General features: G+C 70.0%; 103 protein-coding genes and 1 riboswitch (1 of these 104 cut by a window edge). Of the genes, 84 read left to right on the forward strand and 19 right to left on the reverse strand.

Annotation, left to right across the window (positions count from 1 at the left end):
• Nucleotides 1-80, reverse strand: the 5' end (the start) of a protein-coding gene (locus PV734_RS05650) for a 3'-5' exonuclease (RefSeq protein WP_319094015.1). Its footprint begins 646 nt before the window's first position; 80 of the gene's 726 nt are visible here — the first part of the coding sequence; its start codon is at nt 78-80; the stop codon falls past the left edge of the window.
• A gap of 168 nt (nt 81-248) precedes the next feature.
• On the opposite strand from PV734_RS05650, the gene PV734_RS05655 reads away from it, so the two are divergent.
• From PV734_RS05655 to thrS, 3 genes are all read left to right on the forward strand, one after another.
• Nucleotides 249-815, forward strand: coding sequence for a DUF4365 domain-containing protein (locus tag PV734_RS05655; protein WP_319094014.1), 567 nt, complete (start codon nt 249-251; stop codon nt 813-815).
• Nucleotides 812-2,035: a hypothetical protein gene (locus PV734_RS05660; RefSeq protein ID WP_319094013.1), complete on the forward strand. Its 1,224-nt coding sequence runs from the start codon at nt 812-814 to the stop codon at nt 2,033-2,035. The genes PV734_RS05655 and PV734_RS05660 overlap by 4 nt, the downstream gene beginning before the upstream one ends.
• Nucleotides 2,036-2,168: 133 nt before the next feature.
• Nucleotides 2,169-4,145, forward strand: a complete 1,977-nt coding sequence (thrS, locus tag PV734_RS05665; protein WP_319094012.1) for a threonine--tRNA ligase — start codon at nt 2,169-2,171, stop codon at nt 4,143-4,145.
• 28 nt (nt 4,146-4,173) lie between these two features.
• Here the strand turns inward: thrS and PV734_RS05670 are convergent, their stop codons facing one another.
• Nucleotides 4,174-4,860 (reverse strand): potassium channel family protein, encoded by a 687-nt coding sequence (locus tag PV734_RS05670; protein ID WP_319288870.1) that lies wholly within the window; start codon nt 4,858-4,860, stop codon nt 4,174-4,176.
• Nucleotides 4,861-4,927: 67 nt separating this feature from the next.
• On the opposite strand from PV734_RS05670, the gene PV734_RS05675 reads away from it, so the two are divergent.
• Nucleotides 4,928-5,506: an HIT domain-containing protein gene (locus PV734_RS05675; protein ID WP_319288871.1), complete on the forward strand. Its 579-nt coding sequence runs from the start codon at nt 4,928-4,930 to the stop codon at nt 5,504-5,506.
• Between the two features lie 139 nt (nt 5,507-5,645).
• Here PV734_RS05675 and PV734_RS05680 read toward each other — a convergent pair whose 3' ends face one another.
• Both PV734_RS05680 and PV734_RS05685 read right to left on the reverse strand, forming a co-directional pair.
• Nucleotides 5,646-7,313 (reverse strand): hypothetical protein, encoded by a 1,668-nt coding sequence (locus tag PV734_RS05680; protein ID WP_319094009.1) that lies wholly within the window; start codon nt 7,311-7,313, stop codon nt 5,646-5,648.
• Nucleotides 7,314-7,532: 219 nt separating this feature from the next.
• On the reverse strand, nt 7,533-9,731 hold the full coding sequence (locus PV734_RS05685; protein WP_319094008.1) for an elongation factor G-like protein EF-G2: 2,199 nt from the start codon (nt 9,729-9,731) through the stop codon (nt 7,533-7,535).
• Nucleotides 9,732-9,988: 257 nt separating this feature from the next.
• Between PV734_RS05685 and pgsA the strand changes: the two genes are divergently transcribed.
• From pgsA to PV734_RS05760, 15 genes are all read left to right on the forward strand, one after another.
• Nucleotides 9,989-10,741 carry a phosphatidylinositol phosphate synthase gene (pgsA, locus tag PV734_RS05690; protein ID WP_319094007.1) on the forward strand — a complete coding sequence of 251 codons (753 nt, stop codon included), beginning with the start codon at nt 9,989-9,991 and terminating at the stop codon, nt 10,739-10,741.
• Complete coding sequence (locus tag PV734_RS05695) at nt 10,738-11,691, forward strand: phosphatidylinositol mannoside acyltransferase (RefSeq protein WP_319094006.1); 954 nt, start codon at nt 10,738-10,740, stop codon at nt 11,689-11,691. The genes pgsA and PV734_RS05695 overlap by 4 nt, the downstream gene beginning before the upstream one ends.
• Entirely contained in the window at nt 11,688-12,857 is a 1,170-nt protein-coding gene (locus PV734_RS05700; protein ID WP_319094005.1) for a glycosyltransferase family 4 protein, read from the forward strand. The genes PV734_RS05695 and PV734_RS05700 overlap by 4 nt, the downstream gene beginning before the upstream one ends.
• Before the next feature lie 104 nt (nt 12,858-12,961).
• Nucleotides 12,962-13,507: a hypothetical protein gene (locus PV734_RS05705; protein WP_319094004.1), complete on the forward strand. Its 546-nt coding sequence runs from the start codon at nt 12,962-12,964 to the stop codon at nt 13,505-13,507.
• Between the two features lie 316 nt (nt 13,508-13,823).
• On the forward strand, nt 13,824-14,672 hold the full coding sequence (gene pdxS / locus PV734_RS05710) for a pyridoxal 5'-phosphate synthase lyase subunit PdxS (protein ID WP_203689665.1): 849 nt from the start codon (nt 13,824-13,826) through the stop codon (nt 14,670-14,672).
• A 14-nt stretch (nt 14,673-14,686) separates the two neighbouring features.
• Nucleotides 14,687-15,319 carry a pyridoxal 5'-phosphate synthase glutaminase subunit PdxT gene (pdxT, locus tag PV734_RS05715; protein WP_319094003.1) on the forward strand — a complete coding sequence of 211 codons (633 nt, stop codon included), beginning with the start codon at nt 14,687-14,689 and terminating at the stop codon, nt 15,317-15,319.
• A 48-nt stretch (nt 15,320-15,367) separates the two neighbouring features.
• A complete protein-coding gene (locus tag PV734_RS05720) occupies nt 15,368-16,120 on the forward strand; it encodes a YebC/PmpR family DNA-binding transcriptional regulator (RefSeq protein WP_319094002.1) in 753 nt (250 codons plus the stop codon).
• 131 nt (nt 16,121-16,251) lie between these two features.
• Nucleotides 16,252-16,866 carry a crossover junction endodeoxyribonuclease RuvC gene (gene ruvC, locus PV734_RS05725; RefSeq protein ID WP_319288872.1) on the forward strand — a complete coding sequence of 205 codons (615 nt, stop codon included), beginning with the start codon at nt 16,252-16,254 and terminating at the stop codon, nt 16,864-16,866.
• The gene (gene ruvA / locus PV734_RS05730; protein WP_319094000.1) at nt 16,863-17,471 is read left to right on the forward strand and encodes a Holliday junction branch migration protein RuvA; all 609 of its coding nucleotides are present in this window, start codon (nt 16,863-16,865) and stop codon (nt 17,469-17,471) included. The genes ruvC and ruvA overlap by 4 nt, the downstream gene beginning before the upstream one ends.
• Before the next feature lie 140 nt (nt 17,472-17,611).
• Entirely contained in the window at nt 17,612-18,685 is a 1,074-nt protein-coding gene (gene ruvB, locus PV734_RS05735; protein ID WP_319093999.1) for a Holliday junction branch migration DNA helicase RuvB, read from the forward strand.
• Between the two features lie 175 nt (nt 18,686-18,860).
• A complete protein-coding gene (yajC, locus tag PV734_RS05740) occupies nt 18,861-19,364 on the forward strand; it encodes a preprotein translocase subunit YajC (RefSeq protein WP_319093998.1) in 504 nt (167 codons plus the stop codon).
• A 144-nt stretch (nt 19,365-19,508) separates the two neighbouring features.
• On the forward strand, nt 19,509-21,269 hold the full coding sequence (gene secD / locus PV734_RS05745; protein WP_319093996.1) for a protein translocase subunit SecD: 1,761 nt from the start codon (nt 19,509-19,511) through the stop codon (nt 21,267-21,269).
• Between the two features lies 1 nt (nt 21,270).
• Entirely contained in the window at nt 21,271-22,383 is a 1,113-nt protein-coding gene (gene secF / locus PV734_RS05750; protein ID WP_319288873.1) for a protein translocase subunit SecF, read from the forward strand.
• A complete protein-coding gene (locus PV734_RS05755) occupies nt 22,380-22,919 on the forward strand; it encodes an adenine phosphoribosyltransferase (RefSeq protein WP_319093994.1) in 540 nt (179 codons plus the stop codon). Before secF ends, PV734_RS05755 begins: the two co-directional genes overlap by 4 nt.
• A gap of 193 nt (nt 22,920-23,112) precedes the next feature.
• A complete protein-coding gene (locus tag PV734_RS05760) occupies nt 23,113-25,635 on the forward strand; it encodes a bifunctional (p)ppGpp synthetase/guanosine-3',5'-bis(diphosphate) 3'-pyrophosphohydrolase (protein WP_319093993.1) in 2,523 nt (840 codons plus the stop codon).
• 121 nt (nt 25,636-25,756) lie between these two features.
• Here the strand turns inward: PV734_RS05760 and PV734_RS05765 are convergent, their stop codons facing one another.
• Both PV734_RS05765 and PV734_RS05770 read right to left on the reverse strand, forming a co-directional pair.
• Nucleotides 25,757-26,986, reverse strand: coding sequence for a DUF349 domain-containing protein (locus PV734_RS05765; RefSeq protein ID WP_319288874.1), 1,230 nt, complete (start codon nt 26,984-26,986; stop codon nt 25,757-25,759).
• A gap of 134 nt (nt 26,987-27,120) precedes the next feature.
• Complete coding sequence (locus PV734_RS05770; protein ID WP_319288875.1) at nt 27,121-27,942, reverse strand: peptidylprolyl isomerase; 822 nt, start codon at nt 27,940-27,942, stop codon at nt 27,121-27,123.
• A 178-nt stretch (nt 27,943-28,120) separates the two neighbouring features.
• Here PV734_RS05770 and PV734_RS05775 point away from each other — a divergent pair, with 178 nt between their 5' ends.
• From PV734_RS05775 to mltG, 11 genes are all read left to right on the forward strand, one after another.
• Nucleotides 28,121-28,843: an MBL fold metallo-hydrolase gene (locus tag PV734_RS05775; RefSeq protein WP_319093990.1), complete on the forward strand. Its 723-nt coding sequence runs from the start codon at nt 28,121-28,123 to the stop codon at nt 28,841-28,843.
• 10 nt (nt 28,844-28,853) lie between these two features.
• Nucleotides 28,854-30,116, forward strand: coding sequence for a histidine--tRNA ligase (gene hisS / locus PV734_RS05780; RefSeq protein WP_319093989.1), 1,263 nt, complete (start codon nt 28,854-28,856; stop codon nt 30,114-30,116).
• Nucleotides 30,117-30,382: 266 nt separating this feature from the next.
• Nucleotides 30,383-31,042, forward strand: a complete 660-nt coding sequence (locus PV734_RS05785; protein ID WP_319093988.1) for a vitamin K epoxide reductase family protein — start codon at nt 30,383-30,385, stop codon at nt 31,040-31,042.
• 44 nt (nt 31,043-31,086) lie between these two features.
• Nucleotides 31,087-32,442 (forward strand): replication-associated recombination protein A, encoded by a 1,356-nt coding sequence (locus PV734_RS05790; RefSeq protein ID WP_319093987.1) that lies wholly within the window; start codon nt 31,087-31,089, stop codon nt 32,440-32,442.
• A gap of 300 nt (nt 32,443-32,742) precedes the next feature.
• The gene (gene rpsD, locus PV734_RS05795; RefSeq protein WP_006381762.1) at nt 32,743-33,357 is read left to right on the forward strand and encodes a 30S ribosomal protein S4; all 615 of its coding nucleotides are present in this window, start codon (nt 32,743-32,745) and stop codon (nt 33,355-33,357) included.
• Nucleotides 33,358-33,610: 253 nt separating this feature from the next.
• Entirely contained in the window at nt 33,611-34,066 is a 456-nt protein-coding gene (locus PV734_RS05800; protein ID WP_319093986.1) for a DUF948 domain-containing protein, read from the forward strand.
• An 8-nt stretch (nt 34,067-34,074) separates the two neighbouring features.
• Nucleotides 34,075-34,434, forward strand: a complete 360-nt coding sequence (locus PV734_RS05805; RefSeq protein WP_319288876.1) for a hypothetical protein — start codon at nt 34,075-34,077, stop codon at nt 34,432-34,434.
• A complete protein-coding gene (alaS, locus tag PV734_RS05810; protein WP_319288877.1) occupies nt 34,434-37,106 on the forward strand; it encodes an alanine--tRNA ligase in 2,673 nt (890 codons plus the stop codon). Before PV734_RS05805 ends, alaS begins: the two co-directional genes overlap by 1 nt.
• Nucleotides 37,103-37,588, forward strand: coding sequence for a Holliday junction resolvase RuvX (gene ruvX / locus PV734_RS05815; protein ID WP_319093983.1), 486 nt, complete (start codon nt 37,103-37,105; stop codon nt 37,586-37,588). The genes alaS and ruvX overlap by 4 nt, the downstream gene beginning before the upstream one ends.
• Before the next feature lie 484 nt (nt 37,589-38,072).
• Nucleotides 38,073-39,494, forward strand: a complete 1,422-nt coding sequence (gene iscB, locus PV734_RS05820) for an RNA-guided endonuclease IscB (RefSeq protein WP_319288878.1) — start codon at nt 38,073-38,075, stop codon at nt 39,492-39,494.
• Nucleotides 39,487-41,229, forward strand: coding sequence for an endolytic transglycosylase MltG (gene mltG / locus PV734_RS05825; RefSeq protein WP_319094241.1), 1,743 nt, complete (start codon nt 39,487-39,489; stop codon nt 41,227-41,229). Before iscB ends, mltG begins: the two co-directional genes overlap by 8 nt.
• A gap of 116 nt (nt 41,230-41,345) precedes the next feature.
• Here the strand turns inward: mltG and PV734_RS05830 are convergent, their stop codons facing one another.
• A complete protein-coding gene (locus PV734_RS05830; RefSeq protein ID WP_319093982.1) occupies nt 41,346-41,723 on the reverse strand; it encodes a hypothetical protein in 378 nt (125 codons plus the stop codon).
• 199 nt (nt 41,724-41,922) lie between these two features.
• Between PV734_RS05830 and PV734_RS05835 the strand changes: the two genes are divergently transcribed.
• From PV734_RS05835 to nusB, 8 genes are all read left to right on the forward strand, one after another.
• Complete coding sequence (locus tag PV734_RS05835; RefSeq protein ID WP_319093981.1) at nt 41,923-42,753, forward strand: shikimate dehydrogenase; 831 nt, start codon at nt 41,923-41,925, stop codon at nt 42,751-42,753.
• A gap of 168 nt (nt 42,754-42,921) precedes the next feature.
• Nucleotides 42,922-44,106, forward strand: coding sequence for a chorismate synthase (aroC, locus tag PV734_RS05840; protein WP_319093980.1), 1,185 nt, complete (start codon nt 42,922-42,924; stop codon nt 44,104-44,106).
• A 29-nt stretch (nt 44,107-44,135) separates the two neighbouring features.
• A complete protein-coding gene (locus PV734_RS05845) occupies nt 44,136-44,618 on the forward strand; it encodes a shikimate kinase (protein WP_415924158.1) in 483 nt (160 codons plus the stop codon).
• A complete protein-coding gene (aroB, locus tag PV734_RS05850) occupies nt 44,615-45,709 on the forward strand; it encodes a 3-dehydroquinate synthase (RefSeq protein WP_319093978.1) in 1,095 nt (364 codons plus the stop codon). The genes PV734_RS05845 and aroB overlap by 4 nt, the downstream gene beginning before the upstream one ends.
• A 197-nt stretch (nt 45,710-45,906) precedes the next feature.
• Nucleotides 45,907-46,818, forward strand: a complete 912-nt coding sequence (locus PV734_RS05855) for a Pro-rich N-terminal domain-containing protein (RefSeq protein WP_319288879.1) — start codon at nt 45,907-45,909, stop codon at nt 46,816-46,818.
• Between the two features lie 324 nt (nt 46,819-47,142).
• Nucleotides 47,143-48,252: an aminopeptidase P family protein gene (locus PV734_RS05860; protein ID WP_319093975.1), complete on the forward strand. Its 1,110-nt coding sequence runs from the start codon at nt 47,143-47,145 to the stop codon at nt 48,250-48,252.
• Nucleotides 48,253-48,311: 59 nt separating this feature from the next.
• Complete coding sequence (efp, locus tag PV734_RS05865) at nt 48,312-48,878, forward strand: elongation factor P (RefSeq protein ID WP_006382090.1); 567 nt, start codon at nt 48,312-48,314, stop codon at nt 48,876-48,878.
• A gap of 2 nt (nt 48,879-48,880) precedes the next feature.
• Nucleotides 48,881-49,315: a transcription antitermination factor NusB gene (gene nusB, locus PV734_RS05870; protein ID WP_059073286.1), complete on the forward strand. Its 435-nt coding sequence runs from the start codon at nt 48,881-48,883 to the stop codon at nt 49,313-49,315.
• Between the two features lie 210 nt (nt 49,316-49,525).
• Here nusB and bldD read toward each other — a convergent pair whose 3' ends face one another.
• The gene (bldD, locus tag PV734_RS05875; protein WP_006379429.1) at nt 49,526-50,026 is read right to left on the reverse strand and encodes a transcriptional regulator BldD; all 501 of its coding nucleotides are present in this window, start codon (nt 50,024-50,026) and stop codon (nt 49,526-49,528) included.
• A 265-nt stretch (nt 50,027-50,291) separates the two neighbouring features.
• Between bldD and pyrR the strand changes: the two genes are divergently transcribed.
• From pyrR to PV734_RS05945, 14 genes are all read left to right on the forward strand, one after another.
• The gene (gene pyrR / locus PV734_RS05880; protein ID WP_319093974.1) at nt 50,292-50,873 is read left to right on the forward strand and encodes a bifunctional pyr operon transcriptional regulator/uracil phosphoribosyltransferase PyrR; all 582 of its coding nucleotides are present in this window, start codon (nt 50,292-50,294) and stop codon (nt 50,871-50,873) included.
• A gap of 90 nt (nt 50,874-50,963) precedes the next feature.
• Nucleotides 50,964-51,941, forward strand: coding sequence for an aspartate carbamoyltransferase catalytic subunit (locus PV734_RS05885; protein WP_055526200.1), 978 nt, complete (start codon nt 50,964-50,966; stop codon nt 51,939-51,941).
• Nucleotides 51,942-51,946: 5 nt separating this feature from the next.
• Nucleotides 51,947-53,233 carry a dihydroorotase gene (locus PV734_RS05890; RefSeq protein WP_319093973.1) on the forward strand — a complete coding sequence of 429 codons (1,287 nt, stop codon included), beginning with the start codon at nt 51,947-51,949 and terminating at the stop codon, nt 53,231-53,233.
• Nucleotides 53,230-53,817 (forward strand): hypothetical protein, encoded by a 588-nt coding sequence (locus PV734_RS05895; RefSeq protein WP_319093972.1) that lies wholly within the window; start codon nt 53,230-53,232, stop codon nt 53,815-53,817. The genes PV734_RS05890 and PV734_RS05895 overlap by 4 nt, the downstream gene beginning before the upstream one ends.
• Nucleotides 53,814-54,971, forward strand: a complete 1,158-nt coding sequence (gene carA / locus PV734_RS05900; RefSeq protein ID WP_319093971.1) for a glutamine-hydrolyzing carbamoyl-phosphate synthase small subunit — start codon at nt 53,814-53,816, stop codon at nt 54,969-54,971. Before PV734_RS05895 ends, carA begins: the two co-directional genes overlap by 4 nt.
• Nucleotides 54,964-58,272: a carbamoyl-phosphate synthase large subunit gene (carB, locus tag PV734_RS05905; protein ID WP_319093970.1), complete on the forward strand. Its 3,309-nt coding sequence runs from the start codon at nt 54,964-54,966 to the stop codon at nt 58,270-58,272. Before carA ends, carB begins: the two co-directional genes overlap by 8 nt.
• A gap of 78 nt (nt 58,273-58,350) precedes the next feature.
• Nucleotides 58,351-59,457, forward strand: a complete 1,107-nt coding sequence (locus PV734_RS05910; protein ID WP_319093969.1) for a quinone-dependent dihydroorotate dehydrogenase — start codon at nt 58,351-58,353, stop codon at nt 59,455-59,457.
• On the forward strand, nt 59,454-60,356 hold the full coding sequence (gene pyrF / locus PV734_RS05915; protein ID WP_319093968.1) for an orotidine-5'-phosphate decarboxylase: 903 nt from the start codon (nt 59,454-59,456) through the stop codon (nt 60,354-60,356). The genes PV734_RS05910 and pyrF overlap by 4 nt, the downstream gene beginning before the upstream one ends.
• Before the next feature lie 276 nt (nt 60,357-60,632).
• Nucleotides 60,633-60,956: an integration host factor gene (locus PV734_RS05920; protein ID WP_006382163.1), complete on the forward strand. Its 324-nt coding sequence runs from the start codon at nt 60,633-60,635 to the stop codon at nt 60,954-60,956.
• A gap of 36 nt (nt 60,957-60,992) precedes the next feature.
• On the forward strand, nt 60,993-61,586 hold the full coding sequence (gmk, locus tag PV734_RS05925; RefSeq protein ID WP_319093967.1) for a guanylate kinase: 594 nt from the start codon (nt 60,993-60,995) through the stop codon (nt 61,584-61,586).
• Nucleotides 61,587-61,623: 37 nt separating this feature from the next.
• Nucleotides 61,624-61,896, forward strand: coding sequence for a DNA-directed RNA polymerase subunit omega (gene rpoZ / locus PV734_RS05930; RefSeq protein WP_003982715.1), 273 nt, complete (start codon nt 61,624-61,626; stop codon nt 61,894-61,896).
• A 120-nt stretch (nt 61,897-62,016) separates the two neighbouring features.
• Nucleotides 62,017-63,219 (forward strand): bifunctional phosphopantothenoylcysteine decarboxylase/phosphopantothenate--cysteine ligase CoaBC, encoded by a 1,203-nt coding sequence (gene coaBC / locus PV734_RS05935; protein ID WP_319093966.1) that lies wholly within the window; start codon nt 62,017-62,019, stop codon nt 63,217-63,219.
• A 249-nt stretch (nt 63,220-63,468) separates the two neighbouring features.
• On the forward strand, nt 63,469-64,677 hold the full coding sequence (metK, locus tag PV734_RS05940; protein WP_319093965.1) for a methionine adenosyltransferase: 1,209 nt from the start codon (nt 63,469-63,471) through the stop codon (nt 64,675-64,677).
• Nucleotides 64,678-64,933: 256 nt separating this feature from the next.
• Nucleotides 64,934-67,120 carry a primosomal protein N' gene (locus PV734_RS05945; protein WP_319288880.1) on the forward strand — a complete coding sequence of 729 codons (2,187 nt, stop codon included), beginning with the start codon at nt 64,934-64,936 and terminating at the stop codon, nt 67,118-67,120.
• 232 nt (nt 67,121-67,352) lie between these two features.
• Here PV734_RS05945 and PV734_RS05950 read toward each other — a convergent pair whose 3' ends face one another.
• Nucleotides 67,353-67,943 carry a hypothetical protein gene (locus PV734_RS05950; protein ID WP_319288881.1) on the reverse strand — a complete coding sequence of 197 codons (591 nt, stop codon included), beginning with the start codon at nt 67,941-67,943 and terminating at the stop codon, nt 67,353-67,355.
• 216 nt (nt 67,944-68,159) lie between these two features.
• Here PV734_RS05950 and fmt point away from each other — a divergent pair, with 216 nt between their 5' ends.
• Nucleotides 68,160-69,092 carry a methionyl-tRNA formyltransferase gene (gene fmt / locus PV734_RS05955; RefSeq protein ID WP_319093962.1) on the forward strand — a complete coding sequence of 311 codons (933 nt, stop codon included), beginning with the start codon at nt 68,160-68,162 and terminating at the stop codon, nt 69,090-69,092.
• A gap of 112 nt (nt 69,093-69,204) precedes the next feature.
• Nucleotides 69,205-70,623: an RsmB/NOP family class I SAM-dependent RNA methyltransferase gene (locus PV734_RS05960; RefSeq protein WP_319093961.1), complete on the forward strand. Its 1,419-nt coding sequence runs from the start codon at nt 69,205-69,207 to the stop codon at nt 70,621-70,623.
• Between the two features lie 66 nt (nt 70,624-70,689).
• Here the strand turns inward: PV734_RS05960 and PV734_RS05965 are convergent, their stop codons facing one another.
• Nucleotides 70,690-72,822, reverse strand: coding sequence for an MMPL family transporter (locus tag PV734_RS05965; protein WP_319093960.1), 2,133 nt, complete (start codon nt 72,820-72,822; stop codon nt 70,690-70,692).
• Between the two features lie 134 nt (nt 72,823-72,956).
• Between PV734_RS05965 and rpe the strand changes: the two genes are divergently transcribed.
• Complete coding sequence (gene rpe, locus PV734_RS05970) at nt 72,957-73,643, forward strand: ribulose-phosphate 3-epimerase (protein WP_319093959.1); 687 nt, start codon at nt 72,957-72,959, stop codon at nt 73,641-73,643.
• Nucleotides 73,644-73,751: 108 nt separating this feature from the next.
• Entirely contained in the window at nt 73,752-74,795 is a 1,044-nt protein-coding gene (locus tag PV734_RS05975; RefSeq protein WP_044473733.1) for a sugar-binding transcriptional regulator, read from the forward strand.
• An 84-nt stretch (nt 74,796-74,879) separates the two neighbouring features.
• Here the strand turns inward: PV734_RS05975 and PV734_RS05980 are convergent, their stop codons facing one another.
• Nucleotides 74,880-77,129, reverse strand: a complete 2,250-nt coding sequence (locus PV734_RS05980) for an MMPL family transporter (protein ID WP_319093958.1) — start codon at nt 77,127-77,129, stop codon at nt 74,880-74,882.
• Nucleotides 77,130-77,300: 171 nt separating this feature from the next.
• Between PV734_RS05980 and PV734_RS05985 the strand changes: the two genes are divergently transcribed.
• The 3 genes from PV734_RS05985 to PV734_RS05995 all read left to right on the forward strand — a co-directional run bounded on the left by PV734_RS05985 (nt 77,301) and on the right by PV734_RS05995 (nt 79,780).
• Nucleotides 77,301-77,720 (forward strand): barstar family protein, encoded by a 420-nt coding sequence (locus PV734_RS05985; protein WP_319093957.1) that lies wholly within the window; start codon nt 77,301-77,303, stop codon nt 77,718-77,720.
• Between the two features lie 157 nt (nt 77,721-77,877).
• Nucleotides 77,878-79,320, forward strand: a complete 1,443-nt coding sequence (locus tag PV734_RS05990; RefSeq protein ID WP_319093956.1) for a GuaB1 family IMP dehydrogenase-related protein — start codon at nt 77,878-77,880, stop codon at nt 79,318-79,320.
• 7 nt (nt 79,321-79,327) lie between these two features.
• Complete coding sequence (locus PV734_RS05995) at nt 79,328-79,780, forward strand: Lrp/AsnC family transcriptional regulator (RefSeq protein WP_319093955.1); 453 nt, start codon at nt 79,328-79,330, stop codon at nt 79,778-79,780.
• A 105-nt stretch (nt 79,781-79,885) separates the two neighbouring features.
• Here PV734_RS05995 and PV734_RS06000 read toward each other — a convergent pair whose 3' ends face one another.
• Complete coding sequence (locus PV734_RS06000; protein ID WP_319093954.1) at nt 79,886-80,626, reverse strand: GntR family transcriptional regulator; 741 nt, start codon at nt 80,624-80,626, stop codon at nt 79,886-79,888.
• A 212-nt stretch (nt 80,627-80,838) separates the two neighbouring features.
• On the opposite strand from PV734_RS06000, the gene PV734_RS06005 reads away from it, so the two are divergent.
• The 7 genes from PV734_RS06005 to PV734_RS06035 all read left to right on the forward strand — a co-directional run bounded on the left by PV734_RS06005 (nt 80,839) and on the right by PV734_RS06035 (nt 89,244).
• On the forward strand, nt 80,839-81,996 hold the full coding sequence (locus PV734_RS06005; protein ID WP_319093953.1) for an ABC transporter substrate-binding protein: 1,158 nt from the start codon (nt 80,839-80,841) through the stop codon (nt 81,994-81,996).
• On the forward strand, nt 81,993-82,889 hold the full coding sequence (locus tag PV734_RS06010; RefSeq protein ID WP_319093952.1) for an ABC transporter permease: 897 nt from the start codon (nt 81,993-81,995) through the stop codon (nt 82,887-82,889). The genes PV734_RS06005 and PV734_RS06010 overlap by 4 nt, the downstream gene beginning before the upstream one ends.
• Nucleotides 82,877-83,692: an ABC transporter permease gene (locus PV734_RS06015; RefSeq protein WP_319093951.1), complete on the forward strand. Its 816-nt coding sequence runs from the start codon at nt 82,877-82,879 to the stop codon at nt 83,690-83,692. The genes PV734_RS06010 and PV734_RS06015 overlap by 13 nt, the downstream gene beginning before the upstream one ends.
• 5 nt (nt 83,693-83,697) lie before the next feature.
• A complete protein-coding gene (locus tag PV734_RS06020; RefSeq protein ID WP_319093950.1) occupies nt 83,698-84,756 on the forward strand; it encodes an ABC transporter ATP-binding protein in 1,059 nt (352 codons plus the stop codon).
• Between the two features lie 28 nt (nt 84,757-84,784).
• Nucleotides 84,785-86,299 (forward strand): HAD-IA family hydrolase, encoded by a 1,515-nt coding sequence (locus PV734_RS06025; RefSeq protein ID WP_415924153.1) that lies wholly within the window; start codon nt 84,785-84,787, stop codon nt 86,297-86,299.
• Nucleotides 86,300-86,680: 381 nt separating this feature from the next.
• Nucleotides 86,681-87,469 (forward strand): carbon-nitrogen hydrolase family protein, encoded by a 789-nt coding sequence (locus PV734_RS06030; RefSeq protein WP_319288882.1) that lies wholly within the window; start codon nt 86,681-86,683, stop codon nt 87,467-87,469.
• Between the two features lie 62 nt (nt 87,470-87,531).
• Entirely contained in the window at nt 87,532-89,244 is a 1,713-nt protein-coding gene (locus PV734_RS06035; protein WP_319288883.1) for an NAD(P)/FAD-dependent oxidoreductase, read from the forward strand.
• A gap of 27 nt (nt 89,245-89,271) precedes the next feature.
• Here PV734_RS06035 and PV734_RS06040 read toward each other — a convergent pair whose 3' ends face one another.
• Together PV734_RS06040 and PV734_RS06045 are read right to left on the reverse strand one after the other, a co-directional pair.
• Entirely contained in the window at nt 89,272-90,204 is a 933-nt protein-coding gene (locus PV734_RS06040) for an LLM class F420-dependent oxidoreductase (protein ID WP_319288884.1), read from the reverse strand.
• Between the two features lie 95 nt (nt 90,205-90,299).
• A complete protein-coding gene (locus PV734_RS06045) occupies nt 90,300-90,974 on the reverse strand; it encodes a DUF5995 family protein (RefSeq protein ID WP_319093946.1) in 675 nt (224 codons plus the stop codon).
• A gap of 174 nt (nt 90,975-91,148) precedes the next feature.
• Here PV734_RS06045 and PV734_RS06050 point away from each other — a divergent pair, with 174 nt between their 5' ends.
• Together PV734_RS06050 and PV734_RS06055 are read left to right on the forward strand one after the other, a co-directional pair.
• Nucleotides 91,149-92,300, forward strand: coding sequence for a glycoside hydrolase family 6 protein (locus PV734_RS06050; protein WP_319094239.1), 1,152 nt, complete (start codon nt 91,149-91,151; stop codon nt 92,298-92,300).
• A 116-nt stretch (nt 92,301-92,416) separates the two neighbouring features.
• Nucleotides 92,417-92,896, forward strand: coding sequence for an acyl-CoA thioesterase (locus tag PV734_RS06055; protein WP_415924154.1), 480 nt, complete (start codon nt 92,417-92,419; stop codon nt 92,894-92,896).
• Here the strand turns inward: PV734_RS06055 and PV734_RS06060 are convergent.
• Nucleotides 92,856-94,067 carry an MFS transporter gene (locus PV734_RS06060; protein ID WP_319288885.1) on the reverse strand — a complete coding sequence of 404 codons (1,212 nt, stop codon included), beginning with the start codon at nt 94,065-94,067 and terminating at the stop codon, nt 92,856-92,858. The two genes, PV734_RS06055 and PV734_RS06060, sit on opposite strands and share 41 nt — an antisense overlap.
• Nucleotides 94,068-94,228: 161 nt before the next feature.
• On the opposite strand from PV734_RS06060, the gene PV734_RS06065 reads away from it, so the two are divergent.
• From PV734_RS06065 to PV734_RS06110, 10 genes are all read left to right on the forward strand, one after another.
• Nucleotides 94,229-95,455, forward strand: coding sequence for an ROK family transcriptional regulator (locus PV734_RS06065; protein ID WP_319093944.1), 1,227 nt, complete (start codon nt 94,229-94,231; stop codon nt 95,453-95,455).
• A 189-nt stretch (nt 95,456-95,644) separates the two neighbouring features.
• Nucleotides 95,645-95,779: riboswitch (FMN riboswitch) on the forward strand.
• A gap of 147 nt (nt 95,780-95,926) precedes the next feature.
• A complete protein-coding gene (locus tag PV734_RS06070; RefSeq protein WP_319093943.1) occupies nt 95,927-96,565 on the forward strand; it encodes a riboflavin synthase in 639 nt (212 codons plus the stop codon).
• Nucleotides 96,562-97,203: a nicotinamide mononucleotide transporter family protein gene (locus tag PV734_RS06075; RefSeq protein WP_319093942.1), complete on the forward strand. Its 642-nt coding sequence runs from the start codon at nt 96,562-96,564 to the stop codon at nt 97,201-97,203. Before PV734_RS06070 ends, PV734_RS06075 begins: the two co-directional genes overlap by 4 nt.
• Complete coding sequence (locus tag PV734_RS06080) at nt 97,200-98,495, forward strand: bifunctional 3,4-dihydroxy-2-butanone-4-phosphate synthase/GTP cyclohydrolase II (protein WP_319093941.1); 1,296 nt, start codon at nt 97,200-97,202, stop codon at nt 98,493-98,495. The genes PV734_RS06075 and PV734_RS06080 overlap by 4 nt, the downstream gene beginning before the upstream one ends.
• 43 nt (nt 98,496-98,538) lie before the next feature.
• The gene (gene ribH / locus PV734_RS06085; protein WP_006378308.1) at nt 98,539-99,024 is read left to right on the forward strand and encodes a 6,7-dimethyl-8-ribityllumazine synthase; all 486 of its coding nucleotides are present in this window, start codon (nt 98,539-98,541) and stop codon (nt 99,022-99,024) included.
• A 34-nt stretch (nt 99,025-99,058) separates the two neighbouring features.
• Complete coding sequence (locus PV734_RS06090; protein WP_006378313.1) at nt 99,059-99,331, forward strand: phosphoribosyl-ATP diphosphatase; 273 nt, start codon at nt 99,059-99,061, stop codon at nt 99,329-99,331.
• Nucleotides 99,332-99,404: 73 nt separating this feature from the next.
• Nucleotides 99,405-100,262 (forward strand): ATP phosphoribosyltransferase, encoded by an 858-nt coding sequence (gene hisG / locus PV734_RS06095; RefSeq protein WP_319093940.1) that lies wholly within the window; start codon nt 99,405-99,407, stop codon nt 100,260-100,262.
• Nucleotides 100,263-100,308: 46 nt separating this feature from the next.
• Nucleotides 100,309-100,791 carry a PH domain-containing protein gene (locus tag PV734_RS06100; RefSeq protein WP_319093939.1) on the forward strand — a complete coding sequence of 161 codons (483 nt, stop codon included), beginning with the start codon at nt 100,309-100,311 and terminating at the stop codon, nt 100,789-100,791.
• A gap of 201 nt (nt 100,792-100,992) precedes the next feature.
• Nucleotides 100,993-102,381 carry a hemolysin family protein gene (locus PV734_RS06105; RefSeq protein WP_319093938.1) on the forward strand — a complete coding sequence of 463 codons (1,389 nt, stop codon included), beginning with the start codon at nt 100,993-100,995 and terminating at the stop codon, nt 102,379-102,381.
• A complete protein-coding gene (locus PV734_RS06110; protein WP_319093937.1) occupies nt 102,378-103,463 on the forward strand; it encodes a hemolysin family protein in 1,086 nt (361 codons plus the stop codon). The genes PV734_RS06105 and PV734_RS06110 overlap by 4 nt, the downstream gene beginning before the upstream one ends.
• A 133-nt stretch (nt 103,464-103,596) precedes the next feature.
• On the opposite strand, the gene PV734_RS06115 is transcribed toward PV734_RS06110, so the two are convergent.
• Nucleotides 103,597-105,462: an AAA family ATPase gene (locus PV734_RS06115; protein ID WP_319093936.1), complete on the reverse strand. Its 1,866-nt coding sequence runs from the start codon at nt 105,460-105,462 to the stop codon at nt 103,597-103,599.
• Between the two features lie 430 nt (nt 105,463-105,892).
• Entirely contained in the window at nt 105,893-106,513 is a 621-nt protein-coding gene (locus tag PV734_RS06120) for a hypothetical protein (RefSeq protein WP_319288899.1), read from the reverse strand.
• Between the two features lie 226 nt (nt 106,514-106,739).
• Between PV734_RS06120 and PV734_RS06125 the strand changes: the two genes are divergently transcribed.
• From PV734_RS06125 to PV734_RS06135, 3 genes are all read left to right on the forward strand, one after another.
• Nucleotides 106,740-108,107 (forward strand): peptidase C39 family protein, encoded by a 1,368-nt coding sequence (locus PV734_RS06125; protein WP_319093935.1) that lies wholly within the window; start codon nt 106,740-106,742, stop codon nt 108,105-108,107.
• Nucleotides 108,108-108,276: 169 nt separating this feature from the next.
• Nucleotides 108,277-108,420: an SCO1431 family membrane protein gene (locus PV734_RS06130; protein WP_319093934.1), complete on the forward strand. Its 144-nt coding sequence runs from the start codon at nt 108,277-108,279 to the stop codon at nt 108,418-108,420.
• A gap of 118 nt (nt 108,421-108,538) precedes the next feature.
• On the forward strand, nt 108,539-109,198 hold the full coding sequence (locus tag PV734_RS06135; RefSeq protein ID WP_319093933.1) for a TetR/AcrR family transcriptional regulator: 660 nt from the start codon (nt 108,539-108,541) through the stop codon (nt 109,196-109,198).
• Nucleotides 109,199-109,252: 54 nt separating this feature from the next.
• On the opposite strand, the gene PV734_RS06140 is transcribed toward PV734_RS06135, so the two are convergent.
• Complete coding sequence (locus PV734_RS06140; RefSeq protein ID WP_319093932.1) at nt 109,253-110,509, reverse strand: glycoside hydrolase family 18 protein; 1,257 nt, start codon at nt 110,507-110,509, stop codon at nt 109,253-109,255.
• Between the two features lie 322 nt (nt 110,510-110,831).
• On the opposite strand from PV734_RS06140, the gene PV734_RS06145 reads away from it, so the two are divergent.
• Complete coding sequence (locus tag PV734_RS06145; RefSeq protein ID WP_319093931.1) at nt 110,832-112,004, forward strand: acyl-CoA dehydrogenase family protein; 1,173 nt, start codon at nt 110,832-110,834, stop codon at nt 112,002-112,004.
• A 423-nt stretch (nt 112,005-112,427) separates the two neighbouring features.
• Here the strand turns inward: PV734_RS06145 and PV734_RS06150 are convergent, their stop codons facing one another.
• The gene (locus tag PV734_RS06150; protein WP_319093930.1) at nt 112,428-112,865 is read right to left on the reverse strand and encodes a hypothetical protein; all 438 of its coding nucleotides are present in this window, start codon (nt 112,863-112,865) and stop codon (nt 112,428-112,430) included.
• Between the two features lie 267 nt (nt 112,866-113,132).
• On the opposite strand from PV734_RS06150, the gene PV734_RS06155 reads away from it, so the two are divergent.
• Nucleotides 113,133-113,573 (forward strand): Lrp/AsnC family transcriptional regulator, encoded by a 441-nt coding sequence (locus tag PV734_RS06155; protein WP_319093929.1) that lies wholly within the window; start codon nt 113,133-113,135, stop codon nt 113,571-113,573.
• An 85-nt stretch (nt 113,574-113,658) separates the two neighbouring features.
• Nucleotides 113,659-115,275 (forward strand): amidohydrolase, encoded by a 1,617-nt coding sequence (locus PV734_RS06160; RefSeq protein ID WP_319288886.1) that lies wholly within the window; start codon nt 113,659-113,661, stop codon nt 115,273-115,275.
• Nucleotides 115,276-115,343: the final 68 nt, after the last annotated feature.

The raw sequence follows: 115,343 nt of genomic DNA on the forward strand, positions 1-115,343 counted from the left end.
ACGATCCGGTCGGTCTCGACGTCCACACCCGTGGTCTCCGTGTCGAACGCGGCCAAGGGGCCCTCGTACCAGCACGTCATACCTATGCAACTCCTCGTTCACCCACGGCAGCTGACGCACCGTCTTCTGCCTGTTTGGTGATACCCGGGCTGTTTGCGCCGTACGCCGGAAGGAGACAACAGAGGTACAGGTTTACGCACTTCAGTGGCCTGTCATGGTAATTCGTCCATCTTGGAAGGCATTTGGTCATGGCGATAGCGCAGCCCGAACGGGGCGGGCTGCTGCCCGAGCGCACGGCACCCCATCGAGGCACCCTCGCCACCACCGCCTGTATGGAGACCCTGCAGGTGGGTTATCTGCACGCCGTCGCCGCGGCGGCCGGCTGCTCGCTGTCCCAGCCGTTCCCCGACAACGGCATCGACTGGCACGTCAGCCACGGCTCCCCAGGGCACACGGTCGACGACGAGGTCACCATCAAGGTCCAGCTGAAGTGCACGTACCAGATCGCACCGAACCCGCCGGGCCCGTACTTCTCCTTCACGCTCGACAACGCCCACCTGGCGAAACTCGCCCGCACCCCGGTCTCGGTGCACAAGATCCTGGTCGTGATGCTCGTACCGCGCTCGCAGGACGACTGGCTGCGCGCCGGTCACGACCGCCTCGACCTGCGGCACTGCTGCTACTGGATCAACCTCGCCGGCCAGCGCATCACCGGCCGGCACCGGACCACCGTGCGGATACCGACCTCACGCATCTTCGACGACCGCGCGCTCTGCGAGATCATGACGCGGGTCGGGACGGGAGGCAGACCGTGACGCACCGGCCCAACGAGGAGCCCCTGCGGCCCGTCCGCCCGCACCCTGTGGACACGCCCTGGCGCGACGAACCGCCCGCCCCCGAACACGTCGACCCCACCGTGCTCGGCGCCCTCCTGCGCCGGCACGGCTGGCAGCGACGCGGGGGAGCCGTCGGACGGTACGGCCGCTGGACCCCACCCGGGCCCGGCGGCCACGGCACGAGCCTCCTCGTGCCCGAAAGCCGGGCCTTCCCCGACAGCGACGACCTGCTCGGCGAGGCCCTCGTCGCGCTTGCCCGCAGCGGATCGCCCGCCGCGCGCGAGGTACTCGTCGCCCTCGCCGTGCCCAGCGACGAGATCCGCTGGTGGCGTGACGTGCCGACCGGCCCCGCGGGCATCGCCTCCTGGCCGGTCGAGGAACAACTGCGTTCCGCCGCCCGCCGGATGATGCTCGCCGGAGCCCTCGCCACACGCGCGCGTGCCGGCTACTACGGCGCCCGCCACCGCAGGACCGCCGACGCCCTCCTCGACCAGGTTCTCGTCGGCGCCGCCCCCGGCGGGCGCAGCCTCACCGCGTTCGTCCCCGTCGGCACGGGCCGCCCCCTCGCCGTGCGACTCCACCAGGCCCTGTACGCGGCCCGTGAGGCCATCGACTACCACCGGGCCACCGGCGGCATGGACGCCTTCGACGGAGCCGTCGAGGCGGGCGTCAGCCATGAGCTGACCGAGGCGCTCGTTGGCCTGGTGCGCGGTACGGAGGGTGCTCGGATCGCCGTCGAGTGGGCACCCGGCGCCCGGGTCCCCGAAGGCTGCTCGGCCCGCACCGAGCCCGTCGAGTTCTCGCCCGGAGATCTGCCCGCCCTGCGCGCGGCCGGCTCCCGGTACCTGCGCGAGGAACCGTCGGTGCCGGTCCGCATCACCGGCACGGTCGTACGGATGCGCAGGTCGGGTCCGCGCGGCGAAGGCGCCGTACGCCTGCGGGTACTGGCCGGCGCAGAGATCCCGCACGTCCGGATGACGCTGGACGAGGAGGCGTACCGGATCGCCGGGCACGCGCACCTGGTCGGCCTGCCGGTGCGGGTGCACGGCCGGCTGGAGAGCCGGGGCGGCTTCCGCCGGCTGACCCAGGCCTCCGGGGTCGTACCCGTGCAGGTGGACGAGGCGGAGCGGGACCGGCTGATGAAGTCGCTGCAGGAGAACCTCGATTTCTTCGAGGAGGCGTGCAGCGGGGACGACTGAGGGCGGCGGTGAGGGGGCGGAGAGGGGGGCTTCCCGATATCTGTTTCGCGGTGGGCGGGGCCGGGTCGGTACGATCCTTCCTTGCGCGCGCTCTCGGTATGGCGCCGCACCCACCTGCAGTCAGGAGAGACCGGTGTCAGACGTCCGTGTGATCATCCATCGCGATTCCGAGCGGGAAGAGCGCGTGGTGACGACGGGGACTACGGCCGCCGACCTCTTCGCCGGCGAACGTTCGATCGTCGCCGCGCGTGTGGGCGGAGAGCTCAAGGACCTCGCGTACGCGGTGGCGGACGGCGAGGAGGTCGAGCCGGTCGAGATCTCCTCCGAGGACGGCCTGAACATCCTGCGCCACTCCACCGCCCACGTGATGGCCCAGGCCGTGCAGGAGCTGTTCCCGGAGGCCAAGCTCGGTATCGGCCCGCCGGTCAAGGACGGCTTCTACTACGACTTCGACGTCGAGAAGCCGTTCACGCCCGAGGACCTCAAGGTCATCGAGAAGAAGATGCAGGAGATCCAGAAGCGCGGTCAGCGGTTCTCCCGCCGTGTGGTGACCGACGAGGCGGCTCGCGAGGAGCTGGCGTCGGAGCCGTACAAGCTGGAGCTGATCGGCATCAAGGGCTCCGCCTCGACCGACGACGGCGCGGATGTCGAGGTCGGCTCCGGCGAGCTGACCATCTACGACAACCTCGACGCCAAGACCGGCGACCTGTGTTGGAAGGACCTCTGCCGCGGTCCCCACCTGCCCACCACCCGGAACATCCCGGCGTTCAAGCTGATGCGCAACGCCGCCGCCTACTGGCGGGGCAGCGAGAAGAACCCGATGCTCCAGCGCATCTACGGCACCGCCTGGCCCTCCAAGGAGGAGCTGAAGGCGCACCTCGACTTCCTCGTCGAGGCCGAGAAGCGCGACCACCGCAAGCTGGGCAACGAGCTGGACCTCTTCTCCATCCCCGACCAGATCGGCTCCGGCCTCGCCGTCTTCCACCCCAAGGGCGGCATCATCCGCCGGGTGATGGAGGACTACTCGCGCCGCCGGCACGAGGAGGAGGGCTACGAGTTCGTCTACACCCCGCACGCGACGAAGGGGAAGCTCTTCGAGACCTCGGGCCACCTGGACTGGTACGCCGACGGCATGTACCCGCCCATGCAGCTCGACGAGGGCGTGGACTACTACCTCAAGCCCATGAACTGCCCGATGCACAACCTGATCTTCGACGCCCGTGGCCGTTCCTACCGTGAACTCCCGCTGCGCCTCTTCGAGTTCGGGACCGTGTACCGGTACGAGAAGTCGGGAGTGGTGCACGGCCTGACCCGTGCCCGGGGCTTCACGCAGGACGACGCGCACATCTACTGCACCAAGGAGCAGATGGCGGAGGAGCTCGACAAGACGCTCACCTTCGTCCTCAACCTGCTGCGCGACTACGGGCTCACCGACTTCTACCTGGAGCTGTCGACCAAGGACCCGGAGAAGTTCGTCGGCTCGGACGAGATCTGGGAGGAGTCCACGGAGACCCTGCGTCAGGTGGCCGAGAAGCAGGGGCTGCTGCTGGTCCCGGACCCGGGTGGCGCCGCCTTCTACGGACCGAAGATCTCCGTCCAGGTGAAGGACGCGATCGGCCGTACCTGGCAGATGTCGACGGTCCAGCTGGACTTCAACCTGCCGGAGCGGTTCGACCTGGAGTACACCGGGCCCGACGGCTCCAAGCAGCGCCCGGTGATGATCCACCGCGCCCTGTTCGGCTCCATCGAGCGGTTCTTCGCCGTCCTCCTTGAGCACTACGCGGGCGCGTTCCCGGCATGGCTGGCGCCGGTCCAGGCGGTCGGCATCCCGATCGGCGACGGGCACGTGGAGTACCTGCAGAAGTTCGCCGCGGAGGCGAAGAAGCAGGGGCTGCGGGTCGAGGTGGACTCGTCGTCCGACCGTATGCAGAAGAAGATCCGCAACGCCCAGAAGCAGAAGGTGCCGTTCATGGTCATCGTCGGCGACGACGACATGAACGGTGAGACGGTGTCCTTCCGCTACCGGGACGGTTCGCAGGAGAACGGCATCCCCTTCGCGGACGCCCTCGCGAAGATCGCGAAGGTCGTGGAGGACCGGGTGCAGATCTGATCGAGAGCTGTCGGGGCCCCCGGGGAAGTCACTTCCCCGGGGGCCCCTCGCCGTCCCCGGGCTCGTCCGGCGCCGGTTCCTCCTCCCGCGAGAACACCTGCAGCAGCCACGACGAGAACGACCCGGTCACCGCCCCCAGCAGTGCGAGGCCGCACGCCATCAGGCCCACGGCCACCAGTCGGCCGACCGGAGTCACAGGAGCGACATCGCCGTACCCGACGGTCGCGAGCGTGGCGCAGGTCCACCACACGGCGTCGCCGAACGTCCGGATCGTCGCGCCGGGCTCACTGTGCTCCTGCTGGTACACGGCCAGCGCGCCGGCGAACCCGAGCAGTGCCACCGACAGACCGGCGTACACGATCACGCGCGCGTGCAACGCGAGCCGGGGACTTCCCCGCCGGTGCAGTACGGCCTCGTACACCCTGACGACACGCAGCGGGCGCAGCAGGGGCAGCAGCAGGACAAGGGTGTCCAGCCAGTGTGTGCGGACGAATCGGGCGCCTTCGCCGCTGAGCCGCCAGCGCACCGCGTAGTCGAGCGCGAACACCGCCCAGGCGGCCAGCAGCACGCCCAGGCAGACGACGCCGCCGGCGCCGGACGAGTCGCCGAGGGCGAGCACGTGTACCGCGTACGCGGTGAGATAGAGCAGTGACGCCACCCCGAGCGGGATCTCGGTGCGCCGCTCCCAGCGTTCCGTGCGGCTGTCGCGGTCCATGCCGCCAGCTTGGCCCCGGCTGTCCGGCTGCGTGCCCCGGCGACACGCTCCATATGGGCGAAGCAATATGCTGCATGGCATGACGAGTGAGCCGGAGCAGCAGATCGGAGTCGGGACGCAGGACGCGTTTCAGCGCCTGTGGACGCCTCACCGGATGGCCTACATCCAGGGCGAGAACAAGCCGACCGGCCCGGGGGCCGACGACGGCTGTCCCTTCTGCTCGATCCCGGCCAAGTCGGACGAGGACGGCCTCATCCTCCGGCGTGGCGAGCAGGTCTACGCCGTGCTGAATCTGTACCCGTACACGGGCGGCCATCTGATGGTCGTGCCGTACCGGCATGTCGCCGACTACACGGACCTGACGGACTCCGAGACCGCCGAACTGGCCGAACTGACCAAGCAGGCGATGACGGCCCTGCGCAGGGCGTCCGGGGCGCACGGGTTCAACATCGGGATGAACCAGGGCACGGTGGCGGGCGCGGGCATCGCGGCCCACCTGCACCAGCACATCGTCCCGCGCTGGGGCGGCGACACCAACTTCATGCCGGTGGTGGGCCACACAAAGGTGCTGCCCCAGCTGCTCGGGGACACGAGAAAGATGCTGGCGGAGGCCTGGCCGACGCCCCCCAGCCGGCCCGGCGCTTGAGAACGAGCCCGGACCCGCACCCCCAGCCCGTCCGGCGTTTGAGGACGAGGCCCCTTCAGGGCCGAAGCGGGGGCCTGGGGGCGGCAGCCCCCAGAGAGCCGGTCACCCGAACCAACCGCACCGCCCAACCGCCGGAGGCCTACGCATCGTAGACGTCCGCCTTGCGCGGCATCGGGTCCTGTACCGCTGTGCTGAGGAACGACGACCGGTTCCCGAACTTCTCGGTGTCCACGCCGTTCTCCTCCAGGACCTTGATCGCCGCCGCGTGCACCACCCGCAGTACAGGGGTGGCCGCCCGCAGCGCGTCGTCGGCCATGAAGCGATGCCGCCACGGCTGGTCCGCCCACGAGTGCCGCAGTCCGAACGGTTCCGGCAGAGCCAGCGAACCACCCAGCCAGTTCAGCAGCGGCGGGTACCAGGTCAGGGGCGCACGCGCGGCGAGCCGCACGACCTCGTCCGTGTCGACCAGGGGCAGCTTGACCTTACGGGTCTCCCAGAACCTGACCGACTTCTGGACTTCCTTCTCCTTGGCCGCGGGCTTGCTGGTGAACAGGGAGTGCACCGGACCGAGCGCGTGCCCGGTCACCTCGATGCGCAGGGTCTCGTGCAGCACGGTCACCGTGATGAGCATCGTGATGATCAACTGGCCGTCCCAGAGCGTCCACTGGACCCCGAGGTAGTGCCGCTGACCGCTGCCGAACTGCTGCTTGTTGCAGATGTCCTGTATCGCGTGGTTCTTGATCTGGTACGCGTCCACATCCGTGCCGCTGGGCCGGGAGACCTCCTTGGCGCCCTCACCGACGGGGGTGACGATCCAGTGCTTCAGGGTCGGCTTGGTGAACCCGCCGGTGTTGAGCGGGCCGCGCTCCAGCATGCGCAGCTTGTCGTGGATCGAACGTATGACGTCCCAGCTGCGGAAGGGGTGGATCTCCTTGCCCGCGTCCCGGGGAACCAGCTCCTCGGCGAGCTGCCAGCTGCCCCACCGGGTGCCCATGCCGAGTATGCCCTTGGGACCGGCGTAGAAGACGGAGTTGGACTGCTGCTCGGCGCTGAGCCGGGCCAGTTCCTTGCGCAGGTGTTCGGCGGCGGTCTCGCCGGGGCTGCCGGGGACCGCCTCGGGGATCTTCGCACCGACGCCACCGCCGGCCAGCAGCGCGGCCCAGCGGTCGCGGAGGTCCTGGGCGGTGCGCTCGCAGATCTGCTTGGCCCACAGCCAGCCGACGACCGGCAGCACGACGCACGCGCGTGCGTACCAGGCCCAGAAGCCGGTGAACGGCATCTTGACCAGGAAGATCACGGCGAAGGCGCCCACGGCGACCAGCAGGGTAGTGGCGAGGGCGGAGGCCCGCTTGTCCGCGCGCTTGGCGACGTTCGCGCGGCCCACGAAGACCAGCAGCCACAGCAGGAGTCCGGGGAGGAAGAGCACCCCGCACAGCACCATCACCGCGGAGAGCCAGTTGTCGCGGTCGCGCCGGATGCGGTGGGCCGCGAGGGCGTGCTCGACGACCACCTGCGGCTCGGTGCCGAAGGACTGGATGAGCGGCTTGCGGCCGGCGCCCAGCATGCGGTCGATCACCGCACGGGAGAAGGCCTCACCGAGCTTGGGCCGGAAGATCTTCCCCAGGGCACCTCGGGGCGGCTTGACCGTCGACTGGTGCCACTCGTTGTCGGCTTCCAGGATCTTGGTGACCTCGTCGTCCTCCCGGTAGGCCGCCGAGGCCAGCGCGAAGGTCGCCGCCGTCTGGCCCGCGGAGCCCGACAGGGGCACCTGCGCCCCGGGACTGAAATCGAAACCGTCGTCCGCCACTGTGCCGCCCCCTCGCCGCTGTACCCGCTTCTGCGGCCTTTCCCGACTTCCGTGCTCCGCACACCTGTTGAACAGGTCATCACGTTGATCGAGTCACAACTTGATCAGGTGATCAGCGTATCCGCAGCCACCGACAATTGGGCGGCGGACGGCACAAGCCGTCCGCCGAAGTGGAGGAAAGCGTTCCGCGAACGCGACTTGTGGGACACCGGAAGCCAACTACGCGGCGCCCTCGGCTTGTTCACGGACCTTCTCGGCGATCTGCGGCGGCATCGGTTCGTGCCGCGCGTACCTGCGGTCGAAGCGGGCGGTGCCGTGCGACAGGGAGCGCAGATCGACGGCGTACCGGTCGATCTCGATCTCGGGCACCTCCGCGCGTACGAGGGTCCGCCCGCCGCCCGCCTGCTCGGTGCCGACGACCCGGCCGCGCCGCCCCGACAGGTCGCTCATCACGGACCCCACGTAGTCGTCCCCGACGAGCACCGTCACCTCGGCCACGGGTTCGAGGAGGTGGATCTTCACGTCGGCGGCCGCCTCGCGCAGCGCGAGCGCGCCGGCGGTCTGGAACGCGGCGTCGGAGGAGTCCACCGAGTGCGCTTTGCCGTCGAGCAGGGTGATCCGTACGTCGATGAGCGGATAGCCGGCGGCGACCCCCTTGACCGCCTGGGCCCGTACGCCCTTCTCCACGGACGGGATGAACTGCCTGGGCACGGCGCCCCCGACGACCTTGTCGACGAACTCGATGCCCGAGCCGCCCGGCAGTGGCTCCACCTCGATCGCGCAGATCGCGAACTGCCCGTGCCCACCGGACTGCTTGACATGCCGGCCGCGTCCCGCGGACGGCCCGCCGAACGTCTCCCGCAGGGAGACCTTGTGCGGTACGACGTCGACCTGGACCCCGTACCGGTTGCGCAGCCGTTCCAGGGCGACGTCCGCGTGGGCCTCGCCCAGGCACCACAGGACCACCTGATGGGTGTCCTGGTTGTGTTCGAGCCGCATGGTGGGGTCCTCGGCCACGAGCCGGCCAAGGCCCTGCGAGAGCTTGTCCTCGTCCGCCTTGCTGTGCGCCTGGATGGCGAGCGGCAGCAGTGGGTCGGGCATCACCCACGGTTCCATCAGCAGCGGGTCGTCCTTCGCGGAGATGGTGTCTCCGGTCTCCGCCCGGTTCAGCTTCGCCACACAGGCCAGGTCGCCCGCGATGCAGTGCGTGAGCGCGCGCTGCTGTTTGCCGAAGGGCGCGGACAGCGCGCCGACCCGCTCGTCGACATCGTGGTCCTCGTGGCCGCGGTCGGCGAGGCCGTGCCCGGAGACGTGGACCGTCTCGTCGGGCCGCAGGGTGCCGGAGAAGACGCGGACGAGCGACACCCGGCCCACGTAGGGGTCGCTGGCCGTCTTCACGACCTCCGCGACGAGCGGGCCGTCCGGATCGCAGGGCTTCAGCTCGCGCGGGCGGCCGTCCACCGTGGTGACCCCGGGTGCCGCACGCTCCAGCGGGGTCGGGAAGCCCCCGGTGACCAGCTCCAGCAGCTCCACCGTGCCCAGGCCCTGCCGGGCGCCCTCGGCGGCGGGGGCGGCGGCGAGCACGGGAAAGAAGGTCCCGCGCGCGACGGCGCGTTCCAGGTCGTCGACCAGGGTCTTGACGTCGATCTCCTCGCCGCCCAGATAGCGGTCCATGAGGGTCTCGTCCTCGCTCTCCGCGATGATCCCCTCGATGAGCCGGTTGCGGGCCCCCTCAAGGCCCGGGAGCTGGTCGGGGCCCGGTTCGGACTCCTTGCGCTCCCCGGAGGAGTAGTCGAACAGCTTCTGCGACAGCAGCCCGGTCAGCCCGGTCACGGGCGCGTGCCCGTCCGGCCCCGGTGCGCCGTGCAACGGCAGGTAGAGCGGCAGCACGGCGTCGGGGTCGTCCGCGCCGAAGGCCTCCGCGCAGGTCCGCGTCATGGCGTCGAAGTCCGCGCGCGCGGACTCCAGATGCGTGACGACGATGGCGCGCGGCATACCGACAGCCGCGCACTCCTCCCACACCATCCGCGTCGAGCCGTCCACCCCGTCCGAGGCCGAGACGACGAAAAGGGCCGCGTCCGCCGCGCGCAGACCGGCCCTCAGTTCCCCGACGAAGTCGGCGTATCCGGGAGTGTCCAGAATATTGATCTTGTATCCGCCCCATTCGACGGGTACCAGCGAGAGCTGTACCGAGCGGTGCTGCCGGTGCTCGATCTCGTCGTAGTCGGAGACGGTGCCGCCGTCCTCCACGCGGCCCGCCCGGTTGACCGCCCCCGCGGTCAGCGCGAGGGCCTCCACCAGAGTCGTCTTGCCCGATCCGGAGTGGCCGACCAGCACCACATTCCGTACGGACGCGGGGTGGTCGGCCGCCGTAGCCCTGCCGGCGGCTCCGGGGTGTGTGTTCGCCTTGTCGCCCATGGTCCTGCCTCCCGTGCACGGTGAGGTCACTGTGGGCGCGGACGGCCGAATCCGCGTTGGGCGGCGGCTCCGATGGCGCCCGCGGTGCTTTCGAGCTTCGCACTCGTGTCACGGGGCGTCCATACGACGGACGCGACCGGGCGCACGGGTCCCGCGCGCGGAGGGAGAGCGGAGGGAGATCCGGCCTGCCGACATCCCGCCGTGACCCGGATGCCGTCAGGCCGTGACACAGGGGTGCGGGTGCCCGACCGTCGCACATGCGCGCGCGTGGCTACGATGGGCCAGCCGGTGGCCAGCAGGGCCGCACGGCGACACCGACCCTCGGGAAGGCCATGCTGAACAAGTACGCGCGTGCATTCTTCACGCGTGTCCTCACACCGTTCGCAGCGTTTCTCATCCGCCGGGGCGTCAGCCCCGACACGGTCACGCTCCTCGGCACCGCCGGAGTGATCGCGGGCGCGCTGGTCTTCTACCCCAGGGGAGAGCTCTTCTGGGGCACGATCGTCATCACGCTGTTCGTGTTCTCGGACCTCGTCGACGGCAACATGGCACGCCAGCTGGGCCGTTCCAGCCGCTGGGGCGCCTTCCTGGACTCCACCCTCGACCGGGTGGCCGACGGCGCGATCTTCGGCGGCTTCGCCCTCTGGTACGCGGGCGGTGGCGACGACAACGTCCTGTGCGCGGTCTCGATCTTCTGTCTGACCAGCGGCCAGGTGGTCTCGTACACCAAGGCGCGCGGCGAGTCGATCGGTCTGCCGGTCGCCGTCAACGGCCTGGTGGAGCGCGCCGAGCGCCTGGTGGTCTCGCTGGTCGCGGCCGGTCTCGCGGGCATGCACAAGTTCGGGGTGCCCGGCATCCAGTACCTGCTGCCGGTCGCCCTGTGGATCGTCGCCGTCGGCAGCCTGGTCACGCTGATCCAGCGCGTCGTCACGGTCCGCCGGGAGGCCGCGGAGGCGGACGCGGCGGCCGCGAGCGGGAACCCCGCCCAGAGCAGCGAGACGGCGTCGTGAGCGATCTGCGGGGGCGGCTCACGGACGCCGCGTACGCGGCGGGCTGGAGCGCCGTCAAGAGGCTCCCCGAGCCCGTCGCCGACCGGCTCGGCCGGACCATCGCCGACCTCGCCTGGAAGCGGCGCGGAGAGCGCGTACGACGGCTCGAATCGAACTACGCGCGCGTGGTGCCAGACGCGAGCCCGCAGCGCCTCGCCGAACTGTCGCGCGCGGGCATGCGTTCGTACCTGCGCTACTGGATGGAGTCCTTCCGCCTCCCGACGTGGAGCCCGGAGCGGGTGAGCACCGGCTTCGACGCGAAGGACCTGCACCATCTGACCGACGGTCTGGCCTCGGGCCGGGGCGTGATCCTCGCGCTTCCGCACCTGGGCAACTGGGACCTGGCCGGTGCCTGGGTCACCACCAAGCTGGAGACACGCTTCACGACGGTCGCCGAACGACTGAAGCCGGAGTCGCTCTACGACCGTTTCGTCGCCTACCGGGAGGGCCTGGGCATGGAAGTACTGCCGCACAGCGGCGGCACCGCGTTCGGCACCCTGGCGCGGCGGCTGAGGGACGGCGGCCTGGTCTGCCTGGTGGCCGACCGGGACCTGTCCGCCTCGGGCGTCGAGGTGAAGTTCTTCGGCGACGCGGCCCGGATGCCGGCCGGTCCGGCCCTGCTGGCACAGCAGACGGGCGCACTCCTGCTCCCCGTGACCCTGTGGTACGACGACTCGCCGATCATGCGCGGTCGTGTCCATGCCCCGATCGAGGTACCCGAGACAGGTACGAAGGCCGAGAAGACGTCTGTCATGACACAGGCGCTGGCCGATGCCTTCGCCACGGGAATCGCCGATCACCCGGAGGACTGGCACATGCTGCAGCGGCTGTGGCTCGCGGATCTCGATCCCGCGAAGGATCCGGAGCAGAGCAGGGACCCGGAACAGAGCACGGGAGAGGGCACCCCGTGAAGATCGGCATCGTCTGCCCGTACTCCTGGGACGTACCGGGCGGTGTCCAGTTCCACATCCGCGACCTGGCCGAGTACTTCATCCGCCTGGGCCACGACGTGTCCGTCCTCGCCCCCGCCGACGACGACACCCCACTTCCGCCGTACGTCGTGTCGGCCGGCCGCGCCGTCCCGGTGCCGTACAACGGCTCGGTGGCCCGGCTGAACTTCGGCTTCCTGTCGGCTGCCAGGGTGCGACGGTGGCTGCACGACGGTGAGTTCGACGTGATCCACATCCATGAGCCGGCCTCGCCCTCGCTCGGTCTGCTGGCCTGCTGGGCGGCCCAGGGCCCGATCGTGGCCACCTTCCACACCTCGAACCCGCGCTCCCGGGCCATGATCGCCGCGTACTCGATCCTCCAGGCAGCGCTGGAGAAGATCAGCGCCCGGATCGCGGTGAGCGAGTACGCCAGGCGCACCCTGGTGGAACACCTGGGCGGCGACGCGGTCGTCATCCCGAACGGAGTCGACGTCGACTCCTTCGCCGGAGCCAAGCCGAAGCCCGAGTGGCAGGGCGACACGATCGGCTTCATCGGCCGCATCAACGAACCCCGCAAGGGCCTGCCGGTCCTGATGAAGGCGCTCCCGAAGATCCTTGACGCCCGTCCGTCGACCAGGCTGCTGGTCGCGGGCAAGGGCGACGAGGAGGAGGCGCTGGAGGGCCTGCCGCCGGAGCTGCGCTCGCGGGTCGAGTTCCTGGGCATGGTCAGCGACGAGGACAAGGCGCGGCTGCTGCGCAGCGTCGACGTGTACATCGCCCCCAACACCGGCGGCGAGAGCTTCGGGATCATCCTGGTCGAGGCCCTGTCGGCGGGCGCACCCGTCCTCGCCTCCGACCTCGACGCCTTCGCCCAGGTCCTGGACCAGGGATCGGCGGGCGAACTGTTCACGAACGGGGACGCGGACGCCCTGGCCGACGCGGCCGTACGGCTCCTGGGCGATCCGGGCCGCCGCGCCGAGCTGCGGGAGCGGGGCAGCGCGCATGTGCGGCGGTTCGACTGGTCGACGGTGGGGGCGGACATCCTGTCGGTGTACGAGACGGTGACCGACGGTACGACGGCGGTCGCGGCGGACGAGCGGACGTCGACGGGGCTGCGGGCGCGGCTGGGACTGGCTGCCCGCGACTGAGCGGGGTGCCGTCATCCAGCCCGTCCGGGGGCGGCAGCCCCCAGGGGACGACCAGGTGACCAACTCCGCGGAACCGGCGGAGCGCCCCTGTAGCCTTGCCGCCCGTGACCGCAACCCTCATCTGGATCCTTGTCGGGCTCGTCGCGATCGGCCTCTATCTGAGCTGGACCGCAGGGCGGCTCGACCGCCTGCACGCACGCATCGACGCCACCCGCGCCGGTCTCGACGCACAGCTGCTGCGCCGGGCTTCCGTCGCCCAGGAACTGGCTACGTCGGGCGTCCTCGATCCCGCCGCCTCGATCGTGCTCTACGAGGCGGCGCATGCCGCGAGGCAGGCCGAGGAGGAGCAGCGGGAGGTCGCCGAGAGCGAGCTGAGCCAGGCACTGCGGGCGGTCTTCGCGGAGGCGGGGCAGGTCGAGGCGGTACGCGAGGTCCCCGGCGGGGAGGCCGCGGCGGGCGAGCTGACCGAGGCGGTGATCCGGGTGCCGATGGCACGGCGGTTCCACAACGACGCGGTGCGGGCGGCGCGGGCGCTGCGCCGGCACCGCAAGGTGCGGTGGTTCCGGCTGGCGGGACACGCCCCGTTCCCCCTGGCGTTCGAAATGGACGACGAGCCGCCGACGGCATTGGCGGAGCGAGCGCCGGCATAACGGCATCTCCAGAACAGGCCCGCACCTCCAGCCCGTCCGGCGTTTGAGGACGAGGCCCCTTCAGGCCGAAGCGGGGGTCTGGGGGTGGCAGCCCCCAGAGGGGGACCCCCACTGGAGGAGGGATGGGATCGGGTAGGGGCGGCGGGGGCGAAAACGATCCACCGGCTCCCCATTGGCCCTTGTGGTGGCCTGCTTCCCTCACGTTTCCTCGGTAGCGCAGCAGCCCTCTTTCACCGAGTGAGGTCAAACCGTGTCCAGCACGCTCTCCAACTCCGCCCAGACGCCCGAAACCGGCACCGCCCGCGTGAAGCGCGGCATGGCCGAGCAGCTCAAGGGCGGTGTGATCATGGACGTGGTCAACGCCGAGCAGGCCAAGATCGCCGAGGACGCGGGCGCCGTCGCCGTCATGGCCCTGGAGCGTGTCCCGGCGGACATCCGCAAGGACGGCGGCGTGGCCCGTATGTCCGACCCGGACATGATCGAGGGCATCATCGAGGCCGTCTCCATCCCGGTCATGGCGAAGTCCCGCATCGGCCACTTCGTCGAGGCCCAGGTCCTGCAGTCCCTCGGCGTCGACTACATCGACGAGTCCGAGGTGCTGACCCCGGCCGACGAGGTCAACCACTCCGACAAGTGGGCCTTCACCACCCCCTTCGTCTGCGGTGCCACCAACCTCGGTGAGGCCCTGCGCCGTATCGCAGAGGGCGCCGCGATGATCCGCTCCAAGGGCGAGGCCGGCACCGGCAACGTCGTCGAGGCCGTCCGCCACCTGCGGCAGATCAAGAACGAGATCGCCCGTCTGCGCGGCTACGACAACAACGAGCTGTACGCCGCCGCCAAGGACCTGCGGGCCCCGTACGAGCTCGTCCAGGAGGTCGCCGAGCTCGGCAAGCTGCCGGTCGTGCTGTTCTCCGCCGGTGGTGTGGCGACCCCCGCCGACGCCGCGCTCATGCGCCAGCTCGGCGCCGAGGGCGTCTTCGTCGGCTCCGGCATCTTCAAGTCCGGCGACCCCGCCAAGCGCGCCGCCGCCATCGTGAAGGCGACCACCTTCTACGACGACCCGAAGATCATCGCGGACGCGTCCCGCAACCTCGGCGAGGCCATGGTCGGCATCAACTGCGACACGCTCCCCGAGGCCGAGCGCTACGCGAACCGGGGCTGGTAGCACCCATGTCACCCATGTACGACACCCCCGTCATCGGTGTCCTGGCGCTCCAGGGCGATGTACAGGAGCACCTCATCGCCCTGGCCGAGGCCGACGCCCTGGCCAGGCCGGTCCGGCGCCCCGAGGAACTCGCCGAGGTGGACGGCCTGATCATCCCCGGCGGCGAGTCCACCACCATCTCCAAGCTGGCCGTCCTCTTCGGCGTGATGGAGCCCCTTCGCGCGCGCGTGCGCGCGGGACTGCCCGTCTACGGCACCTGCGCCGGCATGATCATGCTCGCCGACAAGATCCTCGACCCGCGCTCGGGCCAGGAGACGGTCGGCGGTATCGACATGATCGTGCGCCGCAACGCGTACGGACGCCAGAACGAGTCCTTCGAAGCGGCGGTCGACGTGAAGGGCGTGGAGGGCGATCCTGTGGAGGGCGTCTTCATCCGTGCCCCCTGGGTCGAGTCCGTGGGCGCCGGGACCGAGGTGCTCGCCGAGCACGCCGGTCACATCGTCGCCGTACGCCAGGGCAACGCGCTCGCCACGTCGTTCCACCCGGAACTGACCGGCGACCACCGCGTGCACTCCCTGTTCGTCGACATGGTGAGGGCCCACATGGCACGCGCGGTGGGCGCGGACCGTACAGCCGAGTCCTTGTAGGATCTCTGGGGTTCGTACAGGGTTGGGTTACGCGAAGGAGACAGGCAGATGTCCGGCCACTCTAAATGGGCTACGACGAAGCACAAGAAGGCCGTGATCGACGCCAAGCGCGGCAAGCTCTTCGCGAAGATGATCAAAAACATCGAGGTCGCGGCACGTACGGGCGGCGCTGATGTGTCCGGCAACCCGACGCTGTTCGACGCCATCCAGAAGGCCAAGAAGAGCTCGGTCCCGAACAAGAACATCGACTCCGCCGTCAAGCGCGGCGCCGGTCTCGAAGCCGGTGGCGCCGACTACGAGACGATCATGTACGAGGGTTACGGCCCCAACGGTGTCGCGGTACTCATCGAGTGCCTCACCGACAACCGCAACCGCGCCGCCTCGGACGTCCGCGTCGCCATGACCCGCAACGGCGGCAACATGGCCGACCCCGGCTCCGTCTCGTACCTCTTCCACCGCAAGGGCGTCATCGTCGTCCCCAAGGGCGAGCTGACCGAGGACGACGTCCTGGGTGCGGTGCTGGAGGCCGGCGCCGAGGAGGTCAACGACCTGGGTGAGGCCTTCGAGGTCATCTCCGAGGCCACCGACCTGGTCGCCGTGCGCACCGCGCTCCAGGAAGGCGGCATCGACTACGACTCCGCCGACGCCAACTTCGTTCCGACCATGCAGGTCGAGCTGGACGAAGAGGGTGCCAGGAAGATCTTCAAGCTGATCGACGCCCTGGAGGACAGCGACGACGTGCAGAACGTCTTCGCCAACTTCGACGTCAGCGACGAGGTCATGGAGAAGGTCGACGCGTAACGCTGCCGCGAGCTGAGCGGACAAACGGCTCAACGGGCCGACGGGACACACCCCGTCGGCCCGTCGTCGTGTCGGCCGTTGTCAGTGGCACCCGATAGCCTGCACAAACGGGAGATCGAAGGGAGGGACGGGTGCGCGTATTGGGAGTTGACCCGGGACTGACCCGATGCGGGATCGGTGTCGTCGAGGGCGTCCCCGGGCGCCCGTTGACAATGGTCGGCGTCGGCGTCGTACGCACGCCCGCGGATGCCGAACTGGGCCTGCGGCTCGTCGAGATCGAGCGGGGCATCGAGCGGTGGCTCGACGAGCACCAGCCCGAATTCGTCGCCGTGGAGCGGGTGTTCAGCCAGCACAACGTCCGTACGGTGATGGGTACGGCGCAGGCCAGCGCCGTGGCGATGCTGTGTGCGGCCCGGCGTGGCATCCCCGTCGCCCTGCACACCCCCAGCGAGGTCAAGGCCGCCGTCACCGGCAGCGGACGGGCCGACAAGGCACAGGTCGGCGCGATGGTGACCCGGCTGCTCCGGCTCGACGCGCCCCCCAAGCCCGCCGACGCAGCCGACGCCCTCGCGCTCGCCATCTGCCACATCTGGCGCGCACCCGCCCAGACACGCCTGCAGCAGGCCGTCGCGCAGAACCGGCTCCAGCAGGCCGTCGCCCTTCACAAGGCGCAGGCCAAAACGGCCGCAACGACCTCAGCACCCGTATCGACAACAGCACCTGCCTCGAAAGGCCGCCCCGCATGATCGCCTTCGTCAGTGGCCCGGTGGCCGCCCTCGCCCCCGACTCCGCGGTGGTCGAGGTGGGTGGGATCGGCATCGCCGTCCAGTGCGCCCCCAACACCCTGTCCGGACTCCGCATGGGACAGCAGGCCAGACTCGCCACCTCCCTGGTGGTCCGCGAGGACTCCCTGACGCTGTACGGCTTCACGGACGACGACGAACGACAGACCTTCGAGCTGCTCCAGACCGCGAGCGGTGTCGGCCCCCGCCTCGCCCAGGCCATGCTGGCCGTTCACTCGCCGGACGCCCTGCGCCGCGCGGTGTCCACGGCGGACGAGAAAGCGCTGATCGCCGTGCCCGGCATCGGCAAGAGGGGTGCCCAGAAGCTGCTCCTGGAGCTGAAGGACCGCCTCGGCGCCCCCCTCGGCACGGGCCCCGCCATCGGATCCCCGGTGACCACCGGCTGGCGCGACCAACTGCACGCGGCCCTGATCGGCCTCGGGTACGCGACCCGGGAAGCCGACGAGGCGGTGGCCGCCGTGACACCCCAGGCCGAGGCCGCCGAAGGCACGCCTCAGGTGGGCCAGTTGCTGAAGGCGGCCCTGCAGACTCTCAACAGGGCCCGCTGACCAGCAGAGTTGGCCGGCTGCACGAAGAACCACACAACCGACCGCGACCGCGAGGCACACGCATGCTGTGCTGTTCCGGGGGACAACCCCCGGACCCCCGGCCGACACACGCTTCCGGCGCACCCAGCTAGGAGAACGCAGTGAACTGGGACGACACGACCGACGAGAGCACCGCCCCCGAGCGGCTCGTCGCCGCGTCCGCCGACGGTGAGGACCAGGCCGTCGAGGCCGCCCTGCGTCCCAAGGACCTGGACGAGTTCATCGGCCAGGAGAAGGTCCGCGAACAGCTCGACCTCGTCCTGCGCGCCGCACGCGCGCGGGGCGCCACCGCCGACCACGTCCTGCTGTCCGGTGCCCCCGGCCTCGGCAAGACCACCCTCTCGATGATCATCGCGGCCGAGATGGGCGCTCCCATCCGCATCACCAGCGGCCCCGCCATCCAGCACGCCGGCGACCTCGCGGCGATCCTCTCGTCCCTCCAGGAGGGCGAGGTCCTCTTCCTCGACGAGATCCACCGCATGTCCCGGCCCGCCGAGGAGATGCTCTACATGGCGATGGAGGACTTCCGCGTCGACGTGATCGTCGGCAAGGGCCCCGGCGCCACGGCCATCCCCCTCGAACTGCCCCCGTTCACCCTGGTCGGCGCCACCACGCGCGCGGGACTGCTGCCGCCCCCGCTGCGCGACCGCTTCGGCTTCACCGCGCACATGGAGTTCTACGAACCGGCCGAGCTGCAGCGCGTCATCCACCGCTCCGCGAACCTCCTCGACGTCGAGATCGGTACCGAGGGCGCCGCCGAGATCGCCGGCCGCTCGCGCGGCACCCCCCGTATCGCCAACCGCCTGCTGCGCCGCGTCCGGGACTACGCGCAGGTCAAGGCCGACGGCGTCATCACCCGCGCCATCGCCGAGGCGGCCCTCAAGGTCTACGAGGTCGACGCCCGCGGCCTGGACCGCCTCGACAGAGGCGTCCTCGAAGCGCTGCTGAAGCTGTTCGGCGGCGGACCGGTGGGCCTCTCCACCCTGGCCGTCGCGGTGGGGGAGGAGCGGGAGACCGTCGAGGAGGTCGCCGAGCCCTTCCTCGTACGGGAGGGACTACTGGCCCGTACCCCGCGTGGACGAGTCGCGACGCCCGCCGCATGGGCGCATCTCGGCCTGACGCCGCCCCGTTCCACAACGGGGGGAAGCGGACAACAGGACCTGTTCGGGGCGTGAGGGCGCGGCTGCTCGCGGGCTCAGGAACCGTGGTGCCATGCTGAGCGTTGTTCCTGGAGTGCGGACTCGCTTAGACTCCGCCGATGCCGCCTTTGTAACCTCGTAGGTGGCGCCGACCACACCCCCATCCACCAGGCCGCTCACCTACGCGGTAATGCGAAGGAAATCCCGTCCCGTGAATCCCGTGACCCTTCTCCCGTTCATCGTGCTCATCGGGGCCATGTTCCTGATGACCCGCTCGGCCAAGCGCAAGCAGCAGGCCGCCGCGCAGATGCGAAACGACATGCAGCCCGGCACCGGTGTCCGCACGATCGGGGGCATGTACGCGACGGTCAAGGAAGTCAACGACGAGACCGTTCTCCTTGACGCGGGCCCGGGTGTGGAGCTTCTCTTCGCGAAGAACTCGATCGGCGCCGTCCTCACGGACGACGAGTACAACCGTGTGGTGCACGGCATCGAGCACGACCTGAAGTCCGACGAGTCCCTCGTCCCGGACGACGCCTCCTCCATCACCGAGACCGACGAGCCCTCCGACGACGCTTCCGCCGCCTCCGACGACAAGCCCATCGACCTCGGCAAGAAGGACGCGGCCGACGAGCCGGCCGACGAGACCGAGGCCGCTGAGGTGAAGGCGGAAGAAGAGCCGAAGAAGACCGACGGCGAGTCCGACGCGAAGTAGCCGCGTTCCGGGGGAGGAACGCGGCGCGATCCGCTCGCGTCCGTACCCCCGGCACGTCGGTTCTCGCAGGGAGTCCCGACACCATGTCATGGCCGCCGGCCGCGCTGACCCGGCGCGAGGCGGCCCGAGAGGGAGTACGAGAAGGTGGCAGCACCTAAGAAGGGCCGGAGCGCAAGCTCCCAGAGCAAGCCAGGACGCTCGCTGGCCCTCATTCTGATCGCCATCGTGGCGCTCACCGGAGGCATGTTCGCCTCCGGGCACACGACTCCGCGTCTCGGCATCGACCTGGCCGGCGGTACGAGCATCACGCTCACGGCGAAGAACGAGCCGGGCCAGCCGAACGCGATCAACAAGACCAACATGGACACAGCGGTCGAGATCATGAACCGCCGTGTCAACGGTCTTGGCGTCTCCGAGGCCGAGGTGCAGACCCAGGGATCCGACAACATCATTGTCAACATCCCCAAGGGCACGAACTCGGAGCAGGCCCGGAAGCAGGTCGGCACCACCGCGAAGCTCTACTTCCGACCGGTTCTGGCCCTTGAGGTCCAGGGCGTCCCCGCGACGGCCAGCCCCACGCCGAGCACGACCACGTCCGGCAGCCCTTCGCCGTCGGCCTCGAAGACCGGCGACAAGGCGACCTCGTCCGGTTCGCCCAGCCCGTCGGGCAGCGCCACCTCCCAGGGCCGCCCGGTCACCGACGCCCTGAAGGCCGACGCGACCCCGTCGCCGAGCGCCACGCCGTCCGCGGCCACCAGCGCCTCGCCCTCGGCGAGCACCGCTCCCGACCCGGCGACCGCGGCACTCCAGGCGAAGTACACGGCGCTCGACTGCACCAAGAAGGCCGTCCGCGCCGTCACCGGTGTCGGCGCCAAGCCCTCCGACCCCACGGTGGCCTGCGGCAAGGACTCGCAGGGACAGTGGCAGAAGTTCATCCTCGGCCCGGCCGAGGTGTCCGGTACCGAGGTCAAGAAGGCGCAGGCCGTCTTCGACACGCAGGGTGCCGCCGGCTGGCAGGTCACCATGGACTTCACGTCCAAGGGCAGCAAGCAGTTCGGTGACGTCACCGGCCGCCTCGCCCAGAACCAGGCTCCGCAGAACGAGTTCGGCATCGTCCTGGACAACGAGGTCGTCTCCAACCCGTTCGTGAACACGGCGATCACCGGTGGCTCCGCGCAGATCTCCGGCAGCTTCGACCAGACCGAGGCGCAGGACCTGGCCAACATGCTGTCGTACGGCGCGCTCCCGCTCACCTTCCAGGAGTCGAGCGTCACGACGGTCACCGCCGCGCTGGGCGGCGAGCAGCTGCACGCCGGTCTGATCGCCGGCGGCATCGGTCTCGCCCTGGTCGTCATCTACCTGGTGGTCTACTACCGGGGTCTGTCGATCATCGCCATCGCCTCCCTCCTGGTCTCCGCCGCTCTCACCTACGTGATCATGGCGCTGCTCGGTCCGGCGATCGGCTTCGCGCTGAACCTGCCGGCCGTCTGCGGTGCGATCGTCGCGATCGGTATCACAGCGGACTCGTTCATCGTGTTCTTCGAACGCATCCGGGACGAGATCCGCGAGGGCCGTACGCTGCGACCCGCCGTCGAGCGGGCCTGGCCCCGTGCCCGGCGCACCATCCTGGTCTCCGACTTCGTGTCGTTCCTCGCCGCGGCGGTGCTCTTCATCGTCACCGTCGGCAAGGTCCAGGGTTTCGCGTTCACACTCGGTCTGACGACCGTGCTCGACGTGGTCGTCGTCTTCTTCTTCACGAAGCCGCTGATGACGATCCTCGCCCGCAAGAAGTTCTTCGCGGAGGGCCACAGCTGGTCCGGCCTCGACCCGCAGCGCCTGGGCGCCCAACCGCCGCTCCGTCGCACCCGTCGCGCGTCCGCGCCCGTCGACATGAAGGAGGCGTGAGATGTCGAAACTCGGCACCCTCGGCGCCCGGCTCCACCGCGGCGAGATCGGCTACGACTTCGTCGGCAAGCGTTTCATCTGGTACGGCATCTCGATCCTGATCACCATCACGGCCATCCTCGGCCTCTCGGTGCGCGGCCTGAACATGGGCATCGAGTTCGAGGGCGGTGCCGTCTTCACCACCGAGAAGACCAGCACGTCGGTGAGCCAGGCGGAGAAGTACGCGGAAGAGGCCTCCGGCCACGACGCGATCGTGCAGAAGCTCGGCAACGGCGGTCTGCGCATCCAGATCTCCGGCATCGACACCACCAAGTCGGACACGATCAAGAAGGACCTCGCCAAGAACCTGAACGTCGACCCCGAGAAGATCAACGCCGATCTGGTCGGCCCCAGTTGGGGTGACCAGGTCGCGAACAAGGCCTGGCAGGGCCTGGTGATCTTCATGGTCCTCGTCGTGATCTATCTGGCGATCGCCTTCGAGTGGCGCATGGCCGTGGCCGCGCTGGTGGCGCTCATCCACGACATCACCATCACGGTCGGCATCTACGCCCTCGTCGGCTTCGAGGTGACGCCGGGCACGGTGATCGGTCTGCTGACGATCCTCGGTTACTCGCTCTACGACACCGTCGTCGTCTTCGACAGTCTCAAGGAGCAGACCAAGGACATCACCAAGCAGACCCGCTGGACCTACAGCGAGATCGCCGACCGGTCGATCAACGGCACCCTGGTCCGCTCCATCAACACCACGGTGGTCGCGCTCCTCCCGGTCGCCGGTCTGCTGTTCATCGGTGGCGGTGTGCTCGGCGCGGGCATGCTCAACGACATCTCGCTGTCGCTGTTCGTCGGCCTCGCGGCCGGTGCGTACTCCTCGATCTTCATCGCCACGCCGCTCGTCGCCGACCTCAAGGAGCGCGAGCCGCAGATCAAGGCCCTGAAGAAGCGTGTCCTCGCCAAGCGGGCACAGGCCGCGCAGAGCGGTGCCCCGGCGGCCCAGGTCACCGACGAGCAGCCGTACGACGAGGACGACGACGCCGCACCCGCGGTCGTCGGCCCGCGCAACCAGCCCGCGTCCCGCAACCGGGGTCGCGGCCGGCCCTCGGGCAAGCGCCGATGACGGCCGTCCAGGAGCTGCTGCTCAGCCGTATCCGCGATGTGGCGGACTACCCGGAGCCGGGTGTGATGTTCAAGGACATCACCCCGCTCCTGGCGGACCCCGAGGCGTTCACGGCCCTCACCGACGCCCTGGCGGACATCGCGGTCCGCAGCGGTGCCACGAAGATCGTCGGCCTGGAGGCCCGCGGCTTCATCCTGGGCGCTCCGGTCGCGGTCAGGGCAGGCCTCGGCTTCATCCCCGTACGCAAGGCGGGCAAGCTCCCCGGAGCCACGCTCAGCCAGGCGTACGACCTGGAGTACGGCTCCGCCGAGATCGAGGTGCACGCCGAGGACCTGAACGCGGGCGACCGTGTCCTCGTCGTCGACGACGTCCTGGCCACGGGCGGCACGGCCGAGGCCTCGGTCCAGCTGATCCGGCGGGCCGGCGCGGAGGTCGCCGGGCTGGCGATCCTCATGGAACTCGGGTTCCTCGGCGGACGGCAGCGGCTCGAATCCGTGCTGTCGGGAGCGGTGCTGGAGGCACTGATCACCATCTGAGGCGTGCCGCGGGGCTGCCCGCGGGCACCTGGAGCGACGGAGGCGGGCACCGGAGGAATCCGGTGCCCGCCTCTCGTGTTTCTCCCGTAGAAGGCCGTCTCAGCGGCCTGAAGGCGATGCCGGAGCCCGGGATCGCTACCATGGGCACTCCGGAGCCTGACCGGGGGACCCGGATCGCGCACGAGGAGTCCTCTTGGCAGACGAGGCCCAGCCCCTGACCGCCGCCAAGCCCGAGCCAGCCTCGGAGCCCGCGGCGACGCCCGCGCGGACCGCGAACAACGACGCGCACGGGCCGGTCGAGCACGCCCAGTCCGCACCCGTCGACCGCGCGGCCGAGCCCTCGCGCCCCAAGCCGGCCACGCCCGAGCCCGCCCCGGCCCCCGCGCCCGCGGCCCGCCCGGCGTCCCCTCAGTCGCCCGCCCGCTCCGCCTCTCCCAACCGGGTACGCGCCCGGCTGGCCCGGCTCGGCGTACAGCGTTCCACCACGTACAACCCGGTTCTGGAGCCGTTGCTGAGGATCGTGCGCGGTCACGACCCGAAGATCGAGACGGCGACGCTCCGCCAGATCGAGAACGCCTACCAGGTCGCCGAGCGCTGGCACCGCGGCCAGAAGCGCAAGAGCGGCGACCCGTACATCACCCACCCGCTGGCCGTCACCACGATCCTCGCCGAGCTGGGCATGGACCCGGCGACGCTCATGGCGGGCCTGCTGCACGACACGGTCGAGGACACCGAGTACGGCCTGGACCAGCTCCGCCGCGACTTCGGCGACTCCGTCGCACTCCTCGTCGACGGCGTCACCAAGCTGGACAAGGTCAAGTTCGGCGAGGCCGCGCAGGCCGAGACCGTACGCAAGATGGTCGTCGCCATGGCCAAGGACCCGCGTGTCCTGGTCATCAAGCTCGCCGACCGGCTGCACAACATGCGCACCATGCGCTACCTCAAGCGTGAGAAACAGGAGAAGAAGGCGCGCGAGACGCTGGAGATCTACGCGCCGCTCGCCCACCGCCTGGGCATGAACACCATCAAATGGGAACTGGAGGACCTCGCCTTCGCGATCCTCTACCCCAAGATGTACGACGAGATCGTCCGGCTGGTGGCCGAGCGGGCACCGAAGCGTGACGAGTACCTGGCCATAGTGACCGACGAGGTGCAGAGCGATCTGCGCGCGGCCCGGATCAAGGCCACCGTCACCGGGCGCCCGAAGCACTACTACAGCGTCTACCAGAAGATGATCGTCCGAGGCCGTGACTTCGCGGAGATCTACGACCTCGTGGGTATTCGTGTACTTGTCGACACGGTCCGCGACTGCTACGCCGCCCTCGGCACCGTGCACGCGCGCTGGAACCCGGTCCCCGGCCGGTTCAAGGACTACATCGCGATGCCCAAGTTCAACATGTACCAGTCGCTGCACACGACGGTCATCGGGCCCAACGGCAAGCCAGTCGAACTCCAGATCCGTACGTTCGACATGCACCGCCGCGCCGAGTACGGCATCGCCGCGCACTGGAAGTACAAGCAGGAGGCCGTCGCCGGTGCCTCCAAGGTGCGGTCGGACCAGCCGAGGACCACCGGCAAGGACGACCACCTCAACGACATGGCCTGGCTGCGACAGCTCCTCGACTGGCAGAAGGAGACAGAGGACCCCGGCGAGTTCCTGGAGTCCCTGCGCTTCGACCTGTCCCGCAACGAGGTCTTCGTCTTCACGCCCAAGGGCGACGTGATAGCGCTTCCGGCGGGAGCGACTCCGGTCGACTTCTCGTACGCGGTGCACACCGAGGTCGGCCACCGGACCATAGGGGCACGGGTCAACGGCCGTCTCGTACCGCTGGAGTCCACCCTGGACAACGGCGACCTGGTGGAGGTCTTCACCTCCAAGGCGGCCGGCGCGGGGCCCTCCCGTGACTGGCTGGGCTTCGTCAAGTCGCCGCGCGCCCGCAACAAGATCCGCGCCTGGTTCTCCAAGGAGCGGCGCGACGAGGCGATCGAGCAGGGCAAGGACGCCATCGCGCGGGCGATGCGCAAGCAGAACCTGCCGATCCAGCGCATCCTCACCGGCGACTCCCTCGTCACCCTCGCCCACGAGATGCGCTACCCGGACATCTCGTCCCTGTACGCGGCGATCGGCGAGGGCCACGTGGCCGCGCAGAACGTCGTGCAGAAGCTCGTGCAGGCGCTCGGCGGCGAGGAGGCGGCCACCGAGGAGATCGACGAGTCGGTTCCGCCCGCCCGTGGCCGAAAGCGGCGCAGCAACAACGATCCCGGTGTGGTGGTCAAGGGCGTCGACGACGTCTGGGTGAAGCTCGCCCGCTGCTGTACGCCCGTACCCGGCGACCCCATCATCGGTTTCGTCACGCGCGGTAGCGGCGTATCGGTTCACCGCAGCGACTGCGTGAACGTCGAGTCACTGTCACGGGAGCCCGAGCGCATGCTCGACGTCGAGTGGGCGCCCACCCAGTCCTCGGTGTTCCTGGTGGCCATCCAGGTCGAGGCGCTGGACCGCTCCCGCCTCCTCTCGGACGTCACCCGCATCCTGTCCGACCAGCACGTCAACATCCTGTCGGCGGCCGTCCAGACGTCGAGGGACCGGGTGGCCACCTCCCGCTTCACCTTCGAGATGGGCGACCCCAAGCACCTGGGACACGTCCTGAAGGCCGTCAGGGGCGTCGAGGGCGTCTACGACGTGTACCGGGTGACCTCGGCCCGCAGGCCGTAAGCACAGGCGCCACGCGAAGGGGCTCCCGTACGTGATGTACGGGAGCCCCTCCTGTGTCGCGGTGTGCGCGGAAACCGGGAATCCGGGAAACCGGCGGGATCCGCCGCCGAACAACCGCCGACTAACCGCCGAACTCCTGCAGACCCTTGAGTGCCTGGTCCAGCAGCGCCTGACGGCCGTCCAGCTCCTTCTGGAGCTTGTCGGCCCTGGCGTTGTTGCCCTGGGCCCGAGCGGTCTCGATCTGGCCGCCGAGCTTGTCCACGGCCGCCTGGAGCTGGCCGGTCAGACCCTCGGCACGCGCGCGTGCCTCCGGGTTCGTCCGGCGCCACTCGGTCTCCTCGGACTCCTGAAGGGCCCGCTCGACCGTGTGCATCCGGCCCTCGACCTTCGGGCGCGCGTCCCGCGGCACATGGCCGATGGCCTCCCAGCGCTCGTTGATCGAACGGAAGGCGGCCCGCGCCGCCTTCAGGTCCGTGATCGGCAGAAGCTTCTCGGCCTCCTGGGCCAGCTCCTCCTTGAGCTGGAGGTTCTCGGTCTGCTCCGCGTCCCGCTCGGCGAAGACCGAGCTGCGCGCGGCGAAGAACACGTCCTGGGCGCCGCGGAAGCGGTTCCACAGGTCGTCCTCGTGCTCGCGCTGGGCGCGGCCCGCGGCCTTCCAGTCCGTCATCAGCTCGCGGTAGCGCGCCGCCGTCGGACCCCAGTCGGTCGACGCCGACAACCCCTCGGCCTCCGCGACCAGCTTCTCCTTGACCTTGCGGGCGTCCTCGCGCTGCGCGTCCAGGGACGCGAAGTGCGCCTTGCGGCGCTTGGAGAACGCCGAGCGGGCGTGCGAGAAGCGGTGCCACAGCTCGTCGTCCGACTTGCGGTCGAGCCGCGGCAGCCCCTTCCAGGTGTCCACCAGCGCGCGCAGCCGCTCACCGGCGGACCGCCACTGGTCGGACTGCGCCAGCTCCTCCGCCTCGACGACCAGCGCCTCCTTGGCGTGCCGTGCCTCGTCGGACTGCTTGGCCCGCTGCTGCTTGCGCTCCTCACGGCGGGTCTCGACGGTCTCCACGAGCTTGTCCAGGCGGACCTTCAGCGAGGCCAGATCGCCCACCGCGTGGTGGGCGTCCACCTGCTCGCGGATGTGGTCGATGGCCACCTGCGCGTCCTTCGCGGACAGGTCGGTGGTCTTGACTCGCTTCTCGAGGAGGCCGATCTCGACAACCAGGCCCTCGTACTTGCGCTCGAAGTAGGCCAACGCCTCCTCGGGGGAGCCGGCCTGCCAGGAACCGACGACCTGCTCACCGTCGGCAGTACGCACGTACACGGTCCCCGTCTCGTCGACGCGGCCCCACGGGTCGCTGCTCACAGCGCCTCCTCCACATGATGCCTGCGGAGGGCTCTGCACCCCCGGGCATCGTCCACAGTTTCGTCACGGCCAACATAGGCGACCGGCAGGGATGCTGTCCGCATCCCGCGCGACCGAAGTTTCGCAGTTGGCGGTCAGGATTTCGTTACTGTCGCCTTGTTGATCACAACGGTCGCATTCGGTGCGCCGTCGCCCTGTCCCGTGGCCTCACCGGCCGCGGCGATTTTCTTGAGCACCTTCATCCCCGACGCGGAAATCGTGCCGAACGGTGTGTAACTGGGCGGAAGCTGGCTGTCCTGGTAGACTAGGAAGAACTGGCTGCCGCCGGTGTGCGCCTGGCCCGTGTTGGCCATCGCGATCGTGCCCGCCGGGTAGATTTTGTTCTTGAGGGTTTTGTCCTTCAGGTTCTCGTCCGGAAGGGTGTAGCCGGGGCCGCCCATGCCGGTGCCCTTCGGGTCACCGCACTGCAGCACGTAGATGCCGTTCGTGGTGAGCCGGTGGCACTTGGTGTGATCCAGGTAGCCCTCGCTCGCCAGGAAGTTGAACGAGTTCACCGTGTGCGGGGCCGCGGACGTCTTCAGGGCGACGTCGATGTCGCCACAGGTCGTCGCGAGCTTCAATTCGTACTTCGCCGACTTGTCGATGGTCATCGCCGGCTCCTTCTTCCAGCTCAGCGACTTCACCTTCCCCTCGGCGGCCTTCTCGCACGGGTCCGGAGCCTTGCTCGGCGGCGAGGCGCTCGGAGTGACCTCCGCGCTCGCGTTCGACTTGCTGTCGTCGTTCTTGAAGACCCCGGTCGCGTACGACAGCACGCTGCCCACGACGATCACGCCGAGAACCGACGCGATCACCGAGTTGCGCACGTTCGCCTTGCGCCGCGCGGCCGTACGCCGCTGCTGCTGCCGCAAGAACTTCTCCCGGGCGAGCTGACGCCGCCGCTGCTCCTGGGTGACCACCGGGTTCTCTCCTCATGCGTCTCGTACGTCAACTGGGACGCGTGCGTCTTGTGTGCCGATCGCCTGCGTGTGCCCCGTACCGTATATGGGTTCGCTGAGGAAACGGCAGCGCCGGTAGGCTCTGCGGCACTGCCATCCACCCCGTACGACCACGTACGCCACAAATCGAAGGACGATCGTGCTCATTGCCGGGTTCCCGGCCGGCGCCTGGGGGACGAACTGTTATCTCGTCGCCCCCGCCGCCGGTGAGGAGTGCGTGATCATCGACCCGGGCCACCAGGCCGCCGAGGGAGTCGAGGAGACGCTCAAGAAGCATCGGCTCAAGCCCGTCGCGGTCGTCCTCACCCATGGTCACCTCGACCATGTGGCCTCGGTCGTCCCGGTGTGCGGCGCGCACGGTGTCCCGGCGTGGATCCACCCCGACGACCGCTTCATGATGAGCGACCCGGAGAAGGCGCTCGGCCGGTCCATCGGCATGCAGCTGATGGGCGAGCTGACCATCGGCGAACCGGACGACGTCAAGGAGCTCACGGACGGCGCCCGGCTGGAACTGGCGGGCCTGGAGCTGAGCGTGGCGCACGCGCCGGGCCATACCAAGGGGTCGGTGACGTTCAGGATGCCCGAGACCACGGACATCCCGTCCGTGTTCTTCTCGGGCGACCTGCTCTTCGCCGGCTCCATCGGACGCACCGACCTGCCCGGCGGCGACATGGCCGAGATGCTCGACTCGCTGGCACGCGTGTGCCTGCCGCTCGACGACTCGACCGTGGTGCTGTCCGGCCACGGCGCCCAGACGACCATCGGCCAGGAGCGCGCCACCAATCCGTATCTGCGGCAGGTGGCGGCCGGCCTTCACGATCGCGGCGAGGGTTCGAACCCCCCTCCCCGACGAGGAATGTGACGAGACACCCGTGAGCACCTTCAAGGCCCCCAAGGGCACGTACGACCTGATCCCGCCGGAGAGCGCGAAGTTCCTGGCGGTACGGGAAGCCATCGCGGCCCCGCTGCGCAACTCCGGCTACGGCTACATCGAGACGCCGGGCTTCGAGAACGTCGAACTGTTCGCCCGGGGCGTCGGCGAATCGACGGACATCGTGACGAAGGAGATGTACGCCTTCGAGACCAAGGGCGGCGACAGGCTGGCGCTGCGCCCCGAAGGCACCGCGTCCGTGCTGCGCGCGGCGCTGGAGGCCAACCTCCACAAGCTGGGCAACCTCCCGGTCAAGCTCTGGTACTCGGGCTCGTACTACCGCTACGAGCGCCCCCAGAAGGGCCGGTACCGCCACTTCTCGCAGGTCGGTGCCGAGGCGATCGGCGCGGAGGACCCGGCACTGGACGCCGAGCTGATCATCCTGGCGGACCAGGCGTACCGCACGCTGGGCCTCAGGAACTTCCGCATCCTGCTGAACAGCCTCGGCGACAAGGAGTGCCGTCCGATCTACCGGGCCGCACTGCAGGACTTCCTCCGGGGCCTCGACCTGGACGAGGAAACGCTGCGTCGGGCCGACATCAACCCGCTCCGGGTGCTGGACGACAAGCGGGACGACGTCCAGAAGCAGCTGGTGGGGGCGCCGCTCCTGCGGGACTACCTCTGTGACGCGTGCAAGGCGTACCACGAGGAGGTCCGCGAGCTGATCACCGCGGCGGGCGTCGCCTTCGAGGACGACCCGAAGCTGGTCCGCGGCCTCGACTACTACACGCGTACGACCTTCGAGTTCGTCCACGACGGACTGGGCTCGCAGTCCGCGGTGGGCGGCGGCGGGCGCTACGACGGACTGTCCGAGATGCTCGGCGGCCCCGCGCTGCCTTCGGTGGGCTGGGCGCTGGGCGTCGACCGTACGGTCCTGGCGCTTGAGGCGGAGGGTGTCGAGCTCGAACTCCCGTCCGCGACAAGCGTGTTCGCGGTGCCGCTGGGCGAGGAGGCTCGCCGGGTGCTGTTCGCGAAGGTCACGGAGCTGCGCAAGGTGGGCATCGCGGCGGACTTCTCGTACGGGGCCAAGGGGCTCAAGGGGGCGATGAAGAACGCGAACCGGAGCGGGGCGCGCTACACCGTCGTCGCCGGTGAGCGGGACCTCGCCGAGGGCGTGGTCCAGCTCAAGGACATGGAGTCCGGCGAGCAGTCGGCGATCGGGATCAACGAGATCGTCGCCGAACTGGAGTCGAGGCTGGGCTGAGGCAGCGGGGGCACGGGGTGCCGTTGGCCCCCGTCGCCCGTCCGTGGGCTGCGCTCCCGGACCCACGGATCCGGTGGTCGTCAACCTGGTGGCCACCGTTTCGTCCTCCCAGGCGATTTCGGGCCGGGGGGCCACGCGTGCCTGACCACGCCGTTGCTTCCGGACAGGCACACCGCTCCTTATGTCCACCGAACGGTGGACACGCGCCCGCGTGCGGCACAATGACCGTGCCCGCCAGCCCCCTCTCGAAGCAACGGAACGGCGTGATGACCAAGACGACAGTGCTGAAGGACGGCGCCTCCACCGACCAGTCAGAGCCGCCTGCCGAGGCCTCGCGCTCCGTGGGCGGCAGCCGGGCGTTCGCGGTGATGCTGTTGCTCACCGGCGCGGCCGGACTGCTGGCGGCCTGGGTCATCACGATCGACAAGTTCAAGCTGCTCGAAGCCAAGGTCGCGGGCACGACGTTCACGCCCGGCTGCAGCCTCAACCCCGTGGTGTCCTGCGGCAGCGTGATGGAGAGCAAGCAGGCCGCCGCCTTCGGGTTCCCGAACCCGATGCTCGGCCTCGTCGCCTACGGCATGGTCATCTGCGTCGGCATGAGCCTCCTCGGCCGGGCCCGCTTTCCGCGCTGGTACTGGCTCACCTTCAACGCGGGCACCCTCTTCGGTGTCGGGTTCTGCACCTGGCTGCAGTTCCAGTCCCTGTACCGGATCAACGCGCTGTGCCTGTGGTGCTCCCTGGCCTGGGTCGCGACGATCATCATGTTCTGGTACGTGACCTCGTTCAACGTGCGGAACGGCTTCATCCCCGCCCCGAAGTGGCTCAGGAGCTTCTTCGGTGAGTTCACCTGGGTCGTGCCGGTCCTGCACATCGGCATCATCGGGATGCTGATCCTGACCCGCTGGTGGGACTTCTGGACCAGCTGACCGCGCAAGGCCGACTGTCAGTGCCGTGACATAGGGTTTTGGACGTGGAACCCGACCTGTTCACCGCCGCGGCGGAAGCCCGCCAGGAGAAGGACCCGTCCGGAAGCCCCCTGGCCGTGCGGATGCGCCCGCGTGTCCTCGACGAGGTCGTGGGCCAGCAGCATCTGCTGAAGTCCGGGTCGCCACTGCGCAGGCTCGTCGGGGAGAGCGCGGGCGGGCCGGCCGGACCGTCGTCCGTGATCCTCTGGGGGCCGCCCGGCACCGGCAAGACCACCCTGGCGTATGTCGTGTCGAAGGCCACCCAGAAGCGCTTCGTCGAGCTGTCGGCGATCACCGCGGGCGTCAAGGAGGTCCGCGCGGTCATCGACGGGGCCCGCCGCGCCACCGGCGGCTTCGGCAAGGAGACCGTCCTCTTCCTCGACGAGATCCACCGCTTCAGCAAGGCCCAGCAGGACTCCCTGCTGCCCGCCGTCGAGAACCGCTGGGTGACCCTCATCGCGGCGACCACGGAGAACCCGTACTTCTCGGTGATCTCGCCCCTTCTCTCCCGCTCCCTCCTCCTCACCCTCGAACCGCTCACGGACGACGACCTGCGCGGCCTGCTGCGCCGCGCGCTCACCGACGAGCGCGGCCTCAAGAGCGCCGTAACCCTCCCCGAGGACACCGAGGAACACCTGCTGCGGATCGCCGGCGGAGACGCCCGCCGGGCCCTCACCGCCCTGGAGGCCGCCGCCGGGGCCGCGCTCGACAAGGGCGACGCGGAGATCACCCTCCAGACCCTGGAGGAGACCGTCGACCGGGCGGCCGTGAAGTACGACCGGGACGGCGACCAGCACTACGACGTCGCCAGCGCGCTCATCAAGTCGATCCGGGGTTCCGACGTCGACGCGGCCCTGCACTACCTCGCCCGGATGATCGAGGCCGGCGAGGACCCGCGCTTCATCGCCCGCCGTCTGATGATCTCCGCCAGCGAGGACATCGGCCTCGCCGATCCCAACGCCCTGCCCATAGCCGTCGCCGCCGCGCAGGCCGTCGCCATGATCGGCTTCCCGGAGGCCGCCCTCACCCTCAGCCACGCCACCATCGCCCTCGCCCTGGCCCCCAAGTCCAACGCCGCGACCACGGCGATCGGCGCCGCCATGGAGGACGTACGCAAGGGCCACGCGGGACCCGTGCCGATGCATCTGCGCGACGGGCACTACAAGGGCGCCGCCAAGCTCGGTCACGCTCAGGGGTACGTGTACCCGCACGACCTGCCCGAGGGGATCGCCGAGCAGCAGTACGCGCCGGAGGAGCTGAAGGACCGGACGTACTACGAACCGACCCGGCACGGCGCCGAGGCCCGCTACGCGGACGCGGTCGAGTGGACCAGGAAACACCTCGGTCGAAAGCGGTCCTGAGCACGCTGTAGAATCCTGCGCAGTGCTGCGTCCCGTGTCCGGCTTCGGTCGGCGCCTCAGGCGGGACAACCAGCCGGATCTTCTGATCCAGGAGCGTCGCGCACCTTCGTAGGTGTCGCGGGCAGCCCACCACCACCCGGGTTTCCGGGAACGGCCGGTGGGCCGTTCGTGTGCTGCACGTATGTGCCCAGCACAGGGGAACGGCTGCCTGGCAAGTCCCTCGTGGACCTGCCGGGAATCCCCGGCTGCGGATGCGACCTCCCGTAACCCTGAGGCAGCCGAAAAGGAAAAGGAAAAGAAGTGGCGAACCAGTCCCGCCCCAAGGTCAAGAAGTCGCGTGCCCTCGGCATCGCGCTGACCCCGAAGGCCGTCAAGTACTTCGAGGCCCGTCCCTACCCGCCGGGTGAGCACGGTCGTGGCCGCAAGCAGAACTCGGACTACAAGGTCCGTCTGCTGGAGAAGCAGCGTCTGCGCGCGCAGTACGACGTGTCCGAGCGCCAGCTCGTCCGCGCCTACGAGCGTGCCGCCAAGACGCAGGGCAAGACCGGTGAGGCCCTGGTCATCGAGCTGGAGCGTCGTCTCGACGCCCTGGTTCTGCGTTCGGGCATCGCCCGCACGATCTACCAGGCCCGCCAGATGGTCGTTCACGGCCACATCGAGGTCAACGGTGGCAAGGTCGACAAGCCGTCGTTCCGTGTCCGTCCCGACGACGTCGTGATGGTCCGCGAGCGCAGCCGCAGCAAGACGCTGTTCGAGGTCGCGCGCGCCGGTGGCTTCGCCCCCGACGGTGAGACCCCGCGCTACCTGCAGGTGAACCTCGGCGCCCTGGCCTTCCGCCTGGACCGCGAGCCGAACCGCAAGGAGATCCCGGTGATCTGCGACGAGCAGCTCGTCGTCGAGTACTACGCCCGCTGATCCAGCGGTCGCAGCACTTGGTACCACCGGCTTCGTGCCTCGGCCCGTCGTTTCCCCGCCCTCACCGGCGGGGGAGCGGCGGGCTTTCGCGTACGGCCGCGCCCGTGCGCGACCGCCGTCCCGGCGGGCCCTGTCCGGGTACGGAGAGCCACCTCCGGCGCGATAGGGTCGGGGGCGACTTTCGAAGTACTCGGAACACACGTGCAGTACCCCAGAGTTCAAGTCGATCTACGAGCGCAGAGAGCGGTGCGGTGTGACCGGTGGAGAGGTTGCCGGGATCCTGGTGGCCGTCTTCTGGGCGATTCTGGTCTCCTTCCTCGCCGTGGCTCTGGTGAGGCTGGCCCAGACGCTCAGGGCGACCACGAAGCTGGTCGCGGAGGTGACGGACCAGGCCGTGCCGCTGCTGGCCGACGCCTCCCAGGCCGTGCGCTCCGCACAGACGCAGATCGACCGGGTCGACGCCATCGCCACCGACGTCCAGGAGGTCACCTCCAACGCGTCGGCGCTGTCCACCACCGTCGCCTCGACCTTCGGCGGACCGCTCGTCAAGGTCGCCGCGTTCGGCTACGGCGTACGCCGGGCGATGAGCCGTACCAGGGACGACGAGACGCCCGCACCCGCGCGGGTCCGGCGCACGGTCGTCGTCGGCCGCACCGTATCGGCCCCGAAGGCCGCCAAGGCCTCGAAGCGCCGCAGGCAGAAGGGCTGAACCCCGCCATGTTCCGCCGTACGTTCTGGTTCACCGCGGGCGCCGCGGCCGGTGTGTGGGCCACCACCAAGGTCAACCGCAAGATCCGGCAGCTGACCCCCGAGCACCTCGCCGCGCAGGCCGCCAACAAGGCGATCGAGGCCGGCCACCGGGTCAAGGACTTCGCCCTCGACGTCCGGGCCGGGATGGTCCAGCGCGAGGCCGAGCTGGGCGAGGCCCTCGGGATCGCCGAACCCCCGGGCCGCGGCCTGCCCCCGCAGCGGCGGCTCGCCGCCCTCGACCGGGGCGCGGAAAACCCGAAGCACGATGAGAAGCACTACGGGATGCTGGACAACACGCACCCGTACAACCGGAATGAGGACCACTGATGGAGTCGGCTGAAATTCGTCGCCGCTGGCTGAGCTTCTTCGAGGAGCGCGGCCACACCGTCGTCCCTTCGGCGTCGCTCATCGCGGACGACCCGACTCTGCTGCTGGTCAACGCCGGCATGGTGCCCTTCAAGCCGTACTTCCTCGGCGAGACGAAGCCGCCCGCCCCGCGCGCCACCAGCGTGCAGAAGTGCGTGCGTACGCCCGACATCGAAGAGGTCGGCAAGACCACCCGGCACGGCACGTTCTTCCAGATGTGCGGCAACTTCTCCTTCGGGGACTACTTCAAGGAAGGAGCCATCAAGTACGCCTGGGACCTGCTCACCAACTCCGTCGCCGACGGTGGCTACGGCCTTGAGCCCGAGAAACTCTGGATCACCGTCTACCTCGACGACGACGAGGCCGAGCGGATCTGGCGCGAGCAGATCGGCGTCCCGGCCGAGCGCATCCAGCGCCTGGGTAAGAAGGACAACTTCTGGTCCATGGGCGTACCCGGACCGTGCGGACCCTGCTCCGAGATCAACTACGACCGCGGTCCCGAGTTCGGCGTCGAGGGCGGCCCGGCCGTCAACGACGAGCGGTACGTGGAGATCTGGAACCTGGTCTTCATGCAGTACGAGCGCGGTGCCGGCGACGGCAAGGAGGACTTCCCGATCCTCGGGGACCTGCCGTCGCAGAACATCGACACCGGTCTCGGCCTCGAACGACTCGCCATGATCCTGCAGGGCGTACAGAACATGTACGAGACCGACACCCTGCGCGTCGTCATGGACAAGGCCACCGAGCTGACCGGTGTGCGCTACGGCGAGAAGCACGACTCCGACGTCTCCATGCGCGTGGTCGCCGACCACATCCGTACGTCCGTCATGCTCATCGGCGACGGCGTCACCCCCGGCAACGAGGGGCGCGGTTACGTACTGCGCCGCATCATGCGCCGCGCCATCCGCAACATGCGCCTGATGGGCGCCTCCGGGCCGGTCGTCGCCGACCTCGTCGACGTCGTCATCAAGACGATGGGCCAGCAGTACCCGGAGCTCGTCACCGACCGCAAGCGCATCGAGACCGTGGCCCTCGCCGAGGAGGCCGCCTTCCTCAAGGCCCTCAAGGGCGGCACCAACATCCTCGACACCGCCGTCACCGAGACCAAGCAGGCCGGCGGCCAGGTCCTCTCCGGCGACAAGGCGTTCCTGCTCCACGACACCTGGGGCTTCCCGATCGACCTCACCCTCGAAATGGCCGCCGAACAGGGCCTTTCCGTGGACGAGGACGGCTTCCGGCGCCTGATGAAGGAGCAGCGGGACCGCGCCAAGGCCGACGCCAAGGCCAAGAAGACCGGCCACGCCGACCTGGGTGCCTACCGCGAGATCGCCGACGCCGCCGGTGAGACCGAGTTCTTCGGGTACGACCGCACCGAGGGCGAGTCGACGGTCGTCGGCATCCTCGTCGACGGTGTCTCCTCCCCGGCCGCCACCGAGGGCGACGAGGTCGAGATCGTCCTCGACCGCACCCCGTTCTACGCCGAGGGCGGCGGCCAGATCGGTGACACCGGCCGGATCAGGATCGACTCCGGTGCCGTCATCGAGATCCGCGACTGCCAGAAGCCGGTGCCCGGGGTGTACGTCCACAAGGGCGTCGTCCAGGTCGGCGAGGTCACCGTGGGCGCCAAGGCCCAGGCCGCCATCGACGTGCGCCGCCGCAAGGCCATCGCCCGCGCCCACTCGGCCACCCACCTCACCCACCAGGCGCTGCGCGACGCCCTCGGTCCGACGGCCGCCCAGGCCGGTTCCGAGAACCAGCCCGGCCGCTTCCGCTTCGACTTCGGTTCCCCGTCCGCCGTACCGACGGCCGTGATGACCGACGTCGAGCAGCAGATCAACGAGGTGCTCGCCCGCGACCTGGACGTGCACGCCGAGATCCTCAGCCTCGACGAGGCAAAGAAGCAGGGCGCCATCGCCGAGTTCGGCGAGAAGTACGGCGAGCGCGTGCGCGTCGTGACGATCGGCGACTTCTCCAAGGAACTGTGCGGCGGGACCCACGTCCACAACACCGCCCAGCTCGGCCTGGTGAAGCTGCTCGGCGAGTCGTCCATCGGTTCGGGTGTCCGGCGTATCGAGGCCCTGGTCGGCGTCGACGCCTACAACTTCCTGGCCCGGGAGCACACGGTCGTCGCCCAGATCCAGGAGCTGGTCAAGGGCCGTCCCGAGGAGCTTCCGGAGAAGGTCTCCGCCATGCTCGGCAAGCTGAAGGACGCCGAGAAGGAGATCGAGAAGTTCCGCGCCGAGAAGGTCCTCCAGGCCGCCGCCGGTCTCGCCCAGGGCGCCAAGGACGTCAACGGCGTCGCCCTCGTCACCGGCCAGGTCCCGGACGGCACGAGCGCCGACGACCTGCGCAAGCTGGTCCTCGACGTGCGGGGACGCATCCAGGGCGGCCGGGCTGCCGTCGTCGCCCTCTTCACCACGGCCAACGGCAAGCCGCTGACGGTCATCGCCACCAACGAGGCCGCCCGCGAGCGCGGTCTCAAGGCGGGCGACCTGGTTCGTACGGCTGCCAAGACCCTCGGTGGCGGCGGTGGCGGCAAGCCGGACGTCGCCCAGGGCGGTGGCCAGAACCCGGCCGCCGTCGGCGAGGCCGTCGACGCCGTCGAGCGCCTTGTGGCGGAAACGGCCAAGTGAGCGGCGACGGAAACACCCTGCGCCGCGGCCGTCGACTCGCGATCGACGTCGGGGACGCCCGGATCGGGGTCGCTTCGTGCGACCCCGACGGGATCCTCGCCACCCCCGTGGAGACGGTCCCGGGCCGGGACGTTCCCGCAGCTCAGCGTCGGTTGAAGCAGCTCGTCGACGAGTACGAACCCATTGAGGTCGTCGTCGGCCTCCCTCGCTCCCTCAAGGGGAGCGAGGGCCCCGCCGCCGTGAAGGTCCGGGGCTTCGCCGAGCAACTGGCCCGCCTGGTCGCACCCGTCCCCGTACGCCTGGTGGACGAGCGCATGACGACGGTGACCGCGAGTCAGGGACTGCGCGCATCTGGCGTGAAATCGAAAAAGGGCAGATCGGTCATTGACCAGGTCGCAGCCGTGATCATCCTCCAGCAGGCCCTGGAATCCGAACGAGTGTCAGGTAAAGCACCTGGCGAGGGCGTCGAAGTGGTCATCTGATCGCGATACGGTAACGTTCCGCGTTGATGCAGAGGCGTTCGAATAGCTACCACGTAGCAAGGAGGTAGGCAGTCTCTGGGTTTGAGTGCAGAGGCTGACTGCTTCGCGGCTCTAGGGGATTGGTTGCTCGCTCTCCCAGCCTTCGGCGTGGGGGCTTCTCTGCCGTAGGTGGCGATGCCCATGGGTGACCAGCTCGAGTCACCGCGTAGAGGAGGTGTGATCGGTGACTACGTTTCAGGCGAGTGAGAAGACCCACCAGGCCGTGCTTCCTCAGCGGCCTGCTCTGGAATCTGTAGCAGCAGACACCCCTGGGAGCAGGGACGAAACGGGCTACGGACGCTCCACGCGCGATGCTGGGGCAGCTGACCTGGAACATGAGCGAGGGGAGATGCGAGAGTCCGACCTCCAGACTCTCGCGCGTCACCCCGAGGCTGGTGCGTCAGCGCCAGTTGAGGGAGTAAACGCTGCCGGTAACGGCAGCCCTATGCAGAGCGTGGGTTCAGGCGCGGCCTTCGTGGCCGTCTTGGACCGGCATGGTGTCCCGTTGATGCCTTGCCATCCTGCACGCGCTCGTGAACTTCTTACGAAGGGGCGGGCGGTTGTGGCTCGGTACACGCCCTTCGTCATCAGGCTCAAGGACCGACAGTCAAAAGACTCAGCCGTTCCCGGTGTCGCAGTGCGGGTCGATCCAGGCTCCAAGGGCACCGGCATCGTGGTCACCGTCGATGTTGACGTGGAGACAGGTGGGGGCGGTACAGACGTCGTCACACGTCGAGGGCTGATAGCGATCGAGCTGCGACATCGAGGGGCAAATATTCACAAGGCGATGCTGCAGCGAGCCGGATACAGGCGTGCGAGGAGATCAAGGAATCTCCGATATCGTGCCCCTCGGTTCGATAATCGGAGTCGACGAGCGGATTGGTTGGCTCCGTCACTGCAGCATCGGGTTGACACTACTTGTTCCACCGTTCGACGACTCATCCGATACTTCTCTGTCGCGGAGTTGCACGTGGAGCGAGTCTCGTTCGATACACATGCTATGAGTCAAGGTAAAGACCGGCTTGAGGCGAGTGAGTACCAGCAAGGGACTCTTCACGGCTACGAGGTTCGCCAATATTTGCTGGAAAAATGGGGTAGGGCATGTGTGTACTGCGGAGCTGGCGGTATCCCACTACAAGTGGAGCACATCCAACCCAGGGTTCATGGTGGATCTGACCGGATCTCTAATCTGACACTTGCGTGTGCACCTTGTAATACAGAAAAGGGTACGCGTTCGGTGAAGGAATTTCTGAGCCGCCGCCCTGGTAAGCTGAAGCGGATCTTGGCGCAAGCGAAGGTTCCGCTGAGAGATGCGGCTGCCATGAATGCGACGAGATGGCGGATTGCCGATCAATTGCATTCGATGCAATTGCCCGTATTTTCCTGGTCTGGTGGGCGCACGAAATATAATCGAGTGGGCCATGGATTGGGAAAGACGCACTCCTTGGATGCTTTGGCGGTTGGTGACGTAAAAGCTGGGATGAGGATCGTTCGGTTCCCAAAGAAGGTATTGGTCGCGACTGCGACGGGTCGCGGGACGTACGCTCGTACTCGCTCGGATCGGTATGGATTCCCACGCCTGAATCTACCTCGTGCCAAACAATTCTTTGGATATGCCACTGGCGATCTCGTTCGGGCAGTAATCCCCTCCGGGAAGTATGCGGGGTCCTGGACAGGACGAGTTGCAGTGCGCGCCACAGGGCGGTTTAACGTGCGTTCCGAGCGAGGCGTCGCCCAAGGTATCCATTACCGATATATCCATTTGCTTCAACGGGCCGACGGCTACGGCTACATCACCCGAGAGGAGGAAGATATGCTTTGCTGCGCCGGTGGTGTGAGCATGCGTGTCGACCGCTCTGATGACTGAATATGGCCAGGGCCCAGGCTCCGAACCGTGGCCTCCGGAGGACCCGTTGTACGGAGACGGCGGATGGGAAGGGCAGCAGGCCCAGGCCGACCAGTCCTCCTATGGCGGCCAGCCACAGCATTACCCTCAGCGGCATCTGCAACAGCAGCCGCAGTACGGCGACTGGGGCACCGACGGCCAGCAGGCCGCCTATGGTCACGCGCAGCCGCAGTATCAGCAGTACCCACAGCAGGGTCATCACCAGCAGCAGTACCCGCAGCAGTACGGCGAGCAGGCCCCCCAGCAGTACGTCGGCCAGGGCCAGCAGCAGTACGCGGGTGGCGACTGGGACGCCGGTCAGCAGGCGCCGCAGGTGCCCTACACCGCCGATCCGACGGACCCGTACGTCCAGCAGGCCGCGGCGTACGGCGGCCAGCAGCCCGACTACTACGGCGCCCCCGACGCGTACCCGCCGCCGGAACCGCCAGCCAGGCGTCGTACCGAACCGGAACCGCAGACGGACTGGGACCCGGGTCCTGACCAGGGCGAGCACGCCTTTTTCGTGGGCGGTGACGATGGCGACGGCTCCGACGACGAGGCTGAGGGGCGTCGGGGCCGCGGCGACCGGAAGGAACGGGACGGCGGCAAGAGTGGGAAAGGCGGCAAGAGTAAGAAGGGCCGCAGCGGAACTGCCTGTCTGGTGGTCGTCCTGGTGTTCGGCGGCGGTATCGCCGGAATCGGGTATTTCGGGTATCAGTTCTATCAAAATCGTTTCAGTGCAGCGCCCGACTATGTGGGAGCTGGCACGGGTGAGAGTGTGAGCGTCACCGTCCTTAAGGGATCCGGTGGTTACGCGATTGGGCAGGCATTGAAGGATGCTGGTGTTGTCAAGAGTGTCGATGCTTTTGTGGCTGCACAATCACAGAACCCTAAGGGAAACTCTATTCAGGCGGGCGTCTATACTCTGAAGAAGGAAATGTCCGGAGAGAGCGCTGTTGCGTTGATGCTCAGCCCTGATAGCCGCAACAATCTGGTAATTGCCGAAGGCAAGCGAAATGCTGAAATCTATATCCTTATCGACAGGCGCCTTGGAATCAAATCTGGCACGACCAGGGAAGTCGCTGAAAAGGAATGGAAGAATCTTGGCTTGCCGGACTGGGCTAACAATAGTAACGACATCAAGGATCCTTTGGAGGGATTTCTTTACCCTTCGAGCTATCCGGTCTCTAAAGGTATGAAGCCTAAAGATGTCCTAAAGCAGATGGTCGATCTTGCCAAAGAGAAATATGTCCAATTGGGCCTTCAGTCAAAGGCGCAGGGTCTGGGCCTTAAGGATCCTCTTCAACTTCTCACCGTGGCGAGTCTTGTTCAGAAAGAAGGCAAATATAAAGGAGACTTTGAAAAGGTTGCCAGGGTTGTCTACAATCGTCTGGAGCCGAATAACACTGAGACCTATGGGCTGCTCGATTTTGACTCGACAGTGAACTACCTCAGGGGTGAGTCCAAACTAGCCACTGGCTCGGTCGATCGTTTGCGGGCGATTGACGACCCGTATAACACCTACAAGATCAAGGGTTTGCCCCCCGGGCCGATCAGTAATCCTGGTGAAGTGGCGATTGAGGCGGCAATCAAGCCGGCCAAGGGTAATTGGTATTACTTTGTTTCGGTCAGCGAGGATAAGACTCTCTTCGCTGAGACGAACGAAGAGCAGAACCGTAATCGCGAGAAATACCTTGAAGGGCTGAAGGGGCAATGAGGGTAGCTAGTGTCAAGTCGCGGCGCCTGGACCCTGACTTGGTTGTAGCTCAAAAGCCAACTGCCGGTGACTAATTTGACTATTCAGTCACCGGCAGTTGGCTTTATTTTGATCATTTAGGCGATAGTGGAGACCCAAGGGCCATAAGCATAGTCATACGTTTCGTCGAGCAGCCACGCTTGGATGTTAACTTCGCTGTTTTCCACGAAGTCAAAGTCCCATCTTTGAACGGTGCCTGCTCCCTTAGTGTTGCATCTTGCGTACAGGGCACGCTTCCCGGTGGATACAGGCTTGGCATAAAAAGCTACGCAAGCCTGCGCGTGGTCTGCAACCAGGTCGTAGACGCCGATAACGTCACCATCCGTGAAGAAGTAGGCTTTCCCGTTGTCGCTGTATGATCCCGACGGAAATGCCCAGATGATGGTGTCGATGGGTTTTGCCTGAGCCGCTGACGTGAAACCGAAAGTTATAGCTGCCGCCATAAGCGGTGCCATGAAGTAGCGCTTAAGTATCACTTTTCTCCCATTTGTCAATTTTGGCTAGTTGATTTCATAGTACTTATGTCGGTGTGGCCATGTCGACGGAGTTCAGGGCTTGTGTGATTCGATGCGCATAAGGTGACGATGGTGTGCTCTAATTATTTAGTATGATTTACCTAGATTGATGTGATGGTTAGGTAAAGGGAGTAGAGGGTTGACGAACAGCCGATGCCGAGCGGCCGTGCTCGGTTCCCCCATCGCCCATTCCCTCTCGCCGGTGCTGCACCGTGCCGCGTACGCGGAACTGGGGCTGACCGACTGGACGTACGACCGTTTCGAGGTCGACGAGGGCGGGCTGCCGGGATTCCTGGGAGAGCTCGGTCCGGAGTGGGCGGGGCTGTCCCTCACGATGCCGCTCAAGCGGGCGGTCATCCCGTGGCTCGACGAGGTCAGCGAGACGGCCACGTCGGTGGAGGCCGTCAACACCGTCGTGTTCGGCGCGGACGGGCGGTGTGTCGGGGACAACACCGACATCCCCGGAATCGTGGGCGCCCTGCGCGAGCACGGCATCGAGCAGGTCGACTCCGCCGCGATCCTCGGCGCCGGCGCCACCGCCTCCTCCGCGCTCGCCGCGCTGGCCCGGATCTGCACCGGCGAGGTCGTCGTGTACGTCCGCAGCGAGGCCCGGGCCACAGAGATGCGGCAGTGGGGCGAACGCCTCGGCATCGAGGTCCGTACGGCGGACTGGGCGGACGCGGCCCGGGCGCTGCACGCTCCGCTGGTGATCGCCACCACCCCGGCCGGTACGACGGACGCGCTCTCCCGTGCCGTACCGGAACGGCCGGCGACCCTCTTCGACGTGCTCTACCACCCCTGGCCGACCGATCTGGCGGCGCGCTGGTCGGCGTACGGCGGGGCGGTCGTCAGCGGGCTCGACCTGCTGGTGCACCAGGCGGTGCTTCAGGTGGAACAGATGACCGGGATTGTTCCCGCCCCGCTGGGTGCCATGCGCAGGGCCGGCGAGAAGGCACTCGCCGACCGCTGACCCGATTCCGCCGCGCGTCCGGTGGCTGGACCGCCGAGCGGGCATTCGGCCCGGACGTGGGAGGATCGGGAGGAGGCGGGCCTGGGCCGCGCACCCGGTCACGCCGTCGCCGTACGCGAGGACGCGCGTACGCAGGGCAGAACCAGGGCGCGAGTATGAGGAGCACCGTTGAGCAGGTTGCGCTGGTTGACCGCGGGGGAGTCCCACGGTCCCGCACTCGTCGCGACGCTGGAGGGCCTTCCGGCCGGCGTTCCGATCACCACGGAGCTGGTGGCGGACCATCTGGCGAGGCGTCGGCTCGGTTATGGGCGCGGTGCCCGGATGAAGTTCGAGCAGGACGCGATCACCTTCCTCGGCGGCGTGCGGCACGGTCTGTCGATGGGTTCGCCGGTCGCGGTGATGGTCGGCAACACGGAGTGGCCGAAGTGGGAGCAGGTGATGGCGGCCGATCCGGTGGATCCGGAGATCCTGGCCGGACTCGCCCGTAACGCCCCGCTGACGCGCCCCCGTCCCGGTCACGCGGATCTGGCGGGCATGCAGAAGTACGGCTTCGAGGAGGCCCGCCCGATCCTGGAACGCGCCTCCGCGCGCGAGACGGCGGCGCGGGTGGCACTGGGTGCGGTGGCCCGCTCGTTCCTGAAAGCTGCGGCCGGCATCGAGATCGTCTCGCACGTCGTCGAACTGGCGGCGGCGAAGGCTCCCTACGGCGTCTACCCCAAGCCCTCCGACGTCGAGAGGCTGGACGCCGACCCGGTGCGCTGCCTCGACGCCGACGCGTCGAAGGCGATGGTCGCGGAGATCGACCAGGCCCACAAGGACGGCGACACCCTGGGCGGTGTGGTGGAGGTGCTGGCGTACGGCGTGCCGGTGGGCCTGGGCTCGCACGTGCACTGGGACCGGCGTCTGGACGCCCGGCTGGCCGGCGCGCTGATGGGCATCCAGGCCATCAAGGGCGTCGAGGTCGGCGACGGCTTCGACCTCGCGCGTGTGCCGGGCTCGAAGGCGCACGACGAGATCGTGCCCACGGACGACGGCATCCGGCGCGCGACCGGGCGTTCCGGTGGCACCGAGGGCGGTCTGTCGACGGGGGAGCTGCTGCGCGTACGGGCGGCGATGAAGCCGATCGCGACCGTGCCGCGCGCCCTGCAGACCGTCGACGTGGTCACCGGGGAGGCGACTCAGGCGCACCACCAGCGTTCCGACGTGTGTGCGGTCCCGGCGGCCGGGATCGTCGCGGAGGCGATGGTGGCCCTCGTCCTCGCCGACGCGGTGGTGGAGAAGTTCGGCGGCGACAGCGTGCCCGAGACGCGCCGCAACGTGGAGTCCTACCTCGAACACCTGATCGTCCGGTGAGCGCTTTGCAGATTGTGCTGGTGGGGCCGATGGGCGTCGGCAAGTCCACCGTCGGGCGGCTGCTGGCCGAGCGGCTCGGCTGCTCGTACCGGGACACGGACGACGACATCGTCGCCGAGCAGGGCCGCACGATCGCCGACATCTTCGTCGACGAGGGTGAACCGGTCTTCCGGGCCGTCGAGAAGCAGGCGGTCCAGCGGGCGCTAGCCGAGCACGACGGTGTCCTCGCCCTCGGCGGCGGCTCGATCCTCGACGAGGAGACCCGCGGACTGCTGGCCGGGCACCGGGTCGTCTACCTCTCGATGGACGTCGAGGAAGCCGTCCAGCGCACCGGCCTGAACGCGGCCCGCCCCCTGCTGGCGGTCAACCCGCGTCGGCAGTGGCGGGAGCTGATGGAGGCTCGCCGCCATCTGTACACGGAGGTCGCCGACGCGGTCGTCCCCACCGATGGCCGTACGCCCGAAGAGGTCACCCAAGCCGTCCTGGACGCACTGGAGTTGAAGTCAGCATGAGCAGCGAGACGGTGACGCGGATCCAGGTCGGCGGCACGGCGGGCAGCGACCCGTACGAGGTTCTGATCGGACGCCAACTCCTGGAGGAGCTGGGCGGGCTCATCGGGCCCAAGGCGAAGCGGGTCGCGGTGATCCACCCCGAGGCACTCGCGGAGACGGGTGAGGCGCTGCGCGCCGACCTGGCCGGCCAGGGCTTCGAGACGGTCGCCATCCAGGTGCCGAACGCCGAGGAGGCCAAGACCGCGGAGGTGGCCGCCTACTGCTGGAAGGCGCTCGGCCAGTCCAACTTCACCCGCACCGACGTCATCGTCGGTGTCGGTGGCGGGGCGAGCACGGACCTGGCCGGCTTCGTGGCCGCGACCTGGCTGCGCGGGGTGCGCTGGATCGCGATCCCGACGACGGTACTGGCGATGGTGGACGCGGCGGTCGGCGGCAAGACCGGCATCAACACCGCCGAGGGCAAGAACCTCGTCGGCTCCTTCCACCCGCCCGCCGGTGTGCTGTGCGACCTGGCGGCGCTGGACTCGCTCCCGGTCAACGACTACGTGTCCGGGCTCGCGGAGGTCATCAAGGCCGGTTTCATCGCCGACCCGGTGATCCTGGAGCTGATCGAGGCCGACCCGCAGGCCGCCCGCAGTCCGGCGGGCCCGCACACCGCCGAGCTGATCGAGCGCTCGATCAAGGTGAAGGCGGAGGTCGTCTCCTCGGACCTCAAGGAATCCGGCCTGCGCGAGATCCTCAACTACGGGCACACGCTCGCGCACGCCATCGAGAAGAACGAGCGCTACCAGTGGCGCCATGGCGCGGCCGTCTCCGTCGGAATGCACTTCGCGGCCGAACTGGGCCGTCTCGCGGGCCGGTTGGACGACGCGACGGCCGACCGGCACCGCACGGTCCTGGAGTCCGTCGGACTGCCGCTGCACTACCGCTACGACCAGTGGCCCAAGCTGCTGGAGACGATGAAGCTCGACAAGAAGTCCCGAGGCAACCTGCTGCGGTTCATCGTCCTGGACGGACTGGCCAAGCCGACCGTCCTGGAAGGCCCCGACCCGGCCGTCCTCCTCGCCGCCTACGGCGAAGTGGGGGAGTAGCTCCCCACTCGGGCGCTTGGCCCGATTCGCTTGTGGCGATGGGCACTTCGGGCTGTTCCGGGCCGTTCACCAAACGGCGGCCCGGGACGGTACCGTTCGGGTGGAAGTCCCCCCAGTGCTTCCGGGCAGTGGGGGCTAGCAGGGTTCGTGCCCCGCCGACCAGCGCCAGTCGCCTGTACGAGATGGAGTGGCACCGGATGCAGGACGCAGTGGGGTCTCCGCTGCCGCCGCCCCACCAGCCGGGGCAAGGACCGGTCGCCGACTGGCCGTCGGCCGCCCCGCACGCGGGGCAGCACCACCCGGGCGCCCATCCGGGTTCCGCACCCCCGAGCCGACCGCCGGCTCCGGCTCCGGCTCCGGTCTACACCGGCCCGACCGCCTCGGGGCCGGGTCCACAGGCCCAGCATCCGCCCGTCCCCCAGCACGCTCCCGTGCCGCAGCACGTCCAGGTGCCGCCGACGCCGGACACCACCGGCCATGTGCGGCTGCCCCAGGGCGACTTCGTTCCGACGCCGGGTCCGCCGCCCGCCACCGGCCCTGTCGACCCGTCCTCAGCGCCCCTGGCCGTGCTGCTGATCGGCCCCGCGGGCGCCGGAAAGACGAGCGTCGCGAAGTACTGGGCCGACCATCGCCGGGTGCCCACCGCGCACATCAGTCTCGACGACGTACGCGAATGGGTCCGCTCGGGCTTCGCCGACCCGCAGTCGGGGTGGAACGACCATTCCGAGGCGCAGTATCGTCTCGCCCGCCGTACCTGCGGCTTCGCCGCGCGCAACTTCCTGGCCAACGGCATCTCGTGCATCCTCGACGACGCGGTCTTTCCCGACCGGCCGGTTGTCGGTCTCGGCGGCTGGAAGAGGCATGTGGGGCCAGGTCTGCTGCCGGTCGTACTGCTGCCGGGCCTGGAGATCGTCCTGGAGCGCAACGCAGAGCGCTCCGGCAACCGCCGCCTCACGGACGAGGAGGTCGCCCGCATCCACGGCCGGATGGCGGGCTGGTACGGCTCCGGCCTCCCGATCATCGACAACTCCCAGCTCGATGTCCCGGCCACGGCCCGGGTCCTGGACGACGTCCTCGCGCGGCTGCTGGCCAGCCCGCCCAAGTGGTAGTCCGGGAAGCGGGTCAGGGTACGCCTGGCGCCGGGCGTGCGCCTGTCGGGTACTGAGCGGTGCCAGGCGGGTCCGGGTGGGCTGAACGAGTGGTCGCCCCCGCCGCCCCTACCCGTCCCATCCCTGGGGGCTGCCGCCCCCAGACCCCAGCTTTCGGCCCTGAAGGGGCCTCGTCCTCAAGCGCCGGACGGGCTGGTATGTCAGCCTCTCCGGCGTTTCAGGAGCGGGGGTTCGGGGGCAGCGCCCCCGACGACGGGCGCGCCCCGCCGCCCACTCGGCCCTCTCCAACCGGCGGCAAGCCGCACGCGCTCCTACGCTCGGGGCATGTCAGAGGTCTACGCGGCGCGCAGAGCGCGGCTTCGGGAGCGGTGTCACGCGGGCGGCAGTGCGGGGGCCCTGGTCTCCCGGGCCGCCAATGTGCGGTATCTCGCGGGCGCGGCCCCGCAGGGAGCCGTGCTGCTGCTGGGAAAACGTGAGGACCTGCTCGTGTGGGCGGGGTCCGAGGACGACCGGCTCCCCGAGGGCAGCCGTCCGGACGAGGCGCTGCGCGTGCACACGCTGGCCGCTTCCGGGGGTGATCCGGCGGTCGCCGCCGCGGATCTCGCCGCCGCACAGGGCGCCGAGTCCCTCGCCGTCGAGGAACACCATCTGACCGTGGCCCGGCACCGTGCCATCGGCTCGGTCGCGCCCCGGCTGCGCCTGGCCGACCTCGGTGGCGCGGTCGAGCAGCTCCGGGTGGTCAAGGACGAGGAGGAGATCGCCTGCCTGCGGATCGGCGCCGAGATCGCCGACCAGGCGCTCGGCGAACTGCTGGAGTCCATCCTCGTCGGGCGTACGGAGCGGCATCTCGCCCTGGAACTGGAGCGGCGGCTCGTCGATCACGGCGCCGACGGGCCGGCCTTCGCGACGGCCGTCGCCACCGGGCCGAACTCCGGCCGCCGGGGGCATCGGCCGACCGATCGGCGCGTGGAGGAAGGAGACTTCCTCTCTGTTTGTCTCGGCGCCGTCTACCGCGGATACCGCTGTGAGATCGGCCGCACATTCGTCATCGGGACCTCACCGGCCGACTGGCAGATCGAGCTCTACGACCTGGTCTTCGCAGCCCAGCGCGCCGGACGGGAGGCGCTGGCACCCGGCGCCGCCTACCGTGACGTGGACCGTGCGGCACGCCAGGTACTGGACTCCGCGGGGTACGCGGACCGCCTCGCTGAGCTCACCGGACACGGTGTCGGGCTCGAAATCGACGAGGAGCCGCAGCTCGCCCCCGCAGCCATGGGTAAACTGGACGCTTGCGTGCCGGTCACCGTCGAACCGGGGGTCCACCTCCCGGGCCGGGGCGGCGTCCGGATCGATGACACGCTCGTCGTACGCCCTGAGGCGGACGGCGGACCCGAACTACTTACCATCACGACCAAGGAACTGCTCGCGCTCTAGCTTCGAGCTGTCGCGTCTGCCCCGGGGTCGTCCACGTCAGTCCAGGAGATTCCGCAACCGTGGCTTCCACGAACGACCTCAAGAACGGCCTGGTTCTCAAGCTCGACGGGGGCCAGCTCTGGTCCGTCGTCGAGTTCCAGCACGTCAAGCCCGGCAAGGGCCCGGCCTTCGTGCGAACCAAGCTCAAGAACGTGCTCTCCGGCAAGGTCGTCGACAAGACGTTCAACGCCGGTGTCAAGGTCGAGACGGCCACTGTCGACAAGCGCGACATGCAGTTCTCCTACATGGACGGCGAGTACTTCGTCTTCATGGACATGGAGACGTACGACCAGCTCATGGTGGACCGCAAGGCCGTCGCCGACGCCGCCAACTTCCTGATCGAGGGCTTCACCGCCACGGTCGCCCAGCACGAGGGCGAGGTGCTCTTCGTCGAGCTGCCGGCCGCCGTCGAGCTGGTCATCCAGGAGACCGAGCCGGGCGTCCAGGGCGACCGCTCCACGGGTGGCACCAAGCCGGCCACGCTGGAGACGGGCCACCAGATCCAGGTCCCGCTCTTCATCACCACCGGTGAGAAGATCAAGGTCGACACCCGTACGAGCGACTACCTCGGCCGGGTGAACAGCTAACCGTGGCTGCCCGCAACACGGCCCGCAAGCGTGCCTTCCAGATCCTCTTCGAGGGCGACCAGCGCGGGGCCGATGTCCAGACGGTCCTCGGGGACTGGATCCGGCTGTCCCGGGACGACACCCGCCAGCCCCCGGTCAGCGAGTACACGATGGAGCTCGTCGAGGGCTACGCGCAGCATGCGCGGCGCATCGACGAGCTGATCGCGCAGTACTCGGTCGGCTGGACGCTCGACAGGATGCCGGTCGTCGACCGCAACATCCTGCGCCTCGGTGCCTACGAGCTGATCTGGGTCGACGAGACCCCGGACGCCGTCGTCCTCGACGAGATGGTGCAGCTGGCGAAGGAGTTCTCCACGGACGAGTCGCCCTCGTTCGTCAACGGGCTCCTCGGCCGGTTCAAGGACCTGAAGTCCACTCTGCGCCGAGACGACGTCTGAGTCGGGCCTTCAGGCCTTCAGACGTCCGGTCGTACGCATGCCGGTGGGCCCCAGCGAATCGCTGCTGGGGCCCACCGGCATTCGTACGACCGAGCCGCTGTACCCAGGAGGCCTGCGAGGCCCGCAAAACGGCGCCGGGGTGGCCGGAAACCATAAGGTTCCGGCCACCCCGGCGGCACGTTTCTGCTCAACGGCTGAAAGCCGTCGGGCTCAGCCCTCCTCGTGGGAGACGGCGCGGCGCGCGTCCGCGTCCAGGACTCCCCAGCTGATCAGCTGCTCGGTCAGGACCGAGGGCGACTGGTCGTAGATGACGGCGAGCGTGCGCAGGTCGTCCTGGCGGATCGACAGCACCTTGCCGTTGTAGTCGCCGCGCTGGGACTGGATCGTCGCGGCGTAGCGCTGCAGGGGGCCCGCCTTCTCGGCCGGCACGTGGGCCAGCCGCTCAAGGTCGAGGACGAGCTTCGGCGGCGGCTCGGCGGCTCCGCCCGGCGTGGTGCCCGGCAGCAGCTCCTGCACGGGAACCCCGTAGAAATCCGCCAGCTCGGCGAGGCGCTGCACGGTCACGGCACGATCGCCGCGCTCGTACGAACCGACCACGACCGCCTTCCAGCGTCCCTGGGACTTCTCCTCGACACCGTGGAGGGAAAGGCCCTGCTGGGTGCGGATCGCCCGGAGCTTGGCCCCGAGCTGTTTGGCGTATTCGCTGGACATATAGCTCCCGGACACAGTGTCGACGTGCGGACGAGCCGCGCGGCTGGTGACTCACTGTGAGGTTACGCAGCGTTACTCTTCCCCGTCAAGCTGAACGGTCCCGCCCGCCCTCCACGTACGGATCGACGTGCGGTTACGGCAGTCGGGTGACGTGTGGCGCCAATGGGGTGATCAGGCGTCCCGCGCGGGCTGGTACCGTGGATGGCGCAATTCCGACGTCCTTTAATGATCCGTCCTGTGAGGCGGAGAAGGAGGTCCGTTTCCTATGGACTCAGAGCACGACAAGCAGCAGTACGAGGCCGACGCACGGCCCGTTCTGGAAGCCCCCGACATCGCGCGGGTACTGACCCGCATCGCCCACGAGATCGTCGAACGCGCCAAGGGCGCCGACGACGTGGTGCTCCTCGGCATTCCGACCCGGGGCGTCTTCCTCGCCCAGCGGCTCGCCGCCAAGCTGGCGGAGATCACCGACCGCAAGATCCCGGTCGGCTCGCTCGACATCACGATGTACCGCGACGACCTGCGCATGCACCCGCCGCGCGCGCTGGCCCGCACCGACATCCCCGGTGACGGCCTCGACGGCAGACTGGTCGTCCTCGTCGACGACGTGCTCTTCTCCGGCCGCACCATCCGCGCCGCCCTGGACGCCCTGAACGACCTCGGGCGTCCGCGCGCGGTGCAGCTCGCGGTCCTCGTCGACCGGGGCCACCGCGAACTGCCCATCCGCGCCGACTACGTCGGCAAGAACCTCCCCACGTCGTTGCGGGAGACGGTCAAGGTCCAGCTCGCCGAGGAGGACGGTCGGGACACCGTCCTGCTCGGTGTGAAGCAGACCGCCCAGCAGTAGCACGCATGCGCGTGCGGCCCCGTGCCGTACGTCTCCTCGCGATGCCCCTGCCTGCCCGGAACTCCTGAACTTCCCTACGGAGCCTGAAAGATGCAGCGTCATCTCATCTCGGCCGCCGACCTCACCCGCGACGACGCCGTCCTGATCCTCGACACCGCCGAGGAGATGGCCCGGGTCGCCGACCGGCCGATCAAGAAACTGCCGACCCTGCGCGGCCGTACCGTCGTCAATCTCTTCTTCGAGGACTCGACGCGGACCCGGATCTCCTTCGAGGCCGCCGAGAAGCGCCTCTCCGCCGACGTCATCAACTTCACGGCCAAGGGGTCGAGCGTCTCCAAGGGCGAGTCCCTGAAGGACACCGCCCAGACCCTGGAGGCGATGGGTGTCGACGCCGTCGTCATCCGGCACGGCGCCTCGGGAGCCCCCTACCGGCTCGCCACCTCCGGCTGGATCGACGCGGCCGTCATCAACGCCGGCGACGGGACGCATCAGCACCCGACCCAGGCACTGCTCGACGCCTTCACCATGCGGCGCCGACTGGTCGGCCGGGACGCGGGCATCGGGCAGGACCTCGCCGGCAAGCGCATCACCCTGGTCGGCGACATCCTGCACAGCCGCGTCGCCCGCTCCAACGTCGACCTGCTGCACACCCTCGGCGCCGAGGTCACCCTCGTCGCGCCGCCGACCCTGGTGCCGGTCGGCGTCGAGAGCTGGCCCTGTGAGGTCTCGTACGACCTGGACAGCACCCTGCCGAAGTCCGACGCGGTGATGCTGCTGCGCGTACAGCGAGAGCGCATGAACGCCGCGTTCTTCCCGACCGAGCGCGAGTACTCGCGGCGCTACGGCCTCGACGGCGACCGCATGGCGCGGATGCCGGAGCACGCCATCGTGATGCACCCCGGGCCGATGGTCCGCGGTATGGAGATCACCGCCGAGGTCGCCGACTCGGAGCGCTGCACGGCGATCGAGCAGGTCACCAATGGTGTCTCCATCCGGATGGCCGTGCTCTATCTGCTGCTCGGCGGCAACGAACCGGCCGTCACCCACACCCGTACCGAGGAGAAGTAAGTCACATGGGCAAGATCCTTATTCGTGGTGCGCGGGTGCTCGGTGGCGAGCCGCAGGACGTCCTGATCGAGGGCGAGACCATCACCGCTGTCGGGGCCGGGCTGTCCGCCGAGGGCGCCGAGGTCGTCGACGCCGACGGCAAGGTGCTGCTGCCGGGGCTCGTCGACCTGCACACGCATCTGCGCGAGCCCGGGCGCGAGGACTCCGAGACCGTCCTGACCGGGACCCGGGCCGCGGCGAGCGGCGGCTACACGGCCGTGTTCGCCATGGCCAACACCTTCCCGGTCGCCGACACCGCCGGTGTGGTCGAGCAGGTCTACCGGCTCGGGCAGGAGCACGGCTACTGCGACGTCCAGCCCATCGGCGCCGTCACCGTCGGCCTGGAGGGCAAGAAGCTCGCCGAACTGGGCGCCATGCACGAGTCGGCCGCCGGTGTCACCGTCTTCTCCGACGACGGCAAGTGCGTCGACGACGCCGTGATCATGCGGCGCGCCCTGGAGTACGTGAAGGCCTTCGGCGGGGTCGTCGCCCAGCACGCGCAGGAGCCGCGGCTGACCGAGGGCGCCCAGATGAACGAGGGCGTCGTGTCGGCCGAGCTGGGGCTCGGGGGCTGGCCCGCCGTGGCCGAGGAGTCGGTCATCGCGCGCGATGTGCTGCTCGCCGAGCACGTGGGCTCCCGCGTCCACATCTGCCACCTCTCGACCGCCGGGTCCGTCGAGATCGTCCGCTGGGCCAAGTCCCGGGGCATCGACGTCACCGCCGAGGTGACCCCGCACCACCTCCTCCTCACCGACGAGCTGGTCCGCACGTACAACCCGGTCTACAAGGTCAACCCGCCGCTGCGCACCGAGCGCGACGTGCTGGCCCTGCGCGAGGCGCTCGCCGACGGCACGATCGACATCGTCGCCACCGACCACGCCCCGCACCCGCACGAGGACAAGGACTGCGAGTGGGCCGCCGCCGCCATGGGCATGGTCGGCCTGGAGACCGCGTTGTCAGTGGTCCAGGAGACGATGGTGGACACCGGACTGCTGGACTGGGCGACCGTAGCCGACCGGATGTCCTTCGCCCCCGCGCGCATCGGGCGGGCAACGGGCCACGGCCGCCCCGTCTCGGCAGGTGAGCCCGCCAACCTCACGCTCGTCGACACGGCATACCGTGGGTCCGTGGACCCCGCGGGCTTCGCCTCCCGCAGCCGCAACACCCCGTACGAGGGGCGTGAGCTGCCGGGCCGTGTCACGCACACGTGGCTCCGGGGCAGGGCCACGCTCGTCGACGGGAAGCTCGCGTGACATCACTGCCGCATTTGACGTACGTCGCCGCCGAACAGAAGTCGGCGGAGGTGACCGACTGGGCCGCCCGCGTGGGCTGGCTGGTGGGGCTCGCGCTCTTCGTCGCCCTCATCTACTGGCTGATGCGCGAGGGCTGGAAGTGGCGCGGCACGCTCCAGAGCGACCTGCCCGAGCTGCCTGTCGCGCCGGATGAGCCCGGTGCCGCGAGACTGACCGTGCTGTCGATGAGCGGCCGCTACCACGGCTCCACCACCGCGGGCCAGTGGCTCGACCGCATCGTGGCGCACGGCCTCGGCACCCGTAGCCGGGTCGAGCTGACACTGACGGACGCGGGACTGGATGTCGTACGCCCCGGCGCGGCCGACTTCTACGTCCCCCTGGAGGCCCTGCGCGAGGCCCGGCTCGACAAGGGCATCGCGGGGAAGGTCCTCTCCGAGGGCGGCCTGCTGGTCGTCACCTGGGAACACGGCGGCAAGCTGCTCGACTCCGGCTTCCGCTCGGACCGCGCGGCCGAGCACAACGAGTGGGTCCGGACGCTCAACCAGATGATCAACAAGACGACGGAAACGGAAGGCGCACGATGACGACCTCCACCCGGGGAGCCACCAAGACTCCCGCCGTACTCGTCCTGGAGGACGGCCGGATCTTCCGCGGCCGTGCCTACGGGGCCGTGGGGGTGACCTTCGGAGAGGCCGTCTTCTCCACCGGCATGACCGGCTACCAGGAGACCCTCACCGACCCGTCGTACCACCGCCAGGTGGTCGTGATGACCGCCCCGCACGTCGGCAACACCGGCGTCAACGACGAGGACCCCGAGTCGCAGCGGATCTGGGTCGCGGGCTACGTCGTACGGGACCCCGCGCGCGTGCCCTCCAACTGGCGCTCCCGGCGGTCCCTCGACGAGGAGCTGCGTGAGCAGGGCGTGGTCGGCGTCTCCGGCGTCGACACGCGCGCGTTGACGCGTCATCTCCGGGAACGCGGCGCCATGCGCGTCGGCATCTTCTCCGGCGACGCGCTGCCCGACGACGCGGCGATGCTCGCCGAGGTGCGCCAGGCCCCGGAGATGACGGGCGCCGACCTCTCGGCCGAGGTCGCCACCAAGGAGACGTACGTCGTCCCCGCGATCGGTGAGAAGAAGTTCACCGTCGCCGCCGTCGACCTCGGCATCAAGGGCATGACCCCGCACCGGATGGCCGAGCGCGGCATCGAGGTGCACGTACTGCCCGCCACGGCGACCGTGGAGGACGTGTACGCGGTCAACCCCGACGGGGTGTTCTTCTCCAACGGCCCCGGCGACCCGTCGACCGCGGACCACCCGGTCGCCCTGATGCGGGCGGTACTGGAGCGCGGCACGCCGCTCTTCGGCATCTGCTTCGGCAACCAGATCCTGGGACGCGCGCTCGGCTTCGGCACGTACAAGCTGAAGTACGGCCACCGGGGCATCAACCAGCCCGTGCAGGACCGTACGACCGGCAAGGTCGAGGTCACCGCCCACAACCACGGCTTCGCCGTGGACGCGCCGCTCGACCGGGTCTCCGAGACGCCGTACGGCCGCGCCGAGGTCTCGCACGTCTGTCTGAACGACCAGGTCGTGGAAGGGCTGCAGCTGCTCGACCGGCCCGCGTTCAGCGTCCAGTACCACCCCGAGGCGGCGGCGGGCCCGCACGACGCCGCTTACCTGTTCGACCGCTTCACGTCTTTGATGAGCACAGTCCAGATGGAGGGCCAGCGTGCCTAAGCGCACCGATATCCAGTCAGTCCTGGTCATCGGCTCCGGCCCGATCGTCATCGGACAGGCCGCCGAGTTCGACTACTCCGGGACCCAGGCGTGCCGCATCCTGCGTGCCGAGGGCCTGCGGGTCATCCTCGTCAACTCCAACCCGGCGACGATCATGACCGACCCGGAGATCGCCGACGCCACCTATGTCGAGCCGATCACCCCCGAGTTCGTCGAGAAGATCATCGCCAAGGAGCGTCCCGACGCCCTCCTGCCCACCCTGGGCGGCCAGACGGCCCTGAACACCGCGATCTCCATGCACGAGCAGGGAGTGCTGGAGAAGTACGGTGTCGAGCTGATCGGCGCCAACGTCGAGGCGATCAACAAGGGTGAGGACCGCGACCTCTTCAAGGGCGTCGTCGAAGCCGTCCGCGCGAAGATCGGGCACGGCGAGTCCGCCCGTTCGGTCATCTGCCACACCATGGACGACGTGATCGCGGGCGTCGACACGCTCGGCGGCTACCCCGTCGTCGTCCGGCCCTCCTTCACCATGGGCGGCGCCGGCTCCGGCTTCGCCCACGACGAGGAGGAGCTGCGCCGTATCGCCGGCCAGGGCCTGACCCTGTCTCCCACCACCGAGGTGCTCCTGGAGGAGTCCATCCTCGGCTGGAAGGAGTACGAGCTGGAGCTGATGCGCGACAAGAACGACAACGTCGTGGTCGTCTGCTCCATCGAGAACTTCGACCCCATGGGCGTGCACACCGGCGACTCCATCACCGTCGCGCCCTCGATGACGCTGACCGACCGCGAGTACCAGCGCCTGCGCGACATCGGCATCGCGATCATCCGCGAGGTCGGGGTCGACACCGGCGGCTGCAACATCCAGTTCGCGATCAACCCGGACGACGGCCGCGTCATCGTCATCGAGATGAACCCGCGCGTGTCGCGTTCCTCGGCCCTCGCCTCCAAGGCGACCGGCTTCCCGATCGCCAAGATCGCTGCCAAGCTGGCCGTCGGCTACACCCTCGACGAGATCCCGAACGACATCACGGAGAAGACCCCGGCCTCCTTCGAGCCGACGCTCGACTACGTCGTCGTCAAGGCTCCCCGGTTCGCTTTCGAGAAGTTCCCGTCCGCCGACTCCACCCTCACCACGACCATGAAGTCGGTCGGCGAGGCCATGGCCATCGGCCGCAACTTCACCGAGGCTCTGCAGAAGGCGCTGCGGTCGCTGGAGAAGAAGGGCAGCCAGTTCACCTTCGTCGGCGAGCCCGGCGACAAGGCCGAGCTGCTGACGGAGTCCGTACGGCCGACCGACGGGCGCATCAACACCGTCATGCAGGCCATCCGCGCGGGCGCCACGCCCGAGGAGGTCTTCGACGCCACGAAGATCGACCCGTGGTTCGTCGACCAGCTGTTCCTGATCAAGGAGATCGCGGACGAGCTGACCGAGGCGGAGCGCCTGGACCCCGAACTCCTGGCCGAGGCCAAGCGGCACGGCTTCTCCGACCAGCAGATCGCCGAGATCCGGGGCCTGCGCGAGGACGTCGTGCGCGAGGTGCGGCACGCGCTGGGCGTACGCCCGGTGTACAAGACGGTCGACACCTGCGCCGCCGAGTTCGCGGCGAAGACGCCGTACTTCTACTCCTCGTACGACGAGGAGACGGAGGTCGCGGCGCGCGAGAAGCCGGCCGTCATCATCCTCGGCTCAGGACCCAACCGCATCGGCCAGGGCATCGAGTTCGACTACTCCTGTGTCCACGCCTCCTTCGCCCTGAGCGACGCGGGCTACGAGACCGTGATGGTCAACTGCAACCCCGAGACCGTCTCCACGGACTACGACACCTCCGACCGTCTGTACTTCGAGCCGCTGACGCTGGAAGACGTGCTGGAGATCGTCCACGCGGAGTCCCTGGCGGGCCCGATCGCGGGCGTCATCGTCCAGCTCGGCGGCCAGACCCCGCTGGGCCTCGCGCAGGCCCTCAAGGACAACGGCGTACCGGTCGTGGGCACCCCGCCCGAGGCCATCCACGCCGCCGAGGACCGGGGCGCCTTCGGCCGCGTCCTCGCGGAGGCCGGCCTCCCGGCCCCCAAGCACGGCACGGCGACCACCTTCACCGAGGCCAAGGCGATCGCGGACGAGATCGGCTACCCGGTCCTCGTACGCCCGTCCTACGTCCTCGGCGGGCGCGGCATGGAGATCGTGTACGACGAGACCCGGCTGTCCTCCTACATCGCCGAGTCCACCGAGATCAGCCCCTCCCGGCCGGTCCTGGTCGACCGTTTCCTCGACGACGCGATCGAGATCGACGTCGACGCTCTCTACGACGGCCAGGAGCTGTACCTCGGTGGCGTCATGGAGCACATCGAGGAGGCCGGTATCCACTCCGGCGACTCGGCGTGCGCGCTGCCCCCGATCACGCTGGGCGGCTTCGACATCAAGCGGCTGCGGACCTCGACCGAGGCCATCGCGCGCGGGGTCGGCGTCCGGGGTCTGATCAACATCCAGTTCGCGATGGCCGGCGACATCCTCTACGTCCTGGAGGCCAACCCGCGCGCGTCCCGTACGGTCCCCTTCACCTCCAAGGCGACCGCGGTGCCGTTGGCGAAGGCCGCCGCCCGGATCTCGCTCGGCGCGACCGTCGCCGAACTGCGGGCCGAGGGACTGCTGCCGGCGACCGGTGACGGCGGCGAACTGCCGCTGGACGCGCCGATCTCCGTCAAGGAGGCCGTCATGCCGTGGAACCGCTTCCGGGACACCTCCGGTCGCGGCGTCGACACCGTGCTCGGCCCGGAGATGCGCTCCACCGGCGAGGTCATGGGCATCGACTCCGTCTTCGGCACGGCGTACGCCAAGTCGCAGGCCGGGGCGTACGGCCCGCTGCCGACCAAGGGTCGCGCCTTCATCTCGGTGGCCAACCGGGACAAGCGTTCCATGATCTTCCCGGCCCGCGAACTGGTCGCCCACGGCTTCGAACTCCTCGCCACCTCCGGCACGGCCGAGGTCCTCAAGCGCAACGGGCTCAACGCGAAGATCGTCCGCAAGCAGTCCGAGGGCACCGGCCCGAACGGCGAGAAGACCATCGTCCAGCTCATCCACGACGGCGAGGTCGACCTCATCGTCAACACCCCGTACGGCACCGGAGGCCGCCTCGACGGCTACGAGATCCGTACGGCGGCCGTGGCGCGGTCCGTGCCCTGCCTGACGACGGTCCAGGCGCTCGCCGCGGCGGTCCAGGGCATCGACGCCCTCAAACACGGTGACGTGGGCGTGCGTTCGCTCCAGGAACACGCCGAACATCTGACCGCGGCCCGCGACTAGCGGCCTTGAGGGGGACACCGGAAACGGTGTCCCCCTCTTCATGAGGCCTCACCGCGAGGCCGTAGCGAGGACATCACCATGTACAAACTTTTCTTCCGTCTGGTCTTCAAACGGATGGACCCCGAAGAGGCCCACCACCTGGCCTTCCGCTGGATCCGCCTGGCCGCCCGCGTCCCCGTGCTGCGGACGTTCGTCGCCGCCGCCCTCGCGCCCCGGTACGAGGAGCTGCGCACCGAGGCCTTCGGGCTGCGGATGCACGGGCCCTTCGGGCTCGCGGCCGGCTTCGACAAGAACGCGGTCGCGATCGACGGGATGTCGATGCTCGGCTTCGACCACGTCGAGATCGGCACGGTCACGGGGGAGCCGCAGCCGGGCAACTCCAAGAAGCGGCTGTTCCGCCTTGTGCCGGACCGGGCGCTCGTCAACCGCATGGGGTTCAACAACGAGGGTTCGCTGGCCGTGGCGGCCCGTCTGGCGAGCCGGGAGGCGGTCTTCCGAACCGTCGTCGGCGTCAACATCGGCAAGACCAAGGTCGTCCCCGAGGACGAGGCCGTCGCCGACTACGTGAAATCGGCCGAGCGGCTCGCCGCGTACGCCGACTACCTCGTCGTCAACGTCAGCTCGCCCAACACGCCCGGCCTGCGCAATCTCCAGGCCACCGAGGCGCTGCGCCCGCTGCTGACCGCCGTACGCGAGGCCGCCGACCGTACGGTGACCGCGCGCCGTGTCCCGCTGCTGGTGAAGATCGCGCCCGACCTCGCCGACGAGGACGTGGACGCCGTGGCCGACCTCGCCGTCGAGCTCGGCCTGGACGGGATCATCGCCACGAACACCACCATCGCGCGCGAGGGGCTCGGTCTGACCTCCGAACCCACCCTGGTGAAGGAGACCGGCGGCCTCTCCGGCGCACCCCTGAAGGCACGCTCCCTGGAGGTGCTGAGCCGCCTCTACGCGCGCGTGGGCGACCGGATCACCCTGGTGGGCGTCGGCGGCATCGAGAACGCCGAGGACGCCTGGCAGCGCATCCTGGCCGGTGCCACGCTCGTACAGGGCTACAGCGCCTTCGTGTACGAGGGGCCTTTCTGGGGACGTGCCGTCCACAAGGGGCTCGCCGCCCGCCTCCGTACGAGCCCGTACGCCACCCTCGCCGACGCGGTCGGCGCCGACGTGAGGAAGACCGTATGACAGCCCACCCGTCGCCCGACCACCGCCCCTCAACGGGGCCCTCCGGGCCGCAGAACCTTTCTGGAGAACCCTTCGGTGCCCGTCTGCGCCGCGCCATGGACGAGCGTGGCCCGCTCTGCGTCGGCATCGATCCGCACGCCTCACTGCTCCACGACTGGGGGCTGAACGACGACGTCGCCGGCCTGGAGCGGTTCAGTCGCACGGTCGTCGAGGCGCTGGCCGGGCGGGTCGCGGTGATGAAGCCGCAGAGCGCGTTCTTCGAGCGCTTCGGGTCGCGCGGGGTCGCCGTACTGGAGAGGACGGTCCAGGAGGCGCGGGAGGCAGGCACGCTGGTCGTGATGGACGCCAAACGCGGCGACATCGGCTCCACCATGGCCGCGTACGCCGAAGCCTTCCTGGAGAAGGGCGCCCCGCTGTTCTCGGACGCGCTCACCGTCTCGCCGTATCTCGGCTACGGCTCGCTGCAGCCGGCGGTCGACCTCGCGCGGGAGAGCGGCGCGGGCCTGTTCGTGCTGGCGCTGACCTCCAACCCCGAGGGCGGTCAGGTGCAGCACGCGGTCCGCGAGGACGGCCTGAACGTCGGCGCGACCATGCTGGCGTACCTCGCCGCCGAGAACGCGGGGGAGCGGCCCATGGGCTCCTTCGGCGCGGTCGTCGGGGCCACCCTCGGCGACCTCTCGTCCTACGACCTCGACATCAACGGGCCGCTCCTGGCGCCCGGAGTCGGTGCGCAGGGGGCGACCCCGGCGGATCTCCGCGCGGTGTTCGGGCCGGCGCTGCGCAACGTGGTTCCGAACGTCAGCCGAGGTGTTCTGCGTCACGGTCCCGGAGTCGTCGCGCTGCGGGACGCGTCGGACCGCTTCGCGGACGAGATCAGGGCCGCTGTCGCCGCCACCTGAGGATTCGTACAGTTCGGCGGAGTCATCCGATGACTGACTTCAGGACGCCTTGAGACTGAATACATTCTCAAATCCAGGTCAGTTTGACCGAAATGTCCCACCTGGCAAAGGCTGACCAGGACTTTTCCGCTGTTCTCGCTGACTCTGGCGGACTTGGCCGCTAGTCTCCGACGAGAGTCAACGAGCGAGCATGTTGTTCGTAGCTCACCAGGTGAGGGGCGATTAGCTTCCTCACCGGTCCGTATCCGACAGTTCGACATCCGAGGTGACGTAGGCGTGGCTCTTCCGCCCCTTACCCCTGAACAGCGCGCTGCCGCGCTCGAAAAGGCCGCCGCGGCTCGCCGGGAGCGGGCCGAGGTCAAGAATCGACTCAAGCACTCCGGCGCCTCTCTTCACGAGGTCATCAAGCAGGGCCGGGAGAACGACGTCATCGGCAAGATGAAGGTCTCCGCCCTGCTCGAGTCGCTCCCGGGCGTGGGCAAGGTCCGCGCCAAGCAGATCATGGAGCGACTCGGCATCTCCGAGAGCCGCCGAGTGCGAGGCCTGGGGTCCAATCAGATCGCCTCCTTGGAGCGCGAGTTCGGCAGCACCGGCTCCTGAGTCCTGGCACCCCGGGATTCCTGGAATAATCGCCGTATGGCTGCAACATTCCGGGGGACGACCCCCGAGCCCCCGGACGTACGTCCGCGGCTGACCGTGCTCTCCGGCCCTTCGGGTGTCGGCAAGAGCACGGTCGTCGTACATATGCGCAAGGCACACCCCGAGGTGTGGCTGTCGGTGTCGGCGACGACCCGTAAGCCACGCCCCGGTGAGCGACACGGCGTCCACTACTTCTTCGTCACCGACGAGGAGATGGACAAGCTGATCGCCAATGGCGAGCTCCTGGAGTGGGCCGAGTTCGCCGGCAACCGCTACGGCACGCCGCGTGCGGCTGTGCTGGAGCGGCTGGAGTCCGGCGAGTCGGTCCTCCTGGAGATCGATCTCCAGGGCGCCCGGCAGGTCCGTGAGTCCATGGCGGACGCCCTGCTGGTGTTCCTGGCTCCTCCCTCCTGGGAGGAGCTGGTGCGCAGACTGACCGGGCGGGGCACCGAATCGCCCGAGGTGATCGAACGCCGCCTGGAGGCGGCCAAGATCGAACTGGCCGCCGAGCCCGAGTTCGACGAGACCCTGGTCAACACCTCCGTCGAGGACGTGGCGCGCGAGCTGCTAGCCTTGATGGAAGTTGTGTGATCGTTTTCGATCCCATCCCCCTTTCGGAAGGCAGAGCGTGTCCTCTTCCATCACTGCGCCCGAGGGCATCATCAACCCTCCGATCGACGAGCTTCTCGAAGCCACCGACTCGAAGTACAGCCTGGTGATCTACGCGGCCAAGCGTGCCCGCCAGATCAACGCGTACTACTCGCAGCTCGGCGAGGGCCTCCTTGAGTACGTCGGTCCGCTCGTGGACACCCACGTCCACGAGAAGCCGCTCTCTATCGCCCTGCGTGAGATCAACGCGGGTCTGCTGACGTCCGAGGCCGTTGAGGGCCCCGCGCAGTAGTATTTTCAACTTTTGGTTGACTTATCCACAGGCCCGACAGCCCGACTGTCGGGCCTGTGGTGTGTCATAGACCCGTACCGAGTCAGGTGCCGCGTCGCGTATCGAGTCAGGGGAGGCCCGGTGGGCAAGCCGAAGGTCGTACTGGGGGTCAGTGGCGGCATCGCCGCGTACAAGGCCTGTGAGCTGCTTCGGAGGCTGACGGAGTCGGGTCACGACGTCCGTGTCGTCCCGACCGCCTCGGCCCTGCACTTCGTCGGCGCCGCGACCTGGTCCGCGCTCTCCGGCCACCCCGTCTCCACGGAGGTCTGGGACGAAGTCCACGAGGTCCCGCACGTCCGCATCGGCCAGCAGGCGGATCTGGTCGTCGTGGCCCCGGCGACCGCCGACATGCTCGCCAAGGCGGCCCACGGCCTCGCCGACGACCTGCTCACCAACACCCTCCTCACCGCCCGGTGTCCCGTCGTCTTCGCGCCCGCCATGCACACGGAGATGTGGGAACACCCGGCCACACGGGACAACGTGGCGACGCTGCGCCGCCGCGGCGCCCTGGTCGTCGAACCGGCCGTCGGGCGCCTCACCGGCGTCGACACGGGCAAGGGGCGCCTGCCCGACCCGGCCGAGATCTTCGAGGTCTGCCGCAGGGTGCTGGCCCGGGGCGTGACGGAACCCGACCTCGTCGGGCGGCACGTCGTCGTCAGCGCCGGCGGCACCCGTGAGCCCCTCGACCCGGTCCGCTTCCTCGGTAACCGCTCCTCCGGCAAACAGGGGTACGCACTCGCCCGTACGGCTGCCGCGCGCGGCGCCCGGGTCACGCTGCTCGCCGCGAACACCGCCCTGCCGGACCCGGCGGGCGTGGACGTCGTGCCCGTGGGGACGGCCGTCCAACTGCGCGAGGCCGTCCTGAAGGCGGCCGCGGACGCCGACGCCGTGGTGATGGCCGCCGCGGTCGCGGACTTCCGCCCGGCGGCCTACGCGGCCGGAAAGATCAAGAAGAAGGACGGCGAGGACCCCGAACCCGTCACCCTGGTCCGGAATCCGGACATTCTCGCGGAGATCTCGGCAGACCGGGCCCGGACGGGTCAGATCGTCGTCGGCTTCGCCGCCGAGACGGACGACGTCCTCGCCAACGGCCGTACGAAGCTCCGACGCAAGGGATGCGACCTGCTGGTCGTCAACGAGGTGGGCGAGCGCCGCACCTTCGGGTCCGAGGAGAACGAAGCGGTGGTGCTGGGCGCCGACGGCAGCGAGACCCAGGTGCCGCACGGGCCGAAGGAGGCGTTGGCCGACATCGTGTGGGATCTGGTCGCCCGTCGTCTCGAGTGAAGGATTCCGCCGTCCCGGCAGCCACCTGACATCCCTCCCACCTCGTACTTCGGGGCGTGGCGACCCTGGCGCAGCGCGCCTGTGACTGGGCAGAATGCCCGTGCCGCAGGTCACGGCGCTTCCGAGAGTCGAGACGGAGGGGCCGATCGACGAGTGTGACCGATAAAGTGTTCTCGGACGGCACCGGGCGCAGCTCCCGAGTCGTCCGCCAATGATCAGCCAGCAGCCGCTGCAACCACAGGGAGCGTTGTGTCCCGTCGCCTTTTCACCTCGGAGTCCGTGACCGAAGGTCACCCCGACAAGATCGCTGACCAGATCAGCGACACGATTCTCGACGCGCTTCTGCGCGAAGACCCCACGTCCCGAGTCGCCGTCGAGACGCTGATCACCACCGGTCTGGTCCATGTGGCCGGTGAGGTCACCACCAAGGCCTACGCGCCCATCCCGCAACTGGTGCGCGACAAGATCCTCGAGATCGGCTACGACTCCTCGAAGAAGGGCTTCGACGGCGCCTCCTGTGGCGTGTCGGTGTCGATCGGCTCACAGTCGCCGGACATCGCCCAGGGCGTCGACACGGCGTACGAGCAGCGCGTCGAGGGCGACGAGGACGAGCTCGACAAGCAGGGCGCCGGCGACCAGGGCCTGATGTTCGGCTACGCGACGGACGAGACTCCGGAGCTGATGCCGCTCCCGATCCACCTCGCGCACCGTCTCTCGCGCCGTCTGTCCGAGGTCCGCAAGAACGGGACGATCCCGTACCTGCGTCCCGACGGCAAGACCCAGGTCACCATCGAGTACGACGGTGACAAGCCGGTTCGCCTGGACACGGTCGTCGTCTCCTCGCAGCACGCGAGCGACATCGATCTGGACTCCCTCCTCGCTCCGGACATCCGCGAGTTCGTCGTGGAGGCGGAGCTGAAGGCTCTCCTCGACGACGGCATCAAGCTGGAGACCGAGGGCTACCGCCTGCTGGTCAACCCCACCGGCCGCTTCGAGATCGGCGGCCCGATGGGCGACGCGGGCCTCACCGGCCGCAAGATCATCATCGACACGTACGGCGGCATGGCCCGTCACGGCGGCGGTGCCTTCTCGGGCAAGGACCCGTCCAAGGTCGACCGCTCCGCCGCCTACGCGATGCGCTGGGTCGCGAAGAACGTCGTCGCCGCCGGCCTGGCCTCGCGCTGCGAGGTCCAGGTCGCGTACGCGATCGGCAAGGCCGAGCCGGTGGGCCTGTTCGTGGAGACCTTCGGCACGGCCAAGGTCGACGCCGAGAAGATCGAGGCCGCGATCACGACGGTCTTCGACCTCCGCCCCGCCGCGATCATCCGCGACCTCGACCTGCTGCGCCCGATCTACGCCCAGACTGCGGCGTACGGTCACTTCGGCCGCGAGCTGCCCGACTTCACGTGGGAGCGGACGGACCGGGTGGAGGCGCTGCGCAAGGCTGCCGGCCTGTAGGACCCGCGGCCGGACCGCCCTCGGTTGTCGAGCCCGGTGTCCCACAGGGGCGCCGGGCTCTGCCGTGCCGGAAATCGGCCGGCGGGGTGGGGGGCCGCCTCGTACCGTGGTGATCTCCCGGTGCGCAGGCCGCGGTTACTTCGGTGGAGTGCGTCCCCCGGGCGTACGGTGAATCTGGGATTTCGTGCCGCTGCCGACTTGATCTCGGGAGTTCGAGCGCCGCCTGTTGTCAGTGGCGTTTGGTAAGAATGCAGGTGTGAGCAGCGAGAACGGGCAGGGGAGCGGCGGGGACCGCGGGGCCGAAGGGGCGCCGCCCGAGCAGCTTGCGTTGATTCGGGAGAGTGTGCGGCAGGCCAAGATCCCGCGGGCCAAGCCACGGACCTGGCGGGGGGCCGCGCTGGCCAAGGACCTGCCGGTCGCACGGGTGCTTGTCGACAAGGGTGTGCTGCATCTCGACCGGTACTTCGACTATGCCGTGCCCGAGGAACTCGATGCGGATGCCCAGCCCGGGGTGCGTGTCCGGGTCAGGTTCGGAGCCGGGCGGCATCGGGTGCGGGACGGGCGCCGTGAGGGCGGGGGGCTGATCGACGGGTTCCTCGTCGCGCGTCTGGCCGAATCCGACTACTCGGGGCCGTTGGCCGCACTCGCACAGGTCGTGTCGCCCGAGGTCGTGCTGAGCGAGGAACTGCTGTCGTTGGCTCGGGCTGTCGCCGACCGGTACGCGGGAAGCCTCGCCGACGTGCTGCAACTGGCCGTACCGCCTCGGAACTCTCGCGCGGAGAAGTCGGCCTCCCCGGCGGCCCTGCCGGCGGCCGGGGCGCCGGACCCCGGGTCCTGGGGGCGGTACGAGCGAGGGGGCGCGTTTCTCGAGGCGCTGGCCACCGGGGGCGCGCCGCGTGCCGTGTGGAACGCGCTGCCCGGGCCGCAGTGGAGCGAGGAGCTGGCGCGGGCCGTCGGAGCGACGCTCGCCTCCGGACGCGGGGCGCTCGTGGTCGTGCCGGACGGACGCGCCGTCGCGCGCGTCGACGCCGCTCTGACGTCTGTGCTGGGGGAGGGGCGGCACGCGGTGCTCACCGCCGACGCCGGGCCCGAGAAGCGGTACCGGGAGTGGCTCGCCGTGCGGCGGGGCTCCGTACGGGCCGTGGTCGGGACCCGGGCCGCCATGTTCGCGCCCGTCCCGGATCTGGGGCTGGTCGCGATCTGGGACGACGGCGACGACAGCCACAGTGAGCCGCATGCCCCGCAGCCACATGCCCGCGAAGTGCTGCTGCTGCGGGCCGCGCAGGACAAGTGCGCGTTTCTGCTGGGCAGTTGGAGCTGCACGGTGGAGGCCGCGCAGCTCGTCGAGAGCGGCTGGGCCCGGCCGCTGGTCGCCGGGCGGGATCAGGTGCGGGTGGCCGCCCCGCTCGTACGGACGGTGGGCGACGGGGATCTCGCGCGGGACGAGGCGGCCCGGGCTGCCCGGCTGCCGACCCTCGCCTGGCAGGCGGTGCGGGAGGGGCTGAAGCACGGACCGGTGCTGGTGCAGGTGCCCCGGCGGGGTTACGTACCGCGGCTGGCCTGCGCCCGGTGCCGGGAACCCGCTCGGTGCCGGCACTGCGTCGGGCCGCTGGAGGCGCGGGACGCCGGGGCGCCGTGGTGCGCGTGGTGCGGGCGGGAGGAGCCCGGTTGGCACTGCCCGGAGTGCGGGGGATTCCGGCTGCGTGCGCAGGTCGTCGGCGCGCGGCGGACCGCCGAGGAACTGGGCCGGGCGTTTCCGGCCGTGCCGGTGCGGACGTCCGGACGTGAGCATGTGCTGGACACGGTGCCGGGGGCACCCGCACTGGTCGTCAGCACGCCCGGCGCCGAGCCCGTCGCGGAGGGCGGGTACGCGGCTGCCCTGCTGCTGGACGGCTGGGCCATGCTCGGGCGGCCCGATCTGCGGGCCGGGGAGGACGCGTTGCGGCGGTGGATGGCGGCTGCGGCGCTGGTCCGGGGGCAGGGCGGCGGGCCGGGCGAGGGGGCGCCGGGGGGGACGGTCGTCGTGGTCGCCGAGCCCACCCTTCGGCCGGTGCAGGCGCTGGTGCGGTGGGATCCCGTAGGGCATGCCGTGCGGGAGCTCGCGGAGCGCGCAGAGCTGGGGTTTCCGCCGGTGTCCAGGATGGCGTCCGTGGCCGGAACCGCGGAGGCCGTCGCCGGATTCCTCGCTGGGGCCGAACTCCCGGGGGATGCCCAGGTGTTGGGGCCGGTGCCGTTGCCGGTCACGGCGGCGGGACGGCCCCGGCGGGCGGGGGCGCCGCCGCCGGGGGAGCACTGGGAGCGTGCGTTGGTCCGGGTGCCGCCGGGGAGTGGATCCGCGCTGGCCGCCGCGCTGAAGTCGGCCCAGGCCGCGCGGATGGCTCGGGCGGGGCGGGGCGGGGAGGAGAGCGTGTGGGTGCGGATCGATCCGCCCGACATCGGGTGAGAAGGGGGTGGGCGTCGGTCCGGACGCCTGCTGCGGCTGAGGCAGCGGGGTTCGCCCCCGTCGCCCCTTCCCGTCCCATCCTCGGGGGCTCTGCCCCCGAACCCCCGTATCGCGCTGAACGCGCTCGTCCTCAAACTCCCCCAGAGGGGGGACCCCCAGACGGGCTGGATATGCCTCTGCCCTCCCGGGTGGGGTGCGGGAGGGCAGAGGGCGGGGTGGGCGGTGGTTCGGGTCAGCCGTTGCGTGGGCCGGGGAACGCCGTGGGCCTCGGCTCGTCGCGGGGGAAGACGGTGGGCCTTGCCTCGTCGCGGAGGGTCGGGCTGCCCGCTGTCGGCTGGGTCGGCATCGAGCGGGCCGCGGGGACCGTCGGCACCGGGGGCATGACGGTGCCGACGCCGCTGACCGTGCCGACACCGACCGTGCGGCTTGCCGAGGTCTCCGTGGCGCGCTCGGCGTCGGCCGCCGCCTGGGCCGCGGCGCGGCGGGCGCCGTAGCGACGGTGGACGGCCTGCTTGGTGACCCCGAGTGCGGAGCCCACCGCGTCCCACGAGAAGCCGAGTGAGCGGTCGAAGTCCACGGCGGCCGTGACCAGGGTTTCGACGCTGTCCCGCAGTTCCTGGGCGAGGCGGACGGTCGGGGCGGGGGCACGCCCGTAGACGACGAAGCCCGTGGAGGGGCCGGAGCGGCGCGGGCGGTAGACGTTGCCCAACTGGGCGGTGAGGGTGCGCAGTGCGTCCACCTGCCGGCGGACCCGCTCGATGTCCCGCACCAGCAAGTGCAGGCTGGCCCGAGCCTGGGCGTCGTGGGTTGCGTGGTCGGCCATGAACAAGCCTCTCGAACCGGCGTTGAAAAGGATCGGGCCGCGCGATGTGCGGCTCGTCGTGGTCGACCCTTGTGGTCAACTCTTTCTTGACCAACGCGATTTTGCGTGACTGGTCACGCTGCGGGGGCGTAGGGGCATATGCGTACGCCCCCTGGAGTGCGGTCATAGACTGGTGCGCTGCCCGCAGAATCCCGTCCGAGAGGCCCACGCCCACCCATGAGGCTTGTCTTCGCTGGTACCCCTGAGGTCGCCGTTCCCGCTCTGGATGCCCTGATCGGGTCGGGACGGCATGAAGTGGTCGCCGTCGTCACGCGGCCCGACGCGCCCGCCGGGCGGGGACGCAGGCTGGTCGCCAGTCCCGTGGCCCAGCGGGCCGAGGAAGCCGGGATCGAGGTGCTGAAGCCCGCCAGGCCCAGGGACGAGGAGTTCCTCGCGAGGCTCCGGGAGATCGGGCCCGACTGCTGTCCCGTCGTCGCGTACGGGGCCCTGCTGCCCCGCGTCGCCCTCGACATCCCGGTCCACGGCTGGGTCAACCTGCACTTCTCGCTGCTGCCCGCCTGGCGTGGTGCCGCGCCCGTGCAGCACTCCGTCATGGCCGGCGACGAGATCACCGGCGCCTCCACCTTCCTCATCGAGGAGGGACTCGACTCCGGCCCCGTCTACGGCACGGTGACCGAGACGGTCCGGCCCACCGACACCAGCGGCGACCTGCTGACGCGGCTCGCCTTCGCCGGCTCCGGGCTGCTGGCGGCGACCATGGACGGTATCGAGGACGGCACCCTGAAGGCCGTACCGCAGCCCGCCGACGGCGTCACCCTCGCGCCGAAGATCCGCGTCGAGGACGCCCACGTCGACTGGTCCGTGCCCGCCCTGCGGGCCGACCGCGTCGTGCGCGGGTGCACCCCCGCCCCCGGTGCCTGGACCGTGTTCCGGGGCGAGCGGCTCAAGCTCATCCATGTCACGCCCGTGCCCGAGCGCACCGATCTCGCTCCCGGAGTGCTCTCCGTCGGCAAGAACAACGTGTACGTGGGCACCGGGTCGTACGCCGTCGAGCTGCTGTGGGTGCAGGCGCAGGGGAAGAAGCCGATGCGGGCCGCCGACTGGGCGCGAGGCGTGCGGATCGCCGACGGCGAGGTACTCGGGGCCTGAGTCCGCTCCCGGCCCGTCCCGTACCCGTGGCGGGACCGGGAGATCCGGGCCGGCCGGACACGACGTACGCTGGAAACCGCACCCCTTTTCCCATATCCGGAGCACCTTTTTCGTGAGCGAGCAGCCTCGTCGGCCCCACAAGCCCGGCAAGCCCTACCGTCGGCCCCAGAAGGACCCCGTCCGCATCCTCGCCTTCGAGGCGCTGCGAGCCGTGGACGAGCGGGACGCGTACGCCAACCTGGTGCTGCCGCCGCTGCTTCGCGCCGCCCGCGCGAAGGGGGACTTCGACGGGCGGGACGCGGCTCTCGCCACCGAGCTGGTGTACGGAACGCTGCGGCGGCAGGGGACCTACGACGCCGTCATCGGAGCGTGCGTGGACCGGCCGCTGCGCGAGGTCGATCCGCCGGTGCTCGATGTGCTGAGCCTCGGCGTGCACCAGCTCCTCGGGACACGCATCCCGACGCACGCCGCCGTGTCCGCCTCCGTCGAACTGGCCCGGGTCGTACTGGGCGACGGACGGGCCAAGTTCGTGAACGCCGTACTGCGCAAGGTCGCCCAGCACGATCTGGACGCCTGGATCGAGCGGGTCGCGCCGCCCTACGACGACGACCCCGAGGACCATCTCGCCGTCGTGCACTCACATCCACGGTGGGTCGTCTCCGCGCTGTGGGATTCGCTGGGGGGCGGGCGCGCCGGCATCGAGGAGCTGCTCGCCGCCGACAACGAGCGGCCCGAGGTCACCCTGGTCGCCCGGCCCGGGCGGGGCACCACCGAGGAGTTGCTCGGCGAGGAGGCCGCGGTTCCGGGGCGCTGGTCGCCCTTCGCCGTGCGGCTCGCCGAAGGCGGGGAACCCGGGGCCATCGAGGCAGTACGGGAGGGGCGCGCGGGCGTGCAGGACGAGGGCAGCCAGCTCGTCGCACTCGCTCTGGCCAACGCTCCGATCGACGGGCCGGACAAGGCCTGGCTCGACGGATGTGCCGGGCCCGGCGGCAAGGCGGCGCTGCTCGCCGCTCTCGCCGCGGGGCGGGGTGCGGTGCTGCTCGCCTCCGAGAAGCAGCCGCACCGGGCCGGGCTGGTCGCGAAGGCGCTGGCCGGCAATCCCGGTCCGTACCAGGTCGTCGTCGGGGACGGCACCCGGCCGCCGTGGCGGGCCGGCAGTTTCGACAGGGTGCTGATGGACGTGCCGTGCACCGGGCTCGGGGCGCTGCGCAGGCGTCCCGAGGCGCGCTGGCGGCGGCGCCCGGAGGACCTGGAGGGTTTCGCGCCGCTCCAGCGAGCGCTGCTGACGACCGCTCTGGAGTCGGTCCGGGTCGGCGGAGTCGTCGGCTACGCCACCTGCTCACCGCACCTCGCCGAGACCCGGGCCGTCGTCGACGACGTGCTCAAGCAGCGTCCGCAGACCGAACTCCTCGACGCCCGGCCGCTGTTCGAGGGCGTGACCGATCTCGGCGACGGTCCCGACGTACAGCTGTGGCCTCATCTGCACGGGACCGACGCCATGTATCTGGCCCTCATCCGCCGGACCGGGTGACCGCCGACGCCCCTGGACGTGCGAGGGTTCGAACGGCCGTGGGGAGGACGAGATCGATGCCGGTACTCAGGTCCCGGTGACCTCGGTCCGGTCGTCCGTGACCACGGCGTCCTCCCGTGCCCGCCGGTGTGGCCACCACACCTTCGGGCCGACGTCCAGGAACAGGGACGTGACCAGCACCGACCGGACCACGAACGTGTCCAGGAGCACGCCCAGGGCCACCGCGAAGCCGATCTCCGCGAACGCCACCATGGGCAGCGTGCCCAGGGCCGCGAACGTGCCGGCCAGGACCAGGCCCGCCGAGGTGATGACCGCGCCGGTCGCCGCCAGGCCCGTCACCACGCCCTTGCGGGTGCCCTGGCGGGCCGCCTCCTCGCGGATACGGGTGGTCAGGAAGATGTTGTAGTCGATGCCCAGCGCCACCAGGAACACGAAGACGAAGAGCGGGAAGTCCGTCGACTCGCCCGCGTAGTCGAACAGGTGACGGAAGGCGAGGGCGCTGATGCCCAGTGCCGCCGCGAAGGACAGCACCACCGTGCCGATCAGGAGCAGCGGGGCGATCAGGGCGCGGAGCAGGGCGCACAGGATCAGCAGGACGACCGCCAGGACCAGCGGGATGACCAGCAGGTTGTCGTGGGTCGTCGCCCTGTCCATGTCCAGCAGGGCCGCCGTACCACCGCCCACCCGGGCGTCCGCGTCCGGCACCGCGTGCACGGCGTCCCGGACCCGCTCCACGGTCTGCTTCGCGGCCTCGCTGTCGGCGGGGGCGGTCATCGTGGCCTCGAACAGCACCTTGCCCTCGAAGGAGGGTTTCGTGCCCGGCGGAAGGCCGAGCGAGGTCGGGACCACCCCTCGTGTCCCCGCGACGGCCCGGCTGACCTGCTGGGCCTGCGCCTGATCGCTGACGATGACGAGCGGATCGCCGCTGCCCGCCGGGAAGTAGCGTGCGGACACCTCCTGGCCGACGATCGAGTCGGGTTTGTCGGTGAAGGCGTCCGCGTTGCTCAGACCCTCGGCGCGCAGTTGCATCAGGCCGAACGAGCATGCGACCAGGGCGGCCGCCGTGATGCCCCAGATGGTGCGGGGGCGGGCGGCGATGCCCCGGCCCAGGCGGGCCCAGAGGCCGCGTTCGGTCGGGTCGGGCGAGCCGCTGTGCGGGATCACCGGCCAGAAGATCCACCGGCCGCAGATCACCAGCAGGGCGGGGAAGAGCGTCGTCATGGCCAGCAGCGCCACCGCCACACCGATCGCCGCCACCGGGCCCAGACCGCTGGTCGAGTTCATCTCGGCGGCCAGCAGCACCAGCATGCCGAGCACGACCGTCGCACCCGACGCGATGACGGCGGGGCCCGCGCGGTGCAGGGCGAGCGCCATCGCCTCGTGGCGATCCTCGTGGCGGCGCAACTCCTCCCGGTAACGGGCGACCAGGAGCAGGGCGTAGTCCGTCCCCGCGCCGAACACCAGCACGGTGAGAATGCCCGCGCTCTGGCCGTTCACCGTCAGGCCCGCGTGCTGGGCGAGGAAGTAGATCAGCGCCTGGGCGGTGAACAGGGCCGCGACCACGCCCAGCAGGGGGACGAGAATCAGGGTCGGGCTGCGATAGGTGAGCAGCAGCATCACGATGACGACGCCCATCGCCGAGATCAGCAGCGTGGAGTCGATGCCCTCGAAGGCCTTGGAGAAGTCCGCCGACGTGCCGCCGGGGCCCGTGATGTGCACGGCCATCCCGGCCGCGCCGGTTCCGGCGGCGGCCTTGATGGAGTCGACGGCGGGCGCGATCCGCTCCCAGCCCTTCTCGTCCATCGTGATGGGTACGAGGATCTGCGCGGCCCGCGGATCGGTGGCGCGGTCGAACACCGGGCCCCGGGTCTCCGCGCCCCGGATGCCGTGGTCCCGTAGCTTCGTCAGCCGCGCCCCGGCCTCGGTGATCCGGGCCCGGTCCGTCGGAGTGAGGCCGCTCTCGCGCGCGTAGACGACGATCGCGGGGATCTGCTCGGGCCTGAAGTCCTCGGAGAGATGGAGGACCTGGGTGGATTCGGCGGATCCCGGCAGCCAGGAGGCGGCGTCGTTGTCCTGCGCGTCGGTGAGCTTCTGGGCGAAGGGCCCGACCAGCACGAGCAGCACCAGCCACAGGGCCAGCACCAGCCACTTCGCCCGCCGTCCGCAGACGAGGTACGCGATCCCGCGGTGACTGTTCATACCCACCTCGCCTGTTCCCACCCAGGGGCGCGAGGACCTGCGCGACCCTCCGCGGACGCCCCGCGGACCACCCACCACCCAAGCCAGGACGGACCCGCACGCGCAACCCCCGGAGAGCATGGCAGTCTGGGGGCATGGCCGCGCAGATCAACCCCAGTATCCTGTCCGCCGACTTCGCCCGACTCGCCGAGGAGGCGAAGGCGGTCGAAGGGGCCGACTGGCTTCACGTCGATGTGATGGACAACCATTTCGTACCGAACCTCACGCTCGGTGTGCCGGTCGTAGAGTCCCTCGCCCGGGCGACGGACACCCCGCTGGACTGCCACCTGATGATCGAGGACCCCGATCGATGGGCGCCGCAGTACGTGGAAGCGGGGGCGGGTTCCGTCACCTTCCACGTCGAGGCCGCCGCCGCTCCGGTGCGGCTCGCCCGCGAGATCCGGGCGAAGGGCGCCCGTGCCTCCATGGCCCTCAAGCCCGCGACCCCGATCGAGCCGTACGAGGACCTGCTGCCCGAACTCGACATGTTGCTGATCATGACGGTCGAGCCGGGTTTCGGCGGTCAGGCGTTTCTCGACATCATGCTCCCCAAGATTCGCCGGACCCGCGAGTTGATCAGCAAGCACGGCCTTGAACTGTGGCTCCAGGTCGACGGGGGCGTCTCCGCCTCCACCATCGAGCGCTGCGCCGAGGCCGGCGCCGATGTCTTCGTCGCCGGATCGGCGGTCTACGGCGCCGCGGACCCGGCCGAGGCGGTACGTGCACTGCGCACCCAGGCGTCGACGGCGACCGCCGGAGCGTCCTGGGCGTGCGGCCACTGAGCCAAGGGAACGTGAACGACGTACTTCTGGGCAGATCAAGCACTCGGGATCTGACAGGATGAACGACGAATCCAGAATGTGAACAGCAGCGATGTGAAAAGCAGCGATGTGAAGAGCAGTGAGGAGATCGTCGTGTCGGGTATGTCGGCGGGCCGGTCAGCCATGCGGATGGGACCCGCTGAGCTGGTGCAGGCGGCGGCCATGGCCCGCCGTTTCTACCTTGAGGGCAAGTCCAAGATCCAGATCGCCGAGGAGTTCGGCGTGAGCCGCTTCAAGGTGGCCCGGGTTCTGGAGACCGCTCTCGAACGGGATCTGGTGCGGATCGAGATCCGTGTCCCGGCCGAACTGGACGCCGAACGCTCGGACGCGCTGCGCGCCCGGTACGGCCTCAGGCACGCGGTCGTGGTCGAGTCCCCGGCCGATGCGGAGGAGTCGCCCGATCCCGAGAACCTCGGTGAGGTGGCCGCCGATCTGCTCGGCGAACTGGTGAACGAAGGCGATGTGCTGGGCCTCGCCTGGGGCCGGTCGACCATCCACATGGCGGCGGCCCTCGACCGGCTGCCGCCCTGCACGGTGGTCCAGTTGACGGGTGTGTACGACGCCGGAACCGCCGAGCGCGGATCCGTCGAGGCGGTCCGCCGCGCGGCCCAGGTGTCAGGCGGCGACGCCCACCCCATTTACGCCCCGATGCTGCTGCCCGACGCGGCGACCGCCGCCGCGCTGCGCAGCCAGACCGGGATCGCGCGGGCCTTCGAGTACTTCGACAAGGTCACGGTCGCCTGCGTCTCCATCGGCTCCTGGGAGGCCGGTATCTCGACGGTGCACGACATGCTCAGCGACGAGGAACGCAGCCACTACGCGTCCCTGGGTGTCGCCGCCGAGATGTCCGCGCACCTCTTCGACACCGAGGGGCGCCGCGTCGGTCGTGACCTCGGCGAGCGGTGCATCACCGTCAAGACGGACCAGCTGCGCCGGGTTCCCGAGGTCGTCGCGATCGCGGGCGGGCAGCGCAAGGCCGCGGCGATCGACGCGGTGCTGCGCTCCGGGCTGGTCACCAGCCTGGTCACGGACACCTCGGCGGCGGACTACCTGATGACGGCGGGCCCGACGCCGAAGCCGGCGCTCAACAGGGCGGACCCGGACGGGATCTGACGGTCCGACGGTCCGACGAGACGACCGGTGCCCGGGTTCCCTTCGGAGCCCGGGCACCGCGCTGTCCGGTTCGAAGAGGCGCGCTCAGTCCTCCTCCCCGCCCTCCGCGTCCACGTGCGGCAGGATCCGGTCGAGCCACTCCGGCGTCCACCAGGCGTGACTGCCGAGCAGCGTCATGACCGCCGGCACCAGCAGCAGCCGTACGACCGTCGCGTCGATGAGCACGCTCACGGCGAGCCCCAGGCCCAGCATCTTCACCACCACGTTGTCGCTCACCACGAACGCGGCGAAGACGCTCACCATGATCAGGGCCGCGCAGGTGATCACCCGGGCGGTGATCTCCAGAGCGTGGGCCACGGAGGCCTTCGCGTCTCCGGTGCGCAGCCAGGCCTCGTGGACGCGGGAGAGCAGGAAGATCTCGTAGTCCATGCTGAGCCCGAAGATGATCGCGAACATCATCATCGGCACATAGCTCTCGATGGGCACCTTGCCGTGCACCCCGAGCGCGGGCCCGCCCCAGCCCCACTGGAAGACGGCCACGACGACACCGTACGAGGCCGCGATCGACAGGACGTTGAGGACGGCCGCCTTCAGCGCCACCAGCAGGCCCCGGAAGACGGCCAGGATGATCAGGAAGGCGAGGGCCACGACCACGCCGATGATCAGCGGGAGGCGGCTGGAGACGATGTCACGGAAGTCGACCTGGGCGGCGGTCGTGCCGGTGACATAGCCGTGGGCCGCCGTTCCGGAGACGGCCTCGGGCAGTGTCGTGTCGACCAGGCGGTTCGTCAGGTCGGTCGTGGTCTCGCTCTGCGGCGACTCCTTGGAGTAGACCGTGCCGATCAGGACGTCCCCGTCCTTGGTCGCGGTGAGCGCGGTGGCGGTGGCGGCGCCCGGTACGCCCGTCAGCGCCTTGGACGCCTTCGAGGCGAGGTCGGAGCGCTGGTCGGCGGGCACCTTCGTCTGGTCGATGACGACGGTCAGCGGACCGTTGGCGCCGGGCCCGAACGACTGCGCGATGATGTCGTAGGCCCGCCGGTCCGTGAACGACTTCGGATCGGCGCCGTCGCCGATGTGGCCGAGTTGGATGGACAGCACCGGGATCGCCAGCACCAGCACCGTCACGACCCCGCCGGCCAGGAACCACCAGGGGCGTCGCTCGACGCGCTGCGCGTACCGGTGCCAGGTGCCGTGTCCCTCGGCCACGTCGTCGTCGGCGGCCTCGGCGATCGGACGGCGCACCCGGTAGCGGTCGACACGGTGGCCGATGAGCCCCAGCAGCGCCGGGACCAGGGTCAGGGCGCCCGCGACCGCGGAGACCACGGTGACGGCGGCTGCCACGCCCAGCAGGCCGATGAAGGACACCCCGGAGACGGACAGCCCGGCCAGCGCGACGATCACCGTGCACCCGGAGACCAGGACGGCCCGTCCGCTGGTGGCGTTGGCCCGCCCCGCCGCCCGGACCGGATCGTCGCCGTTCATCAGGTTCTGCCGGTGCCGGGTGATCAGGAACAGCGCGTAGTCGATGCCCACGCCGAGGCCGATCATCGTGGCCAGGGTGGGGGAGACCGTGGCGAAGGTGAACGCCGCCGCGAGCAGCCCGAGGCAGGCCAGGCCCCCGATCACGCTGATCAGCGCGGTCAGCAGGGGCAGTCCGGCGGCGAGCACGCTGCCGAAGCCGACCAGCAGGACGACGATCGCCACCGCGAACCCGATCAGCTCGCTGACCCGGTCGTCGGCGTGGGGCCTGGCCAGCTCGCCCAGCGGGCCGCCGTACTCGACCGTCACTCCGGCCGAGCGCAGCGGCTGCACCGAGTCGTCGACGCCGTGGAGGTAGTCGTCCGTGAGGGTGGAGGGCTGGACGTCGAAGCGGATGGTGACGTAGCCGGTCTTCCCGTCGGAGGAGAGCGGGCCGACCGCCTGCTTGCCGGTGGACTGGGGCTGCGTACCCGGCGGTGGCAGGGGGTTCTGCACGGACAGGACGTGCGGGAGTTTCTGCAGGTCGGTGACCGTCTGGGACATCTGCGTGGACACCGAGGTCAGGGGCTTGGAGGTGTCCCGCAGCACGATCTGGCTGCCGTAGCCGCCGGCCGCCGGATCGTGCTTCTTCAGCACGTCCAGACCGTCCTGCGACTGGACCCCGGACAGGGAGAAGTTGTCCGAGTAGTCACCGCCGAAGGAACGGTTGAGCACCTGGAGCGCGGCGAGCGCGACCAGCCAGGCGACGATGACGATCACGAAGTGCCGGGCACACCACTCGCCCAGCCGCCGCAGTCTCCCGCGGTTGTCCTTGTGTCCCCCCGATGCTGCTGGCGTTGCTGTCGGCGATGACATTCGCGGCTCCCGCCGGAGACTGGCTGGTCACCTTTCATTGAACGACTCGCCGATCATCGTGTCCTGTTGGGAGGCCGCCACCCGGCCTGTCGTTGTCATGTCGCGGCGCGGTGGGATCTACTACAGCGATGATCACTCCGACGCTTCGCCGCCCCGCACGGCGGTACTGAGATGACCGTCGACCATCCGCTCGCCCGGGTGCTCGCCGGCGGCGCGCCCGCCGGTGTCCTGTCCTGGCCCGCCGCCCTGCCCGCCGAGCACGCGCTCGAAGCCGCCCGCGAGGCCGGCTGGGAGACCGCCGACCTCGACCTCGCCGACGTCACGGACAAGGCCGGGCTGATGACGGCCTGTGCCACCGTGCTGCGCTTCCCGGACTGGTTCGGCGCGAACTGGGACGCCCTGGCGGACAGCCTCGGCGACCTGGAGTGGTGGCCCGCGAGCCGGGGCCGGCTCCTCCTCGTCCGGAACTGGCAGGCGTACGCGGCGGCCCGGCCGGAGGAGTGGAACACCCTCCAGGAGATCTTCGCCGACGCCGCCGCGAGCTGGCGGGAGACGGAGACGGGACTCGCGGTGGTGATGGTGCTCGCCTGAACAAGCCTGTGGTGGGATGCCACGAGTTGCCCTACGGCCCGTCTGGACGATCCGACCAGGCGGTTTCAGGTCACGGGCATGGGACAATGAGGTACGTGCTCTTCCCCCTGGCTGTCCTGTCCGGGGGCCACCTCTGATCGACCGGGATGTGCAGCACGTGCGTTTCCTCAATGACATCCAGCCCCCGTACGACCTGACGTACGACGACGTCTTCATGGTCCCGAGCCGTTCCGCCGTGGGTTCCCGGCAGGCCGTCGACCTCAGCTCCCCGGACGGCACGGGTACGACGATCCCGCTGGTCGTCGCCAACATGACCGCCATCGCGGGCCGTCGGATGGCCGAGACGGTCGCGCGGCGCGGCGGGCTGGTCGTCATCCCGCAGGACATCCCGATCGAGGTCGTCACCGACGTCGTCTCCTGGGTGAAGAGCCGTCACCTCGTGCTCGACACGCCGATCGTGCTCGCCCCCCACCAGACCGTCGCCGACGCTCTCGCCCTGCTGCCCAAGCGGGCGCACAACGCGGGAGTGGTCGTCGACGCCGAGCAGCGTCCGGTCGGTGTGGTCACCGACGCCGACCTGTCCGGTGTGGACCGCTTCACCCAGCTCTCCGAGGTCATGTCGAAGGACCTGCTGCTCCTCGACGCCGGCATCGACCCGGGCGAGGCCTTCAACCGCCTCGACGGCGCCAACCGCCGTTACGCGCCCGCCGTCGACGCCGACGGCAGGCTTGCCGGCATCCTCACCCGCAAGGGCGCCCTGCGTGCCACCCTCTACACGCCGGCCACGGATGTGAACGGGAAGCTGCGGATCGCCGCCGCCGTCGGCATCAACGGCGATGTGGCCGGAAAGGCGCAGCAACTGCTCGACGCGGGCGTCGACACGCTCGTCATCGACACCGCGCACGGTCACCAGGAGTCGATGCTCAGCGCCGTCAAGCTGGTCCGCGACCTCCACCCGCACGTTCCGATCGTCGCCGGCAACATCGTGGCCGCCGAGGGCGTCAAGGATCTGATCGAGGCGGGCGCCGACATCATCAAGGTCGGCGTCGGACCGGGCGCCATGTGCACCACCCGCATGATGACGGGCGTGGGCCGGCCGCAGTTCTCGGCGGTCCTGGAGTGCGCGGCCGAGGCGAAGAAGTACGGCAAGCACGTGTGGGCGGACGGCGGCGTACGCCACCCCCGCGACGTCGCGATGGCGCTGGCCGCCGGTGCGTCCAACGTGATGGTCGGCTCCTGGTTCGCGGGGACGTACGAGTCCCCGGGCGACCTTCAGCAGGACGCCGCCGGGCACCTGTACAAGGAGTCGTTCGGCATGGCGTCGGCGCGTGCGGTACGCAACCGTACGTCGGAGGAGTCGGCGTACGACCGGGCCCGCAAGGCCCTGTTCGAGGAGGGCATCTCGACGTCCCGGATGTTCCTCGACCCGGCTCGTCCCGGCGTCGAGGACCTGATCGACTCGATCATCGCCGGTGTTCGGTCCTCCTGCACCTATGCCGGTGCCAACTCCCTCGAGGAGTTCGCCGAGAAGGCCATCGTGGGCGTCCAGAGCGCGGCCGGTTACGCGGAGGGCAAGCCTCTCCACGCCAGCTGGAGCTGACCCGACCGTGCTGAACGATCTCGACGAACGTATCGTGCACGCCCTGGCCGAGGACGCGCGCCGCTCCTATGCGGACATCGGGCAGCTGGTCGGGCTGTCCGCGCCGGCGGTGAAGCGGCGCGTGGACCGGTTGCGGGACAGCGGGGCGATCACCGGGTTCACCGTGCGGGTGGATCCGGCGGCGCTCGGGTGGGAGACGGAGGGGTTCGTCGAGATCTACTGCCGGCGGAACACCTCGCCGGAGACGATTCGGCGGGGGCTGGAGCGGTACCAGGAGGTGGTGGCCGCGTCCACCGTGACGGGGGAGGCGGATGCGGTGGTGCAGGTGTTCGCCTCCGACATGCGGCACTTCGAGCGGGTGCTTGAGCGGATCGCGGGGGAGCCGTTCGTCGAGCGGACGAAGTCCGTGTTGGTGCTGTCGCCGTTGCTGCGGAGGTTTTCTTCCGGGTCGCCTACGTAGGTGCCTCTTGCGGGTTCGTGGCGGGTGCGGGTTCGTCGTGGCTTGTCGCGCAGTTCCCCGCGCCCCTTACCGGCACTGCCCACAACCCCGTTTGCAGGTCACCCCCTACTCGGCTGGCTTTCTGGCCAGGGCGTTGTTCGCTATCGAGTTGTGGACGCTGAAGCTCACCGCGTCGCCCCGGTAGCGGTCGTCGGACCACTCGACCGGGCGGCCCTCCCTCGTCGTCGTCACGCGGCGGACCCGCAGGAGGGGGCTCGTGCGGCGGATGTCCAGGAGTTCGGCGTCCTGGGCGCCCGCCGCCACCGCGTCTATGACGTGTTCGCCGTATGCGAAGACCAGGCCCGTGTCCTCGAAGAGGCGCTGGGTGACCGAGGGGCAGTCCGGTTCGATGGGTTCCACGGACGGGGCGATCCAGTCGGCGTAGACCGTGCGCTCCAGGAGGACCGGTTCGCCGTCCAGGCCGCGCACGCGCAGGACGTGCAACACCTTGGTCTTCTCGCGGAGTTGGAGGCGGATCGCGTCCTCCGTCGTCGCCCGGCGGTACTCCTGGTGCACCACCTGGCCCGTCGCCTCCCGGCCCATCGCGCGGGCCCACTGGGCGAAGCTGCGCAGTTCCTCGAAGGTCTGGCTGCGGCGGCTGGCCAGGACCACCCGCCGGGCGCCCTGGCGGGAGCCGATGAGGCCCTCGGCGGTCAGGGCCGCCACCGCCTGGCGGATCGTGCCGCGGGCCACGCCGTAGTGGGCGGCGAGTTCTGTTTCCGGCGGAAGACGGCTGCCGACCGTGTACTGCTCGCGGTCGATCGCCCGGCGCAACTCGTCGGCGATCTCCTCGTGTCGCGCCGTCATGCTTCCCCTCCGGGTTTGTGGCTGTGCACAGGGTGACCAGCCTAATCGACATCCACGGCCCGTCCACGGGCGGCGAGAGTGTGCAGGAAATCGGTGGCCAGGGTTTCGCCAGTGTTCACGAGGGCGATACCACCGGAAGGCGTACTGAAGTCAACTTGTTCAGACAAGTTCTCCGCACCACCTCAACCCTCGTGCGTACCCCTGGAGAGACCGTGACCGTGACCCTGCCGAGAACAGCCGTCCGTGGCGGCGCCCTCGCCGTTGTCGCCGCGCTCGCCCTGAGCGCCTGCGGCGCCGCCCCCGACGACACGTCGACCACCGCGAACGGCAAGAGCGCGGCCACCGCGACCTCGGCCGCCGACTTCGGTGGCATGGCCAAACTGGTCACCGCCGCCAAGAAGGAGGGCACGCTGCACGCCATCGCGCTGCCCCGCGACTGGGCCAACTACGGCGCTCTGATCGACGGTTTCCAGAAGAAGTACGGCATCAAGATCGAGGTCGAGAACCCCGACGGGGCGAGTCAGGACGAGATCAACGCCGTCACCTCCCGCAAGGGGCAGGACCGGGCACCGGACGTTCTCGACCTCGGCAGCTCGTTCGCGCTGAGCGCCGCCCAGCAGGGGCTCCTCGCGCCCTACAAGGTCGCCTCCTTCGCCGACATCCCCGAGGGGCAGAAGGACCCGGAGGGGCGCTGGTTCAACGACTACGGCGGCTACATATCCATCGGGTGCGACGCCAAGCGGGTGAAGACCTGTCCCACCTCCTTCGCCGATCTGCTGAAGCCCCAGTACAAGGGCCAGGTCGCCCTCAACGGCAACCCCACCAAGTCCGGCTCGGCCTTCGCCGGTGTCTGGGCGGCCTCGCTCGCCAGCGGTGGATCCTTCGACGACATCCAGCCCGGCCTCGACTTCTTCGCCAAGCTGAAGAAGAACGGCAACTACACGCCCGTCGAGTCGACCCCGGCAACCGTCGAGAAGGGCGAGACGCCCATCAGCATCGACTGGGACTACCTCAACGCCGGTTACGCCGACGAGTTCAAGTCCAAGGGTGTCGACTGGACGGTGTCGGTGCCCAGCGACGGCGAGTTCTCCCAGTTCTACTCCCAGGCCATCAACAAGGACGCCCCGCACCCGGCCGCCGCCCGGCTGTGGCAGGAGTACCTGTACAGCGCCGAGGGACAGAACCTCTGGCTCAAGGGGTACGCCCGGCCGGCCCTGATGACCGCCATGGAGAAGGCCGGCACCCTCGACACGGCCGCCGCGGCCAAGCTGCCCAAGGTCTCCGGCACACCGTCCTTCCCGACCGAGGCCCAGCAGGCCAAGGCCAAGACCGTGCTGGCCCAGGGCTGGGGCAAGGCCGTCTCCGGATGACCGCCACCCTCACGCGGGTCGACGTGGCGCCCGCCGCTTCCCTGAAGCGGCGGCGCCGCGCCCCGGGCTGGCTCGCCGTACTGCCGCTGCTCGTCTTCGTGGCGGTCGCCTTCGGAGTGCCCGCCCTGGCCATGCTGAACGGTGCCTTCACCGCCAAGAACCAGGCCACCGGCGCCACTTCGTACACCACGGCCAATCTGACCGACTCCCTCCAGGGGGCCTATCTCACGGCCCTGCTCGGCAGCGTCAAGCTGTCCGCCGTGTCGGCGCTCATCGCGACCGTGCTCGGACTGCTGCTCGCGCAGGCCGTGGTGACCTCCCGGTTCCGGGCGCTGCGCGAGGCCGTACTCACCGCCTCCGGGGTCCTCGCCAACTTCGGCGGGGTGCCGCTGGCCTTCGCCTTCGTGGCCACCCTCGGCAACTCCGGTGTGCTGACACGGCACTTGGGGCTGACGGAGAAAGGCTGGAGTCTCTACAGCTTCTGGGGACTGGTGATCGTCTACCTCTACTTCCTGATTCCGCTGATGGTCCTCACGATCACCCCCGCGCTCGACGGACTCCGGTCCCAGTGGCGTGAGGCCGCGCGGAACAACGGGGCCACCAACGTCCAGTACTGGCAGCACGTCGGCCTGCCCGTGCTGCTGCCCTCGCTGCTCGGCGGGTTCGTGCTCCTCTTCGGCAGCGCCTTCGCCGCGTACGCCACCGCCGCCGCCATGGTGGGCAGTTCGATCCCGCTGGTCACCCTCCAGATCGCCGACGCCATCTCCGGCAACGTGCTGGTGGGCCAGGAGAACGTGGCGCTCGCCCTCAGCCTCGACATGGTCCTGATCGCGGGCCTCGTCATGGCCGTGTACCTGCCCCTGCAACGGAGGAGCGCGCGATGGCTCGCCTGAACCTGTGGCGTGGGGTGGTACTCACCGGAGCCGCGGTCTACTTCCTCGTCCCGCTCGCCGCCTCCGTGATCTTCACGGTCGACGTACCGGGCCAGGGCGTCACCTTCGACGCCTACAGCCAGATCGTCGGCGCCGACGGCTTCCTTTCCGGCCTGACGCTGTCCCTCGAACTCGCCGCCGCCACCATCGCCGTGGTCCTGCTGCTGATGGTGCCCGCGATGGTCGCTCTGCGGCTCGGCGCGCCCCGGCTGCGGCCGGTCGTCGAGGTGATCTGCTCGCTGCCTCTGGTGGTCCCGCCGATCGCGTTCGTCGCCGGGATCTCGACCGTCCTCAAATGGGGGCCGGAACACCTCTCCCGTACGCCCCTGTTCCAGACGTTCGTCGCCATCCAGAACCCCGACTTCCCCGTCGTCCTCGTCCTCGCCTACGTCGTGATGGCGCTGCCCTTCGTCCACCGGGCACTGGACGCCGGGCTGCGGGCGATCGACGTCCGTACGCTGGTCGAGGCCGCCCGCAGCTGCGGTGCGAGCCCGAGGCAGGCGCTGGTGACGGCCGTGCTGCCCAACCTGCGCGGGGCGTTGCTCCACGCCTCCTTCCTCACCCTGGCCCTGGTGCTGGGCGAGTTCACCGTGGCCCAGCTGCTCGGCTTCCAGCCGTTCGCCGTGTGGATCTACAGCGTCGGCGGCTCGCAGGCCCAGCTGTCCGTCGCCGTCTCCGTGCTCAGCCTGTTCGTCACCTGGGCCCTCCTCCTCGCGCTCGCCGGGCTCGGCGGGCATACCCGAACCGCCGCCGCCAAGGGATGAACAACATGACGCTCGACAAGGCCGCCACCGTCGAATTCCGTGGCCTGCGCAGGGAGTTCGGCCCGACCGTCGCCCTCGACGGACTGGACCTCGCCGTACGGCCGGGTGAACTGCTCGCGCTGCTCGGTCCCTCCGGCTGCGGCAAGACCACCGCGCTTCGTATGCTCGCCGGGTTCGAACACCCCGACTCCGGCGAGGTGTTGGTCGACGGGGAGGACGTCACCCAGGTCCCGGCACACCGCCGGGACGCCGGGATGGTCTTCCAGTCGTACAGCCTCTTCCCGCACCTCAGCGCCCTCGACAACGTGGCCTTCGGACTGCGGATGCGCAAGGTGCGTACGTCCGAACGGCGCGCCCGCGCGGCCGAGTTGCTCGACCTCGTGGGCCTCGCCGACAAGGGTGAGAGGTTTCCGCACCAGCTCTCCGGCGGCCAGCAGCAACGCGTCGCGCTGGCCCGCGCGCTCGCCCTGCGCCCGCGTGTACTGCTGCTCGACGAGCCGCTGTCGGCGCTGGACGCCAAGGTACGGCTGAACCTGCGCGAGGAGATCAGGCGGCTGCAACAGGAACTCGGCATCACCACCCTGTTCGTGACGCACGATCAGGAGGAGGCGCTGTCCATGGCCGACCGGGTCGCCGTGATGCACTCCGGGCGGCTCGAACAGTGCGCCGCCCCTGCCGAGTTGTACGGCCGGCCCGCCACCGCATTCGTGGCCGAGTTCGTCGGCACGATGAGCCGGATTCCGGGGCGGCTGGACGCCGGCTCGGTCGAGGTGCTCGGGCAGCGGCTCCCGGTCGACGGTGAGGCGCCGGCCGCCGCCGAGGTCGACGTACTGGTCCGGCCCGAGGCGGTGCGGGTCGGCGCCGACGCGGGGGGTGACGCGCGGGTGGTGGCCACGGCCTTCCTCGGCGCGGTCACCCGGATCACCGTAAGGCTCGTGGACGGCACGGAGGTGAAGGCCGACCTGCCCGCGCACGAGGCCGTCACGCTGGGCGCGGGAACGGCGGTACACGTGTCGTTGCCGGAGCGGCCGGTGCTGGTGGCAGAGCGCGCCAACCGCCCGTAGTGAACAAGGATTTGCGAGAGAGAGAAACGTGACCCCCCACATCCCCCGTACCTCCGACACCTCCGGCCTGCCACAACTCCAGCTCCAGGCAGCCCTGTTCGACATGGACGGCACGCTCGTCGACACCGAGCGGCTGTGGTGGGAGGCGGTGGAACAGGTCGCCGGGAGACCGCTGACCGAGGCGGACCAGCCCGATGTGCTCGGTCGGCCGGTCGAGCACACCGCCGACTGGCTGGCCGCCGCCACGGGGGTGGAGCCCGGCCGCCTCGCCGCCGAACTGCACCGCGAGTTCGCGGTGCGCGTCCGCACCGGCATCGTGCCCCGCCCCGGCGCCCTCGACCTGCTCGACGCGCTCGCCGAGGCCGGCATACCCACCGCCCTGGTCACCGCCTCCCCCAGGGCAGTCGCCGACACCGTACTCAAAGCGCTCGGCGCCTCCCGTTTCGCGGTCTCCGTCACCGCCGACGACACCGAACACACCAAGCCCGCCCCCGATCCGTACCTCGCCGCCTGCCACGCCCTGGGCGTCGACCCGGCCGCCTGCGTGGCCGTCGAGGACACCGAGACCGGCGTCACCTCGGCCGAGGCGGCCGGCTGCGCGGTGCTCGCCGTTCCCTCACTCGCGCCGATCGAGGCGGCGCCCGGCCGGACGGTGCTGACCAGCCTGGCCGGGGTCACCGTGGCGCGGCTCGACGCCATGGTCGCCCCCGAGCGACAGCTCCGGGTTATGAGCTGGAACCTGTGGCTGGGCGGTACGAAGATCGACGACCACCGTGCGAAGCAGCTCAAGGTCATCGCCGAGACGGGCGCCGACGTCGTCGGTCTTCAGGAGACCGCCGGCACCTCCGCCCGGGAACTGGCGGAGGCGCTCGGCTGGTACCACCACCAGGCGGGCCCGAACCTGGGTGTCATCAGCCGGTATCCGATCACCGCGTACCACGGTGACCCGGACGTCGGCTTCTACGGGGCGACCGGGGTACGCGTCCGGCTGGACGCGGGGCAGGAGGTCGACGTCTGGAGCGCCCACCTCGACTGCGCGCCGTACGGGCCTTACGAGGTCCACTTCAACGGGCTTCCGGCGGATGAGGTGATCGGCAAGGAGGCGGGGCGGCTGGAGCGGATGCGGGAGATCCTGCGGCGGACCGGAGCTGCGTCCGCGGACGCCGCCTCCACCCGGGTCGTGCCCGTCGTGCTCGTCGGGGACTTCAACACTCCGTCGCATCTGGACTGGCCCGGGGTGGAGTGGCCGGTGACGAAGGCGGCGCGGGAGGCGGGGCTGCGGGACTCGTACCGGGAGGTGCATCCGGACCCGGTCCGGGAGCCCGGTCACACCTGGTCGCCGATCCACGTCGAGCATGAGGACGGGAGTGGTCGGCCCGAGCCGCAGGACCGGATCGACTTCGTGCTGTACGGGGGGAGGGGGTTGAGGGTGCTGGATTCCCGGGTGGTGGTGAGCGGGGCGGTGCATGCGTGGCCCGAGGTGGCCGGCAATGTCTGGCCTTCGGACCACGCGGCGGTACTGACCACGTTCGGGCTCCGGTAGAGGTTTTTCCTCGCCCCCGCCGCCCCTACCCGTCCCGTCCCGTTCCTGGGGGCTGCGCCCCCAGACCCCCCTTTCGCGCTGAACGCGCTCGTCCTCAAACGCCGGACGGGCTGAAAGATCAAGCCCCGGCCGGCACCACCAGCCCGTCCGGCGTTTGAGGACAAGGCCCGTTCAGGGCCGACGCGGGGGTTCGGGGGCGCAGCCCCCGAGGATGGGACGGGTAGGGGCGGCGGGGGCGGAACAACGAATCGTCGCCTCGCCCCCGCTTCACGCAACAATTCGCCTGTCAGCGCGCAACAGCTGCTCCTTGTACCGCCGTGCCCACCCCCCGTACCGTCTATCTGGCCCCCAACCCCCCTTAAGCCCCTGCAAGGACCCCGCATGCGCACCGCCCTGCTCCAGAGCTCCGGCCGCCCCGGCTCCCCCGCCGGGAACCTCAAGGCGCTCGACGAGGCCGCGGGCCGGGCGGCCGGGGCGGGCGCGGCGCTGCTGGCCGCGCCGGAGATGTTCCTCACCGGGTACGCGATCGGCGACGCCATCGCCCACCTCGCCGAGCCGGCCGACGGCGACTCCGCCGACGCGGTCGCCGAGATCGCCACGCGGCACGGCCTCGCCATCGCCTACGGCTACCCCGAGCGAGCCGGCGACCAGGTCTTCAACTCCGCGCAGATCGTCTCCGCCACCGGTGACCGTCTCGCCAACTACCGCAAGACCCACCTCTTCGGCTGCTTCGAGCGCGACCACTTCACACCGGGCGAGCAGCCCGTCGTACAGGCCGAACTGGACGGTCTCCGGATCGGCCTGATGATCTGTTACGACGTCGAGTTCCCGGAGAACGTCCGCGCCCACGCCCTCGCGGGCACCGACCTCCTCCTGGTCCCGACGGCGCAGATGCACCCCTTCCCGTTCGTCGCCGAGTCCGTCGTCCCGGTGCGGGCCTTCGAGAACCAGCTGTACGTCGCCTACGTCAACCGGGTAGGCCAGGAAGGGGAGTTCGACTTCGTCGGGCTCTCCACGCTCGCCGGTCCCGACGGAGTCGCCCGCACCCGGGCCGGCCGCGGCGAGGAACTCCTCCTCGCCGACGTCGACCCCGTTCTCCTCGCCGCCTCCCGCGAGGCGAACCCGTATCTCCAGGACCGGCGTCCCGGCCTGTACGGCTCCCTCGGCTGAGCCTCCCCCGTTTTTTTCCGTACCCCCTTCACCTGCTTCACCCCGCAAGGAGTCCGTACCCCATGACGTCCACGGTGCCCACCGCCGTCCAGCACGCCGACGCGCAGCAGCCGCCGATCACCATGTTCGGGCCGGACTTCCCCTACGCCTACGACGACTTCCTCGCCCACCCGGCCGGTCTCGGGCAGATTCCCGCGACCGAGCACGGCACCGAGGTGGCCGTCATCGGCGGCGGGCTGTCGGGGATCATCGCCGCGTACGAGCTGATGAAGATGGGCCTCAGGCCTGTGGTGTACGAGGCCGATCAGATCGGCGGACGGCTGCGGACCGTCGGCTTCGACGGCTGCGACCCCTCCCTCACCGCCGAGATGGGCGCGATGCGCTTCCCGCCCTCCTCCACCGCCCTCCAGCACTACATCGACCTGGTGGACCTGGAGACCCGGCCGTTCCCCAACCCCCTCGCGGAGTGCACCCCTTCGACCGTCGTCGACCTCAAGGGCGAGTCGCACTACGCGGAGACGGTCGACGATCTGCCGCAGGTCTACCGAGATGTCGCCGAGGCCTGGAACACGTGTCTCGAAGAGGGCGCCGACTTCTCCGACATGAACCGGGCCCTGCGGGAGCGGGACGTGCCGCGCATCCGGGAGATCTGGGCCCGGCTCGTCGAGAAGCTCGACAACCAGACCTTCTACGGGTTCCTCTGCGACTCCGAGGCCTTCAAGTCGTTCCGGCACCGCGAGATCTTCGGCCAGGTCGGCTTCGGCACGGGCGGCTGGGACACCGACTTCCCCAACTCGATCCTGGAGATCCTGCGGGTCGTCTACACCGAGGCCGACGACCACCACCGGGGCATCGTGGGCGGCAGTCAGCAACTGCCGCTGCGGCTCTGGGAACGCGAGCCCGGGAAGATCGTCCACTGGCCGTACGGGACCTCCCTCGCGTCCCTGCACGTGAACGGCGTACCGCGTCCGGCCGTGACCCGCCTCCACCGCACGGCCGGCAACCGGATCACCGTCACCGACGCGGACGGCGACATCCGTACGTACCCGGCGGCCGTCTTCACCGCCCAGTCCTGGATGCTGCTCTCGAAGATCGACTGCGACGACTCGCTCTTCCCGATCGACCACTGGACCGCCATCGAACGCACCCACTACATGGAGTCCAGCAAGCTCTTCGTGCCCGTCGACCGGCCCTTCTGGCTCGACAGGGCCGTCGACGACAGGGGAGTTCCGACCGGCCGGGACGTCATGTCGATGACCCTCACCGACCGTATGACACGCGGGACCTACCTCCTCGACGACGGCCCGGACAAACCTGCCGTCATCTGCCTCTCGTACACCTGGTGCGACGACAGCCTCAAGTGGCTGCCGTTGTCGGCGAACGAGCGGATGGAGGTCATGCTGAAGTCGCTCGGCGAGATCTATCCGAAGGTCGACATCAGGAAGCACGTGATCGGCAGCCCGGTCACCGTGTCCTGGGAGAACGAGCCCTACTTCATGGGCGCGTTCAAGGCCAACCTGCCCGGCCACTACCGTTACCAGCGGCGCCTGTTCACACACTTCATGCAGGACCGGCTGCCCGTCGACAAGCGGGGCGTCTTCCTCGCCGGTGACGACATCTCCTGGACGGCCGGCTGGGCCGAGGGCGCCGTCCAGACCGCGCTCAACGCGGTCTGGGGCGTCATGCACCACTTCGGCGGGACCACCGATCCGACCAACCCGGGCCCCGGTGACGTGTACGACGAGATCGCGCCCGTCGAACTCCCCGAGGACTGAGGAGCGGGAAGGCGCGGTGCGGGTCGTTCAGATCCCGGCCGCCCGTGCCGCCTCGTACAGCTCGGCTGCCAGGTCCTTGAGTTCGGCGGCGTCCCTCGGGGCGTCGCCGAAGTCGAAGAAGAACTCGTCGAGACCGCCGATCTCGGCATGGGCGGCGAGGTCCGTCACGATCTGGTCGACGCTGCCCTGGAAGGGCCGGCGGTCGGCGCCGTCGTACGCCTTCGCCGTGTAGGCGGGGTTCACCCGCACCGCCGTCTCGATCGGCCTCGTACGGCCCTTCTCGGCGGCGAAGTCCTGCACCTGCTGCCACTGCGTGGCGAGTTGCTCGACGCCCATGGCTATCGGGTTCCAGCCGTCGCCGCGTTCGACGAGGCGGGTCAGCGACTTCTTGCTGAAGGCGGGGAGGAATATCGGTATCGGCCGGGCGGGTTTGGGACCGACGACGGCCGACGGGACCTTCGTCAGGCGGCCGTCGTACTGGACCGGGTCCGGGCCCCAGACCGCCCGGCACACGTCGAGGATCTCGTCCAGGACCCGGCCGCGCTCGGCGAACGGGGCGACCCCGGCGGCGGCGTACTCGTCGAGGGACCAGCCGGTGCCCAGCCCCGCCACCACCCGGCCGCCGCTCGCCGCGTCCAAGGTGCCCAGGGTGCGGGCCAGTTGGAAGGGGCCGTGCAGCGGGGCGACCAGCACGCTGGTGCCCAGACGGGCGCGCTCGGTGGCCGCGGCGGCCAGTGTCAGGGTCACCAGCGGTTCGGCGAGACCGCGGTACGAATCGGGCCAGGGGACGCCCTCCATGCCGTACAGGCCCTGGGTCGCGGGCTCCGGAAACAGGGCGCGTTCGAACACCCACAGGCTCTCGTAGCCGATCTGTTCGGCCGTGCGTGCCACGTCCGGCACGTCCCGTCCGATGTCGTACTGGTGTGACTGCGGAAGACCCAGACCCAGACGGACGGTCATGCGCGTTCTCCTTCGCGGCTTCGCAAGAGATTCCGGACCTCGAACGTACAACGTTCACCTACTGATGTCGGAGGCCCTGCGCGGGAGTGGCCGGATCAGTCCGGCAGCGGTGTGAGGAGCATGCGGCTCGCGAAGCCGACCGCCGCGTCGAGCCGGTCGGTGAACTCCTCGGCCAGATCGGGCAGTCGGCGCAGTGCCCACAGCGCGCGGGCCGCCGACCAGGTCGCGGCCCGGGCCCGCTCCATGCTCCACGCGCCGAGCAGATGCGTGAGCGGATCGGCGATCTGGAGCAGGTCGGGACCCGGCATCAGCTCTTCGCGCAGACGCTCCTCCAGCGAGACGAGTAGATCACCCACGCGCTCGAACTCGTCCTCCAGATCGGCCGGTTCGCAGCCGAGCGTACGACAGGCGTCCACGACGGCGAGCGCCAGATCGTGCCCGATGTGCGCATTGATGCCCGCGAGTGCGAACTGCAGGGGCCGTACGCCGGGATGGTGGCGGAACTGGAGCAACGGGCGCCAGCAGGCGGGTGCGTGGTCGCCCTCGGCCACCCGCAGATACCGCTCGGCGAACCGCACGTCCAGGGTGATCGCGGCCTGCGCGTCGGGGAACGCGCCGGCGTCCAGCCGCCGGTCGAAGGCCTCCGTGACGGCGAGGTAGACACGGTTGAAGACCGCCAGCCCGTCGCGCGGCGGCAACTGTGTCTCCAGCGCGCGCATACGGGAGAGGACGTGGTCGACAGAAGTGGTGAACTGTTCCAATTGCACCATGGGGGCAGGGTCCCAGTCCTAGGCTGGCGCGTGTGCCGCCGGGCCGGACGCTTCCCCAGAACGGGGGAACGCGCCCGCCGCGGCGGAGGAGGGGAGCTGTACGTGTCAGGCTTGCGCGCCCAGCGCCTGGCCGCGCGCCGGGCCGAACGCGGGCGCGCCGCCCGGCGTTCCGTCATGGTCGCCGCCGCCTCGGTGGTGGTCGCTGTCGGTACGGCCACCGGGCTGCTCTCCGCGCTCGACGGCGGCGGTGGCGCCGCGGACGAGGCCAGGCCCGAGGTGACCGGCTCGCCCCTGCTCGCCCCGCTGCCGGCCGTGTCGCCCACTCCGCCCACGCCGAGTGCCTCGAAGTCGCCCTCCCCGTCCGCCCGTACGACGGAGGCGAGGAAGCCCAGCCGTACGCCCTCGCCCTCCTCCTCGACGACGGGCCCCGAGCGGGTGGCGAAGCAGGCGCCCGGCCCGGGGTCCGCCCGCCTCTACCGCTACCCCGACTCCCAGGTGCTCGACTGGGTCGGTGCCCACCGCGACGATCCTCGCCGCTCCGTCATCGAGACGGAGATCGCCGACCGGCCGGCGGCGGTCTGGTTCGCCGACTTCTCGCCCTCGACGATCACCGCCCGGGTCCGCGCGGTCACGGCGGGCGCGGCGGGCGCCGGCCGGGTTCCGGTACTCGTGCCGTACGCCGTCCCGGACCGTGACTGCGGCGGCGCCTCGCAGGGCGGCGCGCCCGACCTCGACGCCTACGACGGCTGGATCGACGCGTTCGCGGGGGGCCTCGGCTCCGGCGAGGTCATCGTGATCCTGGAGCCCGACTCGATCGCCCAGGCCGACTGTCTCTCCCCGGCGCGGCGCGCCGACCGCTTCGCCTCGCTGGCCCGCGCGGGGCGTGTCCTCAAGGCCGCCGACCCCGACGTCCGCGTCTACTACGACGCCGGGCACTCCGGCTGGAACTCACCGGCCGAGCAGGCGGCCCTGCTCCGTCAGGCGGGCGCGGCCTCGGCCGCCTCCTCCGACGGGGTCTTCAGCAACGTCTCCAACTTCCACCGCACGGACGACGAGATCGCCTACGACCGACGGGTCCTCGACGCCCTCGGCGGCCCCGCCGGTCTCGGCGCCGTGATCGACACCAGCCGCAACGGCAACGGCGCGCCGGCCGACGGTGAGTGGTGCGACCCGGCCGGCCGGAAACTCGGCCGGGCGCCGACCACGAACACCGGCGAGGCCCGGATCGACGCCTATCTGTGGGTCAAGCTGCCGGGGGAGTCGGACGGCTGCATGGGCACCCCCGGCACGTTCACCGCCTCGTACGCCTACGACCTGGCGCGCTGAGCTGCGAGGAAAGGGTCCGGAGAGGTCCCGCCGAGAGCCATCTGAGCGTCCGCTTAGGATGAGAGGCGCGGATGACTGCACCCGCCATCCACCCCGTACGCCCAGGAGCCCCGCCCGTGACCACCGAAGCCGAAGCCGCGGTACCCGTACCCTCCGCCGATCCGGACAGCTCCTACGGGCGGCTGATGCCCGTGGCCGTCCACTTCGACGACCTCGACTCCCTCGGCATGCTCCACAACGCCCGCTACCCCCTGCTGGTGGAGCGCGCCTGGAACGAGCTGTGGCACGGATACGGCCTCACCTTCGACGGGGACTGGGCGGCGGCCGGCGACTTCTGCAACGTGGTCAGGGAACTGCGCATCAGCTACGAGGCCCCGGTCGGCCGGCCCGGCGCCTACGCCGTGCACCTCTGGCTGGAACGCCTCGGCACCACCGGCCTCACCTACGGCTTCCGGCTCTGCTCGGCCGACGGCGAGGTGACGTACGCCCGGGGCACCCGGGTGCTGGTCCGGCTCGACGCGGGAACCCTGCGGCCCACGCCCTGGAGCGACTGGTTCAGGGCCTGCGGTCGGGAACTGCTGCGCTCGGGGGAGTGACCTTCGGACGGTCCTTCGCACCGGCCCGCAGCACCCCCGCGAACCCGGTGAGGCCGCCCGCCAGCACCGTCACCAGCCCGAACGACACCACCAGGCTCGTCGCCTGGGCCAGCGTCCCGATCGCGCTCGGCGCGACCAGGCCCGAGGTGTATGTGATGGTGGCGACGCCCGCGATGGCCTGACTGGGGTTGGGGCCGCTGTGGCCCGCCGCCGCGAAGCACAACGGGACGACCACGGCGATACCGAGCCCCAGCAGCGCGAAGCCGGTCATCGCCACGGCGGGCCGCTCCGCGACGACGATGAGCACACCGCCGAGCACGGCGAGCGCGCCGCTCGCGCGGACCGTCCGTACCGCGCCGAAGCGGTTGACGACCGAGTCGCCGAGAAGCCGGGCGACCGCCATCGTCAGCATGAAGCCGGTGGTGGTAGCCGCCGCCAGACCGTCCGAGGTGTTCAGCTCGTCCCGCAGGTACACCGCCGACCAGTCCAGGCTCGCGCCCTCCGCGAACACCGCGCAGAACCCGATCGCGCCGATCAGCAGGGCCGATCTGGGCGGAAGCGCGAACCTCGGGGGCGGTTCCTCGTCCTCGGTGGGGCGCAGATCGAGCACCCAGCGACAGGCGGTCACACCGAGGACCGTGAGGGCCGCCGCCGCGAGCACATGGTGCAGACGCGCGTCCGAACCCAGATGCGCGGCGAGGGTTCCGCCCGCCGCTCCGACCAGGGCGCCCGCACTCCACATGCCGTGCAGTCCGGACATGATCGACCTGCCGAGCCGGTTCTCGATCTCGACGCCCAGCGCGTTCATCGCCACGTCCGCCATGCCGGCCGTGGCGCCGTAGACGAACAGGGCGAGGCAGAGTGTGGGGAGGTTCGGGGCCAGCGCCGGCAGGACCAGCGCCAGGGTCCAGGACGCGATCAGTCCGCGCAGCGCCGTACGGGCGCCGAAGCGATGGCTGACGCGGCCCGCGAGGGGCATCGCCAGGGACGCGCCGAGCGCGGGGAAGGCCAGTGCCAGCCCCAGCTGGCCCGCGCTGACGGAGGCGTGGTCCTGGATCCACGGCACGCGGGTCGCGAACGAGCCGGTGACGGCTCCGTGCACGGCGAAGACCGCGGCCACGGCGTACCGGGCGCGCTTCACCTCGTGTCGTTCGTACAGCACTGCACTCATTCTGCGGCCCTTTCCCGGGTCGGCTCCCGCTGCGTCGCGGAGCCCTGGCCGCGCACTGCCGTAAACTATCAGGAACCCTGCCTGATAGATAGCGAGATATCGGCCGTCCGCACTCCTGTTCGGCAGCGGGAACGGCCCCGCCGATCTGGAAGGATCTCGGCATGCCCGCATCACCGAGCACCGCCCGGGCCATCAACGACCGGCTCGCCCTGCGTCTGCTCCAGCAGGAAGGCCCGTTGGCGGCCTGGCAGTTGAAGCAGCTCACCGGCCTCTCCCGCCCGACGGTCGCCGACCTCGTCGAACGACTCACCGCCGCCGGGCTGATCACGGTCGTGGGGGAGTCGGGGGAGCAGCGGCGAGGCCCCAACGCGAAGGTGTACGGGATCGTCGCCGGCCTCGCCCACCTGGCCGCCCTCGACGTCCGTACCGAAGGCGTCTCCGTCGTCGTGGCCGACCTGGTGGGCGAGGTGCTCGCCGAGGCGTCCGTGCCCATCGGGGACGACACCGGTACCGGTCCCGCCGTGGAACAGGCGGTCGCTCTCGTCGAGCGGGTCGCCAAGGAGGCCGAGGCCATGGGGGTCCCCCCGCGCGAGGGTGTTCGGGCGTGGGGGAAGCTGCACACGGTCGGGATCGGCGCCCCCGGTCTGATCGACCCTGCGACCGGTGAACTCAGGGACACCGGGGGGCTGCCCGTGTGGCACCGCAGGCTGGTGGCGGCCCTCCAGGAGCGGCTTCCCGAAACCCGGGTGATCGTCGAGAACGAGACCAACCTCGCCGCCCTCGCCGAACAGCGCGACGGCGCCGCCCGCGACCGCGACACCTTCGTGCTGTTGTGGCTCGGTCACGGCACCGGCGCCGCCGTGGTCCTCGACGGCACCCTGCGCCGGGGGGCCTCCGGCGGCACCGGTGAGATCGGCTTCCTGCCGGTGCCGGGGACGGGACGGCTGCCCTCGGCGACGGACTGCGAGGGCGGCTTCCACTCGCTCGCCGGTGGGGCGGCGGTCGTCCAACTGGCGGGCGCGCAGGGCCTGGTGGCCGACGCGGACACTCGCGAACCCTGTGCGGCGACCCTGGTCCGAGGGGCCGCGGCGAGTCCCGGTGCCCCGGCCCACGCCCGCTTCCTGGACGCCCTCGCCGAGCGCGTCGCCATCGGTGCCGCGTCCGTCGTCGCAGTCCTCGACCCGGGGTGCGTGGTGCTCGGCGGTGAGGTCGGCCGGGCGGGCGGCGACGTACTCGCCGGCCGGGTCGAGGAGCGGCTCGCCCGAATGTCTCCCCTGCCGGTCCAGGTGCGGGCGAGCGTGCTGGGCGGCGGAGCGGTACTGCGCGGGGCGTTGCTGACGGCTCGGGAGGATGCTCAGGAGGAGTTGTTCGGGGGATCGGTCAGATGATGGCCCGGCGGCGGGCAAGGGCCGTCGTCACCGCCGCCGGTCCGGCACCGACGCTAAGAGGTCTGGACCATGATGGTCAATAGGTATGGACCAATCGCTGGCCTATTCCCGTCACTCCTTGTGAGTCACTCCACACAACTCACTCGCATGGAGTACCCCTCGGCGTGGCACACTGGCCTGTAACAGAAGCAGCGCACTCCGGGGTCGGTGAAAGTCCGAACCGGCGGTTATAGTCCGCGACCCGTCCGCATTTTTTCTGCGGCCGGTTGACCAGGTGGAATTCCTGGACCGACGGTTAAAGTCCGGATGGGAGGCAGTGCGCGGCGGGCGGGCATTCGTGCGCGCCGCCGTACCGCTCGGCCATGGGTCGAGCTCCGTCCGGCGTCGCCCCCGATGTCCCTGCCCGTTCACAGCTGTCGTCATCGACAGGCCCCGGAGTCCGTGCCCGAAGAGGCAGGGAGGACCCGGGAAGTGTTCACCGGAATCGTCGAAGAGCTGGGCCATGTCACGGCCGTCGAGAACCTCGGCGACGCCTCCCGCTTCAGGCTCCGTGGCCCCGTGGTCACCGAAGGCGCCCGCCACGGCGACTCCATCGCCGTCAACGGCGTGTGTCTCACGGTCGTCGAACACGAGGGTGACGAGTTCACCGCCGACGTCATGGCGGAGACCCTCGACCGCTCCAGCCTGGGCGTCCTCGCCGTCGGCTCCCGCGTCAACCTCGAACGCCCCATGGCCCTCGGCGCCCGCCTCGGCGGTCACATCGTGCAGGGCCACGTCGACGGCACGGGCACGGTCCTCGCACGTGAGCCGTCCGAGAACTGGGAGATCGTCAGGATCTCGCTCCCCGCCGGCCTCACCCGCTATGTCGTCGAGAAGGGTTCCATCACCGTCGACGGCATCAGCCTCACCGTCGTCGACGCCGGGCCCGACTACTTCACCGTCAGCCTCATCCCCACCACCCTCGACCTGACCACGCTCGGCCGCAAACAGCCCGGCGACCCGGTCAACCTCGAAGTCGACGTCATCGCCAAGTACGTCGAACGACTGCTCGGCGCGCACGGCACCCAGGGCGTACGGGAAGCACAGGAGACGTGGGGGGCCGCGAAGTGAACCGGCTGAACACCGAGGCGTTCACACTCCTCGACCAGCACATCCTCTGGTCGGACATGATCGGCAACATCTTCGGGCTGATCGCCCTCGCCCTCGGCTGGCGGCGCTCCATCTGGAGCTGGCCCGTGCAGTTCCTGTCCGGTCTCGTCCTCTTCGGCGCCTTCTTCGGCCACCTCACCGGCAGCGCCGGCAAGCAGATCGTCGTCATGGCCGTCGCCGGCTGGGGCTGGTGGCAGTGGAACCGGCACAAGGGGGAGTCCGGGGACGGCCACATCACCCCGCGGTTCGCCACCTGGCGCGAGCGCGCGGCCATGATCGGCGCCGCGGCCGTCGGCACGGTCGCCGTGGCCCTGCTCTTCAAGGCCTACCCGACCCTGTCCTGGGACCCCTGGCCGGACGCCTACATCTTCGTCGGCACCATCGTCGCCATGTACGCCCAGGCGCGCGGCATGGTCGAGTTCTGGTTCGCCTGGCTCCTCGTCGACCTCGTCGGCGTCCCCCTCAACTTCGCCAACGGCTACGCCTTCTCCGGCTTCGTCTACGTCATCTACGGCGCGCTCGTCCTGTGGGGCATGCGCGACTGGTGGCTGCGCTCCCGCAAGGAAACGCGGCCCGTCCTGGAAGGAGCGCCCGCATGACCACGACCACGGCCCCGATCCTGTACAGCACCGACAACATCGAGGACTGGTCCCTCGACCCGATCGAGCGGGCCATCGCGGACATCGCGGCCGGCCGCCCGGTCGTGGTCGTCGACGACGAGGACCGGGAGAACGAGGGCGACCTCGTCATCGCCGCCGAGAAGGCCACCCCCGAGATCATCGCCTTCATGATGAGCGAGTGCCGCGGGCTCATCTGCGCCCCCATGGAGGGTGACGAACTCGACCGGCTCCGGCTGCCGCAGATGGTCGACGACAACACCGAGTCGATGAAAACCGCGTTCACGGTCTCCGTCGACGCCTCGGCCGTTCACGGTGTGAGCACCGGTATCTCGGCCTCCGACCGCGCCACCACGCTTCAGCTCCTCGCGAGCGGCGACGCCGGCGCCGACGACTTCGTCCGCCCCGGCCACATCTTCCCGCTGCGCGCCAGGCCCGGCGGCGTCCTGGTCCGCAACGGCCACACCGAGGCCGCCGTCGACCTCGCCCGGCTCGCGGGGCTGCGGCCGGCCGGCGCCATCGTGGAGATCGCCGGCGAGGACGGCCGTATGCTGCGCCTGCCCGAGCTGATCCCCTTCGCCCGCAAGCACGGCCTGACGATCATCTCCATCGAGGACCTGGTCGCCTACCGCCAGAGCGCCGAACCCACCGTCCGCCGCGAGGCCGAGACCCGGCTCCCCACCGCCTTCGGCACGTTCACGGCGTACGGCTACCGCTCCACCGTCGACGGCGTCGAGCACGTCGCCCTCGTCCACGGCGATGTCGGCGACGGAGAGGACGTCCTGGTCCGCGTCCACTCCGAGTGCCTCACCGGGGACGTCTTCCACTCCCTGCGCTGCGACTGCGGCCCCCAGCTGGAGACCTCCCTCGAACGCATCCGGGACGAGGGCCGGGGAGTGGTCGTCTACCTGCGCGGCCACGAGGGACGCGGCATCGGACTGCTGTCCAAGCTCCGGGCGTACGAACTGCAGGAACAGGGCCGCGACACCCTCGACGCCAACCTCGAGCTCGGCCTGCCCGCCGACGCGCGGGACTACGGCGCCGGCGCGCAGATACTCCAGGACCTCGGCGTCCACAGCGTGCGCCTGATGACGAACAACCCCGACAAGACCGACGCGCTCGTACGCCACGGCCTCAAGGTCAGCGGCCGCGAGCCGATGCCCGTACAGGCGGGCGAGCACAACCTCCGTTACCTGCGCACCAAGCGGGACCGGATGGGCCACGACCTGCCCTGGCTGGACACGGCCCCCGTGTCCCCCTGCGGCAACCAGTAGAGATCACCGGAACCAGTAGAGACCACCGAGGAGAGACGAAGACGTGAGCGGCAAGGGCGCACCCGAACTGTCCGTACGCAACTGCGGTGACCTGCGCGTCGCGGTCATCGCGGCGCAGTGGCACGAGAAGGTCATGGACGGTCTGGTGGACGGCGCCCTGCGCGCCCTGCGCGACCTGGGCATCGACGAGCCGACCCTGCTGAGGGTCCCCGGCAGCTGGGAACTCCCGGTCGTCGCCAAGGTGCTGGCCGGGCGGGGCTACGACGCGATCGTCGCGCTCGGCGTCGTCATCCGGGGCGGCACACCCCACTTCGAGTACGTGTGCCAGGGCGTCACCCAGGGCCTCACCCAGGTCTCGGTCGACACCGGCGTCCCCATCGGCATGGGTGTGCTGACCTGCGACACCGAGGAACAGGCCCTCGACCGCGCGGGCATCGAGGGCTCCAACGAGGACAAGGGGCACGAGGCGGTGACGGCGGCCGTGGCGACGGCGGCCACCCTCCGCTCAGTATCCGAACCGTGGCGTTAGGCCGGGCGGCGCACCGCGTAAAGTGAACGTCACCATGTCCAATAAGACGTTCGAGGAGCTGTTCACCGAGCTCCAGCACAAGGCCGCCACGGGCGACCCCGCCACCTCCCGCACCGCGGAACTGGTCGGCAAGGGCGTCCATGCCATCGGCAAGAAGGTCGTAGAAGAGGCCGCCGAGGTATGGATGGCCGCCGAGTACGAGGGGAAGGAAGCAGCCGCCGAGGAGATCTCGCAGCTGCTCTACCACGTCCAGGTGATGATGGTCGCCCGCGGAATCTCGCTGGACGACGTGTACGCCCACCTGTAAACCTCGCCCGACCGGTGACGCACCGCCGCCACCTCCACCGTTCCACGCAACTCACGCAAAGGAAGCCGACCTCATGCTGCGCATCGCCGTCCCCAACAAGGGTTCCCTGTCAGGCCCCGCGTCGGCGATGCTGCATGAGGCCGGCTACCAGCAGCGCCGCGAGTCCAAGGAACTGCGGATCGTCGACCCGGAGAACGAGGTCGAGTTCTTCTACCTCCGCCCCCGCGACATCGCGATCTACGTCTCCTCCGGCCGCCTCGACATCGGCATCACCGGCCGCGACCTGCTCATCGACTCCGGGGCCAACGCCGAGGAGATCCTCCCGCTCGGCTTCGCCCGCTCCACCTTCCGCTTCGCCGGCAAGCCCGGCGCCGCGACCGGCATCGAGGACCTGGCGGGCATGACCGTGGCCACCTCGTACGAGGGGATCGTCGCCAAGCACCTCGCCGACCACGGCGTCGACGCCTCCGTCGTGCACCTCGACGGCGCTGTCGAGACGGCGATCGAACTCGGCGTCGCCGGGGTCATCGCCGACGTCGTCGAGACCGGTACCTCCCTGCGCAACGCGGGCCTGGAGGTGTTCGGCGAGCCCATCATGAAGTCCGAGGCGATCGTCGTCCGCCGGGTCGGCGCCGAGGCCGACGAAACCGCTGAGTCGAAAGTTCAGCAGTTCCTGCGCCGCCTCCAGGGCGTCCTGGTGGCCCGGACGTACGTGATGATGGACTACGACTGCCGCGTCGAGCAGCTGGAGAAGGCCGTCGCCCTGACGCCCGGTCTGGAGTCGCCGACCGTCTCGCCCCTGCACAACGAGGGCTGGGTCGCCGTCCGTGCGATGGTCCCCTCCAAGGAGGCCCAGCGGATCATGGACGATCTGTACGACATCGGAGCGCGCGCCATCCTGACCACGGCCATCCACGCCTGCCGTCTCTGACACACGGAAGACGACCGACACCGTGAGCGACAGGGACCGTACACCGATGCAGGATCCGCCCGCCGCACCCGTTCCGCCCGCCCGGCCCGCGCTGCCCGTCACATTCCGGCCGGGCCGCACCCGGGCCGTGCTGGTCACCGCGAGCCTCGCGATCTTCGTCGTCATCACGACGATCGCGCTGCTCCTGGAGAACCTCAGTCCCGGGGAGCGCCTCAGCTTCGTCTTCACCGCCGCGCTGCTGTCCTGCGTACTCCTGCTCCTGTCCCGGCCCAAGGTGGTCGCCGACGAGGCCGGAGTCACCGTCGTCAACATCGCGAGCAAGAGGCGGCTGGACTGGGCGGAGATCCTCCGGGTGAACCTCCGCCCGGGCGACCCCTGGGTGTTCCTCGACCTCAGTGACGGTACGAGCCTGCCCGCGCTCGGCATCCAGCCCGGCATCGCCAAACAGCGGGCCATCGAGGACGCGCGCACCCTGCGGGCGCTCGCCGAGGAGCGGTCCGCGGGCGACCCCGAGCAAGATCAGGGCTGACTCAGGGCCATCCACCCTGCCGCACAGGCCCTTGTCTTGATTAATCTGTTGGCGGAGGCGTATTCACGCGCCTCCGCCACTGATGTTCCCCCCGGTCTTCAGAGGCCCCCTGCTACCCGAGGAGTGACTCCTTCCAGCGATGGACGGATCGTCCTGTAGTACCTGCGCCGCCCCCTCCCGACATATCGAGGCGGCGGCATCATGACCACCCCCTTGCTGCTCCTCGGAGCCGCATTCCTGCTGATCCTGGCCAACGGCTTCTTCGTGGCGGCCGAGTTCGGCCTTGTCACGGTCGAGCGGCCGGACGCCGAGAAGGCCGCCGCCGAGGGCGACCGACGGGCCCGTACGGTCGTCGAGTCCCTCAAGGAGCTGTCCTTCCAGCTCTCCGGCACCCAGCTGGGCATCACCATCACCTCCCTCGTCGTCGGCATGCTCGCCGAGCCGGCGCTCGCGGAGCTGCTGCACGACCCGGTCACCGCGATCGGCATCCCCGAGGGCGCCGCGTCCGGTGTCGCCGTGGTCGTCGGCATGCTGCTGGCGGCGGCCGTGCAGATGGTGATCGGCGAACTCGTGCCCAAGAACTGGGCGGTTTCCAGGCCGCTGCAGGTGGCCCGCTTCGTGGCCGGCCCGCAGCACGTCTTCTCCCGCCTCTTCCGCCCGGTGATCGCCGGGCTCAACGCGGTGGCCAACCGCCTGGTCCGCGCCCTGGGCGTCGAACCCACCGCGGAACTGGCCTCGGCCCGCACGCCCGGTGAACTGGTCTCCCTGGCCCGGCACTCGGCCCAGGCCGGCACGCTGGAACAGGACACGGCGGACCTCTTCGTACGGACGCTGTCGCTCGGCGAACTGACCGCGCAGCACGTGATGACCCCCCGCGTGCGGGTCAGCTCGCTGCAGTCGTCGGCCACCGCCGAGGACGTCGTCAACCTGACCCGGGCCACCGGCCTGTCCCGCTTCCCGGTCTACCGGGAGCGGATCGACGAGATCGTCGGCATGGCCCACCTCAAGGACGCCCTCGCGGTGCCCGCGGCCGACCGGCTGCGCACACCGGTGGGCCGGATCGCCAAGTCGCCGCTGCTGGTCCCCGAGACGCTCCCCGTGCAGCCGCTGCTCGAACTGCTGCGCAGCCAGCAGCCCATCGCCGTCGTCGTCGACGAGTACGGCGGCACGGCGGGTGTCGTCACCCTGGAGGACATCGTCGAGGAACTCGTCGGCGAGGTCCACGACGAGCACGACGACGTGCTCAACGAACCGACCGAACTCGCCGCCGCCCCGCCCGAGGACGGCCACCCCGCCTGGGACGCCGACGGCAGCTGCCGTGTCGACATCCTCCAGCGCATAGGCCTCGACGTGCCTGAGGGCCCGTACGAGACGGTCGCCGGCCTCGTCGCCGACCTGCTGGGCCGGATCCCGGTCCCCGGCGACAGGGCGGAACTGCCGGGCTGGCGCCTGTCGGTCCGCCAGGTCGGCCACTACCGGGCCGAGCGGGTACGTCTGATCAGCACCCCGGACAGTACGAACACTCCGGACAGTACGAACACCCCGGCCGGCACGAAGACGGCCGACCTCGCGGTGGAGGCGGCCCGATGAGCGTTCTCCAACTCCTTTTCGCCCTTCTCCTCGTGCTCGCCAACGGCTTCTTCGTGGGCGCCGAGTTCGCCCTGGTCTCCGTCCGCCGGAGCCAGATCGAACCGCTGGGCACGGCACGGTCCCGCCAGGTGCTGTACGGCCTGGAACGGCTGCCCCAGATGATGGCCGCGGCCCAGTTCGGCATCACTGTCTGCTCCCTGACCCTGGGCGCGGTCGCCGAGCCGACCGTCGCCCACCTGCTGGAACCGGTCTTCGAGGCGGTCCACCTGCCCGAGGGCATGATCCACCCGCTGGGTTATGTCATCGCGCTCGCGCTCGTGGTCTTCCTCCACCTGGTCATCGGGGAGATGCTCCCGAAGAACCTGGCGATGGCGGCACCCGAGAAGACCGCGCTGTGGCTGAGCCCGGGCCTGGTCGCCTTCGCCCGGGTGTGCGGGCCGGTCACGGTGGGCCTGGGCGCCTGTGCCCGACTCGTCCTGAAGCTCTTCCGCGTCGAGCCCAAGGACGAGGTCGAGGCGGTCTTCACCAGCGAACAGCTCAACCGGCTGGTGGAGGACGCCGGCCAGGCCGGGCTGCTCGACCCCGGTGAGCAGGAACGCCTGGAGGACGCGCTGGAACTGGGCTCCCGCCCGGTCACCGACGTCCTCCTCGACCGCGAGTCCCTGGTGACGGTGGGCCCGTCGGTCACCCCGGGCCAGGTCGTCGCCCTCACCGCCCGCACCGGCTACTCCCGCTTCCCGGTGGTGGCGGACAACGGCGCCTTCATGGGCTACCTGCACGTGAAGGACGTACTGGACCTGGAGGACTCGGAACGGGCGGTGCCGCAGCACGTGTGGCGTGCCATGACGACGCTGCGCTCCGAACTCCCGCTGGACGACGCGCTGACGGTGATGCGCCGGGCGGCGACGCATCTGGCCCAGGTCGCGGACGGGTCGGGGCGGGTGATCGGGCTGGTCGCGATGGAGGACGTACTGGAGCTGTTGGTGGGCGAGGTGCGCGATCCGGACCACCGCCAGCCACCACCGGTACCGAAGGTCCGGGAACCGAGGACGGCGCCCCAGGAGGAGGCACTGGCCGGCTGACGTCGGGTGGGGGGGGGTCCAGTCTGCGGGCATGCGTGCCGCCTGGGGCGGCACGGGTGGGCGCAGGCGGCACCCTGTCAGCGCCGGGCCGCGCGACACACCCCTGCCCCAGCACCCGCATCGGTGCTTGTGGTCACAGTGCCGACGGATCCTGCGGCCCCCGCCCCGACAGGACCTCCCCGTACGCCTGCATGAGGTCCGGCAGTCGCAGCGTCGACAGGTCGTCCCGGGTCAGCGTCCCCGGGTACACCGACAGCCGCAGATCCCGGTACGCACAGCTCTTCTCGTACAGGGTCCGCAGAAACCGCCCGTTGCCCAGCTCGTCGATCCACCCCTGGTCGACCACGTGTCCGGCGATCGAGCGCAGCTCGTCCAGCGCCTCCTCGTCCCACACGTCGCCGTTCTCGGCGGCCAGTACCTCGCCGATGGAGGTGAGTTCGAGCGGACGGTACGAGGGGAAGTCGACGCGGGTCGTGAAGCGGGACGAAAGCCCGGGGTTGGCGGCGAGGAGCCGGTCCATGCCCTCCGGATAGCCGGCCAGGATCACCACCAGGTGGTCCCGGTTGTCCTCTGCCCGCTTCAGCAGCACCTGCAGGGCCTCGTCGCCGTACGCGTCGCCCTTGCCGTAACCGGAGTTGGAGAGCGAGTACGCCTCGTCGACGAAGAGGACACCCCCGATCGCGGAGTCGATCAGCTCGTTGGCCTTCACCGCGGTCTGGCCGAGATACTCGCCGACCAGGTCGGCCCGCTGGGCCTCCACCAGATGGTCGCCCCCGAGCAGTCCCAGCGCGTAGAACACCCGGCCGAGGATGCGTGCCACCGTTGTCTTGCCGGTGCCTGAGGGGCCCGAGAAGACGAAGTGCCGCTTCGGCGGCTGTACCGGCAGTCCCTGTCCCGCCCGGAGCCGTGCCATGTTCAACTGGGCGGAGAGCGCCTTCACCTGCCGCTTCACCGGTTCCAGGCCCACCATGCACTCCAGCTGGGCCAGCGCCTCATCGAGGAGGGCGGCGTCCGTCGGGCCGGTCGGCAGCGGCTGTACCGGGAGGGTGGCCTTCTCGCGCACCGGGTCGGTCGCGGACGGCAACGGGCCGCCGGGCGGCGGGAGTTCAGGCTCCGAGAGCTTCAGGTCGCGCCCCTCGCCGCCGAACAGGGGATCGATACCGTCCGGGCCCTCCAGCAGTTCCTGACCGATCCCGGTGAGCGTGATCCCCGCGAGGTCGACCGCCTCGTCGTACCCGTCGCCCTCGGAGATCGCGGCGAGCCGCGCCGAGGTGTCCATGAAGGCGGCGTCCACGCGGTGCACCGCCCGGTACAGGGGCAGGGCAGCCGCCGAGCGGCCCGTACCCTCGTGGGCCCGCGCCAGCCAGTACCGCAGCTCCTTGCGCTGCGGCTGCTCGCTGCGGCAGCGCATCAGCGCCGCCGACAGCAGTGGCTCCGCCTGCCCGTACATCTCCAGGCGCACCCGGGCCATGCCGCCGAACAGGCCGGCCTCGATGCCCAGCATCGCGTCGTTGATCAACGGGTCGGTGTGCCGGACCAGTTGCTCCCAGTCCTTGACCAGGTAGGCGCGGCAGGCGTGCAGGAAACGGACCTGCGGGTCGGTGTCCACCGGTGGCAGACCGGCCAATGCCCGGTCCAGCTCCGGTACATGGCGGCCGTCCAGCCAGTGCGAGGCGTGCGCGAGGAGCAGATCGCGTGGGCTTTCCAGTACCGGCTGCACCCACCAGCCCAGCCAGTACCAGGAGTTGAGGGTCCGGCGGTGGCGTGCGCGCTGCTCCCCGAAGCGCTCCCGGTGCCGGAACATCCGTAGCAGCGCGGTCGTCGTGTCGACGCGCAGCGCGTGCAGTCCGAGCCAGCCGTCGGCCATCCCGGGATCCATCCGCACCGCGGTGCGGAACTCCTCCTCCGCCTGCGGATAGGCGCCCATCGTGTAGGCGTCCACACCTCGCAGCCAGGCGAGGTCGGCCGGGGCCTCGGGGCCCTGCGTGCCGAAGTCCATCACGTCCCCCACAAACCGTGCCCCCGATTGCCTCTCCGACAGGCCGGTGCCCGTCGGCAGCTTGGTCGAACCGCTGTGCCGCGGACGGGAGTTGCAACGGTGCGCAGAGCAACCGTCCGAGTCGCACCGAGGGCATCGTACCTGCGCGGCAGGTGCCCGCAGCAGGGTGCCGCACAGGCCGTTTGACGAGGTGGGAGCAGATGGGGCGCACACGGCGCGGTCACCGAGGGTGAACAGATCGAGCCTCGGGGCGGCCGAAAAACGGCCCGCGGGCAGAACGAAGCCCCCGATCACGGGGGAACAACCGGGGGCTTCGAGACTGCGGGCGGCTCCAAAGGGCCGCACATTGAGAACGTAAGTCCTGTACGGCCCACCGGTCAAGCCGAGTTGAGGCACTCGGACAAGTTCCCAAGCAAGGGTCTTCACAACTTCAGCACACAGCGGACGACCCGTCACCGTGAGTGAGATCCTGGTCTGATCCAACGGCACCGGCAGGCCCCGGGAGCACCTCGTACCCCTCGCCGCACTGCCGTACGAACAGGTCGGCGAACGGACGGGAGGGGTCCGCGGCGAAGTGCCGCCGTTCCGCGTCGACCCACTCGACCCAGAACTCGCTCTGTTCCGCCCCGTCCCGCGACCTGCCGCGTGCCCAGGCGTCCTCGTCCGTCAGCTCCATCCACAACAGCCGCGCCAGGAACGGCCGTACCGCCCGACGGCCGGCCCCGACCCCCTCCAGCAGCACGACGGGCGCGGCCGGCAGGGTCCGGGGCGCCCCGAAGTGCCGGGACGTCCAGTCGTAGGGGGCGTAGGAGGCGTCCTCGCCGCGCCGCAGTGGCTCGATCACCTGGCCGACCAGCCGACTCGTCCACTCGAACAGCTCGTCGTGGGTGGCGATGTCGTCGAGGTGCAGCACGGGTGCCCCACCGAGGGCGGCGGCCAGTCGTCCGGTGAACGTGGTCTTCCCGGAGCCCGCGTGGCCGTCGACGGCGATCAGCCGGACCGGGCCGCAGGAGGGAGGCAGTCGGCGCAGGGTGCGGGCGAGGTCGTGGATGACGGTTCCCGGGGGCGATGGGATTCGGACATATTGCCGGGGATCATTCTAGGGACCGGTCGGGGTCCGCCGCCGCCCACGATCCGGATCGCGTCAATGGTGGAGACCAATATTGCTGAGCGCGGCACGGCCCGAAGTGCTGGCAGGACCAGGTCATCGGCGGTCATAGTGGGCGCACATCCGCGCACTGTCCCGCCCGCCTAGGACACCTGGGGGTCACCCGCCCATGAGCAGAGCCGAAGAGCCGTCCCGCAGAACCGTCCTCGCCGCGGCGGTGGCCGCCGCTGTCGCGGGCACCGCCGGTCCGGCCGCCGCCGACACCCCTGGCGTGACCGGCCACGGGGCCGAGGCCGACGCCGACCGCGTCGTCGACAACCGTGCCTGGACCTCGTACACGGACTGGTGCGCCGGCGGCACGGCCAAGGGTGCCCGGGCCGTGGACGGCGCGCGGCCCGGGGTCGTGATCGGCGCTCCGGTCGGCACGGTCGACTACACCGATCCGCACACCGGTACGACGGCGGCCTGGGAGTACGCGACCTGGACGTCCCTCGTGCACCGGCTCACCGTGCCCGCCACCGAGGTCATCGCGTCCTGGAACGCGCGTACCCCGGCCGGGACCTGGATCCAGGTCGAACTGGCCGGGACGTACTCCGACGGCACCGCCACCCCCTGGTACGTGATGGGCCGCTGGGCCTCCGGCGACCAGGACATCAAGCGGACCTCCGTCGACGACCAGACCGACGACAGGAGCACGGTCTGGACCGACACCTTCGCCATCGACGACCCGGCCACGGGCCTGCGGCTGGCCTCGTACCGACTGCGGCTCACCCTGTACCGCAAGCCCGGCACCACCGTCACACCCACGGTCTGGCGGCTGGGCGCGATGGGCTCCGACGTCCCGGACCGCTTCACGGTCCCCGCGTCGGCGCCCGGCCCGGCCAGGGAGCTGATCGTCCCGCGCTACTCGCAGGAGATCCACAGCGGCCAGTACCCCGAGTACGACAACGGCGGCGAGGCCTGGTGCAGCCCCACCTCCTCGCAGATGATCATCGAGTACTGGGGCCGGAAGCCCACGGCGGCCCAACTGGCCTGGGTCGACCCGGCCTACGCCGACCCGCAGGTGTGCCACGCGGCCCGCTTCACCTACGACTTCCAGTACGGTGGCTGCGGCAACTGGCCCTTCAACGCGGCCTACGCGGCGACCTACAAGGACCTCCAGGGCGTGGTCACCCGGCTCGGCTCGCTCACCGACCTGCAGACGCTGATCGCGGCCGGTATCCCGGCCATAACGTCCCAGTCGTTCCTCAAGACCGAGCTGACGGGGGCGGGTTACGGCACGTCCGGCCATCTGATGACCGTCATCGGCTTCACCGCCGACGGCGACGTGATCGCCAACGACCCGTTCTCGGCGACCGACCAGGCCGTGCGCCGGGTCTACGCCCGACGGGAGTTCGAGAACATCTGGCTGCGGACGAAGCGGTACAACGCCAGTGGCAAGGTCGTGTCCGGCACCGGCGGAGTCTGTTACCTGTACTTCCCGGCGCGGCCGACCGCCGCCCAGCTCGCCGCGCTCGCGGCGGTGGGCGTGCGCTGAACCGAGCCGAGGAGAGGGTGTGACGGCGTGCGGCGGCCCCCGGGAGACCGGGGGCTGTCCGTTTTCCGACTGGATGTGACCAACGTCTCCGGCGTGAAAGCCCCGATGAATGGCAAGGTGGAGGCAACGGTGGGGGGAGTCCATCGCACACCGACCTCAGCGAGATGCCATGACCGCGAGCACTGCCGCAGCCCCCGCCCGAGCCCGTACCGGCGGCCCCCGAGAAGACGGCCCGAAGATCTTCGAGCACGTCATGGGCTGGACGTTCGTGATCGTGCTCGCCATGCTCGTCGCCCAGCTCGGCCTGATCTGACCGGTGCGATCCGCAGCGAACGAGGCGTTCGCTCCGTCGATCAGAGTCGAACGTGCAGGTGGCTCGGGTCTGCCATACTTCGGATGTCCCGCCCGCAGTTGGAGACCAGGGCCCCAAATTGAACAGTAGTCGTCAGTCCGCCGCCGAGCGTCCGAGGGTCCGCGGCACCGACCGCTCCCAAGCGCGTCGCGCCGAACTCATCGCCATCGGACGGAAGCTGTTCGCCGACCGGTCGTACGACGCGCTGTCGATGGACGACATCGCACGTCAGGCGCAGGTCGCCAAGGGACTGATCTACTACTACTTCCAGTCCAAGCGCGGCTACTACCTCGCCATTGTCGAGGACTCGGTCGCCGACCTGGTCACCTTCGCGTCCAGCGGCCTCGATCACGCCCCCGTGGACCGCGTGCACCGCACCATGGACGCCTACCTGCGCTTCGCTGAGCACAACCAGGCCGCCTATCGCACGATCGTCAGCGGCGGTGTCGGCTTCGACGCCGAGGTGCAGGCCATCCGGGACGGGGTGCGCGCGGCGATCGTCGCGACCATCGCCGAGGGCGCGTACGGCCGACAGGACATCGCCCCGCTGGCCCGCATGGGCCTGTTCGGCTGGGTGTGCGGCGTGGAGGGCGCCACCCTCGACTGGATCGACCGGCCGGAACTCTCCCGCGACATCATGCGCGAACTCCTCGTGAAGATGCTGGGCGGCGCCATGCGGGCCATCGAGGAACTCGACCCGACGTACGTGACACCGGAGCCGGCCCGCCGGGACAACTGACGGCGGTCGGGGCGAAGGCTCGTGGCCCCCGCCCCAACCGCCTTCCGGGTGCGCCTACTTGATCGCCCTGATCAGCTCACCGTTCGAGGTGTCGCCGCTCAGCTCCCAGAAGAACGTGCCGCCCAGCCCCTGCTGGTTCTTGTACGCCATCTTCGTCCCGATGGTCGCCGGGGTGTCGTAACTCCACCAGTCGCTCCCGCACTTGGCGTACGCGGTCCCGCCGACGGTGCCGGTGGCGGGGCACTTGGACTTCAGCACCTTGTAGTCCTCGAAGCCCGCCTCGTACGTACCCGCCGCCGGACCGGTCGCCGTGCCGCCGGGCGCCGACTGCGTGACGCCGGTCCAGCCGCGCCCGTAGAAGCCGATACCCAGCAGCAGCTTGGAGGCCGGTACACCGAGGCTCCTGAGCTTCGCGATGGTCGCCGAGGTGTAGTAGCCGGCCTGGGGGATCCCTGAGTACGAGTTCAGCGCCGAGTGCGGTGCCGTCGGCCCGGTCGCCGCCCAGGCGCCGAAGTAGTCGTACGTCATCGGGTTGTACCAGTCGACGTACCTGGCCGCGCCCCCGTAGTCCGCCGCGTCGATCTTGCCGCCGGAGGTGGCGTCGGCGGTGATCGCCGCCGTGACCAGGTCGCCGGAGCCGAACTTCGCCCGCAGCGCCGCCATCACGTTCCTGAAGGCCGCCCTGCCGCTGGTGTCACAGGTGTTGCCGCAGGCGTTGGGGTACTCCCAGTCGATGTCGATACCGTCGAACACATCGGCCCACCGGGAGTTCTCGACCAGGTCGTAGCAGGACTTGGCGAACGCGGCCGGGTTCTGCGCGGCCTCGCCGAAACCGCTCGACCAGGTCCAACCCCCGAACGACCAGAGGACCTTGAGCTTCGGGTGCTTCCTCTTCAGCTCGCGCAGCTGGTTGAAGTTGCCCCGCAGCGGCTGGCTCGCGGTGTCGGCGACCCCGTCCACCGACTCGGCGGCCGTGTACGCGCGGCCGGTCGCCGCGTCGGCGTCGCCCATCGCGCACTTGCCGCCCACGACGTTGCCGAAGGCGTAGTTGACGTGGGTCAGCCGGGCGGCCGACCCGGAGGTCTCGATGTTCTTGACGTAGTACTTGCGGTCGTACGTGCCCCAGTCGGTGAAGTAACCGACGACCTTGGAGCCGGCGGCCTTCGGGACGGGTTTCACGACGGCCTTCGAGGCTGTCTGAGCGGCGGTCGCGGTGCCCGCGCCGGCCAGCAGCCCGGCGCCGAGAACGGCACAACAGGCGGCGGACACAAGCGCCTTGAAGCGGACACGGGGGAGATGCGGTCGGTGCATGGAGCTGTCACCTCGGAAGGGAGGGGAGCACGGGGGAGGTGGTGCCGGGAACTGCGGGCACAGTAAGTGGACTAGACCAGTACGGTCAATGGTTCGGACCAATTTCGGGGCGAGGCGGATGCGCCGGGATGTGATCGAATAAACGCTCGTTAACCGGTGACGTCGTGCCGCCGATCGGGCATACTCGCAGCTCCACAGCCGTTCGCCGACCGCTTCCGCGACCCGGAAGGGCCAGCATCGGCCGTGACCAGTGAGACCGGCGGACGCCACCCGACTCAGGCGCGCGTGTGCCGTCGCGCCCGACAGGGAGGAGAGCGTCGACATGCCCGACCACGCCCCGCAGCCGGTGGACCGTCAACTGCCCACGGACGAGGCCCGGGACCTGATCTCGCTCGTCCGTGACATCACCGGGCGCGAGATCGTCCCGAGGGCCGCCGAGGAGGAGGAAGCCGGTCGCTTCCCGCGCGAAGTCTTCACCCTGCTCTCGGAGTCGGGGCTGCTCGGCCTCCCGTACGCGTCCGAACACGGCGGCGGCGACCAGCCCTACGAGGTCTACCTCCAGGTCGTCGAAGAGCTCGCCGCGGCCCGCCTCACCGTCGGGCTCGGCGTCAGCGTGCACACGCTGTCCTGCCACGCCCTCGCGAACTACGGCACCAAGGCACAACAGGCCGAGCACCTGCCCGCGATGCTCGGCGGCGGCCTCCTCGGCGCGTACTGCCTCTCCGAACCCGCGTCCGGCTCCGATGCCGCCTCCCTGAGCACGAAGGCGGTCAGGGAGGGCGAGGACTGGGTTCTCACCGGTACCAAGGCCTGGATCACGCACGGCGGCGTCGCCGACTTCTACACGGTCATGGCGCGCACCGGCGAGGACGGCCCGCGTGGAATCACCGCGTTCCTGGCCCCCGCCGACGCGTCGGGGCTGAGCGCCGCGGCGCCGGAACGGAAGATGGGCCTCAAGGGCTCGCCCACCGCGCAGATCAACTTCGACGGGGTCCGGCTCGACGGAAACCGGCGTGTCGGCGAGGAGGGACAGGGCTTCGCGATCGCCCTGGCCGCGCTCGACTCCGGGCGCCTCGGCATCGCGGCCTGCGCGATCGGCCTGGCCCAGGCGGCACTCGACGAGGCGGTGGCGTACGCGACCGGGCGTCGGCAGTTCGGGCGGCCGATCTCCGACTTCCAGGGGCTGCGCTTCATGCTCGCCGACATGGCCACCCAGATCGAGGCGGGCCGGGCGCTGTATCTCGCGGCGGCGCGGCTGCGCGACGCCGGCCGGCCGTTCGCCAAGCAGGCGGCGATGGCCAAACTCCTGTGCACCGACGCCGCGATGAAGGTCACGACGGACGCCGTCCAGGTGCTCGGCGGCTACGGCTACACCGCGGACTTCCCGGTCGAGCGCTACATGCGCGAGGCCAAGGTGCTGCAGATCGTCGAGGGCACCAACCAGATCCAGCGGATGGTCATCGCCCGTCATGTGGCGGGCCCTGAGACACGCTGAACGGGTCGATCACGATCCCGAGCCCGACCGGCGGCGCCGCGAGCCGGACCCACTCCGGGTCGTAGCGTCCCGGCAGAGTGCGGCCAAGGTCCGCCCAAGTGCGCACCAGAGCACCGTAGATGGGCGGGTCGGACGGGGCCGGTGGGTTCGCTCGGCCCTGGTTCGGCCGACTCTGGTGCGGCGAGCTCTGCGGAACCGATTCTGCCGGGCCGGAGTCGTACACCTGGCGCAAACGTCCCGGCGCCGCGTACCTGGGGGTCGTCATGCCAGGGCAACGCGGTGACGGTCCTTCAGGTCACCGCGCCCCGGATTCGGCTCTGCGTTCGCGACGGCACACGCCCGTAGTCGACCCGCGCCACGGCGGCGTGCGAGCCATGGTGCGGGGGCGGTCGGGAGAGTTCGCGCGGATTCGAGCGGATGCGCTCAGGCGGCGTGGCGCCGCAGCTCGGGGGCTCGCATCGGGCGCGAGCCCGGGCCGCCGACGTGCGAGAAGGGCTGGGTCCGCCAGTCGAGCCCCTGAGGGAGCGTCAACAGCAGGGCGGTGTGCTGCTCCTGGGCCTCAGTGGACTCGTCCGTGGACCGGGCGTCGGCCGCCGCGCGGCCCGTACCGGCGCAGACCGTGAGCCCGAACGGGTTCCACGGTGACGCGCACAGTGCGTGCTCCGGCAGGATCTCCTCGTCGGCGAGCAGCGCGATGGGCTGTACGCAGTCCGGGCAGATCACCCGGAACATCTCGAAGGTGTCGTAGTCGTCGAGTTCCTCGCCGTCGAGTGCGTCGGGTTCGACGTACTCCGGCTCGGAGTCGACGACCAACTGGGGCCTCTTGGGCGCGGTGCGACCAGGGCGCTTAAGACTCTGCATGGGTTACTCCCCCTCGGGCTGGGCCGACCAGGCAACTGCGGCCTCGGCCACAGCAAGCACTTCCCGCCCGGTCTCGGCGGTAATCACGAGACCATCACGGAGCATGTTCGAGGGCTGTGGCGTTCGTCACATGCCGTTCGCAGGTGCCCGTGGCGATGCTTTTGTCCCTCATCCGGCTCACCGGGCACCGGCGTCACATCACGAACAGGGCATGACCAGCACCGCTCAGGTATCGGAGGAGATCAACCGCACTGTAGGTTCTGCGCCATGGAGGAGCTGGACCGACAGATCGTGCAGCTGCTCGTCGAGGACGGGCGGATGAGTTACACCGACCTGGGCAAGGCCACGGGCCTGTCCACGTCTGCCGTGCACCAGCGAGTGCGTCGGCTGGAACAGCGAGGCGTCATCCGTGGCTATGCCGCGGTCGTCGACCCGGAGGCGGTGGGGCTGCCCCTGACGGCCTTCATCTCGGTGAAGCCCTTCGATCCCAGCGCCCCGGACGACATCGCGGAACGCCTCCGGGACGTCCCGGAGCTCGAGGCCTGCCACAGCGTGGCGGGCGAGGAGAACTACATCCTGAAGGTCCGTGTCGCCACTCCCCACGAGCTGGAGGAGCTACTGGCGAGGGTGCGCACCCTCGCGGGCGTCTCGACCCGTACGACGGTGGTCCTGTCCACGCCGTACGAGGCCCGCCCGCCGAAGATCTGATCAGCGGCACCGCGGACACCTCCGGGCGCCCGGCGGACACGCCCCAGGTGCGGGTCCGCCGGGCGCTCACGAGAAACTGTTCCTCATGAGTGAACGCCCGGTACCGCCCGACACCGTCCTCCTGCGAGGCGGCGAAGTCCACAGCCCCGCAGACCCCTTCGCGACCGCGATGCTCGTCGAGCGCGGTCATATCGCCTGGGTCGGCTCGGAAGGCGCCGCGGACGCGGTCGCGGGCGCGGCGGACGAGGTGATCGACCTCGACGGCGCCCTCGTCACCCCGGCGTTCACCGACGCACACGTGCACACCACCGCCACCGGACTCGCGCTCACCGGCCTCGACCTGTCCGGTGCCCCCTCGCTGGACGCGGCCCTCACCCTCGTACGCGCGTTCGCCGCCGCCCGTCCCGCCGACCGGGTGCTCCTCGGTCACGGCTGGGACGCCGCCCGCTGGCCCGGCGGCCGGCCGCCGACCCGCGCCGAACTCGACGAGGCCACCGGCGGCCGCCCGCTCTACCTCAGTCGTATCGACGTCCACTCGGCGGTCGTGACGACCGCACTGCTCGACCTGGTACGGGGCGACACCGGCCGCTCCGACGTCCCGCTGACCGGCGACGCCCACCACACCGTCCGGGCCGCGGCCCTGGGCGCGGTCACCCCGGCCCAGCGCGCCGAGGCTCAGCGGGCCGCCCTCGCCCGTGCCGCCTCGCTCGGCATCGGCTCCGTGCACGAGTGCGCGGGGCCGGAGATCTCCTCGGAGGACGACTTCACCGGGCTGCTGCGTCTCGCCGCCGACGAGCCGGGCCCCCGTGTGGTCGGCTACTGGGCCCAGCAGGGGGAGGAGGGCGTCGAGAGGGCGCGTGCGCTGGGCGCGGTCGGCGCCGCCGGTGATCTGTTCGTCGACGGCGCCCTCGGCTCGCACACCGCCTGTCTGCACGAGCCGTACAGCGACGAGGCGGGCCGCACGGGCACCTCCTACCTGGACACCGCGGCCGTCGCCGCCCATGTCGTCGCCTGCAGCGAGGCAGGCATCCAGGCGGGCTTCCACGCCATCGGGGACGCCGCCGTGACCTCCGTGGTCGAGGGCGTGCGCGCCGCCGCCGAGAAGGTCGGTCTGGCCCGGGTCCGCGCCGCCCGGCACCGCGTCGAGCACGCCGAGATGCTCACCCCCGAGACCATCGCCGCCTTCGCCGAGCTTGGCCTCACCGCGTCCGTGCAGCCCGCCTTCGACGCCCTGTGGGGCGGTGAGGAGGGCATGTACGCCCAGCGCCTGGGCGCGGACCGTGCTCGGGCCCTGAACCCCTTCGCGGCCCTCCTGAAGGCCGGCGTCCCGCTCGCCCTGGGCTCGGACAGCCCCGTCACCCCGCTCGACCCCTGGGGCACGGTCCGCGCCGCCGCCTTCCACCGCACACCGGAGCACCGCATCTCGGTCCGCGCGGCCTTCACGGCCCATACCCGCGGAGGCTGGCGTGCCGTCGGGCGCGACGACGCCGGCGTCCTGGTGCCGGGCGCGCCCGCGGACTACGCCGTCTGGCGCGCCGACGCCCTCGTGGTCCAGGCCCCCGACGACCGCGTCGCCCGCTGGTCCACCGACCCCCGCTCCGGCACCCCGGGCCTGCCCGATCTCACCCCGGGCACCGATCTCCCCCTCTGCCTGCGCACAGTGGTGGGCGGACGGACGGTGTTCGTACGCCCGGGCGAGTGATCTACCGGGGTGGCGCGGTACGGACGGGTGGCCGACACGCCGTCGCGCGACCTGCGTATCCACGGCCC

Origin of the sequence: Streptomyces sp. AK08-02 (genome assembly GCF_033795085.1) — a bacterium.
Lineage (GTDB): Bacteria > Actinomycetota > Actinomycetes > Streptomycetales > Streptomycetaceae > Streptomyces > Streptomyces echiniscabiei.

What these genes read in the sequence shown, in the direction of transcription:
- PV734_RS05655 (WP_319094014.1), top strand. Translation starts at nt 249, where the DNA reads ATGGCGATAGCGCAGCCCGAACGGGGCGGGCTGCTGCCCGAGCGCACG.
- PV734_RS05670 (WP_319288870.1), bottom strand. Translation starts at nt 4,860, where the DNA reads ATGGACCGCGACAGCCGCACGGAACGCTGGGAGCGGCGCACCGAGATC.
- PV734_RS05675 (WP_319288871.1), top strand. Translation starts at nt 4,928, where the DNA reads ATGCTGCATGGCATGACGAGTGAGCCGGAGCAGCAGATCGGAGTCGGG.
- PV734_RS05685 (WP_319094008.1), bottom strand. Translation starts at nt 9,731, where the DNA reads ATGGGCGACAAGGCGAACACACACCCCGGAGCCGCCGGCAGGGCTACG.
- pgsA (WP_319094007.1), top strand. Translation starts at nt 9,989, where the DNA reads ATGCGCGCGCGTGGCTACGATGGGCCAGCCGGTGGCCAGCAGGGCCGC.
- pdxS (WP_203689665.1), top strand. Translation starts at nt 13,824, where the DNA reads ATGGCCGAGCAGCTCAAGGGCGGTGTGATCATGGACGTGGTCAACGCC.
- pdxT (WP_319094003.1), top strand. Translation starts at nt 14,687, where the DNA reads ATGTACGACACCCCCGTCATCGGTGTCCTGGCGCTCCAGGGCGATGTA.
- PV734_RS05720 (WP_319094002.1), top strand. Translation starts at nt 15,368, where the DNA reads ATGTCCGGCCACTCTAAATGGGCTACGACGAAGCACAAGAAGGCCGTG.
- ruvA (WP_319094000.1), top strand. Translation starts at nt 16,863, where the DNA reads ATGATCGCCTTCGTCAGTGGCCCGGTGGCCGCCCTCGCCCCCGACTCC.
- secF (WP_319288873.1), top strand. Translation starts at nt 21,271, where the DNA reads ATGTCGAAACTCGGCACCCTCGGCGCCCGGCTCCACCGCGGCGAGATC.
- PV734_RS05755 (WP_319093994.1), top strand. Translation starts at nt 22,380, where the DNA reads ATGACGGCCGTCCAGGAGCTGCTGCTCAGCCGTATCCGCGATGTGGCG.
- PV734_RS05785 (WP_319093988.1), top strand. Translation starts at nt 30,383, where the DNA reads ATGACCAAGACGACAGTGCTGAAGGACGGCGCCTCCACCGACCAGTCA.
- PV734_RS05805 (WP_319288876.1), top strand. Translation starts at nt 34,075, where the DNA reads ATGTTCCGCCGTACGTTCTGGTTCACCGCGGGCGCCGCGGCCGGTGTG.
- alaS (WP_319288877.1), top strand. Translation starts at nt 34,434, where the DNA reads ATGGAGTCGGCTGAAATTCGTCGCCGCTGGCTGAGCTTCTTCGAGGAG.
- iscB (WP_319288878.1), top strand. Translation starts at nt 38,073, where the DNA reads ATGCAGAGCGTGGGTTCAGGCGCGGCCTTCGTGGCCGTCTTGGACCGG.
- mltG (WP_319094241.1), top strand. Translation starts at nt 39,487, where the DNA reads ATGACTGAATATGGCCAGGGCCCAGGCTCCGAACCGTGGCCTCCGGAG.
- PV734_RS05830 (WP_319093982.1), bottom strand. Translation starts at nt 41,723, where the DNA reads ATGGCACCGCTTATGGCGGCAGCTATAACTTTCGGTTTCACGTCAGCG.
- PV734_RS05845 (WP_415924158.1), top strand. Translation starts at nt 44,136, where the DNA reads ATGGGCGTCGGCAAGTCCACCGTCGGGCGGCTGCTGGCCGAGCGGCTC.
- aroB (WP_319093978.1), top strand. Translation starts at nt 44,615, where the DNA reads ATGAGCAGCGAGACGGTGACGCGGATCCAGGTCGGCGGCACGGCGGGC.
- PV734_RS05855 (WP_319288879.1), top strand. Translation starts at nt 45,907, where the DNA reads ATGCAGGACGCAGTGGGGTCTCCGCTGCCGCCGCCCCACCAGCCGGGG.
- PV734_RS05860 (WP_319093975.1), top strand. Translation starts at nt 47,143, where the DNA reads ATGTCAGAGGTCTACGCGGCGCGCAGAGCGCGGCTTCGGGAGCGGTGT.
- bldD (WP_006379429.1), bottom strand. Translation starts at nt 50,026, where the DNA reads ATGTCCAGCGAATACGCCAAACAGCTCGGGGCCAAGCTCCGGGCGATC.
- pyrR (WP_319093974.1), top strand. Translation starts at nt 50,292, where the DNA reads ATGGACTCAGAGCACGACAAGCAGCAGTACGAGGCCGACGCACGGCCC.
- PV734_RS05885 (WP_055526200.1), top strand. Translation starts at nt 50,964, where the DNA reads ATGCAGCGTCATCTCATCTCGGCCGCCGACCTCACCCGCGACGACGCC.
- PV734_RS05890 (WP_319093973.1), top strand. Translation starts at nt 51,947, where the DNA reads ATGGGCAAGATCCTTATTCGTGGTGCGCGGGTGCTCGGTGGCGAGCCG.
- carA (WP_319093971.1), top strand. Translation starts at nt 53,814, where the DNA reads ATGACGACCTCCACCCGGGGAGCCACCAAGACTCCCGCCGTACTCGTC.
- PV734_RS05910 (WP_319093969.1), top strand. Translation starts at nt 58,351, where the DNA reads ATGTACAAACTTTTCTTCCGTCTGGTCTTCAAACGGATGGACCCCGAA.
- pyrF (WP_319093968.1), top strand. Translation starts at nt 59,454, where the DNA reads ATGACAGCCCACCCGTCGCCCGACCACCGCCCCTCAACGGGGCCCTCC.
- gmk (WP_319093967.1), top strand. Translation starts at nt 60,993, where the DNA reads ATGGCTGCAACATTCCGGGGGACGACCCCCGAGCCCCCGGACGTACGT.
- PV734_RS05950 (WP_319288881.1), bottom strand. Translation starts at nt 67,943, where the DNA reads ATGGCCGACCACGCAACCCACGACGCCCAGGCTCGGGCCAGCCTGCAC.
- fmt (WP_319093962.1), top strand. Translation starts at nt 68,160, where the DNA reads ATGAGGCTTGTCTTCGCTGGTACCCCTGAGGTCGCCGTTCCCGCTCTG.
- PV734_RS05965 (WP_319093960.1), bottom strand. Translation starts at nt 72,822, where the DNA reads ATGAACAGTCACCGCGGGATCGCGTACCTCGTCTGCGGACGGCGGGCG.
- rpe (WP_319093959.1), top strand. Translation starts at nt 72,957, where the DNA reads ATGGCCGCGCAGATCAACCCCAGTATCCTGTCCGCCGACTTCGCCCGA.
- PV734_RS05980 (WP_319093958.1), bottom strand. Translation starts at nt 77,129, where the DNA reads ATGTCATCGCCGACAGCAACGCCAGCAGCATCGGGGGGACACAAGGAC.
- PV734_RS05985 (WP_319093957.1), top strand. Translation starts at nt 77,301, where the DNA reads ATGACCGTCGACCATCCGCTCGCCCGGGTGCTCGCCGGCGGCGCGCCC.
- PV734_RS06000 (WP_319093954.1), bottom strand. Translation starts at nt 80,626, where the DNA reads ATGACGGCGCGACACGAGGAGATCGCCGACGAGTTGCGCCGGGCGATC.
- PV734_RS06010 (WP_319093952.1), top strand. Translation starts at nt 81,993, where the DNA reads ATGACCGCCACCCTCACGCGGGTCGACGTGGCGCCCGCCGCTTCCCTG.
- PV734_RS06015 (WP_319093951.1), top strand. Translation starts at nt 82,877, where the DNA reads ATGGCTCGCCTGAACCTGTGGCGTGGGGTGGTACTCACCGGAGCCGCG.
- PV734_RS06020 (WP_319093950.1), top strand. Translation starts at nt 83,698, where the DNA reads ATGACGCTCGACAAGGCCGCCACCGTCGAATTCCGTGGCCTGCGCAGG.
- PV734_RS06030 (WP_319288882.1), top strand. Translation starts at nt 86,681, where the DNA reads ATGCGCACCGCCCTGCTCCAGAGCTCCGGCCGCCCCGGCTCCCCCGCC.
- PV734_RS06035 (WP_319288883.1), top strand. Translation starts at nt 87,532, where the DNA reads ATGACGTCCACGGTGCCCACCGCCGTCCAGCACGCCGACGCGCAGCAG.
- PV734_RS06040 (WP_319288884.1), bottom strand. Translation starts at nt 90,204, where the DNA reads ATGACCGTCCGTCTGGGTCTGGGTCTTCCGCAGTCACACCAGTACGAC.
- PV734_RS06045 (WP_319093946.1), bottom strand. Translation starts at nt 90,974, where the DNA reads ATGGTGCAATTGGAACAGTTCACCACTTCTGTCGACCACGTCCTCTCC.
- PV734_RS06050 (WP_319094239.1), top strand. Translation starts at nt 91,149, where the DNA reads ATGGTCGCCGCCGCCTCGGTGGTGGTCGCTGTCGGTACGGCCACCGGG.
- PV734_RS06060 (WP_319288885.1), bottom strand. Translation starts at nt 94,067, where the DNA reads ATGAGTGCAGTGCTGTACGAACGACACGAGGTGAAGCGCGCCCGGTAC.
- PV734_RS06065 (WP_319093944.1), top strand. Translation starts at nt 94,229, where the DNA reads ATGCCCGCATCACCGAGCACCGCCCGGGCCATCAACGACCGGCTCGCC.
- PV734_RS06080 (WP_319093941.1), top strand. Translation starts at nt 97,200, where the DNA reads ATGACCACGACCACGGCCCCGATCCTGTACAGCACCGACAACATCGAG.
- PV734_RS06090 (WP_006378313.1), top strand. Translation starts at nt 99,059, where the DNA reads ATGTCCAATAAGACGTTCGAGGAGCTGTTCACCGAGCTCCAGCACAAG.
- hisG (WP_319093940.1), top strand. Translation starts at nt 99,405, where the DNA reads ATGCTGCGCATCGCCGTCCCCAACAAGGGTTCCCTGTCAGGCCCCGCG.
- PV734_RS06100 (WP_319093939.1), top strand. Translation starts at nt 100,309, where the DNA reads ATGCAGGATCCGCCCGCCGCACCCGTTCCGCCCGCCCGGCCCGCGCTG.
- PV734_RS06105 (WP_319093938.1), top strand. Translation starts at nt 100,993, where the DNA reads ATGACCACCCCCTTGCTGCTCCTCGGAGCCGCATTCCTGCTGATCCTG.
- PV734_RS06110 (WP_319093937.1), top strand. Translation starts at nt 102,378, where the DNA reads ATGAGCGTTCTCCAACTCCTTTTCGCCCTTCTCCTCGTGCTCGCCAAC.
- PV734_RS06115 (WP_319093936.1), bottom strand. Translation starts at nt 105,462, where the DNA reads ATGGACTTCGGCACGCAGGGCCCCGAGGCCCCGGCCGACCTCGCCTGG.
- PV734_RS06125 (WP_319093935.1), top strand. Translation starts at nt 106,740, where the DNA reads ATGAGCAGAGCCGAAGAGCCGTCCCGCAGAACCGTCCTCGCCGCGGCG.
- PV734_RS06130 (WP_319093934.1), top strand. Translation starts at nt 108,277, where the DNA reads ATGACCGCGAGCACTGCCGCAGCCCCCGCCCGAGCCCGTACCGGCGGC.
- PV734_RS06140 (WP_319093932.1), bottom strand. Translation starts at nt 110,509, where the DNA reads ATGCACCGACCGCATCTCCCCCGTGTCCGCTTCAAGGCGCTTGTGTCC.
- PV734_RS06145 (WP_319093931.1), top strand. Translation starts at nt 110,832, where the DNA reads ATGCCCGACCACGCCCCGCAGCCGGTGGACCGTCAACTGCCCACGGAC.
- PV734_RS06150 (WP_319093930.1), bottom strand. Translation starts at nt 112,865, where the DNA reads ATGCAGAGTCTTAAGCGCCCTGGTCGCACCGCGCCCAAGAGGCCCCAG.
- PV734_RS06155 (WP_319093929.1), top strand. Translation starts at nt 113,133, where the DNA reads ATGGAGGAGCTGGACCGACAGATCGTGCAGCTGCTCGTCGAGGACGGG.
- PV734_RS06160 (WP_319288886.1), top strand. Translation starts at nt 113,659, where the DNA reads ATGAGTGAACGCCCGGTACCGCCCGACACCGTCCTCCTGCGAGGCGGC.